The following is a 115,343-nucleotide window of genomic DNA, read 5'->3' on the forward strand; positions in this document are numbered from 1 at the left end:
CGTCGCCCAACTCATCAGCTGCGTCCTGCGCCGTCACGGCTACGACACCACCTGCGTCGAAAACGGCCCCGATGCCCTCAAAACCTGGCACGACGCCGGCGGCTTCGACCTCGTCTTTTCCGACATGGTCATGCCCAAGGGCATGAGCGGCACCGAGCTCGCCGCCGAGCTCCTCGAACAACGGCCTGAGCTGCCCATCGTGCTGGCCACCGGCTACTCCGAGGCCCTCGTGCAGGAAGCAGCGCCCAAGGAACTCCTCGAGCGCTGCACCCTCATGCTCAAGCCCTACGACATCGGCAAACTCCTCCGCCGCATGCGCCAACTCCTCGACACCTCGAGCGAGTAATTTTTACGCACAATCCGCGCTGGTCGCATCCTCCTTCCCGGGCTTAGCTACCTTGCTTCGCCCATGGCTCGCTCCCCGCACATCGACGGCACCGCGCAACGCGCCGCCCAAATCCTCTCCCGCGCCAAACCCGGCCAACGCATCGACACGCTCCTGCGCGAAACCTTCGCGCACCAGCGCCGCCTCGCCCCGGCCGAAAAAACCGCCATCGCCGGAGCCCTCTTCGCCACCGCCCGCTGGCACCGTTGGCTCGATCCCAAAGCCGCCCTGCCCGTGCGCGTCGCCGCCGCCATGCACCTGCAGGCCCGCTTCGAAGCCGACCCAACCAGCGTCAAACCCGAGGCCCTCGCCGCCCTCGCCCTGCCCGACTGGGTGCGCGACGAGGTCGACCTCTCCCCCGCCGATCTCATCGCCCTGCAAACCCCGCCGCCCCTCTGGATCCGCACCCGCGCCGCCTACACCAAACGCATCAAACGTTTCCTCACCGCCGTCACCCCGGCGCCCGCGCCCGCCAACCGCACCGGCCTGCTCTACTCCGGCGACAAAGACCTCTTTCGCACCGAACCCTTCCACCAAGGCCACCTCGAGATTCAGGACCTCGGTTCCCAACTCGTCGGCCACGCCTGCGTCCCCCAACCCGGCGAAACCTGGTGGGACACCTGCGCCGGCGAAGGCGGCAAAACCCTGCACCTCGCCGAACTCCTCGAGGGCAAGGGCCTCATCTGGGCCACCGACCGCCACACCGGCCGGCTGCAAAAACTCAAACAACGCGCCTCCCGCGCCAAGGTGTTCAACTACCGCAGCACCACCTGGGACGGCGGCGCCAAGCTGCCGACCAAAACCCTGTTCGACGGCATCCTCATCGACGCTCCCTGCAGCGGCATCGGCACCTGGCGCCGCAACCCGCACGCCCGTTGGACCACCACGCTCACGGACGTGCAGGAACTCGCCGTCGTGCAACGCCAACTCCTCGAACACGCCCTGCCCGCCCTCAAACCCGGCGGCCGTCTCATCTACGCCGTCTGCACCCTCGCCAAGAGCGAAACCACCGCCATCGCCGACGCCTTCACCGCCGCCCACCCCGAGCTCCAGCCCCTCGCCCTCCTCAACCGCGGCCCCCAAGTCACCCTCAGCCTGTCCGAATGGAACGCCAACGGCATGTTCCTCGCCGGGTGGACCCGCCCAACCGCGAGCTAGGTTTCGAAGAGAACAAAGATAACCCAACCCTCCGTGTCTTCTGTGCCTCCTCTGTGATCTCTGTGTCGAAATTGCTCTGCCACTCGGCTCCTTTCCATTCTCAGTCTGCCTCCACCGGTTTCAGTGCGTAGACGGTAGGCGAAGCCATTCGTGTCCATCCGTGGTTAAAAAAATCTCTTTCAAACAAGTCCGGGAGGACTTCAACGACCTGCGCGCCGTCGTCCACTACACCCGCGCCGCGCACAAGCTCGGGCTCTGGGCATCGGAACTCGCTGTATTCGAAAAATACCTACCGCCCGCTCCCGACGCTCCCATCCTCGAAGCCGGCTGCGGCGCGGGCCGCGTCTCCATGGCGCTCTACGAAAGCGGTCGCCGCAACCTGACTGCCTTCGATTTTGCCGAAGAACTCTGCGCCATGGCCCAGTCGCTCTTCCTCGAGCGTGAGACCGGCGATGCCATCACCCTCTTCCACGCCGACGCCCGCAAGGTCGCCACCCACCCGCAGGTCGCCGACCAAAAATTCGCCGCCGTGCTCTTCATGTTCAACGGCCTCATGCAAATCCCCCGTCGCCGCAATCGCCGCGCCGCCATGCGTTCCCTGCGCGCCCTCGCCGCCCCCGGCGCGCCCTTCATCTTCACCACCCACGATCGCGACCATTCGCCCCACGAGCGCAAAGCCTGGTGGTATGAAGCCAAGCAATGGGCCGCCGGCAAACAGGACCCCTGCCTCGTCGAATACGGCGACCGCTACTTCGAAGACGACCTCGGCCGCACCTTCATGCACCTGCCCGACCGCGAAGAAATCCTCGCCGATCTCAAAGCCACCGGCTGGACGCACACCTGGGACGCCATGCGCCGCGAAATCGCCAAAGAGTCCCGCGCCGTCCGCGACTTCTCCGACGAAAACCGCTTCTGGGTCGCCCACGCCTGACCTCGTTTTCGCGCAGGAGGAAACAGAGGAAAACAGAGCCACTCCATCGCATCCCCTCCCTCCGAAGTTCGGCCACAAAAAGGCACGAAAAGTTACAAAAACCATCCACTACCTTTTCGTGAATTTTTGTGCCTCTTTGTGGCTATATAACCCACCTACCCCTCGGCTCCGCTTGCCCGCCTCAGGCGGGTTTCCCTCCGTTTCCTCCTGTAAAACCCCTCGTTGCCTCTCGGCTCCGACCGCCCTTTTGTCACTCGCATCATGAAGCGCCTCCTGTCCGTCGCCCTCTTCGCCTGTGCCGCCGTCATCGCCTCGCCGCAGCAATACCCGCAGATGGGACCCGACATCTACAACACCACCGCCGACGCCAAGCCGACCATCGCCCAGGCCCTCGAGCTCGCCCGTAAACAGAACAAACACGTCCTCCTCGATTTCGGCGCCAACTGGTGCGTCTGGTGCCACCGCCTCCACGAACTTTTCACCACCGACCCGCAGGTCCGCGCCGCCCTCCAACGCGATTACATCACCGTCATGGTCGATGTGAACAAACGCAACGGCCCCGCCCGCAACGCCGACCTCGACGAGTATTACGGCAACCCCACCCAACACGGCCTGCCCGTCCTCGTCGTGCTCGACGCCTCCGGTCGCCGCCTGCACACGCAGGAAACCGGCGCCCTCGAAGAAGGCCGCGCCCACTCGCCCGAGAAGGTCCTCGCCTTCCTCGCCAAGTGGGCCCCCGAGCGCTGAGCACCGCCCGCGTCTCGCAACCGTAGCGGCGGTCGTCAGCCGCCGTTCCCGCTGCTTCCACCGTATCCGGTGTCCCACGACGAGCCTTCCTATCGCCGCATCCTCGCGGTGGCGTGGCCGATCATTCTCGCCAACGCCGCCCCGCCCCTGCTCGGGCTCACCGACACCGCCGTCATTGGCCACACCCGCGGCGCCACCGGCCTCGGCGCCATCGCCATCGGGGCCCTCGTCCTCAACTTTGCCTACTGGGCCTTCGGCTTCCTCCGCATGGGCACCACGGGGTTTGTCGCCCAAGCCGACGGCGCCGGCGATACCCTCGCCCTGCGCACCGCCGTCCTCCGCGCCCTCCTGCTCGGCACGACGCTCGGCCTGCTCCTCATCGTCGCCCAAGCGCCGCTGCGCGCCCTCGCCCTGCACCTGCTCGACGCCGGCCCCACCGTCACGACCCAAGCCGCCGACTACCTCGCCATCCGCTTCTGGAGCGCCCCGGCCACCCTCGCCACCTACGTGCTCTTCGGCACGCTCATCGGACTCGGCCGCACCCGCGTCCTACTCCTGCTGCAACTCTGGCTCAATGGCGTAAACCTCAGCCTCGATGTGCTCTTCGCCGCGGTGCTCGATTGGGGTGTCACCGGCATCGCCTGGGGCACCTTCGTCGCCGAATGGACCACCGCCCTGCTCGCCCTCGCCGTCGTCTGGCGCCTCCTCCGCCGGACGCGCGCCTCTCCCGCCGAACCCTGGTGGGACGCCCCCGCCCTGCGCCGACTCTCCGCCTGGCGCGAAACGCTCACCGCCAACGTCGACATCATGGTGCGCACGCTCGGCCTGCTCGGCGGCTTTGCGTGGTTTGTCCGCCAGTCCGCCCAATGGGGCGCTGTCCCCCTCGCCGCCAACCACGTGCTCCTCGGCTTCATTTCCTTCGCCGCCTTCTTCCTCGATGGCTTCGCCTTCGCCACCGAATCCTTCGTCGGCCAGGCCAAGGGCGCCCGCGACCTCGCCCGCTTTGACCGCAGCGTGCGCCGCACCTCCCTGCTCGCCGCCGTCACCGCGCTCGGCCTCGGCGGCGGCTTCGCGCTCGCGGGCCCCACCTGTATCGCCTGGGTGACCGACGATCCTGCCGTCCGCGCCACCGCCGCCCTCTACCTACCGCACGCTGCCCTCTACATCGTGCTCGGCGTGGGCGCCTTCCAACTCGACGGCATCTTCATCGGCACGACCGCCACCGTGACCATGCGCAACGCCATGGTCGGCTCCGTCGTCGCCTTCCTGCTCGCCGCCGCCCTGCTAGCGCCGACGTGGGGCAACCACGGCCTCTGGCTCGCCTTCAACGTCTTCGTGCTCGCCCGCGCCCTCACTCTCGCCGCCGGCCTGCCGAAACTCCGTCGCTCCCTCACAGGCTGACGTCACCGCACCGTATCCACCCGCCGAAACAGCCAGACGCCGAGCACCAGAAACAACCCCGCCGGCAACCACATCAACAGATCCGGGCGCAGCGCTGGTCGTCCCTCCAGCCACGAGACGACGACTGTCAGAAAATAATATCCCATCACCAAGAGCAGCGCGATGCCCAGATTGGCCGACGTTTCCTTGCGCGAGACCTTGATCCCCAACGGCACCGCGATCAGCGCAAAGGCCAACACCGCGATCGCCGTGGAGCCTTTTTCGTTCAACGCCAGCGAGACCTTCATCAGACCCTCGTCATCGCCGATCTCGCTCAGCCGCGCCCGCTCCGCCTGCAATTGCGTGTAGGTGAACCACGCATACTTGGTGCGCGCCTTCCGCCGACTGAAGATGTCGTCGACCTGAAACACGAACGGCACTTCACCCACCGTCGTATTCCCCAACACCTTGGAATAATCCTCCGGATCGCGCAGCCCGCGCCCTTCTCCCGCCACGTCGCGCAACACCACATTCAGCGCCCCGGCTTCTTCGTCGAAGGTCACTTCACCCGCCGCCGCGCGGCCAAATTCCCGCACGCGTTTGTCATCGTCCAAACGCCAGAACCAGATGTCGCGCAACTGCGTGCCCTCCTTCTCGTCCACATAAAACACCACGTTGGGGAAATCGCGCACGAAGGTCTTCGGCACGATGAAGCTCATGGGATTGGCCTGCACCGCATCCGCCAGGATCTGTTTATAGGCCGAGCGTGCTCGCGGCATGAATTCGAAGTTCACCACGCCCGCCACCAAGGCCCCCAGCACGCCAAGCAATATCACCGGCCGCATGATCAACCCCATGCTCATGCCCGCCGCGCGCATAGCCGTGATTTCCTGCTGCGCCGACATCCGTCCCAATACGAGCAACACGCCTGTCAGCATGCCCATCGGTAGCGCGTAAGCCGCCACGTAAGGCACCAAGAGCCCCATCAGCAGTCCGAAAGTCGCCACGTCGATCTGCCCCGCCAGCAGGTAGCTCATCATGTCCTTGAGCACATTGCCCAGGATCAACACCGCCGCGAACAGCCCCACCGCCGCCAAACAGGTGCCGCCCACACTCCAAAACAAATGCCGTTGCAGTAAATTCATCCTCGGTCGCGGCGCAGTAGAAACCACCCCGCCCCCAAAACACACGCCCAGAATGCCCCGAGCGCCCGCTTCCCCGCCAGGTGGACGCGGACGTCCCCGGCCGCGTAACGTTGCCCCTCGGCCCCCGCCCCTCGGCATCACCTCCCTTCCTCCGCGCCCCACCACCCAATGTTCGTATTACGAACATTGCCCTTCCTCGCCCCAGTCTTGCCAGCCGCCCTCCCGCGCCATCCCCTGTCCTCGTCCATGAAGTTCACGCCCGCCAAACCGCCCCTCACCGGAGAGACCCTCGAGTCGCTCACCGCTCGCCTGCGTGAACACGGTGAACCCGCCTACCGCGCCAAGCAGATCCTCGAGTGGCTCTACAAAAAACGCGCCCGCTCCTGGGACGACATGACCAACCTCTCCAAGTCGCTCCGCGCTTGGCTGGCCGACACCTTCGAGCTGCTCCCCCTTTCCCTCGTCCACGGCAAACAGTCCCTCGACGTCACCGACAAACTCCTCCTCGAGCTCACCGACCGCTCCCTCATCGAGACGGTCATCATCCGCGCCCCCCAGGAGGGCGTCGGCCTCGAGCATTCCCGCAAGACCATCTGCATCTCCACCCAGGTCGGCTGCGCCATGGGCTGCAAATTCTGCGCCTCCGGCCTCGCCGGCCTCAAACGCGACCTCAACGCCGGCGAGATCGTCGCCCAACTCCTCCACGTCTGCTACCGCGAGGACGCCCGCACGCCCCGCGCCCGCCAGGAACTCGTCTCCTTCGACAACATCGTCGTCATGGGCATGGGTGAACCCCTCGCCAACTACGAGGCCATCACCACCGCCCTCAAGATCACCAACGCCGACTGGGGACTCGGTTTCGGCGCCCGCCGCATCACCCTCTCCACCAGCGGCCTCGTGCCCAATATCCTCAAACTCGCCGACGAGCCCCTCGGCATCCGTCTCGCCATTTCCCTCCACGGCGCGACCGACGAGGTCCGCACCCAGATCATGCCCGTCAACAAGGCCTACCCGCTCGCCAAACTCATCCCGGCGATCAAGGCCTTCAGCGAAAAACACGGCCGCATGGTCACCCTCGAATTCATCCTCATCGAGGACGTGAACGACAGCCTCGATCAGGCCGAGAAACTGCGCGACATCGCCGCCGACGTGCACGCCCACGTGAACCTCATTCCCTACAACACCGTGGAAGGCCTCCCCTGGAAACGCCCGTCCATCGCCCGCCAGGAAGCCTTCGCCAACATCCTCCGCTCCGCCCGTGTATCCGTCACGCTGCGACGCGAGAAGGGCCACGACATCGAAGCCGCCTGTGGCCAACTCCGCCTCAAAACCGAGAAAGAACGCGAAGCCGCCAACGCATGAAATACCACCTCCGCTGCCTGCTCCTACTCGTCGTCGCCTGCGCCGCCCAAGGCACCCTCCACGCCGCCGACGAGCCAAAGACCGAATCCACTCCCGCCATGACCGATTTTAAGAAACTCACCGACGCCGAATGGCGCGCCCGCCTCACTCCCACCCAATACCACGTCCTGCGCGAAGCCGGCACCGACCGTCCCTACGGCGCGGCCTACGAGGAATTTAAACACGAGGGAGCCGGCACCTACGTGTGCACCGGTTGCGGCGCCACGCTCTTCACCTCCGAAACCAAATTCGACGCCCGCTGCGGCTGGCCGGCCTTCTTCGACGTCGCCGACACCAACACCGTCACCCTGCACCGCGACCGCTCCATGGGCATGGAGCGCGTCGAAGTCGTCTGCACCCGCTGCGAAGGCCACCTCGGCCACCTCTTCGAAGGTGAAGGCTTCAACACCCCCACCGACCAGCGCTACTGCATCAACGCCACCTCCCTCCGCTTCATCCCCGACGACCCCGACCCGATCGACGACTGAATTTTTTAGCCACAAAAAGGCACAAAAAATCACCAAAACCAGCTCCCCAAAACCTGTGGGTCGGGCTTCATGCCCGACAGTCCCTACTTCATTTTTTGTGCATTTTCGTGCCTCTTCGTGGCTAAAAAAACACCTACCTCACCGCGCCAGTAGCTGCATTGGAGCGCAGCGATCCCGCGGTCGCGGGATGGCCCTCACCTCCTCCGCCCCCCGGCAGCTGCAGACGTCCACCAAGTCCTTCCTTCCTTACTTACTTTCGTTGCCGCCCAAAGAACCTAGCACTTCGACGCCGATGGTCGTCGGGCGTAAAGCCCGACCCACAATTACGTGACTCTGCATGATGTGGGTCGGGCTTTACGCCCGACATCCGTTCTCCTGTAAAAAACCATGCCCGCGACGGACCCGACCGCCACCAGCGCCACCACGTCCAACCGCTCTTGGCGCGGCTGGTGGATTTTCCTGGCGATCGGACTCGTCGGCTACCTCGTCCTCACCTTCGGCGTTTTCGCCCTGCACGAGTGGGCGCAGTTCGATGAGCGCCTCGCCTACGCCATCATGATCACACTTGTCATGATCGGTAACTTCATCGCCAACCGACGCATCGTTTTCCCCGCCGGTCGCACCGGCGCTCCTGCCCGCCAGGCCGTCAAATTCCTCATCGCCGCGCTCACCTTCCGCGTCATCGAGTTCATCCTCTACAGCCTCTGCATCGGCCCGCTCGGCATCAACTACCTCGTCGCCATCGCCGTCACCTCGGCCGTCGCGTATTGGGCGAAATACTACGTCTTCTCCTTCTGGGTTTTTCGCTGACCGCGCCGACCCAGCCCCCTGCCCAACATTACATTTTCGTAAGGTAGCGGGTCCGCCCTTGAAGTCAGCGGACTTCGGGTTTTTTACCGAAACTCCGTCCCCTTCACTGCCCATGATTGAAGTCAAAGGTCTCTCCAAAACCTATGGCAACAAACCCGCCGTCCGCGACGTCAGTTTCAAGGTCGAGCGTGGTGACATCCTCGGTTTCCTCGGTCCCAATGGTGCCGGCAAATCGACCACCATGAAAATGATCACGGGCTTTCTGCAGCCCACCGCCGGCACCGCCATCGTCGGCGGCCACGACGTCACCCGCGACCCCGTCGCCGTGAAACGCCAAGTCGGTTACCTGCCCGAGAGCGCGCCCTCCTACGGCGAGATGACCGTGCATGAGTTCCTGCTCTTCATCGCCGAAGCCCGCGGCTTCCGCGGCGCGAACCGCCTGCCGCCCGTTGACCGCGCCATCCGCCTCACCCATCTCGAGTCGGTCCGCCACCAAACCATCGAGACCCTCTCCAAAGGCTACAAACAGCGCGTCGGTTTTGCCCAGGCCCTCCTCCACGATCCCGCCGTGCTCATCCTCGACGAGCCCACCGACGGCCTCGATCCCAATCAGAAGAACGAAGTCCGCGCCCTCATCAAAGAGCTCGCCACCGAGAAAGCCGTCGTGCTCTCCACCCATATTCTCGAGGAAGTCGGGGCCATCTGTAATCGCATCATCCTCATTTCCGAAGGCCGCGTCGTCGTCGACGAAACCCCGGCCGAATTCCAGGCCCGCCAACCCGGCGCCCGCCTCGACACCATCTTCGCGTCCCTCACCACCTCCGACGTCTGATTTTGTCCTAGCGAGGAGTTAGTAGCGAGTAGCGAGCATCCGACCCGACGAACGCCGCCTTCGCACTGCCTTCTACTCACTACTCGCTACTCACCACCCGCTACTTTTCCGCCGCCATGCAACAGGTCCTGCCCGTCTTCAAACGTGAGTTCCTCGGCTACTTCCGCTCTCCCGTAGCCTACGTCTTCCTCATCGTTTTCCTCATCGCCGCCGTCGGCCTGGCCTTCTTTGTCGGCCAGATTTTTGAGGCCGGCGAAGCCAGCTTGGAACGCTTCTTCATGTTCCATCCGTGGCTCTTCCTCTTCCTCGTGCCCGCCGCCGGCATGCGCCTGTGGTCCGAAGAGAAACGCACCGGCACGGTCGAGCTGCTCTTCACCCTGCCCATCACCACGCTCGAAGCCGTGCTCGGCAAATACCTCGCCGCCTGGGCCTTCCTCTGCACCGCCATCGCCCTCTCCTTTCCGATGGCCCTCACCGTCGCCTACCTTGGCGATCCCGATTGGGGCGTCATCCTCGTAAGCTACCTCGGTTCCATGCTCATGGCCGGCGCCTACCTCGGCGTTTGTTCGCTCACCTCCGCCCTCACCAAAAACCAGGTCATCTCCTTTGTGCTCAGTGTGACCGTCTGCTTCGTCCTGCTGCTGCTCGGCTGGAGCGTGTTCAGCGAAGTCCTCGAAGGCCTCTTCCCCGTCGCCGTCGCCGACGCCATCGCAAACTTCTCCTTCATCACCCACTTCGATCCTTTCACCAAGGGCATCGTCGATCCGTCGGACGTGATCTTCTTCCTCTCCCTTTCGGCCTTCGCGTTGTTCCTCAACGTGCTCGCCCTCGAACGCTGATTCCCCATCGCCGCCCCTCCGCTCGCCATGAAACCCAGCGCCAAACTCACCGCCGCCGCCCTGCTCTTCGTCGGTCTGGTCCTCATCAACTACCTCGCGTCGCAGCTGCCCTTCCGCGCCGACGCCACCGCCGAAAACATCTACACCCTGTCGCCCGGCACCAAGTCCCTGCTCAGCAAAATCGAGGAACCCGTCGTTCTCGACTTCTACTACTCCCGCAACGCCGAGGGCGTGCGCATCGATTACAAAAACTACGCCGCCCGCGTGGAGGAAATGTTGCGCCAATACGAACGCGCCGCCCGCGGCAAACTTGTGCTCAACCTCATCAACCCCGAGCCCGACACACCCGAAGAGGAAGCCGCCACCCGCGCCGGCATCCAACCGCAGGTATTCCCCGGTGCCATGAGCCAGATCTACTTCGGCCTCTCCGCCACCCAGGCCGACCTGCAGGAAGCCCTCCCCGCCTTCAACCCGCGTCGCGAACAGTTCCTCGAATACGATCTCTCCCAACTCATCTACAGCGTGCAGGTCTTCGAGAAACGCCGCCTCGGCCTCATCACCTCGCTCCCCCTGCAGGCCCCGCCCTTCAACCCCATGATGCAGCAGATGGGCCAGCGCCCACCGCCCGATCAGTTCGTCATCGGCGAGTGGCAACGCACCTTCGAGATCGTGCCCATCGAGGCCACTGCCACCGAGCTGCCCGCCAACCTCGACGTGCTTGTCATCGCCCACCCGCAGGGACTGTCACCGGAACTTGAATACGCCATCGATCAGGCTCTGCTCGGCGGCACCCCGGTGCTGCTCGCCCTCGACCCGTCATCCGAACACTTCAAGCGCCAGACCAACCCGCAACAGATGATGATGGGCGGCGGCGCCCCCAACCTCTCCTCCGACCTGCCCGACCTGCTCAACGCCTATGGCATCACCTACGTGAGCGGCAGCATCACCGGCGACCTCGAATACGGGGCTCAGGTGCAAACCGGCGCCGGCCAAATCGCCACCTTCCCCCACTGGCTGCAGTTGCCCGTCGAGGCCTTTAACACCGAGGTTTTGCCCACCGCGCAGCTCAACACCATGGTGCTCATCGAAACCGGCCACCTCGCCCTCGCCACCGGCAGCGACCTCGAGTTCACCCCGCTCATCCAGACCTCCACTCAAGCCGGCGACATCCCGCCCGCGGTCCTCCAGTTTGGCATGTCCAACAACATCGCCGGCGAGCTCTCCCTCTCCGGGCAACAGACCCTCGCCGCCATGGTCACCGGCACCTTCCCCACCGCCTTCCCCGACGGCCCGCCTGAATCCGAAAATGTAGGCAGCGAGCTTGCTCGCGCTCCGACCGTCGAGAGCGGCCAAGGAACGTTGGTCATCATCGCCGACACCGACTGGCTCATGGACGACTATTCCGTGCGCCGCGTGAACCTCTTCGGCATGCAAGCTGCCGAGCCCATCAACGACAACCTCGCCTTTGCCTCCAACGTCGTCGAATACCTCGCCGGCTCGCAGGACCTCATTTCCATCCGCACGAAGGGCAGCTCCCAACATCCCTTCACCGTCGTGCGTGAAATGGAAGCCGCCGCCCAGCAGCGTTACCAGGAACAGCTCGCCGCCCTCGAGTCCCGCCTCAGCGAAGTGCAGGCGCAGCTCTCCCAACTCCAGTCCCAGGTCGGCGACAACGGCATGCTCGTCGCCTCGCCCGAAGTCGCCGCCAGCATCGCCGAATACCAAACCCAGGAAGCCGAGATGCGTCGCGAGCGCCGCGACATCCGCCGCGCCCTCCGCGAAGACATCGACGCCCTCAAACAGCGCCTCGTCTTCACCAACCTGCTCGCCGCTCCGCTCCTCCTCGCCGGCTTCGGCCTCTGGCTCAACCGCACCCGCCGCCGCCGCCACTAAGCCGCCGCCCGCCCTGCCTTCATCTTCTTTTCAGCCTCAGCCATGAATCTGAAAACCCTCTCCCTCGCCGTCATCGTGCTCGCGCTCCTCGCCGGCGCCGCCGCCTTCTTCAATCGCCCGACGCCCCCGCCCGACGCCGATCCTCGCGTCGACCAAGCGCTGCTCGACGCCTCCACGGCCAACGGCACCACCGAACTTTCCCTCACTCAAAACAGCAACACCGTCACCCTCCGCCACGACGCCTCCACCGACACTTGGCGCGTGAGCTCCTACCACGACCTGCCCGCCAATGTGACCAAGTTGCGCACCTTCGTGCAAAGCCTGACCGACGCCAAAATCCAGCGCGTCGTCACCCGCAACCCCGAGCGCGCCGCCCGCCTCGAACTCGACACGGCGTCCATCGAGCTCACCACCACCGACGGCTCCACCTGGTCCGTCGACCTCGGCAAAAACGCCGAACGCGGCGGTCGCTACCTGCGCTTCGATGACGCCCCCGACGCGCCCGCCTACCTCGCCGACTTCTCCGGCTACCTCGACACCACCGCCAAAAACTGGGCCGACACCAAGCTCACGAGCCTCGACCGCGACGACATCGCCACCATGACGATCACCTTCGCCGACGAAGCCCCCATCACCCTCACCCGCGAATCCGCCACTGCCGACTGGACTGCCGCCGATCTCCCTGGCGACCAACAGGTCAAAGTCGGCGCCATCTCCAGCCTACTCTCCGCCGCGACCAACCTCCGCTTCACCGCCGTCACCGCCCCCGACGTTCCCGACGCCATCGAAGCCGGCGCCAACAGTCGCACCCTCACTTTCACCACCTTCGACGGCGAGACGCTCACTCTCAACCTCGGTCGCCGTCCGGAAAAGACCGTCGTCAAAGCCCCTGAGCCCACCAACCCCGCCGACCTCGTGACCGAAGCCACCACGGCAACCGCCCCCGAGTCCGCCGACGAAGTCCTCGAAAACCTTACCGAAACCCTCCCCGCCGGCCCCACCTACGCCACCGTCACCGGCCCAGCGACCCTCGCCCCTCTCGCCAGCTATCAGAGCACCCTCGCCTTCCAAATCGGCGACTACACCTACACCAGCCTCCCCGCCACCCACGAAGCGCTCCTGGAATCTAACCCAGAGTAACAGGAGAATCAGGCCCCCGGCCCCGCCCCACCCCAGCGCATCCCTCTCCACCAGCGTGCCTTACGATACAGTGTCACGTAATACGTGACACTCGGACAGAGTCCCGGAAGTGGGCTAAACGGCGGGTCGGCCGGGGTTGATCGCTTGAATATTCAAAATCTCCGCTTGAGTTCGCATCATCATATGCCGATATGACGATTCATCATGACTCAAGACCGAGCCATCTCCTCGCTTTTCTCCGCCGACCGTCCCCTGCGTTCCCTCGAATTTTTCCCGCCGAAGAGTGAGGACGGCGTGACGGCCCTGCGCGAGACCGCCCAGGCCCTCAGCGGCATCGAGTGGGATTTTGTGTCGGTCACCTACGGCGCCGGCGGCACCACCCGCGACCGCACCGCCCAGGTTTCCTCCATGCTGAAGGATGAGCTCGGCTTCACCGTCATGCCCCACCTGACCTGCGTCGGCCACAGTCGCACCGAACTTGAGGCCCACGCCGACCGCCTCCACGCCGACGGTTTTCGCAATATCATGACCCTGCGGGGCGACCCCCCTAAGGGAGAGACCACCTTCACCCCGGCGGCCGATGGTCTGCGCTACGCCAACGAACTCGTCTCCCTGCTCAAGTCGCGCCACGCCGACTTCTGTCTCGGCGTCGGTGGTTATCCGGAGAAGCACCCCGAAGCGACCTCCCTCGAAGTCGACCTCGACAACCTCAAACGCAAGGTCGACGCCGGGGCGGATTTCATCACCACCCAGCTCTTTTTCGACAACGCCATCTACTTCGACTTCGTGGAAAAATGCCGGGCCCGCGGCATCACCGTGCCGATCGTGCCGGGCATCATGCCAGTGCTCTCGCTCAAACAGATCCAGCGCATCGTTGAACTCTCCGGCACGCGCCTGCCCGACGCGCTGCGCCGCCGCCTCGACGTCGCCGCCCCTGATCCGGCGGTGGTGGAAGTCATCGGCATCGACTGGGCCCTGGACCAGATCCGCGACCTCGTCGCCCGCGGCGCCCCCGGCTACCACCTCTACATCCTCAACCGCGCCCGCCCCGCCCTCGCCCTAGCCGCCGGCCTGGCCGCGTAACCCGCGCCCCTCGTCGGTGCTCTGTGGGTCGGACTTCACGTCCGATAACCGTTGCCTCTCGGCCCCAGCAGCCCCCCCTCCGACCAAACGCGGGCGACACGCCCGCGGCTACAACCCTATCCAAGTGTAGCAGCTGCCGCCTGTCCCACGACTGCGGTGATCTCGGCCGCTCCCCGTTGCCCCTCCGCCGCCCACCCGTAGCGGCGGCTTCAGCCGCCGACTCCTTCAGCTCGCCCGCGCCTCGGCAAAAACAATGCCGGCTAAAGCCCGGCACTACGCCCGGCCCTCCGCACCCTCTCCCTCTGCCTCTCCGCCCCCAGCCCCAAACCGCCCGCTGCCCACGCCGACCACTGACTTTGCGCAGCGACCGCCCACGGAGCCGACCGCGCCGACCGCGCTCCGGCCGCGCATGATCGGTGGCGCATGAACAAACCGACTTCACTCATCCTGCCTCTGCTTCTCGCCGGCGGAGCGCTCCTTGCTCAGGACGAATCGGCCCGCCCCAGCCCATTCACCTTCGAATTCGATGTCATCCACACCGCCAACCTGGCCATGGACCTCCCCAGCGGGGCCACCGAGGATATGCGCAACACGCAATACGCCTTCGAGCTGGAATACGATCTCGTGCTCGACGAACACGGCCGCCGCGTTCTCGGCTTCGGCTTGGAGGTCAGCCGGGACGAGTTCGGCGGCAACTCCCTCACCGGTTTGGTGCCCGAACAGTTCTCCAGCATCGGCCTCGAAGTCTCCTACCTCCACGTGTTCAACGAACGCTGGTTGTCACTCACCGCCCTCACCGTGAGCAACGCCACCGCCGGCACCGACGAGTGGGACGATGATGGTCTCGGCGTGCAAGGTCTCGCCCTCGCGCGCTACACCTTCAGCGAGTCCCTCAACGCCACCTTCGGTATCTACGTTGATTCGCTCGGCGTCGGCAGCGACAAGGTCAATCCCGTGCTCGGCGTGCAATGGACCCCCTCCGAGCGCTGGCGCATCGACATGGGCGTGCCTTCCACGGGCGTGACTTACATTCCGAACGAACAATTCGAATTCGGCCTGGTGGGCAACTTTCGCTCCGACGTCTTCGCCCTAGATCAACCCTATCGACAACCCCGCAATTGGACCGACGGCGCCAAGGTTGAACTCCTCGATATCCGCCTCGGGGCCCAACTCAAATGGCACCTCACTCCCGTCGCCCGCCTGGAGCTCGAGGCCGGCAGTGTGCTCTATCGCGAAATGGAATTTCACTACGACGATCTGCACGTGGATTTTGAATCCGACGGCTCCGGCGTCTACGGCCGCATCAAAATGTCCTTCGACTTCTAAGACCCGTGTCCTCCTCCGCGCCTCCCCGCACCGGCCGCTATTGGGTGTCGCGCGGGTTCCTCACCCTCAGCGCTCTCGGCGTCGCCGGCTACGCCCTCGCTATCTACGCGCGCATCGCGTGGACCGGCGATCCCAGCGGCCACGACGTTGACCTCTCCTCGATCGTCACCGCCCCGCGAGTCGTGGCCCTGCACGCCCTCACCGGCGCAGTCGCCCTGCTCAGCGGCCTGCTGCAAATCCTGCTCGGCATCCGCTTTACCCTCAGTTCCTGGCACCGTCGCGTGGGCCAGGTTTATGTCGGTGCGGTGCTCGTCTCGGGTCTGAGCGGACTCGCCATCGCCCCGCTGGCCGAGGGGGGCGGGATGGGCAAATCCGGCTTCGCGCTGCTCGATCTCTGCTGGCTTGGCATCACCGCTCACGGTTGGATCGCCGCCCGTCGTAGCCGTTTCGGTGAGCATCACCGCGCGATGGCCCGGAGCTTCGCCCTGACCTGCGCCGCGATCACCCTGCGTCTGCAACTCGGGCTCGTTTTTGCCCTCGGCCTGCCGTTCGCTTCCTCCTACGGATGGATCGCCTGGTTGTGCTGGGTGCCCAACCTGCTTGTCGTCGAATATTGGATACGTCGCCGCTCAACTCCCTCCTGACCCTTCGTCCCGTCACCTCCGCCTCCCATCCGGCGCGGCGGCGCTGGATCGGTCCCCCGGCCTACTGGGGCATGCAGGCGGCCGGCTGGGGCGGATACTTCCTGCTCAGCATTTCATCATTGCTCGTCGAGCGCGGCGAAGGTGCCGCCCTCGATGTGCAGGACTCGCTCGCCATGGTGGTCTTTGGCGTGCTCACCACCCACCTGTTGCGGGTGTGGCTGATCGCCATTCGCCGGCGCCGCCATTCCGGTTTCGGTTTTGCCTGGCGCCTCCTGCTCTGCGCCGTCGCCGGCGGTTGGGCGCTCGGGGGGGCCATGTCCTGGGTGAGCATCAACTTGCTGCCGCGCGAGGGCTTGGCGCTGGAGCTGATCGAAAGCGCCGGGCCGATGACGGACTATCTGGAAATGGTCACGCGCTCGATCTTCTTCGTCGGTGTCTGGCTCGCCCTCTACTTCGGCACTCACGTGTATTTCGAATACCAAGAAGGGCTGCGGGAACGCCTGCGGCTCCAGTCGATCGCGCGCGAAGCTGAACTCGCCGCGCTCAAAGCGCAGCTGAATCCCCATTTTCTCTTCAACTCGCTCAACACCATCCGCGCGCTCATTCCGCGCGACTTGGATCGACCGCGCGATGCCGTGACGTCGCTGTCCGAGCTGCTTCGCACTGCCCTGCAACAAGGCACGGTGGAACACGTGTCGCTGGCCATGGAACTGGGCATGGTGGAGCACTACCTGAGCCTCGAACACCTGCGGCATGAAAAACGCCTGACGGTGGAACGTGACTTTTCTCCGGACGCCCTTCGCTGCGAGGTCCCGCCCTTTGCCCTGCAAACGCTGGTGGAAAATGCCATCAACCACGGCATCGCCCAACGCCGCGCCGGCGGCACCGTCGCTCTCTCCGCTCACCTGCGCGATGACCGACTGGAGATTCGCGTCACCAATCCCGGTTGTCTCGGCGCGGGCAGCACCTCCACCGGCGTGGGTCTCACCAACGTGCGCGCCCGACTTGAGCTACTTTGGGGCAGCGCGGCCTCCCTCGAGGTGGTCCAAGCCGCCCCCGACCAAGTGGTCGCGACCTTGCTCATGCCTGCCCGCATCGCCTCTCTCAACGCCAGCGCATGAAGATCGTAATCATCGACGACGAACGCCTCGCTCGCGAGGAACTCCGGAGCCTGGTCGAGGACCTGCCGGACGCTCGCGTGGTGGGCGAGGCCGGTGATGCGGCCGACGGCGTGCAAGTCGTCCAGGCGCTCCAACCCGATCTGATCTTCCTCGATATCTCGATGCCCGAGCAGTCCGGTTTCGATTTCCTGCAAATGCTGCCCGCGCCCCACCCGCGCATCATTTTTGTGACCGCCTACGATGCGTTTGCGCTGCGCGCCTTCGAGGTCAACGCCGTCGACTACCTCATGAAACCCGTCGTGCCGGAGCGCCTCGCCGAGGCCTATGAGCGGGCCCGTCAGGTCAACCGCGCCCCCGATTCTGCTCCGCCCCCCGACACGCCCTCTCCCCTCACCGCCGCCGACCGCCTCCCATTGCGCGAAGACGACCAGGTGCTGCTCCGCGAAGACGACAAATGCTACTTCGTGCCGCTCCGGCGTATTCGCCTGTTGGAGGGCGAGGACAACCACACCCGGGTCTGGTTCGACGATCAGAATCTCATGCTTTACCGCACCCTCGTTTCGATGGAAGAACGCCTGCCCACGAGCATGTTCCTGCGGGCCAACCGCGCCCAGCTCGTCAACCGCCACGTCATCGCCAAAGTGGAGCCGTGGTTCAGCGGCACGATCAAAGCCACCCTACAGGACGGCACCGAGATCGAGTTCTCCCGCCGCCAATCCAAACTCTTCCGCGAACGTATGGGTCTTTGATCGAGCCTAAGTCAGCTCGCCCAGCCCCCAAACCGAGTGGGTCGAATTTCACGTCCGACCGCGTTGCCTCCCCGCCGCCCACCCGTAGCGGCGGCTTCAGCCGCCGTCTCCTCCAGCGCACCCGCGCCCCGGCGAACACAATGCCGGCTAAAGCCCGGCACTACGCCCGTCCCTCCGTGCCCTCTGTGCCTCCTCCGTGACCTCTGTGTCCCCAAGCCCTGCCTCTCCGCCCCGCTGCCTCTCGGCCACTCAACCGCCCGCCATCACCGGCCGAAACCCCGCCTCGCGCAGGATTTCCGCCACCGGCTCGCGCTTGTCGCCCTGGATCTCGATGACCCCGGCCTTCACCGTGCCGCCGCAACCGCAGACCTTCTGCATGCGCTTGGCCAACTGCTGCTTTTCCTGCTCACCGATGCCCACAAAACCCGATACCGCCGTGACGGTTTTGCCGCCCTTGCCGCCCGTAAGCCGGCGGATTTCCACGCGCCCACGATTCGTATTGGGCTGACCCCGCTTGGACGTCTTCTCCGGCTGCGCCCCCTCATCTTTGCCCGCGCTCGGCCCCGGCCCGCTCGGCAGATTACTCAATCCACCCAGCCCGCCGAGCGCGCCAAACGGGTTCTGCCCGAGATCTGCCCCACCGTCCGTCGAAATTTTGTTACCCTTTGCCATCGATCATCTTTCAGCGTTTCGAGCGCATCGTTCCGACGCGTTCAGTGTTTGCCTCCGCAGATGCCGGCCGGGATGTCTCCCTCGCCTTCGAGGAACATCAGCGCCTTGGCGTAGCTGCGGTTTTGCAGGAAGTGCACCAGCCGCGGCGGCAGCTGCCCGCGGCCCGCTTCGAGGAAGCCATCCAGACGCGCCATTTCGGTCGCGATCACGGCGCCATCGCCGCTCTGAATGGCGCTCATCAGACTTTCAAGAGAGATCTTTAGCTCACTTTGCATAAGGTCGAATAGGGTTATTAATGACGGTCTTCCTTCGAGTAAGTTCTCCTCAAACTTGCACGCAACCCCGCGCTTCAGTCCGGGATCCCCTTGAGAAAACCGCGGTGATGCTTTGCCCTGCCGACCAAATCGCTACATTAAAACGACTTCTAGTTGGACCACCGCGACGCCCGTTTTGAGACGCTTCGCGGTTTCTTTTCCTCTCCTCTCTCATGAACCCATCTTCCCTTTCCACCGGCGCAAACGCTGAGTTGTTCGAGCAACTCTACGAGCAATGGGTGGAAAACCCCGACTCGGTCGACGCCACCTGGCGCGCCTTCTTCCAAGGTTTCTCGCTGGGCCACTCCGGCGGTCCGCTCACCACCGCCGCGGCGTCCTCCGCCGGGGTCAACGTGGTCGACAGCCGCAAGCAGGTCATGGCGATCCGCATGATCAATGCGCACCGTTCCCACGGTCACCTGCAGGCGCATCTCGATCCGCTCAACCCGCCCCCGCCGGCGCACCCGAAGCTCGAACTCTCCGCCTTTGAGTTCACCGAGGCCGACCTCGACGAGTCCTATACGCTGACCCGCTACAAGGGCGGCGGTCAGATGAAGCTGCGCGACATCGTGTCGTCGCTGCACCAGACCTTCAGCGGCACCATCGGTGTCGAATACATGCACGTGGGCGACATGGAGGCCCGCGATTGGCTCCAGGCCAAGATGGAGGCCTGCAACAACCAGCCTTCCTTCGACACCTTCCGCAAAACCCAGATCCTGCGCCGCGTCCACAAGGCCGAGATCTTCGAGCAATTCCTCCACCGCAAATTTGTCGGCCAAAAGCGCTTCGCCCTCGAAGGCGGCGAGACCCTCATCGCCGCGCTCGACTCCCTCCTCGAAAAGTGCCCCGAGCTGGGCGTGCAGGAAGTCGTCATGGGCATGGCTCACCGCGGCCGTCTCAACGTTCTCGCCAACATCCTGCGCAAGCCCTTCGACGTGCTCTTCGACCAGTTCTCGGAGAACTACATCCCCGACACCGTCGCGGGCGACGGCGACGTGAAATACCACCTCGGTTACGAGGCCGTCCTCCCCACCAAGACCGGGGGCGACGTCGAGGTCCGCCTCGCCGCCAACCCGTCCCACCTCGAGATCGTCAACCCAATCGTCGAGGGCAAGGCCCGCGCCCGTCAGCGCATCCGCCAAGACCTCGAACGCCGCCGCGTTTGCCCGTTGCTCATCCACGGTGACGCCGCCTTCGCCGGCCAGGGCGTCGTGGCCGAGACCCTCCAATTCTCCCAGCTCCCGGGCTACCGCACCGGCGGCACGGTGCACTTCGTCATCAACAACCAGATCGGCTTCACCACCAATCCGGCCGACGCCCGCTCCACCCGCTACTGCACCGACGTCGCCAAGCTCATCGAAGCCCCCGTCTTCCACGTCAACGGCGACGACCCCGAGGCCGTCTGTTACGTGACGCAGCTCGCCCTCGAATTCCGCGTGAAGTTCCAACGCGACGTCGTCGTCGACATGGTCTGCTACCGTCGTCACGGCCACAACGAGTCCGACGAGCCGCTCTTCACCCAGCCATTGATGTATAAGACCATCCGGTCGCACCCGTGGGTCTCCGAGATCTACACCAAGAAGCTCGTCGCCGAGGGCACCATCACGCAGGAAAAGGCCGACGCCATCATCAAGGAATACTCCGACGCCATGGAGGCCGCCTTTGAGAAGGCCAAGGAAAACGACGCCGCCCGCGCCGCCCGCAAGGAGGAGCAGGACCAATTCCGCGGCTCCACCGCCATTTTCCAGCCGGGCTACAGCCACGCCATCGTGCCGACCGGGGTCAGCCCCGACTCGCTCAAACGCGTGTCCGATGCCCTCACCTCCACGCCGGAAGATTTCCACATCAACCGCAAGATTCAGCGCCTCCTCGACAACCGCGCCAAAGCCTTCAGCGAAGGCGGCCCGATCGAGTGGTCCTACGCCGAATCCCTCGCCTGGGGCACCCTCCTCGCCGAAGGCACCCCCGTGCGCCTATCCGGTCAGGACTGCCGCCGCGGCACCTTCAGCCAACGCCACGCCTACCTCTACGATGCCGAAACCCGCGAGCGCTACGCGCCGCTCGATCACGTCTGCGAAGGCCAGGCCAAACTCTGCGTTTACAACTCCTTGCTGTCCGAAGCCGCCGTGCTCGGTTTCGACTACGGCTACTCGCTCGATTACCCGGACATGCTCTGCCAATGGGAAGCGCAGTTCGGTGACTTCGTGAACGGCGCGCAGGTTGTCATCGACCAGTTCATCGCCTCCTCCGAGTCCAAGTGGCAACGCGTCTCCGGGATCGTCCTCCTCCTGCCTCACGGCTACGAAGGTCAGGGCCCCGAGCACTCCTCCGCCCGCCTCGAACGTTTCCTCCAGCTCTGCGCCGAGGACAACATTCAGGTCTGCAACATCACCACCCCGGCCAACTTCTTCCACGTGCTGCGTCGCCAGATGCACCGTGACTTCCGCAAGCCGCTCGTGGTCATGTCGCCCAAGTCCCTCCTGCGTCACCCCGCCGCCGTTTCCCAGGTCGAGGATTTCCTCGAAGGCACCGCCTTCACCGAAATCATGTTCGACCCCACCCCGGCCGAGGACACCAAGCGCCTCATCCTCTGCTCCGGCAAGGTCTACTACGACCTCGACGCCTACCGGAAGGAGAAGGAGATCACCGACACCACCATCGTGCGTCTGGAGCAGTTGTATCCACTCCACGAGGACGTCCTGCGCGAACTCGCCGAGACCCATCCGAACGCCAAACTCATCTGGTGCCAGGAAGAACCCGCCAACATGGGTCCGTGGTCGTTCATCGCTCCGCAGCTCGAAAAACTCTTCGGTCGCCAGGCCACTTATGCCGGTCGCGACGCCGCCGCCTCCCCCGCCGTCGGCACCATCGCGCAGCACAAAGCGGAACTCGCGCAATTTCTGTCGGAAGCTTTTAGTCTTTAAAACCCTCTCTCTTCACCATGAGCAGCGAAGTCAAAATCCCGTCCCTCGGCGAATCCATCAGTTCCGGCGTGCTTGCCAAGTGGCACGTTGCCGACGGCGACACCGTCAAATCCGGCCAAGCCCTCTTTGAGCTCGAGACCGACAAAATCACCCAGGAAGGCGTCGCCGAAGCCGACGGCGTCATCTCGCTCAAAGTCGCCGAAGGTGACGAAGTGAAGATCGGCGAAGTGATCGCCGTCATCGCCGAGGGCGCCGCCGCACCCGCCAAGGACGACTCGGAGGACGACGCTGTAGCCGGGAGCGGTGACCCCGGCCCGGACTCCGCCGCCAAATCCACTGCCGTCTCCCCGGCGGTGCGCCGCGTGGCCGAGGAAACCGGCATCGATCCGGCAGGCGTCGAAGGCACCGGCAAAGACGGCCGCGTGACCAAGGGCGACATGCTCTCGGCTGCCAAGGCCGCCGAAAGTGCCAAGAGCCAGAAACCCGCGTCCGCCCCCGCTCCGGCCGCTCCAAAAGCCGAAGTCAAAACTCAAAAATCCTCGTCCGGGGAAGCGAAGCAGACCCGGAAGAAGATGACTCCGCTGCGCGCCAAGATTGCGGACCGCCTCGTGCAGGCCCAGCACCAGGCCGCCATGCTCACGACCTTCAACGAAGTCGACATGAGCGGCGTGATGGCGCTGCGCAAAAAGTATCAGGACGCCTTCGTGAAGAAGAACGGCTTCAAGCTCGGCTTCATGTCGTTCTTCACCAAGGCCGTCGTTCACGCCCTCAAAGAAGTGCCCGGCGTCAACGCGATCATCGACGGCAACGAGATCGTCCAGAACCATTACTACGACATCGGCGTGGCCGTCTCCACCGACAAGGGCCTCATGGTCCCCGTCGTGCGCGACTGCGACCAGCTTTCCCTCGCCGGCATCGAGTCGTCCATCGCGGAGGTCGCCAAGCGCGCCCGTGACAGCAAGATCACCCTCGCCGATCTCGAAGGCGGTGTCTTCACCATCACCAACGGCGGCATCTTCGGTTCCATGTTGTCCACGCCGATCCTCAACGCGCCGCAGAGTGCGATCCTCGGCCTGCACGCCATCAACGATCGCCCCATCGCGGTCGACGGCCAGGTGGTCATCCGCCCGATGATGTATCTGGCGCTCAGCTACGACCACCGCCTCGTCGACGGCAAGGAAGCCGTCACCTTCCTCGTGAAGGTGAAGCAAGCCATCGAAGACCCCGCCCGCCTGCTGCTGGATCTCTGATCCAGCAGCCGTAGCGAGTAGACAGTAGCGAGTAGCGAGCACCTCCCGCTCGCTACCTTTCCTACTCACTACTCGCTGCCCACTACTCGCTACTTTCCCGCAAGCCATGTCCGAATCTTCTCCCTCCTCTTTCGACGTGCTCGTCATCGGCGCTGGTCCCGGTGGCTACGTCTGCGCCTTCCGCGCCGCTCAGCTCGGCCTCAAGGTCGCCCTCATTGAAAAGCGTTCCACCCTCGGTGGCACCTGCCTCAACGTCGGCTGCATTCCCAGCAAGGCGCTGCTCGCTTCCTCCGAGCACTTCGCCTTCAACCAACACCACGCCGCCGAACACGGCATCAAGCTCGACAACCTGTCCATCGACGTGGGCGCCATGCTCAAGAAGAAGGAAGACATCGTCGGCAAGATGACCGGCGGTCTCGCCGGCCTCGCCAAAGCCCGCAAGGTCACCGTCCTCAACGGCACCGCTTCCTTCATCGACGCCAAGACTGTCGCTGTAGCCGGGGTCGATGACCCCGGTTCGTCCACCACGGTCACCGCGCGTCACATCGTCATCGCCACCGGCTCCGCGCCGGTCGAGCTGCCCTTCCTCAAATTCGACGGCGAGACCATCGTCTCCTCCGATCACGCCATCTCCTTCACCGCCGTGCCCGAGAAACTCGTGGTCGTCGGCGGCGGCGCCATCGGCCTCGAACTCGGCTCCGTCTGGGCTCGCCTCGGCGCCGATGTCACCGTCGTGGAATTCCTGCCGCAGATCGCCGGCGCCGCCGACAAAGACGTCGTGCGCAACTTCACCCGCATCCTCAAGGCCCAGGGCCTGAAGATCGAGGTGAACGCCAGGGTCACTGGTTTCAAAGACGGTGTGCTGACCGCCGAGCGCGACGGCAAGACCCTCGAATTCCCCGCCGACAAGGTGCTCGTTTCAGTCGGTCGCCGCCCCTACGCCGATGGCCTCGGCCTCGACAAAGCTGGCGTCGAACTCACCGACAAGAAGCGCATCAAGGTCGACGCCAAGCTCAAGACCACCGCCGAGGGCATCTACGCCATCGGTGACGTCGTCGACGGTCCCATGCTCGCCCACAAGGCCGAAGAAGACGGTGCCGCCGTCGCCGAATGGATCGCCGGCAAAGCCGGTCACATCAATTGGGACCTCATGCCGGCCATCATCTACACCGATCCCGAGATCGCCACCGTGGGTATGGGCGAAGACGCCGCCAAGGCCGCGGGCAAGAAGGTGAATGTCGGCAAGTTCAACTTTGCCGCCAACGCCCGCGCCCACGCCAACGACGGTGCGGACGGTTTTGTGAAGATCATCGCCGACGCCGAGACCGACAAAATCCTCGGCGCCCAGATCCTCGGCAAAAACGCCGGTGAACTCATCAGCGAAGTGGTCACGCACATGGAATACGGCGGCAGCGCCGAGGACCTCGCCCGCACCATCCACGCCCACCCCACCATGAGTGAGGCCGTAAAGGAAGCCGCCCTGGCCGTCAGCAAAAGCGCCATCCACGCACTGTAAGCGCTAGAGTCGCCTATCCACGCCGGGAGCCCGTCGATGCCGAATCTCTTCATCATCGCGGGCCCCAACGGCGCCGGCAAAACGACCTACGTGAAGCGCTTTCTCCCTCAGGAGATGCGTTGTCACGAGTTCGTGAACGCCGACCTCATCGCGGCCGGTCTTTCTCCATTCGCACCGGACGCGGCGTCGTTCGCCGCCGGTCGCATCATGCTCGACCGCGTTCGCTATCTGATCTCTCGCCGAGAAGATTTCTCGTTCGAAACCACCTTGTCCGGCCGAGCTCACGCCGCCCTACTACGTGAAGCGCTAGCGGCCGGATATTCCATCCGTTTGGATTTTCTGTGGATCCCCGATCTCAGCATCACGCGTGATCGCGTCGCGCAGCGGGTGCGCAAAGGGGGGCACCACATCCCCGAAGAGGTTCAACAACGGCGATTTCTGCTCGGCATCCGCAACCTCGCTCTGCTTTACCGACCGCTCTTGGACGAGTGGCGTCTCTACGACAACACCGTGGGAAAACCGCACCTCATCGCCCGCGAACGTGACCGCCACCTTGAAATCGTCGATGCCGGTCGCCTTGCCATCATCGAACAATCTGCCAGCGTGAGCTTTATGTCCGGTCCCACCCACAACACCGCGGTTGAAGACCCCGCCGCCGTAAGGTTCGACGAAGAAACTCGCCGCTCGATGCGAGCCATGCGCAAGGCCTTCGCGGACGTTGTGCTGGAGAACAAGCAATGGGGCCTGCCCGTCATCCAATGGCGGGACGGCATCGGTAAAGTGGAGATACCCGCCGAACAGCTCGAACCCTTGGCTCGCCGCATCCTCGAAGTGGACGGCGATCCCCTGCCGGAAGCCGAAGAGCAGGCCCTGCTCGCGCACGTCAAAATCTAACCTCGAACGCCCACCGGACTTCCCAGTTGGGAGCAAGGCGCCGCGGAACCACCTGGTGCCCCCGGGCACGTCGTTTTCACTCTTCACCCTTCACTCCTCACCATTCTTTGAAACTCCTCCTCTGGGACATCGACGGCACCCTGCTCGCCTCCGGCGGCGCGGGGATGCGCGCACTCGAAAAAGCCGTATCCACGGAATTCCTACACGGCGAACCCGCTGACCTGACGCAGATTGATTGGGCCGGCCGCACCGACCGTTGGATCGCCGAGGCCATCTTTGCCCAATATGGCATCGAGCACACCCCGGAGCACGTTACACGTCTGCTCGACACCTACATCGGCAACCTGCCCGACTACCTCGAACGCCTCTCGACCGTGCTCCCCGGCATTCCGGAGATCCTGACCGCCGTCGACCAACGCGACGACATCCACCAGGGCCTGCTCACCGGCAATCTCGAGCGCGGCGCAGAAACCAAGCTCGGCCACTTCGACCTCTGGCGACACTTCGCCTTCGGCGCATTCGCCGACGACAGTCCGCGTCGCAACGACCTCGGCCCACACGCCCTGCGGCGCGCGACGACCCACACCGGCATCACCTTCGATCCGGCCAACGTCTGGATCATCGGCGACACCCCGCACGACATTGCCTGCGGCAAAGTCATCGGCGCCCGCACCCTCGCGGTTGCGACCGGTCATCACTCGCGCGAAGAACTCGCCGCCCACCAACCCGACGCCCTGCTCAACGACTTCGCCGATCCCGCCACCTTCTGGACGCTTTTGAGTTAAAGTGCGCTGTCACGACCACGGCCTCGTTCAAACCGGCTGCGCATGTGATCAATCCACTCGGCCGGGCCATGCAATTGCTCCAACGCTGCGAGGTGATCCAGGAACGATTCATCCTTCACGACTAGCGCTGTCGTTAGGATCTCTTCACCCAAATGAATCTCGGATTCATCAACCGGAAGCAGTTCATCTGATTCGAGTTTTTTGAGCCTCTGCGCCTCGCGTTCCGCGTGGGCGCTAAGGCAGCGATGCAGATAAGCTAGTGCATCTTCCCGCGAGACCCCGGCCGCCCATGCCACCGGAGAAAAATCCAGCCTCACCGTCAGACGGTCTGGCAAAAGCGTTCCTTGGTGAGCGAGAACGTGTATTCGAGAAAGCAAGACCTCGGTGAGGCGCCAGTCATCGCTGTCCGCCAGCAGTCCATATTGGTCGGCGGACACTCGCTCAAACCTCACCGTTCGATCCTTCCATTCCGGCCAAGGGACAAAGCCGATCCATCGCCGAAAAAACGACTGCCACCGCGAGCCCCAAGCGGGCACCTCCACGCACTCCATTTTCAGGCCGGAAAATACCCGCTCAATCACGCCCAGCACTTCCGAGTCATCGGGCCGATCCATCAGGAACGGCGACAAGTCCGTCTCCATGGCCGAAACTTCAACGAACCGTGCTTCGGCGTTCAGCGCTTGCTGGCTGTCTGGATGGAAGAGTTCGAAGCCTCCACTCCATCGTTTCGTGAGAAAGAAGATCCCAGCACTGTCACCAGGCCACAATTGCAGTCTGGGATCGGCGTGAACCATCAACGACGATTCCCCCTCCCCCTTGAGCCACCGCTCCACCCGCACCACCCCCTCCTTTCCCGACATCTCACAGGTGCCAACCACTATGACGTCCGCAAGTTCACGGAGTTCTCCCAGGGTCATGCGCCCCCAGTCGGTCGCCCGAGCTGGGATCAGCCCGCAAGCGAACATGACCAGCCAACTGACCCGTTGTCTCCATCGCTGCATCTCAATCGTGCCAGCGTTTCTCGCCGGCTTCGATGGCTAGATCCAAGTAGTCCTCGTCGCGCGGGATCGCGCAGCCGTAGGCCGGTGAGTAGGCGCACCACGGGCTGTAGGCGCGGTTGAAATCGATCGTGTAGACGTGGTCCGGGTCGGGGTTAAATTCGAAGTCGAGGTAGCGCCCCACTTCGTAGGTCGAGTCGCCGGTCGTGCGATCGGTGAACCAGATGCTGTAATAAAAGCCCGGACCATGGGCCATGCGGTAAACCCGCACGGTGTGGGTCTCGCCCTCGCGCTCAAAGCTCAGGAATCCGTAGAGGTGTCCCTTCCGCTCGCGCCCCTTGGTGTCAGAAATCGTCACCGGCTCCAGTTCCGGATAAACCGTCAGCGTGCTTTCGAACACCCACGCCGGATCCGGCGCGAAGTAGTGCAGCGGCGCAAAGTCCACCGGGTGCTTTTCCAAGTTGAAGGGCGACGACGCGTCATCACGCATCCACACATCCTTCTCCGCCCGAGCCGCCAGCACCGCCTCCGCCGTCCACGGCGCGTCCTCCTCGCCCCGTAAACCAACAACCATACACAGTAGCATAACAAGGGAGGCGACATGGCGTGCAGGGCGGCAATGCATCGCTCGATTCAACCTCATTCGAGGAGGTGGTCAATCGGGCTTCGCCAAGCCTTGATATCGATCAGAAAACGTATCGCACCGCCCGGCCAAGGCCCGATACTGCGCAGGATGATTCGGAAAGGCCGACTCCCCGGATTGATCATCCGCACAATTTTGCGGCTCTTCGCCATCGGCTCACTCAGCACCGTCGGTCACACCGCCCCGAACGGACAGAGCCCTGAGCACATGGCGATGCTCTCCTACGCCTCCTTGGATCACATTCAGTGGGGTGAACCGAACCGCGGCATGACCTTGGGCATCGAGGATATCGAAACCTCGGTAACGTTTCCGCTCTCCCCCGTAATCACTATCCATCTGGCAAATCAAACTGACGAAACCATCTCCAATCTCATGAGGCAACGCGCCTCGTTCATCGTGGAGATCGATGGTGTCATGTATGGGGAATCGTCGATGGGTGGCGCGATCGGTCAGTTGCGGCCAAGAGAGACATGGGGGCCGTATTATCTCTCCACTCAGTATTTCAAGCGCATAGCCCCCGCCAAGCGAGGGGTCCATGACCCCGACGCGCCTGCACTGACCCTCACTTCCGGCCACCACATTCTGCGCGTTCATTTTGGCCACATGAACTCGGTGGTGAGTCCACCGATCGCTATCGAGATTACTATGGTCCCCTATCCGGAAGCCGAGGCCGCAATCGAATTCTCTCAAGCGCTGCGCAGTTCCAATCAGGATCGTCGTCGTGACGCCGCGCTGCGAACCGGCGAACTCCGCGTCCGTGGCGCTATCCCTGCCCTCATTGATACGTTGGCGGATCGCGATCCCACCACCCGCCGTTATGCGGCGACCTCTCTCGGCCAGATCGGCGACCGAGCCGCGTCGGAAACCGCCCTGCGTCAGAGCCTGAACGATCCATCGATGGAGGTTGTTTTCGCCGCCGCCGAAGCGCTGGTTTCCTGTGGAGTCCCGCTCGATACCGCCTGGATCGAACCCGTTATCCGCTCCGAGGAGTCGATATTTCAGAACGCTATCTGGCTCATTCGCCGCCACGCCGGAGAGGCTGCCGTGCCCGCGCTGATCCGCTGTCTGGATCCCAACGACCCGAAGGTATCAAGCTACTATAACTATACCTTGGTCTGGCAAATCGGTGCCTGCGGCGGCCCCAGCTATCGGTTCAACCACGACTTCGACGGGAAGGGCACGCCGGAGCAAGTAGAGGAAAACCGTCAGACCCTCAGCCGGCTGATAGCGCTTCTATCCGAGTCCTGATCCCGCTCTCGCTCGGCAAGAGGTTCCAGGCGAAGGGCCCCGTTTTTTCGTGTCTTTCGTGTTTTTCGTGGTTTCTCCTTTTTGCCCCATGTCCCAGACCTTCTCCATCGCCATTGGATCCGACCACGCCGGTTTTGCCTACAAGGGCAAGATCATCGAAATGCTCCTCGCCGAGGGCCACACCGTGAAAGACATGGGCACCTACTCGCCCGAGTCCTGCGACTACCCCGACTGGATCCGCCCCGTCGCCGAAGCCGTCGCCCGCGGTGAGTTTCAACGCGGCATCGTGCTCGGCGGTTCTGGCAACGGCGAAGCCATCGTCGCCAACCGCGTTAAAGGCGTGCGCTGCGGCCTCTGCTGGAACGAACAGGTCGCCACCTGGAACCGCTCCCACAACGACGGCAACGTGCTCTCCCTCGGCGAACGCACCGTCACCGTCGAAGAGGCCCTGCACATCGTCAAAGTCTGGCTCGCCACCGAGTTCGAAGGCGGCCGCCACATCAAGCGCATCGAAAAGATCGACGCCTGAGCGCCGCTTCTTCGTCCACCCCTCTCCTTCGCGCCGGTCTGCCGCCGGCGCTTTTTTTGGCCCCGCTCCGTCGCCACGCGACCGTCGTGGCCCCCTTGCGCCACCGCCAACGCACGTTAGTCTGTAGTATGAAAACGACGACCGCCCGGCTCGCCGGCCACCACTACCTGCACCTGCCGGGGTCCGATCCCGGCGCGCCGCCGCTCCTCCTCCTCCACGGCACCGGCGGCACCGAACGCGACCTCGTCTCCCTCGCCCAGCGCCTCTCCCCCGGGTCAACCCTGCTCAGCCCCCGCGGCAACGTCTCCGAAAACGGCGCCAACCGTTTCTTCCGTCGCTTCGCCGAGGGCGTCTTCGACTACGACGACGTGCGCGCCCGAACCGACGCGCTCGCCGAGTTCATCAGCGCAGCCTGCACCCAACTCGACATCGCGCAGAACCGCCTGCTGGCCTTCGGCTTTTCCAACGGCGCCAACATCGGTGCGACGCTTCTCCAGCGACAGCCCACCGCCCTCGCCGGTGGCATCCTGCTCCGCCCAATGGTGGTGCTCGATGAACCCGCCGCGCCCGATTCACTCACCGGCAAATCCGTCCTGCTCGCCAACGGCACCTTCGATCCGATCATCCCCGCAGATCACCCCGAACGTCTGGCCAAACTACTCGCCGCCGGCGGCGCCACCGTGCAACGCCACACCAGCGCCGCCAGCCACAACCTGACCCCGGCCGACCTCGAGGCCGCCACCGCTTTCCTCGAGTCACTCTAAGATCTCGTCCGGTCTTCCCCCAAACCCGGCGCCCCACAAACGGGCCCGAAAAAACGACGTCAAAAAAGCCTCCAATCGGATCCCCGACTCGTCCCGGGACTGTCCATCAATTAACCACTCCTTTGGCCGCGCCTTGGCTTCGCGTTTCTTCGCGTCCTTCGCGGTTGAAAACCTACATCGCAGTCTCGCGGCTCGCTCCGCCTTCACCGCTCTCCCCATGAAAGTCACCTACTACGGCCACTCCGCCTTCCTCGTTGAAACCGCGCATCATCGCATCCTGATCGACCCCTTCCTCTCGGGTAACCCGTCCGCGCCGATCTCCGTCGATGAAGCCAAATGCGACTACATCCTGCTGACCCACGCCCACAGCGACCACAGCGCCGATGCCGAAGCCATCGCCACCGCCAACAACGCCACCATCGTCGCCAACTTTGAGATCGCCGAATACTACGCCGCCAAGGGCCTCACCACCCACGGCATGAACCCCGGCGGCGGCTTCAATTTCCCCTTCGGCCGCGTCACCCTCACGATCGCCTTCCACACCTCCAGCTTCGACAGTGAATCCCCCGCCATCTACGGCGGCGTGCCCTGCGGCATCGTCATCGAAGCCGACGGTCAACGCCTCTACCACGCCGGCGACACCGCGCTCTTCAGCGACATGCAGCTCATCGGTCGCCGCGGCCTCGACCTCGCCCTCGTCCCCATCGGTGACAACTTCACGATGGGACCGACCGACGCGCTCGACGCCCTCGATTACCTGAAGCCAAAGCTCGCCGTGCCGATCCACTACAACACCTGGCCGCCCATCGCTCAGGACGCCGATGCCTGGGCCCGCGCCGCCGGCGACCGCGGCCGCCCGGTCAAGGTCATGCAACCCGGCGACACGCTGGAACTCTGACCCGCCCCAAACGCAGTCGGGCGTAAAGCCCGACCCACAACCAGCAACGCAACCTCATTGTGGGTCGGGCTTTACGCCCGACATCGAGAGTATCCTCAGGTAGGGTCGGACCGCCGGGCCGACCGCTGCCTTGCCCCTCGGCCGTAGCGGCGGGCCCGGCGGTCCCGCCCTACCTTGGACGCGGCTTACGCGCACGCCGCGTCGATCGCTTTGAGCTCGTCGTCGCTGAACTCGGGCGCGCTCGCGCAGGCCACGTTTTCCTTGATCTGTTCCACGCTGCTGGCACCGATCAACACGGTCGTGATCGCCGGCTGACGCAGCACCCAGGTGAGCGCCATCTGCGCAAGCGTCTGGCCGCGCGCCTCGGCGATTTCGGCCAGCTTCAGGATGCGTCCCTGATTCTGCTCGATGTCTGTCGGATTGAGAAACACCGAGCTGCCCGCCGCGCGTGAACCCTCCGGAATCGACTTCAGGTAACGCGAGGTGAGCTGCCCTTGCGCGAGCGGCGAAAACGGAATGCAACCCACGCCGAGTTCTTCCAGCGCGGGCAAGAGCTCCGGCTCCACCCAACGGTCGAGCAGGTTGTAGCGCGGTTGATGGATCAGCAGCGGCACGCCGAGGTCATCGAGGATCTCGTGCGCGCGGCGCGTCATGTCGGCGTCGTAATTCGAGATGCCCGCGTAGAGCGCTTTGCCGCTGTGCACCGCGGTCGCGAGCGCGCCCATGGTTTCCTCGAGCGGCGTATCGGGATCGGGCCGGTGCGAATAGAAAATGTCCACATACTCCAGGCCCATGCGCTCGAGACTCTGGTCGAGGCTGGACAGCAGGTATTTGCGTGAACCCCACTCGCCGTAGGGGCCATCCCACATGTGATAACCGGCCTTGGTCGAAATGATCAGCTCGTCGCGATATTTGCCCAGATCGAGATCCAGGATTTTGCCGAAGTTCTCCTCCGCCGAGCCGGGAGGCGGACCATAATTGTTGGCCAGATCGAAGTGGGTAATGCCCAGATCAAAGGCCGCGCGGCAGAGCTCCCGGCCCTTTTCAAACACGTCCACCCCGCCGAAATTATGCCACAGCCCGAGCGACAGTCGGGACAACTTGAGGCCGCTGCGGCCACAGCGGGCGTAGGGCACTTGGGAGTAACGGTCGGAGGCGGCGACGTAGGGATTTGACATGGTGGCGCTACGCTGCGCGCGACGCTCAACCTTGTCCAATCGCCAATTGTCGGACTGATCGTGAACCGTTGAACGCGCGGTCGCGCACGCGTAGATCCGTCAGGGGTCAGGGTTTTCGATACCACTCGCCGCTCGCGTCCTGCAGCCAGACACCGGAGGCACTGCCGGCCGCGATCTGGCGGGCTCGCGCCTGCGCCACTTTATCGGCCGAGGCTCCCGCCCGTTTGGCGATCGCTTCATAAACGCTTTTGCGGTCCGCGTTCTCGCCGGCGACGAGTTGCGAGACCTGCCGATCGTTGCCGGTGCGCACGGCGAGCAGCCCATCGTGGGTCTCGCCGATCACCCCTTGGGCTTTCAATTCGTCGATACGCGGCAAGCGCTCCTTCATGCGGTCGCGGAGGGCGTCCATGTCTTGCGCCACTGCGCCGGCGGCGAAGAGGACGAAGGCCAAAAACCAAGTCAGAGGACGGGAAAGCGGTGCATTCATGACAGTAAAAGAAATGGGCAAAAACATGAGCTCAGCTCGCGGGGTCGGCGGTGATGGTCGACGACTGACGGTCGAGATCGCCGAAGAAGTCATCCAGCGCGCGATCCACCTTCACGTTCACGTCCACCACGGCGTGCACCTGGATGGGATCCATTTTGACGTGAACACAACCTGCCAGAAACAGGCAGGGCACGGCGGCGAGGAGGGACAGACGGCGCATAAGCAAAGAGATACTCGTTCCGACTGCCGGCGCAACCGGGAGGTTCCCGTTGGTCCGTGACAAAAACGTGGGGCGGTTCTAGCCGAAATGACGAAGTCGGGCGTAAAGCCCGACCCACATTCTCAGGTTTCAGCGCTATGCTGTGGGTCGGGCTTCACGCCCGACTTCGTTGCCTCTCCGTCCCTCACCCCTCACCGACTCCCTGCCGAGATACTCGCACGGTCATCCAAACCCAGCTCGATCAACTCCTGCAGCGGGCCGCTCACGTTCACCGTGAAATCCACCTTGTCCACCACCGCGGAATTCTCCGGTCGACCCACCAGGCGCACCCGCGCCGAGGTGCTGCCGTCAACCCCATCGGGATAGAGCTGAACCTCCAAGCGTTCCACTTGGATGAAACGCCGGCCTTGCTCGATTTCCTCCAACTCCGCTTTCGCCGGATTCTCCGCCGCGGTCCATTCCGCCAGCGGACCCAACCAGCTCGGCAACACCGCAATCTTCGCCGGCATGCGCCCGGAGAGCAGGCCCGGCGACGACGCCAGTTTCACCTGCGCCACTTCGGTGCTGAGCACCTGCAGGGCGCCCCGTCCAAACGCCAGGCCTTGCGCCAAACTCCAATTGATCGCGAAGCGTCCGCTCATGCGTCCGTTGGCCGCGCGCACAGCTTCCGGAAAATAGGGCGCCAGTTCGTCGATCGCCACCGCCTGCACCACCACCTCCGTGCTGAGCCGCGGCGCCGCCGGATCGATCGTAAACGGATCCAACGCCACTTCGCCCTGCCACAAGGCTATCCGCGCGTCGCTCACCCGCCATGCGCCGCCCTGCCCCTGCTCCTGCTCCGCGCGCAGGCTGCCCGGCCCGACCGGCGTATCCATAATTTCAGCACGCGCCCAGGCCAGCGTCACCGCCGCGTCGCGCAAGGCCGAGTCGGCCAGCTGCAACGTCGCCGCCACCTGCACCTCCTCCAAGCGCACGTTTTGCGCCGACCACGCCGCGGTCGGGCTTTGCCACGAAACGCTCAACCTGCCGTCCGCCCCGCCCTCGGCCTCAGCGCTGTAGGTGCCCTCTCCGGCCACCACCACGTCGCCCGCCAGATCCAACTCGCTCAACTCCGCCGGCAGCAAGGGCAAGAGCCACGTGCGCACCGCCGCCACCGCCAAGCGCTGCTCCGGGAGTCGCCAACGGTAGGCGCCGGCGTCGCCCGCCTCCTGCCACACCTCGACCCGCACTTCGCCCGCCGGAGTGTCGGCGGTAAACTGCAGCCGCAACGTTTCGCCCAGCGTCGTTTCGAGCGCGACGTTCCACGGGATTGCCGGCAACCGTTCGTCTGCGCGCAGCTCCCCCGCCCAGGCGCCGCTGATTCGCAGCGCGGGTGGGTGGGCTGCGGTCGTGTTCTCCGCCTGCGCGCCGATGCCCGTCCCTCCGACGAACAGCAGCAAAAAACAAAACAGGCGCGACATGCGGTTATTGACCGCGTGCGCGCCTGTCGGTTGCGAGGGAAAAGCCCGCGGCGATTACTTCGTCGGCACCGCCGGCAGGTTCCAGATGTCCTCGGCGTATTCGCGGATAGTGCGATCGCTGGAGAACTTGCCTACGCGAGCGGTGTTGAGGATCGCCATCTTGGCCCAGCGCTGCGGGTCCTTGTAGGCGAGGTCAACCTGAGCCTGCGCGTCGCTGTAGGCGCGGAAGTCGGCGAGGGCCATGAAGGGGTCACCGCCGTTGAGCAAGCTGTGGTAGAGCGGGCCAAAGGCGTGGTGCTCACCCGGCACGAAGTAGTCGGAATCGATCCACTCGAGCACGGCGCGCAGCTCTTCGTCGGCGTGATACACGTCCCACGGGTTGTAACCGGAAGCGCGCAGCGCCTCCACTTCGTCGACGGTCATGCCGAAGATGAAGATGTTGTCGTCGCCGACCTCCTCTTTGATTTCGACGTTGGCGCCGTCGAGCGTGCCGATGGTGAGCGCGCCGTTGAGGGCGAGCTTCATGTTGCCCGTGCCGGAAGCTTCCTTGCCGGCGGTGGAGATCTGCTCGGAGAGGTCGGCTGCCGGGATGATGCGTTCGGCGAGCGAGACGCGGTAGTTGGGCAGGAAGACGACCTTGAGCTTACCCTTCACCCGCTCGTCGTTGTTGATGCGGTTGCCGATGACATTGATCGCGCGGATGATGTTCTTCGCGAGGTCGTAACCCGGCGCAGCCTTGGCGGCGAAGAGGAACACGCGCGGCGCGACGTCGAGATCGGGGTTCTGCAGCAGGCGGCGGTAGAGCGCGACGATGTGCAGCAGGTTGAGGTGCTGGCGCTTGTATTCGTGCAGGCGCTTGATCTGCACGTCGAAGAGCGCGTCGGGCGAGACCTCGACGTCGCAGAGCTCTTTGATGAGCTTGGCGAGGTCGACCTTGTTGGCGCGCTTGATGTCCATGAACTTCTTTTGGAAGGCGGCATCGTCGGCGTATTTGCCGAGGTCCTGCAGCAGGTCGAGGTTACGCGGCCAATCCTCGTGTCCGAGGGTCTCGGTTATGAGAGCGGAGAGGCGCGGGTTGCAGTCGACCAACCAGCGGCGCGGCGTGATGCCGTTGGTCTTGTTGCGGAATTTGCCTGGGTAGAGGGAGTTGAAATACGGGAAGAGGTCCTTCTTCAGCAGCTCGGTATGGAGCGCGGCCACGCCGTTGACGGCGTGGGAACCGACGACCGCGAGGTTCGCCATGCGCAGCTGCTTGCCGCCGTTTTCTTCGACCAGCGAACACAGCTGCAGCATGCCGTTGTCGCCCGGCCATTTGGCGGCGACTTCCTCGAGGTGGCGACGGTTGACCTCGTAGATGAGTTGGAGGTGGCGCGGCAACACGCGCGAGAAGAGCGGCACGCTCCACTTCTCCAAGGCCTCGGGCAGGAGGGTGTGGTTGGTGTAGGCGAAGGTCTTGGTGACGATGCTCCAGGCGTCATCCCACGGCATGCTCTCTTCGTCGACGAGGATGCGCAGCAACTCCGCCACGGCGATGGCCGGATGGGTGTCGTTGAGCTGCACGGCGACTTTGTCGGCGAAGTTGTGCCAGCCGTTGCCTTCGATGCGCTCGTGGCGGCGGATGATGTCCTTCAGCGAGCAGGCGACGAAGAAGTATTGCTGCACGAGACGCAGCTCCTTGCCGTTCTCCGTCTTGTCGTTCGGGTAAAGCACCTTCGAGACGGTCTCGCTGGTGGCCTTGGCGCGCACCGCCTCGACGTAACCGCCGTCGTTGAAGGCGTTGAGGTCGAGCGGCTCGGTGGCGCGGGAGGTCCAGAGGCGCAGGATGTTCACCGTCTCGGTGCCGTAGCCCGGGATCGGAATGTCGTGCGGCACGCCCACGAGCGTGTGGGAGCATTTCCAGATCGGGCGGTAGTTGCCCTGATCGTCGAAGACGTTCTCCACGTGGCCATAGATCTGCACCTCCTGCTGGTATTCCGGGTGCATGAACTCCCACGGGGTGCCATAGATCATCCAGCTGTCCGGATGCTCGATCTGGTTGCCGTTTTCGTCGAAGGCCTGCCGGAAGAGACCAAACTCGTAATTGATGCCGTAGCCGATGGCCGGCAGGTCGAGGGTGGCCAGCGAATCGAGGAAACAGGCGGCGAGACGGCCCAGACCGCCATTCCCGAGACCCATGTCATCCTCGGCGCGACGCACCTGCTCCCAATCGACGCCGAGCTCGTCCAGAGCCTGGCGCGTGGCGGCGTAAACCCCGGCGTTGTGCAGCGTGCTGATGAGCAGGCGGCCCATCAAATATTCGAGGGAGAGGTAGTAGAGGCGACGGGCGTTGGCGTCGTTGTGGATCTCCTGCGTCTTGATCATGCGATCCAGCACGCGATCCCGCACCGCCATCGACGTGGCCAACTGCCAGTCGCGCGCCGTAGCCGTGCCCTCGTCGCGGGCTTGCGTGTAATTGAGGTGTCGCAGGACAGCCGCCTTCATCTCGGCCACCTCCGCAGCGGAGGGAGCGGCCTTCGTCTCAGTGACGACGGCTTTCTTGGCGGTCTTCTTGGTCGTGGTCTTCTGGGCAGACTTGCGAGTAGGCATGGGAAAAGTCGTAGGTTGGTGAAGCTCGGACAGAGCGAAAAGGGTGCCAACGGGCTCCCCGTCGGTCACTCCCAATCTTAGAACGGAACCCCAAAACGCCCGGACAAATCCGAGATAACCTATAACGTTACCTATCCGTCACTTCTGGAAGCGTCGCGCCAGCTCCCCGTGCGACATTTCCACGAAGGTAGGCCGCCCCGCCGGGCTGGTGAGTGGCGTGCGGCAGGCAAAAAGCTGACTCACCAGCGACATCCAATGCACTTCGCCGGTCTGCTCCGGCAGGCGCACCGCCTTGGCCGCCGCCAGCCGCGCCAGTTCGTCGTGCGCCAAATCGGGGTTGTCCTCCGGGAAACGCCCATCCCGCAACGCCCCGAGCAGGTCGCGCAGGAAGGACTCGGCATCGTTGGGCTCCATCCAGTCCGGCACCGCCTCGATGCGGAAAAAATTGCGCCCAAACTCCGCGATCTCGAAGCCGTGCGATTGGAGAAAACCGAGGCGATCGAGCAACAACGCCGCCGCGATCGGATCGAGCTCCACCGGCACCGCCAGCAACAGCCGCTGACTCGCCACTTTGCCCGCGCGAAACTCCGCCTGCAGACGCTCAAACCACACCCGCTCATGCGCCGACCGCCGATGCAGCATCACGATGCCCGCGCCCGTTTCGAACAGACCATACACGCCGTGCGCCATACCCACAAAACGCCAGCCTCGTCCGCCCGCCGCATGCGAGGCCTCGGCCGCCGGCCGCACGCCCTCCACGGGCGGCCCCTTGCCCGGCACCTGACGCAACGGTCCGAGCGAAGGCGTTGCCCCGCCGCTCCCTGCTGGTGCCGCCGCCGGTCGACTGCTCTGCACCGGCGCCGGACTGGGTGCCCGCGCCGCGATGCCGGAGTGTTGCGACGCCGTCGACGACGACGCGCTAGGCGGCGAGATCGGTCGCAGCTCCGCTGGCGGCAAGGGCTCGAGACCGTCGTCGCGACCAGGCGCCCCCGCGTCCCCGCGCAGCGCACGCAGCCGCTCCAGCACCGAGCGAATCACAAAGCTGCGCACCGCCGGCTCGCTGCGAAAACGCACTTCGCGCTTCGCCGGATGCACATTCACGTCCACTTCGTTCGGCGGCAGGTTAAAAAACACAAACGCCGGCGGATACCGCCCTTTCGGCAACGACTCGTGGTAACTCTCGATCAGCGCGTAGTTGAGCGTGCGATTGTCCACCGGCCGCCCGTTCACAAACACGATCATCTCATGCCGCGTCGACCGCCCCACCCCGGGTTTGCCGATCAACCCATCCAAACTCATCGACCCTTCCGCCGCCGTGATGGGCACGAGTTGCTCCGCCAATTGCCGCCCAAAAATCTCCGCCACGCGATCGACCAGCGCCGGGCACTCCGGCGAGCGGAAAATCACCCGTCCGTCCTCGATCAGGGTAAACGCCACGCCCGGACTCGCCAGCGCGTAGAGTCGCACTCCGGCCACGATGTGCGCCGCTTCGGTTTGGTCGCGTTTGAGGAACTTGCGCCGCGCCGGCACCGAGTTGAACAGATGCGCCACTTCGATGCGCGTGCCCACCGGCCGACCGCACTCGCGCACGTGCACGAGGCGCCCGCCATTCACCAACACCTCCGTGCCCAACTCCTCGCCCTCGGCCCGCGTCTGCAGGGTGAACTTCGACACCGAGGCGATCGACGGCACCGCCTCGCCCCGAAAACCGAAACTGCCCAGCACATCCAGATCGACCGCCTCGCTGATCTTGCTCGTCGCATGCCTCTCCAGCGACAGCAACGCGTTGTCCCGATTCATGCCGTGGCCGTTGTCCTCCACCCGCATGAGCGAGCGCCCGCCATGGCGAAACTCCACCTCGATGCGCGTTGCCCCCGCATCGAGCGCGTTCTCCACCAGCTCCTTCACCACCGCAGCCGGACGCTCAATCACCTCGCCCGCGGCGATCTGATTGGCAACTCGGTCTGGCAGGATGCGGATGTCGGGCATACGGCGGTAAAATCCCGATCCTCCGCACCGGCTCAACCCTCACGCAACGTTTAACCTCGCCGCCCTGCGGTCGTCAGCTCGACTCCGTCGGCAACTCGAGGTGGCGGCGCTCGATCGTGCGCACCGGCTCGCGGAAGAGCTGGAACCACCGAGTCTGGGACTCCCCTTCCACCCAGAAAATCCGGTCTTTCCACTCCGCCGGCAGGTCGAGTTCCACCACCGGCACCTCCACCTGCTCACTCATCGTAGGTTGGGGGATGTAGCTCGGAAACAGGTAGAGCGCGTCGTTGATCACCCGCGGCTCCACCATGGCCAAAAACACCGGCTCGTTCGGCGCCGACAGCCGCAACCGCACGATCTCCTCATTGGCCGAAATTACCGCCACCTTGGCGCCGTAAGCGCTCTCGTTCACGTCCACAAACTCGGTGGACTTGCGCAGCATCACGCAGCCGGTCGTCCCCCACACCGCCACCATTGCCCAACACAGGGCCAACAGGCGCAGGGGGGTAACCTTCACGCGTTTCATGGCGGACCTTACGTCACCGGCCGGGCCGGTCGGGTTCCATCCCATCCCCACCCTTTGGTGGCGGATCCAAACTCAACAACCCCACCAAATAGGTCGCCGCTCGAAACGGCCGCAGGATGGCATGCCCGATCGCTAGGGACGCCGGGGCATCCTCCTCTTCCTCCGGCAAACGCGCCAGCAGCGACGACAGCACTGCCACCGCCACCATCAGCAGCGCAAAAAAGCCCAAAAATACCCGCATATCGATGGCGGCCGCCCCCGTGACCGGATCTTCGCTCTTCAGCACCAGCCCCCACAAGATGGGCGACAATCCGCCCAGACACGCCGTCACCGCGCCATACACGCTCACCATCACCGTGCGTTCCTTCTCGTCCACCACCTGCGCCAGGTATTTCAGGTTCGCAATCGTCCAACAGGCTGCTGCCAGCCCCAACACAAAGTAGGCGACGTAGATTCCGCCCAACACCTCCCACCAGCCCAGGATGTAGGACGACCACGCCAACCCCACCGCCAAGTAGAGCAACATCGACACCAGGAAAAACGGTCGCGCCCCGCGCGCATCAATCCGCCGCCGGATCAACGCCGCCGCCACGATCACGCCACTGTAACGCAACACTTCGAAGCCCATGATCTGCCCCGCCGACAGATGCGGCCCGACTTTGAGGAAGTAAGCCAGAAACGGCGGAATCGGCGTCGTGAACACCGCATACCCCACCGCCAACCACAGGAAGCGCCGAAAATCCGAGCGCTTAAACATATGCCGCGGGGTGTCCCGCCACAGTTTGCCCAAACCGATCGGCTCCGGATTCGGCGCATCCGGCAACCGCCGCAGCGCCATAAAACTCAGCCCCGATCCCGTCAGCGCCAGTCCGTATTGGATCAGCAACGCCGTGTAGATCGGCAGCTGCGCAAACAGGGTCGCGCACAGCATCAGGGTCCCGACCCCCGCCACCCCCGACAAAAACTGGTCGCTGCCAAAATAACGCCCCCGCGCCTTCGGCGGCAGGATGGCATACAACCACGGCATGATCGACGCCGCCCCAATCGTGCGGAAGAAGCAGAACCAAAACACACTGCCAACCAGCGCCGGCGCCATCCAGGACTGCACGCCCCAGCGCGGCGCCACCACCGCCAGCCACATCGGCACCACCAGAAACACACTGCGCGAGGCCCAGCCGCCCAGCATGACCTTTTTGTAGCCAAACCGCGGCAACAGCGTCGTCGCCAGGATCTGGATCGGCGTCAGCAGAAACACAAAGGAGTAAGCCAACCCAACCTGAAACGCCGACGCTCCCAGCTCCTCGCAGAACAACACCATCGGCGTGCCGATGCCGATCTGCCACGCCATCGCGTTGAAAAATCCGAACCACAGCCCGGGCCGAAACGGCACCAGCTCCGGATCGCTTTTTTCAGTAGGTAGCAGCCGCGGGAGCATGACCCGACGGATATAGCTCAACCCAAACGCTTTTTCCAGCGCGCCAACTGCCGACGCACTTGTTTCGGCCCCGGCATACCGGTGCCAGTGCGGCGCGCGGCCGCCCGCTCGAGGTCAAAGACGCTCGCCCAATCGTCGCCCAACGCCGGATGAATCTGTTGCACGTCGGCGGTCGCCAGCTCGTTGAGCGGCACGCCGCTCGTCTCGGCCAGCTTCACCACCGCGCCCACCACGTGGTGCGCCTCGCGGAAGGGCACGCCATGCTCGACCAGGTAGTCGGCCAGATCGGTCGCCAGCAGCGCCGGATCGGCCACGGCCTTGGCGCAACGGTCACGGCGAATCTCCGCGCCGGTGAGCGTGCCCGCCACCACGGCGAGGCAGGTCATGGTCTGGTCAAAGCTGTCGAACACCGGCGGTTTGTCCTCCTGCAGGTCGCGGTTGTAGGTGAGCGGCAGCCCCTTCACCATCGTCAGCAGGGTCGTGAGGTTGCCATGCAAGCGTGCCGCCTTGCCGCGCAACAACTCGCAGGAATCCGGATTCTTCTTCTGCGGCATCAGCGAGGAGCCGGTGCAGAACGTATCCGGTAAGTTGATATAGCCAAACTCGCTGCTCGACCACAGGATGAGATCCTCCGCCAGCCGCGAGAAGTGCGCGCCGACCAGCGCACAGGCCGTGGCAAATTCGATGAACACGTCGCGATCCGCCACCGTGTCCATGGAGTTTTGCGTCACCCGCGGACGGCCCCGCGCGTCCACAAAGCCAAGCGTCTTGGCCGTAAACTCTCGATCGATCGGCAGCGTCGTGCCCGCCAACGCACCCGCGCCCAGCGGACACCAATTGGCGTGATCCGCCACCGCCGCAAACCGCGCGCGGTCGCGCTCAAACATTTCCAAATAAGCCGCCAGGTGATGCGCCACCTGCACTGGCTGCGCCCGCTGCAAATGCGTGTAACCCGGGATCATGACCTCGCCGTCCTGCTCAGCCAGCGCCAGCAAGGCCTTTTGCGCTTCGGCCAAGCGGCCGTCGACTTCAACGCAGGCCCACTTGAAGAACAGGCGCATGTCGGTCGCCACCTGATCATTGCGGCTGCGCGCCGTGTGTAACTTGGCCGCAGCCGGCACGCGCTTCGTCAGCGCCTGCTCGATGTTCATGTGCACATCCTCGAGCGCCGGGTTCCACTTGAACTTCCCGGCCGCCACCTCCTCGGCGATCACATCGAGACCGGCGTGAATCGCGTCACGCTCCGCCGCTGTGATCAGGCCCACGTGCGCCAGCATGGCCGAGTGGGCCTTGCTGCCCGCGATGTCAAAGGGCGCCAGTCGCGCATCGAACGAAACCGATTCGCTGAACGACAGCATCAACTCCGCGGGGCCAGCGGAGAAACGTCCGCCCCAGGTGGCTTGTTGTTTTTTGCGGGCCATGGTCGCGCGAGCACACGTGGCCACCCGCGCCCGCGCAACGCAGAAAGATAGGTCGCCACAAATGAGCGGATTCGATTGCGGCACCGCTACTCCCGCCCCACCTCTGTAGCATGCTGCGTTGTTTTCTTGCCCTGGCCTCCCTCTGGACCGGCATCACCCTCCTCGCTCAGGACGCCCCCACCCCTGCGCCTGCTCCGGTTGAGGCACCTCCGTCCACCGAGCCCCTGCCCGGGTTCTATCAGGAAGCCACCGTCGAGACCGCCCGCACCTCCATCTACATTGGCGCGGTCACCCTCAAGATGCCGCCCTTCGAACGCGACGGCGCGGCCTACGCCTCCACCTACTCGGCCAAGGTGTTTCCGTTCTTCTTCTACAACGAAGCCGGTTCACTCTCCATCAACCTCACCGATGAAGAGCTCCGCCAACTCGCCGCCGGCGAACGCGTCTACTTTAAGGGCGAAGCCTTCAACGAGGAGGGCGAACCCCGCCGCGTCGAAGGCCATGCCGATCCCACCGACGAACGCTCCGGTCAGATCAAGGTGCGCGTCTGGGTCTCGAAGAACATCGAGCTCATCTTCAACACCACCTACCGCTTCACCGGCGAAGAGACCGCGAGCGACGCCGACTCCGCCTGAGTCACCCGCCTTGCCGCGGCCGCAGATCGACCCACGCCACCACCAGCAACGCCGCGCCCAACAGCGCGAGCAACGGCGACACCACTTTGGCGAGAAAAACCATGCCGCCGGCCACCGCCAGCAGGATCAAACCCGCGGTGAGTTCGTAGTGCCCACGGTCCTTGCGCCGCTGGGTCAGGAGCTGCAGCGACATCGCCGCCGGAGCGAGCAGGCCCTCAGGCAACGGCCCGCCCTTTTCCACCGCCAGCCGCACCGCCTCCCGGACCGTCTGCTGCTTCTGTTTCATTTCCTGCCAGCCCATCCACATGCCGAACAATACGATCGGCAGGATGAAGGCGAACACCGCTAACACAACGGCATCACTGCGCCCCACTTGGGCGAGTAACACCGGGTATCCTGATGCTACGATTGAGTTCATGGTGTTTACTTTCTCGATACGGAGGGCAGCCTCGCCCCTCACAAAATTCGTCCCACGCCGGGCAGTCGCCGCAGTCCCGCGGCCAGGATCCAGCTCACCGCAATCGCGCTCACGGTTACCACCAGCGCCTTCAGCAGCCCCGGCCAGACCACCTCCAACAGGCAATACTGCAGCCACGTGACCACCGCATAGTGGATCACATACATGCCAAAGGCGTTCCGACTCAGACTCGTCCACCACCGGTTCGCCCCGCTGCGCTTCTTCGCAAAATAGGACAGCAGACAATAACTGGTCGTCGCGCAGCTCACCGTCATCAGCACCGCCGCCGCGTTGTTCCAAAACACCGAGGGTTCACCCTTTTCGAGCCGCAGCAGCGAGAAGATCAGCGCCGTCACAAACAACCCGAAGGCCAGCCACAACCCACCTTGCCACCAGCCCCATTGCCGCGCGAGCCGTCCATCCGCCGCCGCGAGGTCGCGGCCCAATCCACCGCGCTGCCCCAGCGCGATGCCGAAGACAAAGTAGGCCAAATAAAAACCCATCCGGGAGCTCTGCACAAAAAACGGTCCCCAGCTCAGCCAATGCGCCGGATCATAGACCCAGGTCAGCGGCAGATAACTCGCCACCCCGAGCCCGAGCAGCACACCAAACCCACGCAGGGGTCGCTCCCGACACCACACACCCAGCGCGCCGAGTCGCTCCAGCGCCCTCGGCGCAAAACGCTGCACCAGCGCCGCGAGCACACCAAAGACGAGCAACACCCACAGGAACCACACGGGCCCGGCCGGCCATCTACCCAAAGCCAGCCACGCCGCCCAAAAGCTCTCGGCCTCCGTCGCCGCCGCCCGCTGCAGATACGCCGGGTAATACGCCAGCGGCGCCAATACCGCCGCGCCGACCACAAACGGCAGTCCCAGCCGCAACAGCCGATCCCGCACAAAACGCCCCGCGCCTTTGCGCGCCAGGCTCGGTCCCACAAACAGACCCGAGAGCAGGAACATCAGCGCCATAAAAAACGAGTCGTTCCACAGCACCAACAGATCGAGTCCTTTGCCGCGCGCGGCATCGATGATCGGAAATCCGCCCCACACCAACCAGACATCAAACGCCCCCGGCTCCGGTGCATACGGAAAGTAAGCCAGCACCGCATGGTGCGTGATCACCAGCAGCGTGATGAAGGAGCGCAAGTTATCGAGGGCCGCACTGCGCGAAGACGGGGTCGTATTCATGATCTACCTACAGTTGAAGATTACGGGAGGCCGAGAGAGCGCGCCCCCTCAGTTCAGCTTCATGCGCCGCCGCACCGCCCGCGCATACACCGCCGTCGGCACCAGGGTGAGCAGGATCATCACCACGCAGAAAATGAGGCCGTCGCGCTGCGCGTCGGGATTGGCCAAAACCTGACCCACCAACTCGTCGTTGGCATGCGGGCCGATCGCAAACTTGCCGCCCGCAACCCAGTGCGAGATCGCCACCATTGCGCTCTGCGCCGTGCTCCAGGCCGACGCCGAAACCGACGCGATGGCATGGTAACCCATCGTCACCGACCCCAATGCAAGGCCACCGAAGGCAATCGCGCCGAGGCCGATGGCGCCGACACTCACCGCGCCGAAACTCACCAGCCCGAAGCTCACCGCCCCGCCACTGAACAGCCCGACTGCCCAACCGCCCCAGGCAAACAGAATACCGATCGCCCGATCGCCGCCCGCGATCCAACCGAACACCGGCGGCTGGCCGGACTCCGCCGCCGCGAAACGGATGTGCACCAGCGGCACGCCGAGGAAGGTGCGTTCACTTTTATACTCCGCCGCCTTCGCCCCTATCCGATCGCGCGGATCCTTGAACGCCGCCGGCTCGCGCGCGCGCTCGGCCGTGCGCAGCTCCGCGATCTCCCGCATCGACCGCACGATCAACACCGACCAGCCGATGGCAAAGCCCACGATCATCACGTGGTGCAACGGCACGGCCCAACCGTGGTGCTCCGGGCGAGGGCCCATCCAAAACACCCAGGCAACGAGGCCGGCGATGAAGACAAAAAAGCTGCCGAAGAGGCTCACCGTCATGCGCACCACCGCGCGGCGCTCCCGCTTGGTGCGGGCCTGGTCGAGGTTCATGCGCAGCGTCATCACCGTGCTCACCACCCCACTGACCGAGGCCAGGATGGCCGCCAACAAGGTTGTTTTGGCCACGCCGCCCGCGCCTTTCGCAGCGGCCCACGCCACGCCGCCCGTCCCTGCGGCTTTGGCCGTGGTGGGTGCCATCGCCGGCAACGCTGCGATGACCGCCGCCGTAAAGACCTTGCCCGGCGTGCTGCGAGAGAGCGCACCTTCGACAAAGGCCAGCGCCTGCTCCTTGAGCATCTTGCGCCCGCGCGAGAGCCGTTGCTTCACCGTGTCTTCGGTGAGATCGAGCTCCACCGCCACGTGCTCCACCGAGCGATGCTCGCGGTAATACAAGACCAGCGGCTCGCGGTAATTTTCCGGCAACTGCTCCAGCGCGTGCCACAGGATGGCCTGCTCCTCCGCCGCGATCGCCGCATCGCCCACCGGTTCGTCGCCGCTGCTGATGTCGTGGGCTTCATCGAGCTCAGCCGCGCCGCTCACCGGCTCAAGCCCACCGCGACGCCGCGCGTGGCTGATCTTGAACCGCAAGATTCCGCACAACCACGGCCGAAGTTTTTCGGGCTCCCGCAGTTCCCCGAGCTTCATCCACGCCGTTAGAAAGGTCTCCTGCGCCACATCCTCACTCTCCGCGATGTTGCCCGTGCCGGAGTAAGCCAGCGAGCAGAGCAGGCGTTGGTAGCGTTCCACGATCTGCTCAAACGCCGAACGGTTTCCGGCCAGGCAGGCGGCAACCAGGTCAGCATCACTCGTGGTTTCAATCAGGGCCATGACGTCGGGAGTTTTCATCGTATTTGAGAAAGCAGTGCCCGCAAAGCCCGATCCGGTGACAAAGTTTCCGAAAAAACTTTCGCCGCCCTTTGTCCGACCGACTGAAATCGGCGTCACCATGACCCGCTTACGCCTGCTCGTCTTCGCCGCCGCCACTCTCCTGGCCACCCCGCTCTTTGCTCAGGATCTCGGCCCGGCCGATCCCGCCAGCCTCGGTTTCTCGGCCGAGCGCCTTGCCCGCCTCGATGCGGTCTTTGAGGACTACGTCGCCGACGGCCAACTGCCCGGCGCCGTCGTGCTGGTCGCCCGCCACGGCAAGATCGCCCACCTCGCCGCCTACGGAAAGTCCGACGTCGAAGCGGCCCGCCCCATGGAGACCGACGCCATCTTCCGCATCGCCTCCCAGACCAAGGCCATCGTGAGCACCGGCATCATGCTGCTCCAAGAAGAGGGCAAACTGCTCGTCGACGACGACCTCTCCAAATACCTGCCCGAGTTCGCCGAAACCACCGTGGCCGAAAAACGCGAGTCCGACGGCCGCGTCGTCATCGTGCCCGCCAAACGTCGCATCACCCTGCGCGACCTACTCACCCACACCTCCGGTTACGGTTACGGTTGGGGCCTCGCCAGCGACCAATGGGAGGCCGCCGGCATCACTGGTTGGTATTTCGCCGATCGCAATGAACCTATCCGCGAAACCGTGCGCCGCATGGCCGCCCTCCCCGCCGACGCCCACCCGGGCGAGAAATTTGTCTACGGCTACAATACCGACATCCTCGGCGCCGTGATCGAGGTCGCCTCCGGCCTGCCGCTCGATGTGTTCCTCACCCAACGCATCCTCGAGCCGCTGGGCATGCACGACACCCACTTCTACCTGCCCGCCGCCAAACGCGACCGCCTAGCCGCCGTGTATTCGAAACGTGGTGACGGCGCCCTCGAGCGCGCTCCCGCCGCCGGCACCATGGAAAGCCAAGGCCACTACGTGACCGGCCCGCGCCAGAGCTTTTCCGGCGGCGCCGGCCTGCTCTCCACCGCCCGCGACTACGCCACCTTCCTGCAGATGCTCGCCAACGGTGGCACCTTCAAGGGCGAGCGAATCCTCTCCCGCAAGAGCGTCGAGCTCATGCACGTGAATCACCTCCGCCCGGGCGTGGGTTTCCCCTGGGGCGAGGGTCTCGGTTTTGGTCTCGGCTTCCGCATCGTCGAGGACCTCGGCGGCAGCGGTCTGCCCGCCAGCCTCGGCAACTACGGCTGGGGCGGCGCCTACCACTCCACCTACTGGATCGATCCGGTGGAGGACCTCGTGCTCGTGTATTTCACCCAAGTGATTCCGGCCGATAATCTCGACGATCACCAAAAGCTGCAGGCCCTCGTCTACTCGGCCTTGGTCGACTGAGTCGTCGATCGATCGCGTGTTTCGGGCGCCCGGCTTTGACTTAGCGCCAATATCAGAAACCGGTTTGGGCTCCTTTCCCAAACATGGCTTCTGATCCACTCGCGTTCTATCGCACGCTCTCCCGCGGCTTCTTTCCGCGGTCCTATTCGCTCAAGTTTCTCGGCATCGCGTTTCTCGGCATTCACCTGCCGCTGATCGCCTTCGTCGTCTACCTCGCCGCCAGCCATGGGTGGGAAGATGCCCTGCCAGCCATCATCGTGGTATTGCTCGCCACCTTGGTCGGCACCGCGCTGACCATGTGGAGCCAGCACCGTCTGCTCGCCCCGATCCGTCGCGCCCACTCTGACCTCGTCACCTATCGCGAAACGCGCCAACTCCCCACCTCCCCCGGCGAGTTTCCCGACGAGGCCGGACAACTCATGCGCGAGACCCGCGAGAGCATCGAGTCCCTCGACCGTTTGCTGAAGCTGAAGGACCAACTCGCCGCCGGCATCGCGCACGACTTCCGCAGCCCCCTCACCAGCATCGTCGCCGCGTCCGACTATCTGCTGGAGGATAACCCGCCTGGCACCGACACCGGCGACATCGTGACCGTGATGCGCCGCTCCGCCCTCGCTCAGGCGGAACACGTCAACCGCTTGCTCGCCGCCGCGCTCGCCGACACGCGCGGCGTCAGCTTCTCCAGCGAGAGTGTCCCTCTCGAGGCCGTCTGGTCCGAGGTCACCGCCACCCAACACCTGCCCGCTTCGCAAAAGGGCATAAAACTTACCTTCACGCCCACCTCTGCCGCCGTGCTCGGTAGCGCTGCCCGCATCGTGCAGATCATCAACAACCTGGTTAGCAACGCCATCAAAGCCTGCCCCGCCGGTTCGGAGGTCACGCTGACCGCGACCCGCGAAGACGACCGCGTCGTGATCCGCGTGAGCGACAACGGCCCCGGCGTGGAGCCGGGCAAACTCTCCGACGCCCTGCGCCGCCCGGCCGATCAGCCACCCGCCGCGGGCGAACTCAAACTCGGTCTCGGCCTGCGAATGGTGTCCAGCCTCCTCCACCTGCACGGCAGCCGTCTGGACATGGAACGCCCCGCCAGTGGCGGCATGCGCTTCTCCTTCAAGCTACGCCCGGCCAACTGACCGCGGCCTCACTCTGCTCACCGCGTGCGCATGATGCGGTAGGCCCACGCTGGCGAGAGCCGGTGGAGCCACCGCAGAGCCGCCGACTGCCCGATGTAGTTTTCGGCTTTATCGGCCGCGATCCCCGCGAGGATCGCCGTCGCCGCATCACGGGCACTCAGTTTGCCCTGACCGCGCCCGGCCGTCATCGCAGTGTCGACCAGCGGAAGGTAAGCTTGCTGGACCCGCACTGGTCGAGCGGCGAGCTGATAGCTGATTGAACGCCCAAAGCTGCGCAGCGCGGCCTTGGTTGCACAATACACCGCCGAGCTCGCCTTCGGTGCCAACGCCAAGCCCGAGTTGACCAACACCACGGCCCCCGGCGCATCCCTACGACCGCGCAACTCTGGCCCGAGCCGCGCGACCAATTGGCAGATTGAGGTAAAGTTGGTGTTCACCTCGGCCATGATGCTGCCGTGATCAAACTCCGGAGCCGTGATCCACGGCTCGTGCTGCACCGCCGCATTGCAGAGCAGGAGATCAAAACCGTCGCCATCCGCCGCCAACCGATCCGCCGTGACGCTCACCGCCGTCGGATCGCTCAAATCACAGGTCACAGGACACACGGTCGGATACCGTTGGGCCAACTCGGTCAACTTCGCCGGGTCACGCCCGATTACCACCAGTTCGTTGGTCGCCGCCAGTAGGTCCACGAGTTCCCGGCCGATTCCGGCGGTGCCTCCGGTGAGAATAATACGTTTTGCAGTAAGGTTCATGCCGCCAAGCCTACGCTCTTGCCGCCGCGCTCGCCTTAACCTCGGTTAAAAACGAATCGGAAATCGTTCGCCTCTCCCTCCCATCATGACCCTTCAAGCGCTCATCGCCGAGCACGGCACCGCTCGATCGCTCAAACGCGGAGAGATGCTCTTCCGCCAAGGTGACGCCTCGCCCCCGTGCTGTCATCTTCACCGCGGCCTGCTCAAAGCCACCTACCTGTCCGCCGTCGGCAAGGAGGCGATCAAATCCTTCTTCCTCGCTCCGACCCTGGTCGGCAGTCTGCGCGCCGCCTTTGAGGATGCTCCGGCGCCCTACAGCGTCGAAGCCCTCGAAGCCTGTGACTTGGTGGAGCTCCCGCTGTCGAAACTCCGTCAGCAGGCTCAAACCGACATCGAACTGGCCAACGATCTGATCGGTCTGCTCGTCCAACTCGCCATCAAAAAGGAACGCCGCGAACACGACTTTCTGATGCTTTCGGCGGTCGAAAACTACCGCCATCTCCAGCGCGAAATCCCCGACCTGCTCGGACGTGTCACGCAGAATGACATCGCTCGTTACCTCGGCATCACCCCTGTCGCGCTAAGCCGAATTCGCGGCCGCCTGGCGCGCGGCTAGCGCCGAACTGTATTCACCTCCCCCCTACATCGGACCTGTCTCATTTTTGGGATTGGAGTGTCGCGCCGTCGAACCGGCCCGCCGGATAAATGCCAGCCTCAAAAACCCCAGTGATTTTTATTTTCCTTTCATTCTGGCACTTACGAATCTCTCCACCGGTTGGCACGCGGCATGTTTAATAAAGGGCATGACCATGAAAAACATCTCCTCCCTTCCCTCCGCTCTGCTCGCCACCCTCGCCGGCCTCGCTGTCGCGATCGTTCCCGCCCTGACCGTGGCGCTCGTCTTCAGCAGCGTCGCCGCTGCCGCCAGCACCTTCATCGCCAGCATGCTTGTCCTGACCCTGTGCCAAGACTACGCGCCGCGTCCGCAACCGCTGACCGTCGCGACCACCGCCCGCTCCCTCGCCAAGTATCCGCTCGCCGCCTGAGCAGTTATTCTTCTTCGCCTCGTTGTTGCCGCGCCGTCCGCCGCAAGCCCTGCGGCGGTTGCCCAAAGACCCGAATGAATGCGCGCCGCATGCGCTCCGGATCCGTGAAACCCACTGCCATCGCAATTTCCTCCAGGGACTCCGACAGGTTTTCCTCCACCCGCACCCGCGCCGCCTCCACCCGGAGCTGCTCCACCGCCTTGGCTGGCGTGCGTCCCGTCTCTTCCGCAAAGACCCGCGCAAACTGTCGCGGACTCAAATGCGCCCGCTCCGCCAAGGCCTCCACCGATAGATCAGCGGTGAGATTCTCCCGCGCATACGTCATCACCATGCCGATACGGTCTGACTTGGCGTCCAATTCCAGCAGTGCCGAATACTGCGACTGCCCGCCCGGCCGCCGGTGAAACACCACCAGGTCCTGCGCGACCTTCCGGGCCACCTCCTCGCCAAAATCATCCCCGATCAACGCGAGGGATAAATCGATCCCCGCCGTGATGCCGGCCGAGCTCCAAAAGCGACCATCGCGCACATAGATCCGATCGGTCTCCACCCGCAGCGTCGGATGCTTGCGCAACAACTCCGGCGCGAAGCGCCAGTGCGTCGTCACGCGCCGTCCATCGAGCAGCCCCGTCTCCGCCAACAGGTAGGCACCCGTGCAAATGCTCGCCACCCGCCGCGCCTTCTCAGCCGCGCCACGCAGACTGTTGCGCGTGCGTCGACAGCCACACGGCGCCGACATCTCGTCACCGCCCACCACCAGCAGGGTATCAAATTTTTTGCGACCGATCTTCTCCGAGTTCAGCTCCACTCCGCTCGACGACGGCATCAATCCACCGTCCAGCGACACCACCCGCGGGTGATACACCGCCGCCCCATGAAAACGCTGCGCGATCTCAAACGCCGCCAGCGGGCCCGAAAGGTCGAGGAGCTGAAAGCCGGGGAAAACAAAAAGTCCGATTTCCATGACTGTTTTTGCGGTTTTTAGGTCATTTAAGCCATCCCCAATTTTCGCTAATATCTACATCGCTCCGACGACCTCAGAAAAAGTTTCGCTTCGCCTGTCACCTTCTCCCGTCCGCCGGGCACTCCTCTGCCTCAACTCACTTGTTTCCATGAAATCCTTGATGTTTCGCTTCACCCGCACGGTCGCCCTTTGTGCCAGTGCGTTATTCATCTCCGGTGCCGCCGCCCAGTCGGTGCCGTCCGCCCTGCAGGGCATCTGGCGCTCCGATGGCTACGGCTGGATCCTCCAGGCCAACGGCAACCAAATCACCCGTTACCACGAGTCCTCCGCTGGCCTCGTGGTCGGTCCGTCCGACGCATCCGAGCTGCGCGCCGAGTTCAGCTCCGCCTCCGTCGTCGACGCCGATCACATCATCGCCGGCAACCCCACCGAAGGCAGCGCCTACCACTTCACCCGCCTCAGCGCCCTGCCCGGCGCCGTGACCCAGCCGGGTAATGCCAGCCCGACCCAGACCCTCGACTACGCCATCGCGTATTTGCAGGACCACTACGCCGTCACCGCCGCCCATGGCATCGACTGGACGGCTCGTTTCGCCACCGCCCGCAGCCAGGTCAGCAACGGTTCTTCCAGCACCGCCCTGCGCAATGCCCTGCTGCAGATGATCGACGGCACCACCGACGCCCACCTGCGCCTGCTGTGGCCGTCCGGCAACAGCGTGGCCTACGGTCCCGACTTTAATTCTCGCGTGACGGTGCCGCTCATCGAAGCCGCCCACCTCGGCACCGGCGCGACCCGCCAGACCCGCTACGACAGCTGGCGGCAACAACGCATTCTCGACCACATTTATCACTTGCTCGATCTCGGCGCCAGCGGCGCCGCCGGTGGCGCCGTCATGTGGCACCGCGAGGGCACGATGGGTTACCTCTTCATCGCCGACATGATCGGCTTCACCGACACGGAGTCCGTCTCCGCCGACGTCACCGAAATCAACTCCATCCTCGACCTCGCCCTCACCGAGCTGAACGGCGTGGAGGAGATGATCGTCGATGTCTCCCTCAACGGCGGCGGACGCGATGCCGTGTCGCGCGCCATCGCCGCCCGCTTCACCGCCGCGCCGGTCACCGCCTACACCAAACACCCGGGAGACGGCAGCACCGACGCCCTGCAGACCATCACCATCGCGCCGACCGCTCGCCCGAGTTTCCTCGGTCCGGTTCACCTGATCACCAGCGACCTCACCCTCAGCGCCGCCGAGGTGTTCACCCTCGCCATGCGCGCCCTGCCTAATGTCTGCCACTTCGGCATGACCACCCACGGCTCGATGTCCGATATGCTCATCAAGCCTCTGCCGAATGGTTGGTTCATCGCCGCCTCCAACGAAATCTACACCGACGCCGACGGCGAAGTCTGGGAAGGCCGCGGCATCACGCCCGAGGTCGAACTGCCGATCTTCACCGCCGCTACAATCAACCAAGCCCACTTCGATCGCATCGCTTCCTTCGCCGATCAATTGGTGCACCCGGAGCCGACGCCCGAGCCCCAACCGGAACCCGAGCCCGAGCCCCAGCCCGAACCGGAACCTGAGCCGGAGCCCCAGCCGGAACCGTCGCTCGAACCGCAGGTGGAAGGCCTCTTCAACCTCTCCACCCGCGCCTACGTCGGCAACGGCAACGAGACGCTCATCAGCGGTCTCATGATCGAAGGCACCGGCACCCGCGACCTCGCCATCATTGCCCGCGGCCCCAGCCTCGCCGACTACGGCCTCACCACCGCCGTCGCCGATGTCCGCCTGCGCGTGCTCAACGCCGCCTTGGAAGAAATCGCCGCCGTCGACGCCCTCACCGACATCTCCGCCGAAGACCGCGCCGAACTCGCCGCCTACGGCATTCTGCCCGGCAACCCCAACGAGGCCGCGCTCATCCTGCGCAACGTGCCCGCCGGCGCCTACCACATCCACCTCAGCGCCCAGGACACGACTCCCGGCGTGGGCATTTTGGAGATCTTCGACATCTCCGCCGATGCCGACGACGACACCGTGCTCTTCAACCTCTCCTCCCGCGCCGCCGTCGGCACCGGTGAGTCGGTCGCCGTCACCGGTTTCATCATCACCGGCGAAGAAGAGGTGGGTGTGCTCATCCGCGCCCAAGGGCCGTCGCTGCGTCAGCACGGCATCACCAACGCGCTGGAGGATCCCATGCTCAGCCTGCTCGAAATGGGCGGCACGGAAGTCCTCGCCGAGAACCACAACTACACCGAACTCGATCCCGAACTGCGCGCCGCCCTCGAGGCCGACGGCGTGGGTGTGGGTGACGACACCGAGAGCGTGCTCATCCTCTTCCTGCCGCCGGGCGCCTACACCGCCTTGCTCGACGCCGAACCCGGCACCGACCACGGCGTCGCCCTTATCGAGTTCTTCCGCATCGAAGAATAAACGCGCGCACGCTTGCCCGGTAGCCGCGTTGGAGCGCTGCGACAACGTGGTCGCGAGATGGTCGCCCTTGGGCCACGCTTTCACCTGCGGCTCAAGCGCAGCTACTCATCGGCACCGGGAACCTCGCATCTGCGTGGATCCTTGGAATCCCTGACGAAAAACCACCCTAAGAAGTGGAATCAAACACCATACGATCGCCCGCCATCGGCGGGGTTGAGGTTTACTCCCCGACCGGCCGCGCTCAGCGTGGCCGGTCATGAGCCTCCGCCCCGTCTTGTTTCGGTTTGTTGCCCTAGTCTGCACGTTGATCGGTGTGGCAACCGCCACTGCCACTGCCGCCGACGCCCCCCTGCCGTTGAAGGTGATGACCTTCAACTTGCGCTACGCCAGCGACCAGAATCCGCACGCCTGGCCCGACCGCCGTCCCGCCGTGGCGGCCATCATCCGGCAGCACGCGCCCGACGTGCTCGGCACGCAGGAAGGGTTGCACCGTCAGGTGACCGATATCGACACCGACCTGCCCGGCTACGGGTGGCTCGGCCAAGGCCGCGCCGGCGGCAACGACGACGAGTTCTGCGCCATCTTTTACCGTCTCGACCGCGTGCAGCCCATCAAAAGCGGCCACTTCTGGTTGTCCGATACGCCGGAGGTCGTCGGCTCCATGACCTGGGGCAACCGCTACCGCCGCATGGTCACCTGGGCCCGCTTCCGCGAGCTGCGCACCGAACGGGAGTTTGTGGTGCTCAACACCCACTTCGATCACGAGGTGGAAGCCGCGCGCCAAAAGTCCGCCGCCCTCATCGTGGAGCGCCTGCCCGAGCTCGCCGGCGATTTACCGGTCGTCGTGGTGGGCGATTTCAACTGCACCGCTGGCGACAGCCCGGCTTTCTCCACCCTCACCGACGGCACGGGCTTGATCGACACCTGGACCGCCGCCTCCTGGATCGAACCGGACACCGGTGTAAACACCTTCCACGGTTACGAAGCGCCTGTCTTCAACAACGAGCGCATCGATTGGATCCTCGCCCGCCAGCCCGTGCAGGTCGGCCGTAGTGACATTGTCATGACACGCCACGAAGGCGAGATCCCCAGCGACCACTTCCCAGTCGTCGTGGAGCTGACGTTTCCGGAGTAACCGCATACCGCTGTAGGGCCGCTCCTCTCCTTGGGGCGGCCGCAGTTGGATGGGCGGAGAGGCAGACGCGGCGTGCCGCAAGCGGCAGCCCTACAAGTTTCCGGTGCCGAGCCTCACCAAAGTAGTGCCGGCTTCAGCCGGCATTTCCCCGTCACGCAAAACGGCGGCTGAAGCCGCCGCTACGGGGCCCGACAATTCAGTCGCTGTAGGGCCGCTCCTTGTCTGCGGCCGCGTTTGACCGAAATCTGATAGCGCCGTTGCCTCAGTTAGACAGCAGCGCTTCCAGCAACGCGAAGCTGCGTTGCGGGTGGATCAGGCGGGTGCGGCCGTCTTCGCTGCGGTCGGCGGCGAGGGTGATGAGACTCACGAGCTGATCCGTGGTGAGCGACGGCTCCACCGCCAGCAGCTTGCCAGCGAGGTTGGCGACGTTGGGCGCCGCCATGGACGTGCCGGAGAACTCCATCACTTCACCGCCCGGCGTGCCGCTGGGCACCCGGAAACCGTTGGCGTGCACGTCGACGTTGGCGCCGAAGGTGGAGAAAGAGGTCTCTTCACCCGCTTGGTCCACCGCCCCCACCGTGAGGATGTTGGGCAGATCGATGCCGGACGGAAACACGTCGGAAAACTCCGCGTCGTTGTCGCTGTTGCCGGCCGCGACCACGAAGAGGATTTCCGGCGTGGCTTTGATCGATTCGGTGAGCGCGTTGAGCGAGATCAGGAAAATCTCCCGCGACTTGATGCGACGTTCCTCGGGCGTGCCGCCGGCACCGTTGGCTTCAAACGCACTCTCAATGCCTTGCGGGCTGCCGCCCCAGCTCATGTTCACCACGCGCACGCCCTGCGCTTTGAAGTAGGCAATGGTGGCCTGCATGGCGGCGGCGTCTTTCTCCGCCTGCTCGAGGGTCGGCACATCGGGAATCATGCGGTAGTCAAAGGTGATGCGGCCGTTCAAGATCCGCGCCGCCGGGTTGCCCGCGGCGGCGATGCCGGCGACATGCGTGCCGTGCGAGTAGTTGCCGAACAGCCCGAGGTTTTCGATGAAGGGCTGCACTTCGCTCGGGTCGATTTTGCTGAGCTCCTGTTTGAGCTGGGTGGACTCGGGGCTGTCGACGTTGGCCTGCAGATCGAGCAGGCCCTTGGTCAGATCGCGGTTGGCGGGATAGGATTCCTGCTGCTCAGGCGTGAGCGGGAAAAGCAGGTTCGGGTCGACGTCGCCGTGCAGGTCGAAGGCGATGCCGTGCACATCATCGACGTAGCCGTTGCCGTCGTCGTCCTCGCCGTTGACCGTTTCGTTCGGGTTGGCCCAGAGCTGGTCCGGGTAGACGATCGGATCCACGCCGCTGTCCCAAATACCGATGATGACCGGCGTGAGGTTGGCGTTGTCTTCCAACACCACGTTGCGCGCGGCCCAGATGTCGGGCTTCTCCACGTGATGCGCGTCGAGATACTGCGAGAGCACGGCGGCGCGCACCTCGCGCAATGGCACGTATTCGGCGATGGAAACGTTGGCAGAGATGAGGCTTTGCGCGACGTCACCGCTGATGGTGCCGGTCTTGTCGACGCCGGGCTGCACGCCGCTCTCGATCTGGCCGAGAATGAGGGCCTTGGTCACGATCTCGGCGCTGGCCTTGGCGCTCTTCAGGTTGTCGCCCACCACTTCGTAGGGCAGCTCGCTGATTTTCTCGGCGTAGATTTTAGCAAAGGCAGCGGCATAGTTTTCTGGCGAGGCGTAATCGATTTGCTGCGCCTCGACCACACTCTCCAGCAGGAGACCGGTGGTGAGTTTGGCGGCGGGTTTGGCCTCGAGGTCGCGGATCTGTTGCAGCTTGGTCAGCGCCGCATCGGAGTCGCCGGCTTTGAAGTCCATCGCCATGAGCGTGGAGAGGATGCCCTGCAGCGTGGTGCGATCCTGAATGTCGTAGTCGTTGATCAACGCTTCCAAGTCGCGGCGCAGCGGCTCGGCCAAGCGCGCGTAGGCGGCATCGTCGGTGAGGATGTCCACGACCGGACCCTCGACCGGGTATTCGTGGCGGGGCAGTTGGTCCTGGGACGTGATCGCCGGCCGGTCGGCGGCAATCAGGGCGGCGGTCGCCCCCCATCCGGTGATCACGGTGAAGAGCGCGTAGCGAAGCAGTTTCAGCATGGGCGCACGCTGAGACGTCGCGCAGCGCGCCGCAATGCAACAAACTCGCACCTCAGTTGGGCAGCGCGAAGGGCGAGTTGGTGAGCATCGCCTTATGCTTGCGCTCGCGTAACGCCGCATAGCGCTGCTGCAGCTCATCCACCTTGGCCGCCGGATCCGTCAGCGCGGGCAAACGTTGCAAGGTGTGTTGGCGCAACTGCTCCCAATAGCGTTCGAGGTAGCGCTGCTTGGCTGTGGCGCAATCGGCTTCGACGTTCGGTGCCTGGGCGAGGAGATTCGCTTTGCCGGTTTGGCAAAACTCACGCGCCGCAGCTTCGCTCGCGCGCAACTCCGCGCTCGCCGCCGCCACGCCTTTTTCGGCCATGCGATCGACCCACGGCAGATCGGGCAGACGCGGCAGCGCGGGCAGAGGCAGGTCGCGACCGAGCACCTGCTTGGCCACCGTCGAGACCTCCGCCGCGGTCTTCGCGCACTCTTCGGCCAGCACACTCAAACCGGTGACAACCTGCTTGAGCGGCAGAAAGATATCCCCGCCAAATGGTGAGGCCGACGTCGTGCCGGCCACCAAGCCCTTGGCTTCGCGGGCGAAGCCTTGCATCGATTCCGCCAAACGTTGCACCGCATAACGCCAGCGCCCCACCAGCACCGGCAGGTTCTGACTGGCACGATAGTCGGGACTGGCGACGTTGAGATAGCGGTCCAACTCCTCCCGCACGCAGTCACTAAACAGCGCCCTGGTGTGCTCCAAACGTTGCAACTGCTCCCGCACCGCCTGCTCTCCCGTGCGCGCCTGCTCCATCGAGCTCTCAAACGCCTGCCGCGTTTGCTTCGAACTGAGAAAGGCAAACGGCGGCCGGGTCGCCTCCACGTCCTTGGTCTGCCGCTGCACCTCCGCCAAACGTTGAGTGAGGCTCTGCTGACATTGGATGGCCTGCGCCTCATCCTGCAATCGAGCGAGGAGCTCCGGCGGAAAGGTAGGTTGTTGCGACATCGTTATAGGGTATTATGCCCAAACCATACAGGCCCATTCGCGCCTGTCCACGCCAAGCTTATAAGTAATCCTTCACCGCCGTCGGGGCGGGAATCCACTAGCAGCCCCCCAGCACCCCTACGGCGCATGCCGCTCCAAATACTCCGCCGCGAGCTGCGCCATCGCCCGCACCCCGGTTTCGAGCGCCGCATCATCCACTAGAAAACGGGGCGAATGATTGGGGGCCGCCGTCGCCGGGTCCTGCCCTTCCGCCGTCACGCCGAGGAAGAAAAACACGCCCGGCACCGCTTGTTGGAAAAACGAAAAATCCTCCGACCCCGTCGAACGCACGTCGCGTTTCACGCGCTCGGCTCCACCCGCCACACGTGCGATCACATCGGTCATCTCCTCCGCCAAGCCGGTGTCGTTGATCGTCGCCGCGTAACCGGTGTCCGCGCCGATGTAGACCTCCGCCGTCGCGCCCGCCGCCTCGGCAATGCGTTCCGCCGTGCGCGTCACCCGCGCGTGGTATTCCGCCCGCACCGCCGGATCATAGGTGCGGATCGTGCCGGTCATCTCCACTTCGTCCGGAATGATATTGTTGCGATCGCCGCCATGGATCGTGCCGATCGAAACTACCGACGGCGTGTGCAGGATGTTCACCTGGCGACTCGCGATCGTTTGCAGGCCGAGCGTGATCTGCGCCGCCACCGTGATGGGATCCACACCCGCCCACGGCGCCGCCGCGTGCGTCTGGCGCCCCCGCACCGTGATGCGCAGGAAATCGCTGCTCGCCATCACCGCGCCGGGCCGGAAACCGATCACCCCGCTCGGCATCGATGACCACACGTGCAGGCCGAAGATCGCGTCAACTTTGGGATCCTCGAGCACGCCTTCCTGAATCATCTGCTTCGCGCCCCATGCCGGCGCCGGCCAGGCGCCTTCCTCGGCCGGTTGAAAAATGAACTTCACGCTGCCCGCCAAGTCCGCGCGCACCGCCGTCAACACCTCCGCCGCGCCCATCAGGATCGCCACATGCGCATCGTGGCCGCAGGCATGCATCACGCCCACCGTCTTGTCGCCATAGTCCGCCGTGACGGTCGAGGCGTAGGGCAGGCCCGTGTCCTCCGTCACCGGCAACGCGTCCATGTCGGCGCGCAGCGCCACCACCGGTCCCGGTTTGCCGCCGCGCAATACCGCCACCACGCCGTGACCCGCCACGCCCGTCTGCACCTCGAGGCCGAGTTCGCGCAGATGTGTCGCCACGTAAGCCGCAGTCTGCTCCTCCTGATTGGACAACTCCGGATGCGCGTGCAGGTGGTGCCGCCACGCGATCACCGCCGGGGCGACTTCTGTCGCCAAACTATCAATACGCTCGATCGGCGCCGCGCCGCTCACATTCGCCAGCACCACTAGCCCGCTACAAATCCGCATCCAGTTACGCATGGCTCCTGCATGACGGTTGCCGCTGATTTTGCAAAGCTCGGCAACGATCAACGGAGCCGACCTTTGACTCCCCCGTTCGCATCCCAAGACTGCCCTCACCGCCCGCCCCATGAAACCTGCCTCCGCCTTTAAGATCGTTTTCATCGTCGCCTTGGTCGCTGCCGCCGGAGGCGGGTTCTTCTACCAATACGAACGCGCCCCCGAGTCGTCGCCGGTCTCCCGCGGCGCCCACCTCGCGACCACCGCCGGTTGCTTTGCCTGTCACGGACTCGGCGCGGAAGACCCCCGCACCAACTACCGCCTCGGCAGCAACGACGCCTGGCGTTCGCGCGGCATCGATCCGATCTGGGAGGAGGGCCTGCTCGAAGCCGACGAAGTTATTGAGTGGATCACCCACGGCGTGCCCGAGCGCCGCCGCGAGCGCCACCAACAGCTGCTCCTGCGAATGCCCGCCTACGGTGACGACGGTCACCTGAGTCCGCGCGAGATCAACGACATCGCCGCGTGGTCGCTGGCCGAGGCCGTGCGCCGCTCGCACCGGCCCGCCCGCTTTGAACCCTTGCCCGATGTCGCCGCCGTCGCCGCGTTGTCGGACGACGACCTGATCCGTCGCGGCGACGCCCTCGCCCGCGACAGTGGCTGCTATCAATGCCACGGCGAACTTGGCCAGGGCGCCGTGTCCAACCTCGCTTCCTTCAAGGGCTACATTCCGGGCTTCCAGGGTGACGACTTCCTCGCCCTCACCGCCGACGGCGATCGCGAGGAGGTGCGTTATTGGATCGAGCACGGCCGCGGCCGCGCGCTCGAGTCCGGCCCGCTCGGTGGTCTCGCCTCCCGCTATCTCGATCAGCAAGCGATCCCGATGCCCGCCTACGCCGACATTTTCGACGACGTCGAAACGGAGATACTGGTCTCCTATTTGCTTTTGCTGAACCGGATGGGTCCCTTGGACGCGCAGGGCGTTGAAGCCCTCGCCATCACGCTCATCTCCGACTCCGAATAACGCTCGCCGATGTCTCTGTCCCTTACCCGCTCCTTCTCCGTTGTCTGCGCCGCACTCTTCAGCGCGACCGTCACTCAAGCCGACGAACTCGACGCGCTCTTCCCCATCCCAGCCGAGGTCCGCACGATCCTCGACCAACGTTGCGTGATGTGCCACGGCGAGGAGATCGACGGTGAACGCGAGATCCGCGAGGACCTGATCTTCTCCACCGACGCCGAGATCCGCGAGACGCTCATCGATCCCTATTTCATGTATGAGCTCATCCGCGACGATGAGATGCCGCAGGAGGCCAAGCTCTCCTTCCGCCTCCGCCGCGACGCCAAGATGCAGGAGCGCCTCGACCAACTGGTCGCCGATTACGAAGCCAAAAACGAGAAGGCGGTGCTCATCAAGTGGCTCACCACCGCCCTCAAAATCGAGGAATAATTCCCGCCCGCGCCCACCGCGCCACACTTGCCTGCCCCCGCCGCGCGGCGTAGGGTGTCGGCATGAGCCAGATCGTTAATCACCCCCTCGGACTTTCGACGTTTGGCCGCCTGCGCAACGTCGTCACCGCCTGTGTCACCCTCGGCCTCTTTGCCGTCGCTGCGCCCCTCGTCCACGCCGCCCCCGGCGACGTGACGGGCACCTACGCCGACAAAGGCGTCGTGGTGCAATCGACCGACGGCGAAGCGGCCTTCGAAGCCATCTCTTTTCACGCGCTGCTGAGTCAGCAATTCAGCCCGGCACTCTCCGCCGCCGACTTCCCCACCAGCGCCCGGTTTGAACTCAACGACGAAACCGACCGCCTCGTGTTGGAGATTTTTAACGACGACGGCAAAAGCCTGTGGCGCGCGCTCTGGGGCGCCTCCCGCGGCTTCTCTCACGAAGACGGCAAGGCGGTGCTCCGCATCCAACGCCGCGGCTCCAAAGACCAACGCTACAGCTACGTGCTCGAGCCGGCCGACGACGACGGCAACCTGCTCGTGACGGTTTACCTCGTCAAAGCGACCACCTTCGGCCCCGGCGCCGACCTGGTCGGCTCCTACATGTTCGTGCCGCTCAACTGAGCTTCAGCTCAAAGGCTGCGGCACCATCGTCAGCGTCCACGCGCCCGCGGGCAACTCGACCACGGGGCTGACGTCATCGGCGCGGCGCATCACCTTCACGTCGTCACTGCCTTCACCCGACACGACGGGCGTTCCGGCAAAAGGCAGATGAAACTCGGCCACCGTCCCAGCCGGGACGACGAGTCGCGCCGACCACTCCGCTGCACTCGTGCCCACCACCGCGAGTTCAATGGCGCCGTGCGGCGTGGGCAGCTTGACCTGCGCGTGCGTCAGACCCGCTGTCTGTGGGCGCACCACAAAACGCGCAAAACCCGGCTCCACCGGGTCGATGCCCATGACCTTGCGCGGAATCAGATTCGCTGGCGCCGCACCCCACGCGTGGTTCCAATCGAGGTTGGGCTTAAACGCCGGATCCCACGCTTCGAGTGTGATGGTGGAACCGACCTTCTCCGACATGTTGAGCCACGACCGTTGCCCTCGTGAGGTGAGCAGATCAAAACCCGCCTGCGCTGCACCACCGTCGTAGAGCGCCTCCAGCAAAAACTGCGCGCCATAAACGCTGGGCACCATGCCACGCGCCGCGACATACGCCGTCGCGCGCTCCACCCGCTCCGGCGGCACCACGCCCAAGGCCAACGCAAAAAAGGTCGCGTGCGACGCCGCGTGTTCGCTCAGCGTTCCGGTCTCCGAATCGAGTCCATCCCGATAGGCCCCGAGCCTCTCGTCCCAGAGCCGTGCGTTGATCGCGTCCCGCGTCTGCGCCGCCATCGCCGCAAAGGAAGCCGCGTCTTCCGCCCGCCCCAGATGCTCCGCGATTTCGGCCAACAGAAACACCGCCCGGTAGTGGAACGCCGACACCACGGTCTTCACATCGGGCGCCATGTCGTAGCCGTCCCGCTCGCCCCCCGGCCAATCGATGATGTCCCGCTCGGGATGACCATCGAAGCCGCGGAAGAGTCCATCGGCTGTGCGACGCTCGATCATCGCCCGCTCCACCAGCACGTCGTAATGCGTGCGCAGTCCGGTGTCGTCACCCGACCACAGAAAATCATTCCACACCAACATCACCATCTGCAGCCGCCACTCCGTCGGCCAGGTAGGCTGCGCGATGAGGTAGTCGTTGGTGTGCCGCGCCGTCTCGTATTCGGCGTCGACCGCGTAGTGAGAAAGTTGATTCAACAATGCGTCGGCTTCGTAGGGTTTCCGCTCTCGGTCGCCATCGACGTAGAGGCCCATGAAGGTGGTCGCTTTGATGCTGTATTTGCACAGCTGCCACACCGCATCGAGCTCCGGACTCGAGGAGCTGAAGCTCGCGGCCGCGTCGTTGAACGCCGTGCGCCAGCCGCGCCGCCTCACCGTGGTCGTCGCGTCCCACCACTCCGGCGCACCTTCGATCTCCGCATAACGAAACGGCATCATCTCCCCTGCCCCGGCCGGCAGTTCCAGCCAGCCATCCTTCATCCAACCGGGCGGCGCCCACGTCAGCGCCGGCCACACCTCGCCCCCGGGCACCAACGCCACCTCGTGTTGCTGGTATCGCACCGTGCCACCCGGCTCCGGCTCGACCGCCTTGGCTTCCGCGCGGCGGGCCTCCCCCATCTGCACCGTGACCGTCGCGTCGCTCGGCGCGTCGGCCGGCGTATCCAGGACGAGGTTACCAAAAGCCGCCTGCCCAAAATCGACCCACCAATGGCCCGGCCCCAGCCAAGTCACCTCCACCGGTTGATCTTCGAAGGCCTCCACCACTCCGGGAGACGGAATCTGAGCCGTGACGTGAAGCCCCGCCGTAAACAGCAGGCCGATAATTCCCAAGGTCTGAATTTTCATAAGCGCGCGCTCCGCGATCAGCACATAAAACTGACCAACCGCGCACCATGATCGCGCCCCGCCAGCCCGGGCAACGCAAACTCAACAACGACGCATAAATGACCGTTTCTCCGGCCCTTAGTCCGTGTCCGCCCACAGCCAGCGAATCGCGTCCGGCAGCAGGTGGCCGCCGTGTTTGTCGCTGTGCTCACCGTCGGTCCACACGTGCTTCTCCTGCCAACGCACGCCGGCAACATGCGCGGTCGGCGCGTTGCGATAAGGGTCCCACGGCGTGTCGCCGTTCTCCACCCGCTCGGCCTGCTGATTGGCAAAGTTAATCGCCGCCACCATCTGCTGGTTGGCGAGGAACCAGTTACCCCACGGGTTATCGAGATCGTTGGAGCCGTCCTGGAAGAAGATCTTGATCGGCTTCGGCGGCAGACGGCGGATCATCGCCGGATAATCCTGCCCGCCCGGCGACCACGCCCCAGTCGGATCATCCTCCGGCGGACGCGAGCCGATCGACACGTAGCTGCCGATGAAGCTGATGACTTTGCGAAACACATCGGGGTTGTTCCACGCCACCGTGAACGCGCAGATCGCGCCGCTGCTGGTGCCGCCGATGGCGCGCTGCTCGGGGTCGTCGGTCAGGTTGTAGTCCTGCCCCACCAGCGGCAGCATTTCCTCGATGATGAACCGACCGTAGTCGGCGGTGAGCACGTCATACTCCTGCCAGCGGTGGTTGGGGTTACCCCAGCCCAGATCCTGAGGAAACTCCGCCCGCGTGTCGCCGGGCGTGATGAAGATACCGATGGTCGGCGGGATGGCGCCTTCGTGTATCAGGTTAGTCAACACGTTCTGGACCCGCAGCGACCCTTCCGGGTGGGTGGCGCGGTGCCCGTCCTGAAACACCAGCACGCTGGCCGGCGTCGCCGGGTCGTATTGCGCCGGCACAAAGACCCAATACTGCCGCACCGTGCCGGTGATGATCCCACTGCGAAACTCAAACGGGCCCTTCAACTCCCCCTGCGGCACGCCGTCCTGCACCAGTGAGTCCGGCGTGAGTTCAAAGTCGCCCGTCATCACCGCGGCGGGATCATGGGCAACAGACACGAGCGGCGCGGCTAACGCGGCCAGCGCCACCCACAGAAGGGAGCGGAATTTTATCATGGGGGTATGGGGTAGCTGAAGGAGAACGGTCGACTCAGACGTTGCCGAGGAGGGCCGTCGAGTCGCCGAAGCGCGGCAGGTCCTTTACGCCCACCTGGTTGGCCAGCGTGAGGAAGAGGTTGCTCATCGGCTGCGAGTCGACTTCCACAAAACGTCCCGGATTGAGCAGGCCACCGCCGCCACCGGCCAGCAACACCGGCAGGTCGTGGTGGGTGTGACGGTTACCGTCGGCGTTGCCGGAGCCGTAAATGATGCGCGAGTTATGCAGCAGGGAGTTGCCGTCGATGTCCTCGGTTTCGTCCATCTTCTGCAGGAACTGGGCAAACTGCGTCACATACCAGTGGTCGATCGTCGCCACTTTTTCGATACGATCGGAGCGATTCTGGTGGTGGGACAATTCGTGATGCCCCTCGCTGATGCCGATCTCGCTGAAGGAGCGGTTGTCGCCGTCGTGACCGAGCACGAAGGTGCACACGCGGGTGGAGTCGGTTTTGAAGGCGAGCAGCATCATGTCATACATGACCTGCACATACTCCGCATGCTTTTCGGGAATGCCTTCGGGCGTCTTGATGGCCGGATCCACATTGGGTCCAAACCGTTCGGCGCGTTCGATGCGGGTCTCCACGTCGCGCACGCCGCTGAGGTATTGGTCGAGCTTTTCGCGATCCGAGGCGTCCAGTTTGCGCTGCAGGCTGCGCGCATCATCCATCACGAAATCGAGCACGGAACGGCGGTTCTCCATGCGGCGTTTGGCATTGGCCTGACGCTCGCCATGCGCGCCCGAACCGAAGAGCCGTTCGAAAATGAGGCGCGGATTGTTCTCCGGCGTCATCGGCTGGGTCGGTGATTTCCACGAGATGTTGTATTGGTAGGCGCAGGAGTAGCCGGAGTCGCAGCCCGACGACTGGCGGTTGGCGTCGCAGGTCATTTCCAGCGACGGCAGGCGCGTGAGATGGCCGACGTGATTGGCAATCACCTGATCGATCGAGATGCCCGCCTGCACATCGGTCGCACTCTTCTTCAGCCGCACGCCGGTAAGAAACACACCGTTGCCGCGAGCATGATCACCGGCACCGTCGTCGCCCGCGGTGGCGTTCTCGTGATCCAAGCCTTTGAAGATCTGCACCCGGTCGCGCACGTTGGCGAGGGGCGCGAGGGTTTCGCTCAGGGCGAAGTTGCTCATGCCACCGGTGGGCCACCAGCGGTCGGGGATGGCGCCATTGGGGAAGGTCACAAAGGCGGTGCGCAAGGGCGCGCCGGTCGGCGTGGTGGCGGTTTCCAACGCGGCGGTCGCGGCGAGCAACTTGCTCGGCGTGAGGGAGGCAAAAGCCGGCAACGCCAAAGAAGCTCCCATGCCCCGGAGGAAGTTGCGGCGGCTGAGCGCCCGAAGGTGCTGGCGGAGTTCGGTGTCGGCGGAGTGGTTCATGATCAGCGGCTCAGAGGGTTGATGGCCTGTCGTGACGATTCGGATACAGTCGTCGTCTCGGCGGGCGCAGGTGTTTCTTCGACCAGGTGGGTCGGGGTGGCGGGCAAACGCGCTTTCTGGAACGCGGGAGAGGTGATGATTTCACGCAGCAGCACCGAGGGACGCGGCCCTTCGGTTTCGAGGGTGTGCACGATGTCACCCAAGGTCTGCACGTCGTAATACTCCATGCTGCGACCGAGCGCATAGGTGAGCATCTTCTCGGTGAAGGTGTGGAGGAACTGCTCGCGGTAATTCGTCACCAGGATCTGTTTCAGCTCCTGCACGCCGGTAAAGGTTTCGCCGGTGATGAGTTTGCCCTGCGGGTCGATGGGCTGGTTCATCTCCTCGTCGCGCCAGCGGCCCATGGCGTTGAAGTTCTCCAAGGCCAGTCCCAGCGGATCCATGCGTTTGTGGCAGGAGGCGCACATCGGACTCGAGGCGTGCAGTTCGAGGGTCTCGCGGAGCGACATCTTCGCCAGCTCCTCCTCACTCGCGACTTCTTCCAGTCCGGGAATGTTCGGCGGCGGCGGGGGCGGCGGCGTCCCGAGGATGTTCTCCAAAATGAAGACCCCACGCTTCACCGGCGAGGTGCGCCCGGGATTGGAGGTGACGGCCAACACCGTGCCTTGCGTGAGCACGCCCCCGCGCGGATGGCCCGCGGGCAAGGTCACGCGGCGGAGCTCGTCGCCTTTGATTTCCACGTGATCGATGCCGTAGTGCTCGGCGAGGTCTTCGTTGAGGAAGGTGTAGTCGCTGTCGATCAGCTCGAGCAGGCTACGGTCTTCGCGCAGGATGTAGTCGAAGTAGCGCTCCGACTCCGCGCGCATGGCCCGGCGCACCTTGCCGCCCAAGGACGGACGCGGCATGCGGGCGAACTCGCGAAACACCTGCCCGGCTTCGCGCAATTCGGCGTTTTGCTCGGGCGTGCGTTGCGCCTCCGGCACGCGCCGCAGCTCCTGGAAGGTTTTGCGCGCCGACTCGACCGCCGGATTTGGATGCTCCCGCAAAAAGACCGCGAAGTCGCTGATCGCCACATCCACCACGTCGCGTCCCTGCAACCATTGGCCGGTAAAGTTATCCACCAATTGATCCGAGCGTGGATCCGCCAGCATGCGCTCGACCTGCGCGCTTAAATTGGCCCGCAACTCGCCGCGTTCCGCGAGGCCGAGCAGGGTCTCGTCCGGCATCGTCGACCACAGGAAATAGGACAGGCGCGAAGCGAGGGAGTATTCGTCGACATCCGGGTAACGTTGCCCCGGTTGCAGAGGTTCCAGCGCCTCTTCGCGGAAAAGGAATCGCGGCGACGCCAATACCGCCACCATGGCCTGCGCCACCCCCGACTCAAAGGTCTGGCCGTCCTGCTCCGCCACGCCGAGTGCGACCTGCGTGAGGCGATCGACCGTCGCGTCACTGGCCGGCCGACGGAAAGCCCGCCGCGCGAAATCACTCAGCAGCTCCCGCGCGTAATCGGCGCGGGCGTCAGCGCCCTCCGGCACCGGGCGCGGGAAAAAGCGCGCATAGTTGGCCGGCGGCACGTAGTGCGCCGGATCATCGGGGCCACGCACGGTGACGTTATCGAGCCGGATGCGCAGGTCGCGGATCTGTTCCACCGCGGGCGCGATGGGCCGCATCTCCACCACGACGTCATGTTCACCCGCGTCCAGTTCGCGCTTGAACGCATAGGAGAAACGCCGCCCGTAACCTTCGCGCACCATCTCGCGCTCCAGCAGCGTCTCGCCGTTGAGCTTCAGGATGACGTGGCACTTGTTGTGGTCGAACTGGGTATCGACGTATTTCTCCAGCGCCCGGTAGTTGATCTCCACCTCGTAGCTTCCAGCGTGTTCGGCCGTGAAGGTCGTCGCGATCGTCGCCGGCGTGTAATAACTCAAGTCCATCTCGCCGGCCCGCCGTTTGGCGACCGCGACTTGTTCCGACGCCACTGCCGGCTCGGCGCTGTCGAGTTGGGCTGGCACCGGCACCTCGGGCGCACCTTCCGGTGGTGTCGAATGACCGACCGGCGCCACCATTTCCACGGCGGGCGGGATCGGATCGGCCAGCGCGACAAACTGGTTCCCGCGCAACACCACCGCCGGCACCACGCCGGATTCCCGCGGCACCGCTTCGTCGACGATGCTTTGCGCCGCATCGAGATACTTCTCGAGCAACATCGGCGAAATCGTGAGCACGTCGGCCATGTTGTCGAAACCGTGCCCGGTATCGTCGGCCGGAAACTCCAGCGAGGTATCGTAATCGACGCCCACGAGATCGCGCACGGTGTTGCGATACTCCACGCGATTGAGCCGACGCACCGTCACGCGCCCCGGATCGGGATGCGCCGGATCGAGTTGGAAAGCCTTGGTTTTGATCCACTGCACCAGAGCCGCCTTCTCTTCGTCGCTGGGCTGAAACTCATCGGGCGGCGGCATCAGTCCCGCCTTCACATTCTTCAACACGCGCAACCACAGCGCGTGGTCCTTCACGTCCTCCTCGCTGCGAAACGCGTCGAGCACCACCCCGCCCTTGTCGCTGCCGAAGCCGTGGCAGTCGTAGCAATATTCATCGAGGGTGAACTCAATCTCCGCCCGAAAACTCGCCAGCACCGGCTCATCCGCCACCTGCGCCGAGGCCGCGCCCGCCCCTGTCAGCGCTCCGCAAATCCCCACCAAGAAACGTCCCCAGGCAGGTAAACGGACATAGTTCTGGGCACGCAAAGAGGCAGATAGCATAAGGTTGGGTAACAGCGAACAGGGAGCGAAAGCAGGCGCGCGATAGCGTTTGGGAGTGGGAACCACCGCGGACTTGCCATGAACAGAACTCAGCCCCCGGCCGTTCTCAACTCAGACCGGCAAGGGTTGCGTGACTGTTAAACGTGCAAACCGCCACGCCCCACGCCAAAGCTCTATGCGGTCGACGATCGCGCTCGACCGATCGACCGCCATGCCCTCCTCACGCCCCTCGCCTCTGCTCTACCCGCCCGTGTGGTTCCTGCTGCAGCTCGGACTCACGGTGCTGCTCATCCGCACGACCGAATCCGCGTGGTGGTCGACCCCGGCTTGGCTACGCGCCTTCGGTCTCGGGATCGGGTTCGCCGGGGTAATTTGGGCCGCCACCGCCATCCTCACCGTGGCGCGACACCGCACCGCTGTCCTGCCCTACCGCGATGCCAACGCCCTGATCACCACCTGCGTGTTTCGCTGGTCCCGCAACCCCATCTACCTCGGCGAAGCTTTCATCCTCGCCGGGGTTGCGCTGCGCAGCGGCGAGCTGCTGCCGTGGGTGGCAGTGCCGCTGTTCATGATCGGCCTCACGCGCGGACCGATTCGCTGGGAGGAGTCGACCCTGCGGCAACGTTTTGGCCCGCAGTTTGAGGCCTACGCCGCACGCACCCGGCGCTGGCTCTGAACCACTCCGGCCACAGCGTGTTACAACTTGGTAGGGACGTTCGGAAAAACTGGTCCCGCTCATGCTCTTACCTATTCTGGTCTGTTTCCCTCATGCCCCGCCGCCGCACCACCAAAAAAACCGCCCCTGCCAGCCCGCCCATCGACCGCGCGGGGGTGAGCATGCCGGCGTGCGACCATGACCCGGTGAGTGCCCCGGCCCGACCGATCAAAGCCGCCTATTTTAACCGCGAACTTTCCTGGCTGGCCTTCAACCGCCGCGTGCTCGAGCAGGCCCGCAACCCGAGCTGCCCGCTCCTCGAACGCGTCAAGTTCCTCGCCATCGTCTGCTCCAACCTCGACGAGTTTTTTGAGATCCGCGTCGCCGGCCTCATCCAACAGGTCGAGAGCGGCGTCGAAAAATCCGGCCTCGACGGCCTCGGTCCGCGCGAACAGCTCCGCCGCATCCACTCCGTCGTCGCCTCCCTCGTCGACGACCAATACCGCCTCTGGCACGACGAGCTGGTGCCCGCCCTCGCCGCCGAGGGCGTGCACTTCAAATCGGCCGACGAACTCACCTCCGCCGAACTCGCCTGGGTGCGTCACTACTTCGATGAACAGGTCTTCCCCGTGCTCACCCCACTCGGACTCGACCAAGCCCACCCCTTTCCCCAAGTCGGCAACAAGACGCTCAACGTCGTCGTCTCGCTCGACGATCCCGATACCCCGGAAAACGAGCGCCACGCCGCCATCCTGCCCGTCCCGCGCATCCTGCCGCGCCTTGTGCGCATCGATCCCGACGGCACCCACCAGCAGACCTACATTTTCCTCAGCGAGATCATCAAACTCTGCGCCGACGCCTTCTTCCCCGGCTACCGCCTCAACGGCGCCCACGCCTTCCGCGTCACCCGCAACAGCGACCTCTACATCGACGAGGAAGAAGCTGAAAACCTGCTCCAGACCATCGAAGCCGAGCTGCGCAACCTCAAGCGCGGCGCCGCCGTGCGCCTGGAGATCGAGGAAGGGGTCGACGACGAGATCTTCGAAACGCTCTGCAACCACCTCGAGCTCTCGCACGAGTATGTCTTCCGCCTCGGCGGCCCGCTCAACCTGCTGCGGCTGATGAGTCTGGTTGAACTGGATCGGCCCGATCTGAAGTATCCCAACTTCACCCCCGTATCCACCTCTCCCCTACACGCGGGCGAATCCCCCTTTGCCACCCTCGCCCAACAGGACGTGCTGCTGCACCACCCCTACGACAGCTTTGAGCCGGTGGTGGATTTTGTCACCCTCGCCGCCCGCGACCCGCAGGTGTTTGCGATGAAGCAGACGCTCTACCGCACCAGCGGCGACTCCCCCATCGTGCGCGCCCTGATCGAAGCGTCCAAAAACGGCAAACAGGTCACCGCCTTGGTCGAACTCAAGGCCCGCTTCGACGAAGCCAACAACATCCAATGGGCCCGCCAGCTCGAGGACGCCGGCGTGCACGTGGTTTACGGTCTCGTCGGCCATAAGACCCACTGCAAGTGCTCCCTCGTCGTGCGCCGCGAGGGTAAGGTCCTGCGTCGCTACGCCCACCTCGGCACCGGCAACTACAACCCCAAGACGGCCAAGCTCTACACCGACCTGAGCCTCTTCACCTCCCGCCCCGACATCACCGAGGACGTCGCCACGACCTTCAACACCCTCACCGGCTTCTCGCGCAAACCGACCTTCCAACGCCTGCTGGTGGCCCCCTTCAACCTGCACAGCCGCCTCCTCGATCTGATCGACCGCGAGACCGCCAACGCCGCCGCCGGCAAGCCCGCCCGCATCATCGCCAAGATGAACTCCCTCATCGACAAGGCCGTGATCGACCGCCTCTACGCCGCCTCCCGCGCCGGCGTGCAGATCGACCTCATCATCCGCGGCATCTGCGGCCTCGTGCCCGGCATGCGCGGCCTGAGCGAAAACATCCGCGTGCGCAGCATCGTCGGCCGTTTCCTCGAACACGTGCGCGCGTTTTATTTTCACAACGCCGACGGTGAACCCGACATCTACGCCGGCAGCGCCGACTGGATGCCGCGCAATTTCTTCCGCCGTATCGAAGTCATTTTCCCCATCGACGATCCGCAACTGCGCGCCTGGTTCCTCGACGAGCTGTTCCCGCTCGAACTACAGGACAACGTCGATGCCCGCGAGCTGCGCGCCAACGGCTCCTACCGACCCGTGCCCCGGCGCGCCGGCGAACCCACCTTCTCCGTGCAGACCTACTTCATGGCTGCCGCCGGCCAACGCGTCCGCTACCAAAACGAACGCGACTCCCTCGCGCTGTAGGCCGCGCCCACCTCGGCGCCTTCAATCCGAAATCGTAATTCGTAATTCGAAGTGGCGGAGAGGGAGGGATTGGCTGGACCTTCGGTCCACCGCTACGCGGCGCTTCCGCTTTGCTCCAGCGGCCCATCTCCGGTGCAGCTGCACTGCACCTCCGTCGAACCCGGGTTCTCATCCCTCACTTGCGTCCGCCCTTCCCGCAGCCTCACCCACAATCCAAAATCGAGATTCCAAAATCGAAAATCGACAATGGCGGAGAGGGAGGGATTCGAACCCTCGTTACCTTGCGGTAAACCGCATTTCGAGTGCGGCGCGATCGACCACTCTGCCACCTCTCCTAATTGTCACGGTGAAGCGTGGGAGGGCAGACCGTAGGAGCCCGGCACAAAAACGGAAGCCGAAAGTTAACCAACCGCAGAACGTGAAATCCTCCCTGGCCTCTGCCTCGCCCCGCGCCGCTTCCCCTCCGTGTCCACCTCAGGTGTTGGCGTCCTCGTCCGGTGCCAGTTCGCGCTGATTCGCCGGCAGGTGATGGTGCAGGAAAACGTAGTAGTTCATCAGCCACCAACTCCGCGACGAACGGTAGAGCAGGATCGGCACGACCACCGCTCCCACGCCCGCCACCACACTCGCGGTGACACCTGAAAATACGCCCGCCAGATAGAGCAGCAATACCGGCACAAGGAAGAGCACGATGGTGATGCCGTAGTTGAGCGACATCGATCCGAGGAAAAACCCCTCGTCACGCTCGATCGTCAGACCGCACTGCGGACAGGATTTATTGAGCTCAAAAAAACGCCCCTCCTGGAAGAGCGTGCGACCGCCGCAATTGGGGCAGCGGTTGGTCAGGCCGCGCGCGATGATCTGTCCTCGGGTAACTTGCATGGGGTGGAAAAGTCAGAGGCTAGGAGACGGCGACCTATTCGCCAAAACGAAAACGCCCCCCGCGAAAAGCGGGAGGCGTCTTCGAAAAACGAACCAAACAGCGGCGACTTAGGCGCCGAGCTGGTAACGGGTGAAGCGGCGGATCTGGATGTTCTCGCCGGTCTTCTGGATGGTGGCGGTGACGAGATCGCGGATGGTCTGGTCCGGGTTCTTCACGAACGGCTGGTCGAGCAGCACGCTCTGCGCGTAGAACTTTTCGAGCTTGCCCTCGACGATCTTCTGCACGGCCATCGGCGGCTTGCCCTCAGCCTGGGAAGCAGCGATCTCGCGCTCCTTCTCGACGAGCTCGGCCGGCACCTCTTCGCGGGTCACCGCGGTGGGAGCGACGGCGGCGATGTGCAGGCAGATGTCCTTCACGAAGGCCTTGAAGTCGTCGTTGCGGGCCACGAAGTCGGTCTCGCAGTTGACCTCGATGAGGACGCCAACTTTGCCACCGAGGTGGATGTAGCTCTCGATGATGCCATCCTTGGCCTCACGGTCGCCCTTCTTGACGGCATTGGCCTCACCCTGCTTGCGCAGGATGGTGGTGGCCTCCTCGACGTCGCCGTTGGCATCGACGAGGGCCTTTTTGCATTTCATGAGACCCGCGCCAGTCGCCTTGCGCAGATCGTTCACCATTTTGGCGGTAATCTCGGTGCTCATTGTAGGAAAGGTTCGATGTATTCGAAATTTGGAGACGAATCCCGGGGCTTATTCGGCCTTCGGGGCCTCTTCGGTGGCGGCCTCGGCGGGCGCGTCATCCTTGGGGGCGGCGATCTTCTTGCCGGAAGCCGGCTCGGGGATCACGACCTCGGTGGTCTCGACCGGCGCGGCGGCCTCGGGGGCAACCTCGGTCTCGGCCTCGACGCCAGCAGCGGCGGCGACCGCGGCGGTGGCGGCCTTGAGGTCGGCCTGGCCACGGGCGATGCGGCGGGCGTCACGCTGACCGAGACCGTTCTGCACGGCTTCGAGCAGGGTCTCGACGATCACGCGGATCGACTTCACGGCGTCGTCGTTGCCCGGGATCGGGTAGGTGACGTTGGAGGGATCGGAATTGGTGTCGACCAGCGCAATGGTCGGGATGCCGCAACGCTCGCCCTCGGCGACCGCGATGTCCTCGTGGGACACGTCGATGATCACCATGGCCTGCGGGAGGTCGACCATGTCGACGATGCCGGCGAAGTTCTTCTGCATGCGGACCATCTCGCGCTTGATCGCGGCCTGCTCCTTACCGCCGAGCTTGGAGAGTTCGCCGGAGGTGTCCATGGCCTGATACTTCTTATACTTGGCGATGGAGCGCTTGACGGTCGCGAAGTTGGTCAGGGTGCCGCCGAGCCAGCGGTCGACGCAGTAGGGCATTCCCACGGAGGTCGCGGCCTCGCGGACGATTTCCTGAGCCTGGCGCTTGGTGCCGACGAAGAGCACGTTGCCGCCGTCGGCGACGAGATTGGTGAGGGCCTCGCTGGCCGCTTCAAGGCGAGCGAAGGTTTTGCCCAGATCGATGATGGTGATGCCCTGACGGTGATCGAACACGAAGGGCTTGGAACGCGGGTTCCAACGTTTGGTCTGGTGGCCGAAGTGGACACCGGCGTCGAGGAGGTCTCGGACGGTAATGCTGAGGTTGCTCATGTGAGTTTTGATCTATGTATCTGCGACACACAGGTCGGTCTATGGACCGCCTTGCGATCGAGTAATGGTTAGTGTGATGGGTTAAACGAACGGGTCTTTCCGGGGAAAGAGTGGTCGAACACAGAGACCCGGCAGGCCCTAGGCAAGAGCAGATTCAGGAATTTTAAAAAACCCTGTTGACACGTAACAAACCCGCCACATTCCTCTGCCTCCCTTCGTTGAGGAGAGCCCTCCGGTTCGCCTCCACTGTTCTCTCAAATTTTCCCAATTTGACTCCGCCGACCGTCCTCGCGACGTTCCGCGTCCCACTTTTGTTGCAGGGTGGAGCAGTCTGGTAGCTCGTCAGGCTCATAACCTGAAGGTCCTGGGTTCAAATCCCAGCCCTGCACCCAATTTAAACCCGATCTGGGCCACGCCGATCGGGTTTTTTTGTGCCCCATTACCAGCGTGTAGCCATGGCCGTGTCGGCCATTCCCACGTGTCCACGATCTGCCACCCCGTGTCCTGCCGGGTCCGTCCGTAGGCCTCAAAAAATTATCCACCGCCCCATCAACGGCTTGCCCATTCGCTCACAAATCCCGCTTGGCGGCTCCATCAAGTAGTGTTCATTTGAACACATGCCTGATAATCTGACGCCCAAGCAACAAGCCGTGCTCGATTACGTGCGGGCCCACCGCGACCGGCACGGCGTCTTCCCCACCCTGCGCGAGATTCAGGCTCACTTCGGCTTCGCCAGCCCCTTCGCCGCCACCCGCCACCTGCAGGCGCTCGAAAAGAAGGGCGCTCTCAGCCGCTCCCCCGGCAAAGCCCGCGCCTTTCGCCTACCCGCCTCACAAACTGTGGGAGCGGGTTTATCCCGCGACGCCCTGCCCCTCGGCCTCCTCTCAGTCCCCGTCTTCGGCGTCATTCCCGCCGGCTTGCCTGCGGCCAACGCCCAACATCCCGACGCCGACGAAACCGTCGCCATCGACCCAACCACCCTCGGCCTGCGCCCCGACTCCCGCCGCCCTCTCTTCGCCCTGCGCGTGCGCGGCGACTCCATGATCGGGGCCAACATCGTGGAGGACGACCTCGTCTTCCTCACCCCCGGCGAGCCCCGCTCTGGTCAGATCGTCGCCGCCCTCATCGACGGTGAATCCACCCTCAAGCGCTTCCTGCACCACGACGGCCGCCCCGTCCTGCGCGCCGAAAACCCACGCTACCCCGACCTTCTGCCCGCCGAGGAACTCCTCATCCAAGGCCTGATGGTCGGCCTGCTAAGAAGGGTGAATGGAAAAGAGTGAAGGGTGAATTCCCTCCCCCGCCTCCCCGCCGCCCCCGCCCCCTTTCACCATTCCCTCTTCACCACTCACCCTTCCTCCGTGTCTTCCGCGCCTTCCAACTTGGCTGCGCTTCGGCATCTGCTCGCCGAACGCTTCCCGTCCGCCCATCGGACGGTCGACCCGGCGCGCCTGCCCACCGGACTGAAGGCCCTCGATGAACCCACCGGCGGTGGCCTGCCCCTCGCCGCCCTCACCGAACTCGTCGCCCCCGCTCCCAGCGGCGGCTCCCACCTCCTGCTCGGCCAACTGCTCGCCGCCACCCGCGCCCGCCGCCAACGCGCCGCCCTCGTCGATCCCACCACCAGCTTCGACCCCGAATCCCATCCGCCCGCCACGCTCCAACACCTCGTCTGGGCGCGCGGCGGCAGCGTGACCGACGCGCTCACCGTCACCGATCTCTTCGCCCGCGACGCCAACCTCGGCCTCGTCGTGCTCGACCTGCGCTCCGCCGCCCTGCGCGACCTCCGCCGCGTGCCCGCGCCCCTCTGGTATCGCCTGCAACGCGCCGTCGAGGACACCCAGCTCGCACTCCTCGTCATCACCCCGCGTGCCCTCGTGCCCAGCGCCGCCCTCCGCCTCGAACTCAACACCCCCCATCCCCTTGCCGACCTCGCCCGCAACCGTCCCGACCTCCTCCCGCAACTCCTCCCCCACCTCGCCCGCCAACGCCAGGCTCACGCGCTGAGCGCGTGAGCCATGTAAGATGTAGGATGTATAATGTGAGATGTATCCTTTTTCTCTATACACTGCCCACCGCCCCTGCCGCGCGTAGGCGGTAGCCGACTTGTGCGCCGAAGCCTTGGCGAAGGAGTAAGCCATCCGTGTCCATCCGTGGTTAAAAAAAAGCCCTGCCTCTCGGCATCCTCCTTCGCGGTGCTGCATCTTGCCGATTTTCCGCTGCAGGCCTTGCTCCGCACCGCGCCCGACCTCGCCACGCGACCCGTCGCTCTGCTCGACGGTGAACGCAAACGCGCCCTCGTCCTCGCCTGCACCCCGGCCGCCGCCGCCCACGCCGTCGAGCCCGGCCTCACTGCGCCCGCCGCCCTCTCCCGCTGCGCCGATCTGCTCCTGCGCCAACGCCAGCCCGCCGCCGAAGCCGAGGCCACCGCCGCCCTGCTCGCCGCCGCCGCCACCCTCGCCCCCCTCTACGAAGACACCGCCCCCGGCATCGCCACCGCCGACCTCACCGCCCTGCCCGGCCCGCAGCGCCTCCCCCGTATCCAATCGGCCCTTACACAACTCACGACCCTCGGCCTGACCGCCACCGCCGCCCTAGCCCCCACCCCCCTCCTCGCCCGCTACGGCGCCCAAAATCTTTCTCCTTCTTCTTTATCTTTCTCTTTCTCCCCGCCCACCGAGGCCTCACTCGAAAATCCAGAATCAAAAATCCAAAATATCCAAAACCCGCAGGGTTTCCTCGCTCCGCTCCCCCTCGCCATCGCCGAACCTTCCGCCGAACACGCCGCCATCCTCGCGCTCTGGGGCGTGCGCACCCTCGGCGACCTCACCGCCCTGCCCAAAGCCGACGTCGCCCAGCGCCTCGGCCCCGACGGACTCGCCCTCTGGGAACGCGCCGCCGGCCAGACCACCCGCCCCCTCCAACCCGTCACCCCACCCGCCACCTTCTCCGCCACCCTCGAACTCGAGTTCGCCATCGAAACCCTGGAACCGCTGCTCTTCCTCCTGCGCCGCTTCACCGATCGCCTCGCCCTCGAGCTCTCCACCGCCGCCCTCTCCGCCGCCGCCCTCACCCTCACGCTCACGCTCGATAACGACACCACACACACGCGCACGATCCGCTTACCCGAACCCACCGCCTCGGCCAACCTGCTCCACCGCACCCTGCACAGTCACCTCGAGACGGTGTCAACCGACTCGCCCGTCATCGCCGCCCGCCTCGACCTCGAGCCCACCCGCTCCCTGCACCGGCAACACGGCCTCTTCGATTCCGGCCTGCGCGATCCCCACGGCTTCGCCGAAACCCTCGCCCGCGCCGCCGCCATCCTCGGCGAAGACCATGTCGGCACCCCACAACTCACCGACACCCACCGCCCCGACGCCAGCACCCTCGCACCGCCCGCCGTCGCCATCGATCCGCTCGGTGAACCCGCCCCCCTGCCGCCGCTCGGCCTGCCCCTGCGCCGCTTTCGTCCGCCGCTCCCCGCCCGCGTCGAACTCGCCCCGACCACCCGCATCCCCACCCACCTCGTCACTTCCACCGTGCACGGCCCCATCCTCGCCCACCAAGGCCCCTGGCGCGCCAGCGGCGACTGGTGGCAACCCGACCAAGCCTGGACCCGCCAGGAATGGGACATCGCCCTCGGCCCGCCCGCCCCCGGCCTCTACCGCCTCACCCAAACCCCGTCCGGTTGGTATCTGGACGGTGAATACGACTAACCAAGTCATAAGTAAGAAGTCCGAAGGCAGAAGTATCAGGCCTCACTTCTTACTTCCTACTTCTTACATCATACTTGGCTTCGCCCGCTTACATCGAACTCCACGCGAGCAGCGCCTTCAGCTTTCTGCGCGGCGCTTCGCAACCCGCCGACCTCGCTGCCGAGGCCGCCCGCCTCGGCCTGCCCGCCATGGCCGTCTGCGACCGCGACGGCGTTTACGGCGCGCCCCGCTTCTACGCCGCCGCCCGCGAGCACGGCCTGCGTCCCCTCGTCGGTGCCGAGCTAACCCTGCTCGACGGCACCGCCCTGCCCCTCCTCGTCACCAACCGCACCGGCTACCAAAACCTCTGCCAACTCATCAGCCTCACCAAGCAAACGCCACGCCCGGATCCCGTATTGAACCGCGAGCGCAAACGTCCCTGCCACGCCACCTGGGACGAACTCGCCGCCCACGCCGAGGGCCTCATCGCCCTCACCGGCGACGCCGACGGCCCCCTGCTCTCCGCCTACCAACACGGCGGCCCCACCGCCGCCGCCGAGGCCCTCGCGCCCCTCCAACGCATCTTCGGTCCCGACCGCCTCTACGTTGAAACCCAACGCCACCGCGTGCGCGGCGAGGAACGCACCGTCTCCTTCCTGCGCGACCTCGCCGCCAGCACCGACCTGCCCTTGCTCGCGACCGGCGGTATCACCCACGCCACCCGCGACCGGCGCACCGTGACCGATGTATTCACTTGCCTGCGACATCACACCACCCTCGATGCCGCCGGCCGCCTGCTCGCACCCAACGCCGAACGCCACCTGCACGCCCCGCGCGTCATGGCCCAGCGTTTCGCCGACCTGCCCGAGGCCCTCACCAACACCCTGCGCCTCGCCGACCGCCTCGAGTTCACCCTCTCCGACCTCGGCTACCGCTTCCCCGATTTCCCCACCCCGCCGTGGCACAACATGGCCTCGCTCCTCCGCGAGCAGGTCTACGCCGGCATCGTCGAGTTTGTGCCCGCCCTCACCGCCGCCTACCGCCGCCAAATCGACGCCGAACTCGCCCTCATCTCCAAACTCGGGTTCGAGGGCTACTTCCTCATCGTCGCCGACATCTGCCGCTGGGCCCGCTCCCGCGGCATCCTCATCCAGGGCCGCGGTTCCGCCGCCAATAGCGTGGTCTGCTTCGCCCTGCGCATCACCGCCATCGACCCGGTCAAAAACCGCCTGCTCTTCGAACGCTTCCTCAGCGAGGGCCGCATCGGTGCCGACGGTCGCCCCTCCTGGCCCGATATCGATCTCGACCTGCCCAGCAGCGACCTGCGCGAATCGGTCATCCAAGAGGTCTACGCCCGCTATGCCCCCGACGGCGCCGCCATGACCGCCAACGTCATCACCTACCGCGGCCGCGGCACCACCCGCGAACTCGGCAAGGTGCTCTCCCTGCCCGACGACGTGCTCGACCGTTTCTCCAGCCTCTTCCACGGCGGCGACTTTCCCCACACCCTTTCCCTCGAAGACCAGCTCCAGCAGTCCGGCCTGCCCGCCACCCATCCCCGCGCCGCCACCCTCGTGCGGGTTTACGAGCAGATGCGCGGTCTGCCCCGCCACCTCGGCCAACACTCCGGCGGCATGGTCATTTGCGGCGGCCGCCTCAACCAGGTCGTCCCGCTCGAGCCCGCCTCCATGCCCGGCCGCGTCGTCGTGCAATGGGACAAGGACGACTGCGAGGACCTCGGGATCGTCAAAGTCGACCTGCTCGGCCTCGGCATGATGGCCACCCTGCAGGACTGCTTCGAGCTCTGTAACCAAAATGGGGATACGCTCTCGCTCCAATCCATCCCGCCCGACGATCCCGAGACTTTTCGCATGATGCAGGAGGCCGACACCGTCGGCGTGTTTCAGGTCGAAAGCCGCGCCCAGATGTCGACCCTGCGTCGTTTCAAACCGGCCTGCTTCTACGACGTCGCCATGCAGGTCGCCATCGTGCGCCCCGGCCCCATTGTCGGCAAACTCGTCCACCCCATCATCCGCCGCCGCCATCACGGCGAACCGATCGTATGCCTCGACCCCGAGGTGCACGACCTGCTCCTCCCCATCCTCGAGCGCACTTACGGCGTCGTGCTCTTTCAGGAACAGATGCTCGCCTGCGCCATGGCCCTCGCTTCCTACGACGGCACCCAGGCCGAGGAACTGCGCCGCGCCATGGGCTTCTCGCGCGGCACCGAACGCCTCGAACGCGCCCTCACCCACCTTCGCGCCGCCCTGCGCGTGCACGGTTGGTCCGACCGCATCGCCGACCTCCTCATCGAGTCCGCCTCCAACTTCGCTCTCTACGGTTTCCCCGAGTCGCACTCCATGAGTTTCGCTCTGCTGGCCTACGCCAGCACCTGGCTCAAAGCCCACCGCCCGGCCGAGTTTGTCTGCGCCCTGCTTAACAACCAACCCATGGGCTTCTACGGCCCCGCCACCCTCGTGCAGGACTCCCGCCGCCACGGCGTCACCTTCCTCCCCGTCTGCGTGCAAAAATCCGACTGGGCCTGCACGATCGAATACCCGGATCCTGCTGAGGGCCCTGCCCGCCGAAGCTCCGCCCCGCGGAGCGAAGCGCGGGTCCGCCTCGGCCTCTGCTACGTCAAGGGCCTCGCCGCCAAACCCACCCGCGCCATGCTCGCGGCCCGCGCCGAGCGCCCCTTCACCGACATCGAGGACTGGCTCGCCCGCACCACCTTCAGCGCCGCCGACCGCCGCGCCCTCGCCGCCCTCGGTGCCCTCAATACCTTCGCCGGCGACCGCCGTGCCGCCCTCTGGCAGGTCGAAGCCGCCTGGTCCCCCCACGAGCCCCTCTTCCAACGCACGTATCAACAAACTGAATTCGCCGCCCTCCAAGTGGCCGAGGCTTCCAGCCTCGGCGCGGCCCCTCCGTCACCGCCCCAATCCAAAATCGAGACTCCAAAATCAAAAATCCTCGCCCCGATGTCCCGCGCCGAGCGCGTGGCCGCCGACTTCACCGGCATGGGCCTCACCGCCGGGGTGCACCCGATGGCGCACATCCGCGCCCGCCTGCCCGACGTCTGGCGCGCCGGTGATCTGCCCTGCGCCAAGGACCGCCAAACGGTCACCGTCGCCGGCAGCGTCATCTGCCGCCAACGCCCCGGCACCGCCAAAGGCTTTGTGTTCATCTCCCTCGAAGACGAGACCGGCGTCGCCAACTGCATCGTCACGCCCGACCGCTTCGAACGTTACCGCCTCACCATCAACCTCGAGCCCGCCCTGCGCATCACCGGCAAACTCCAGGTCCAGCACGGCATCATCCACATCAAGGCCGAGCAGATCGAAGCCCTCCGCCTCGCCGACCTCCCCGCCCAAGCCTCCCACGATTTCCATTAATGTGCACTTTTTCTGCAAACTTGCACATTGTGCATTTTTTCTGCACTTTTACTTTTATTGCAGATATTCCGCACGATGAAGAATACGACCCAATTCATTTTCATGGCCGATGTGATTGGCAGCGAAGCCCATCCTTCACGCGCGCTGGGAACCCACCTCAAGGCCACCACGACCACCGCGAACCGGAAATTCGCAGAAGCACTGCGTTCGCCCCTCACCGTCACTTTGGGAGATGAGTTTCAGGGGCTCTGCACGAACCTTCGAGCGGGCATCGATCTCATTCTCTGGTTCGAACACCAGTTGCGCCAAAAGCCCCTCGAGGTGGCCAAAACGGCGCACCCCTATGCCCTGCGCTACGTTCTGCACGCCGGGCAAGTCGACACTCCCATCAACCCAGAACGCGCCCACGGCATGCTCGGACCAGGCCTGACCCACGCCCGTCGCACCCTCGAGGCCCATCGCCGCGGGGCTCCGCGCATTCAGGTCGATTTGCCGGACGCTCAACTTGCCTCGCGCCTCCAGAACCTCTTCGGCGTGCTGACAGCGCTGACCGACGATTTTAAGCCGGCCGACTTCACCTTCATCGAAGCCCTCTTCGCCACCACCGACAGCGAAAAACTGAGTCGCCAGTTCGACCGTCATCGGACCAGCATCGAACGTCGTCGCGTCACCCTCAAAATCGACGCCTGCCTGACCCTGGAACGCCTCCTCCGCGACCATGCCGATTGAGCTCAAACTGATCCTCTTTGCCACCGCCGTATTCGTTATTGGCGAAGTGGTCGCTCGCCCCATCTTCGCCCGCATTCGACGCGCCTACGGCCCCCAACTCGCCCGCCCGCCGGGCGACGGACGAGTCGCGCACCGCAAGGGTTTGCTTGAACGCCTCGTGCTCTACATCGGGCTCCTCCTCGGCTACGCGGTCATCCTCGCCGCCTTCGGCGCCTTCAAACTTGGCACGCGCCTGCAAAAGGACAGTGGCGACGAAATCACCAACGACTACTTCCTGATCGGCAACCTGACCTCGCTGCTGATCGTGCTGGCCGACATCATCGTGCTTCGGCTCATCCTCGGCCAACGCCCGTTCTAAGCTTCGGGCAACTCCGCCACGCCCATCCGCTCGCGCGTGAAGGTCGCCAGATCCTCCGGCCACGGCGCGCGGAACACCCAGTCCACTCCCGCCGGCCGCAGATCGATCTCGGCGCAGTGCAGCGCCTGCCGCCGCAGCAGCAGCGTCGCCGCCAGCTCCTCGCTCCAGCCGTCGTCGATGAAGCGCAAAAACAGCCGCGGATCCGGCCCGTAAATCTTGTCGCCCACCACCGGGTAACCCAGCCACTGCGCATGCGCTCGGATCTGGTGTTTGCGTCCCGTCTGCGGTCGCACCTCCACCAGCGAAAACCCGTTGCGCACCACCCGCGGCAGGTAGTGCGTCACCGCCGCCTTGCCCTCCGGCGTCACCCAATCCTTCACGTGCACCGGACTCTCGTAGTCGCGCCCCAGCGGCTGATCCACCGTCACCGGCTCCGCCAACTCCCCCGTCAGCACCGTCAGGTAACGTTTCCCGACTTTCCGCGTCATCATCGCCGTCTGCAACCGACTCGCCATGGCCGCGTTCTTGGCCATCACCACCACCCCGCTCGTCTCCCGATCGAGGCGAAACACCAGATGCATCGTGTCGAGCCCGGTGTATTCGCGCGCCGCGCCCACCAGACTCGAAGTCGGGCCGAACTTCGACGGGTGACACACCACCTCGCCCGACTTGCTCACCACCAACAGGTCGTCGTCCTCGTGCAAAATCCACGAGCGCAACTCATCCATGTCGATGAGCGTCACCCGATCCTCCCGAAACGGCCGCGGCGGCCACGGCCCATACACCTGGGCCGGACTCAAGGACTGCTGCGCGGAATCTGTCGACGACGTATCGCTCACCGCCGCACCCAACACCGCCAAGTAAATCCGAGCGAGACCGAACAACGGATTGAAACAAAAACCATCCCCTCCTAGAAATTAGGGAATACAGGTATGCAAACCACAGTGTCCATAAACCCCATCATTTCAAAATGGTATAGCGTGAGAAGCGTGTGGGAAGATTTAGACAGGTCCCACATCGCACGATGCCATGAAATTTTAGACTACGCATTCTACCTACTAGACGCTGACTCCCCAAATAGAGATGAGCGAGGCAGTATAGTCATACACCTCAATAAAATCGTCGAACTAAGGACCAAAGAACTAAATGAGACATACAAACTAAAACACTTCTACCCAGGAACAAGAAACCAGCTCGAACGCCTTGAGTGCCTCGGCATAGTTCGCCCCCACCTAATGAACAAACTCTCCAGAGTTCGTAACATTTTTATACACAACGATTCCGAACCACCCACAAACAAGGAACTTCGAGACTTGGGTGAATTCTGCTGGTATTTCCTTCAATCCACCAATCCATACCTCTCAGGGAGAACTTCAGAGATTGAACTGAATGAAATCGGATCCCTCGCAGAAACCGACATGTCAATTTCAGTAAAAACCGAATTCGACTCCCCTGAACCCGAAATAGAATTAACAGCACGAGGAACCAGTGAAATAATCCGATTCGGGCCAATCGATGGCTGGTGGCAATTTCCTAATTTTAAACCAATCGGCCCACTGGGCCATGAGTTTCATTTTGTCGAAATAGACAATGTCCCAAAAGACGAAATAAAAGAAATCCTACTTCAAAAATTCTTCACGGTTTTATAAATTCATGATCAAAAATCCCATCCTGCCCGGCTTTAATCCCGACCCGTCCATCGTCCGCGTCGGCGACGATTATTACATCGCCACCTCCACCTTCGAGTGGTTCCCCGGCGTGCAGATCCACCACTCCCGCGACCTCGTGAATTGGGAGCTCGTCGCCCGCCCGCTCGACCGCCCCTCCCAGCTCGACATGATCGGCAACCCCGATTCGGGCGGTATCTGGGCACCCTGCCTGTCCTACAGCGACGGCCTCTTCTGGCTCATCTACACCGACGTGAAGCAGTGGACCCACACCCGCTACAAGGTCACCCACAACTACGTCGTCACCGCCCCCAGCATCACCGGTCCGTGGAGCGAACCCACCTACCTCGACTCCGCCGGTTTCGACGCCTCGCTCTTCCACGACGACGACGGCCGCAAGTGGTATCTCTCCATGATCTGGGATCACCGCACCGGCAAAAATCAGTTCACCGGCACGCTCCTCCAAGAATTCGATCCGCAGACCCGCACCCTCATCGGTCCGCGCAAAAACATCTTCAAAGGCACCGACCACGAATTCACCGAAGGTCCGCATCTGTATAAGAAAGACGGATACTACTACCTCCTCGTGGCCGAGGGCGGCACTTGGTATACGCACGCCGCCACCATCGCCCGCTCCCGCACGATCGACGGCCCCTACGAGGTCGACCCGCTCAAACACTTCCTCACCTCCAAGGACGACGAATCCGCCACCCTGCAAAAAGCCGGCCACGCCTCCCTCGTCCAGACCAAGTCCGGCGCTTGGTATGTGGTGCACCTCACTGGTCGCCCGCTGCGTGACAAACGCTGCACCCTCGGCCGCGAGACCGCCATCCAGCGCTGCTCCTGGGAACCCGAGGGTTGGCCGCGCCTCAGTCACGGCGGTTGCGTGCCGACCGTCGACGTCGAGGACGACGGCCTGCCGCTCACCAGCCCGACCCCGCCCTCCCGCTCCCACCGCGAGGAGTTTGATACCGCCGACCTCTCCATTCACTTCCAAGCCCTGCGCCGCCCCATCACCAAGGATTGGTTGGAGCTCACCGCCCGTCCCGGTTGGGTGCGCCTCCACGGCGAAGAGCCCACCACCTCCAACTTCCGCCAAGCCCTCATCGCCCGCCGCCAACAGGCCTTCGATGTCGAGGTGACGACCCGCGTGGATTTTGACCCGGTCGACTTCAAACACATGGCCGGCCTCATCGCCTACTACGACACGACCAACCACTACTACCTGCGCATCACACGCGACGAGGAACTCGGTCGCTGCCTCGGCATCATCCGCACCGATGCCGGCGACACCGGGGAATTGCCCGACGTCGAGACGGCCCTGCCCGACGCCGGTCCCGTGCACCTGCGCGTGACCATCCACCGCGAGGCCCTCCAGTTCAGCTACTCCCTCGACGGCAGCACTTGGATCGCCATCGGCCCCGAACTCGACGCCACCATCCTCTCCGACGACTACCACTCACTCGGCTTCACCGGCGCCTTCATCGGCCTCAGCGCCCAGGACCTCAACGGCCACGGCCACCCCGCCGATTTCGACTACTTCGACTACCAGGAATTGTCGGAGTAAAAGCTCCCGCCGCGGCGGTCCGGTTCATTCCACCGGACTGCCGCGCAACTCACCCCCGGGCGCGGGCATTTCGTCCCAGCGCACTCGAACCTTCACTGGCCCTCGCCCCTCTTGGCGCCGGTAATACCCCCTATTAACCCCGCTTGATCCCCACTCCTCCGACCATGTCGCGTCCGTTCATCCGTCTCGCCCTGGCCCTCGGCCTCGCCTGCGCCGTCACCGCTGCCGCCACCTCGGCTGCCATCGAAAATCCCGTGCTCTACTGGAACGACCAGGCCCTGCACGCCACCCGCCTCTCGCGCAACCCGCCACCCGTGGCCGCGCTCCACCTCGGCACCTTCCACGCCGCCATCTTTGATACGGTCAACGGCTTCGACCAGACTTGGGAATCCTGGCTCGTCGACGAAGCCGCACCCGCCGACGCCAACCGCGACGCCGCCATCGCCGCCGCCGCCTACCTCGTCCTGCAAAACATCTGGGGCAACGAGGTGAACCCGCGCGTCATGAAAAAGGCCTACGACGAAGCCCTCGCCGACTTGCCCGCCGACGCCTCCCGCGCCGCTGGCATCGTCTGGGGTCGCGCCGTCGCCCAACGTGTTCTCGACGAGCGCGCCAAGTCCGGCCTCGACCAACCCTACGCTGGCGAAATCTCCTCCACCGAAATCGGCAAATGGCGTGAGACCCCGCCCGCCTTCCGCCCGCCCGTCTCCCCCTCGGTCGCGCACGTGAAGCCCTTCGTGCTCACCTCCCCCGACCAGTTCCGCGCCCCGCCGCCGCTCCCGCTCGACTCCGCCGCATACGCCGACGAGCTCGCCTTCACCGCCAAGGTCGGCGCCCGCGACGACGCCGAACGCGACGAATACCAAACCCTCTCCACGCCTTTCTGGGCCGACGACCTCGGCACCGCCACGCCCGCCGGCCACTGGTGCGTGATCGCTCAGGACGTTGCCCGCCGCAAGGAGTTCAGCGTCGAGCAGACCGCGCACCTGTTTGCCCTGCTCACCCTCGCCACCGCCGATGCCGGCATCTCCTCCTGGGAGTCCAAGTTCTACTACCTGCACTGGCGCCCCGAGACCGCCATCCGCGAGGTCACGCCCGCGGTCAACGCCCACGCCTCCGCCGAGCCGGAGTTCATTCCCAACATGGCTTCCCCCGCGCACCCGACCTACACCTCCGCGCACTCCACCTTCACCGGCGCGTCTTCCCGCATCCTCGAACTCTACAACGGCAGCGACGACTTCGAGTTCACCTCCACCTCCGACGGTCTGCCCGGCGTCGTGCGATCCTACGAGAGTTTCTCCGAAGCCAGCATCGAGCTCAACATGAGCCGCGTCTGGGGCGGCATTCACACCATGCTCGACGTCGTCGAAGGCCGCCAAGCCGGCCTCAAGATCGCCGACTACGTCTTCGCTCACGCCCTGCGCCCGCGCGAGTAAGCGCGCAACCCGCCAACCCCCTACGTGGCTACGAGCGTGAGCGAGTGGCCTCACCACCTGCCGAGCAAACGACCGACGGCAGGCCCCCTTTCTCTTACCCCAAACCACCCGATCCCATGCCCGCCCAACGAACCTTGCACCTCTTCGCTGGCGCCGCCCTCACCGCCGCCGTTCTCGCTTCGACCGCGCCCCTCGCCGCTCAGTCCGACGCTGCCTCCGCCCCCGCCGTCACCTCCCACCCGCTCGCCGCTCGCACCGCCGCCGCCGAGGGCGCCCCGCCCTTCACCCGCCTCTCCGCCGAGGAAACGGGCCTCACCGTGCCCAACCTCTACAACGACCCGCGCATGTGGGGTGACCGCTTCCGCGAATACACCCTCGGCGCCCTCGAAACCGGACTCGCCATCGCCGACTTCGACCGCGACGGCATGCCCGACATCTACGCCGTTTCCAAAAACGGTCCCAACGCTCTCTACCAACAAACCGTCGCCGGCCGTTTCCACGACATCGCCCCCGCCTGCGGCGTCGACGTTGCCGATGACCCCGCCGGCCAGACCGGCGCCGCCGCCGTCGACCTCAACCAGGACGGCTGGCCCGACATCTACCTCTGCCGCCTCGACGCGCCCAACCTGCTCTTCATCAACAACGGCGACGGCACCTTCACCGAGATGGCCGCCGCCTACGGCCTCGCGATCCACGACGCCTCCGTGCACGCCTCCTTCGCCGACTACGATGGCGACGGCGACCTCGACGCCTACGTTGCCACCAACATCCTCGACTTCTCGCGCAGCCCCACCGGTCAACCCGACTACCTCATGCGCAACAACGGTCCCGGCCCCGACGGCCATCCGACCTTCGAGAACGTTGCCCTCGACGCCGGCATCTGGGGCAAGTCCCAGGGCCACACCGCCATCTGGTTCGACGCCAACCGCGACGGCTGGCCCGACATCTATGTCGCCAACGACTTCGAGACCCCCGACCGCTTCTACCTCAACAACGGCGACGGCACCTTCACCGACGTCGTCGACGAACGCCTGCCTCACGTGACCTACTTCTCGATGGGCTCCGACGCCGGCGACCTCAACAACGACGGCGAGATCGACTTCATCGTCGCCGACATGCGCGACCGCACCCGTGCCGGCTTCATGACCGGCATGGAGGAAATGGGCCGCGGTCTCTGGGAAATGGAACGCGTCGCCGAACTCATTCCCCAATACATGTGGAACGCCGTCTACCTCGGCACCGGCACCGACTACTACGAAGAGGCCGCGTTCCTCACCGGCATGGAGGCCACCGGCTGGACCTGGGCCACCCGCATCGTCGACCTCGACGGCGACGGCCGCTCCGACCTCTTCTACACCAACGGCATGCTGCGCAACTTCGTCGATGCCGACCTTGTCGACCGCCAAAACGTCGCCCCCAATCTCACCGCCCGCGCCCGCGTCTGGCGCGACGCCCCCGTCCGCGCCGAACCCAACCTCGCCTACCGCAACGACGGCGATCTCGGTTTCACCGACGTATCCGAACTTTGGGGACTCAACCACACCGGCGTCTCCTTCGGCTGCGCCATCGCCGACCTCGATAACGACGGCGACCTCGACATCGTTTACGCCAACCTCGAAGGCCCGCCCACCATCGTGCGCAACGACCAGACCGGCCACCACCGCGTCGCCCTGCGCCTCGAAGGCCACGCCCCCAACCGCAACGCCATCGGCGCCGAGATCAGCCTTACCACCGCCGGCGGCACCCAGATCCGCCAGGTCTTCGGCGAGCGTGGCGTCGTCTCCTCCGAACTCGGCACGATCATCTTCGGCTTGGGCGAGCATGACACCATCGAAGCGCTCAGCATCCGCTGGCCCGACGGGGCGACCTCCACCCTCACCGACGCCCCCGTCGACCGCCTGCTCGTCATCTCCCAACCGGCCCCCGCGCCCGACACCACGCGCCCGACCGCCACCCTGCACGCCGACCTCAGCGGCGCACTCTTCCGCGAAACTGCCGCCGAGCGTGGACTCGACTTCACCAGCGACGCCTACCCCTTGGAAGAACTCGCCCGCCAGCGCCTGCTGCCCCGCCGCCTCGGCCAGACCGCCCCCACGCTCGCCACCGCCGACGTCAACGGCGACGGCATCACCGACGTCTTCGTCTCCGGTGCCCGCGCCCAAGCCGGCCAACTCTTCCTCGGCCAAGCCGATGGCACCTTCACCGTTGCTGCCAGCCAACCGTGGACCGAGGCCGCCGCCGCCGATGACACCGGCGCCCTCTTCCTCGACGCCAACCTCGACGGCCACCTCGATCTCTACATCGCCGCCGGCGGCGTTGAACCCACGCAAGGTGACCCGCTCCTCCACGACCGCGTCTACTTCGGCGACGGCGCAGGGAGCTTCACCCTCGGCCAGACGCTCAAGGACGGCACCAGCACCGACGCCGTCGCCTTCGATGGCCAAAATCTGCTCTTCGTCGGCGGCCGCTCCGTCCCCGGCGAATGGCCCAAAGCCCCGCGCTCCTTCCTCTATGTCACCAGTCCTGACGGTTTGGTCACCGTTGATGCGCCTGAACTTGCCGACCTCGGTATGGTCACCGACGCAACCTTCGCCGACCTTAACGCCGACGGTGAACCGGACCTCGTTGTATCCATCGAATGGGGACCGGTGAAAGTGTTCACCAACCACTCCGGCCACTTCACCGACGCCACCGCCGCCCTCGGCCTCGCCGACCGCACCGGCTGGTGGAGCGCGGTCAGCGTGAGCGATTTCAACGGCGACGGTCGCCCCGACATCCTCGCCGGCAACGTCGGCCTCAACACCAAATACTCCGCCTCGGCCGAGCGCCCCGCCACGATCTTCGCCGGCGACCTCGATGGCCGCGGCAACTTCGAAATTCTCGAAGCTCAATACGACACCGACGGCCAACTCTACCCCGTGCGGGGTCGCAGCAAATTGTCCTACTCGTTCGCCGCGATGCGTCGTCAGTTCCGCACCTTTGAACGCTTCGCCGCGGCCTCGGTTTACAACATCTTCGATTCCGAGCTGCTCAACGCCGCGCTCAAACTTGAAGCCACCGAACTGCGCAGCGGCGTTTATCTGCAGCAGGCTGACGGCACCTACCGATTCGAAGCCCTACCCACCGCGGCCCAGCTCGCGCCCATCCACGGCTTCGTGCACGCCGACCTCGACGGGGACGGTCATGCCGACCTCTATGTGGCCGGCAACGACTTCAGTCCCGAGCCCTCGACCGGCCGCTTCGACGGCAGCATCGGCCGCCTCTTCCTCGGCGAGGGGCAAGGAAACCTCACCGAAATCAGCCCCGGCAACTCCGGCCTCGTCGTCCCCGGCGACACCCGCGCCCTCACCCTCCTCGACGGCGAAACTCCCCGCCTCCTCACCGCCACCGCCCAAGGCCCCCTCCGCCTCTTCGAACGCCGATAACCCCAGCCTAAGGGGTCAATCTTATATTCTTGATTTCCTGACTCTAAACAACTCCGCGCCGACCATTGCTCGCCTTCTGGACTTGCCCCTCCGGCGCTCCTGATTCCCCATCACCATTCAAGTTTAGCCCCTGCCCCACACCCGATCTGCCCCTGCTCCGCCATGATCTCGCATCGTTCGTTGCTGACCTCTGCCCTGCTCGCAATCTCGACCCTTTCTGCCACCGCCGCCGTGGATTGGCTCGACTCCCTCGACGCGGGCCAAGCCGCTGCCACCGAGCGCAATCTTCCGCTCTATCTCCACATCGGCGATCCGCTCAACGAGCTCACCGGCGCCATGGCGCGCCAGACCTTCGCCAATGACGAGGTCTCGGCCTTCCTCAACGAGCACTTCGTCTGCGTCCACCTCAACCGCGACGATGCCCCCGCCCTCGCCGGCTTCGGCCAACAATGGCTCGCCGCTGATCAGAAACTCCCCGGCTGGCCACTCAACCTCTGGTTCACCCCCGACCTCCAGCCCATCGAAGGCGCATCCTACCTGCCCCCCACCGAGGAGTGGGGTCGTGAGGGTTTCATGGTGGTGGCCGGTCGCATCGCCGAACGCTGGGGAGCCGACGCCGAGTCCGTGCAACAAGGCACCGCCGCCACCCAGCGCCTCATCGCCGACTACCTGCCCTTCGCCGCCGAGCCGCCTGCCGACCTCGACGCCGCCCTCGCCACCGCCGCCTCAGATTGGCTCGCCCGCTACAACGCCGAGCTCGGCACGTTCGGCGAAGCGCCTCACGGTATCGAACCGGAACTCATCCGCTTCCTCATCGCCCGCGGCGGCGACGCCCGCGCCACCGCCCTCGCCTCGCTCAAGGCACGCATTCTCAGCCCCCTGCGCGATCCCATTGACGGCGGTTTCTATCGCGCCACCGCTGACAGCGAAGCCCGCCTCCCGGTCTTCCAAAAACGTCTCACCGATCAGGCCCGCATCGCCCTCGCCTGCATGGATGCCGCCGCCGTGAGTGACGACCCCATCTACGCCGCGGCCGCCAAGAGCGCGCTCGACTACGCCATCAACCGCCTGAGCCCGGTTGGCGACGGCACCTTCGTCATTGGCGAAGATGCCACCGCGCCCGAATCCGTCGCCCACCAGACGTGGCTTTGGAACGATCTCGTCGCGCTGGTCGGCGAAGACATGGCCACCGCACTCGGTGCCCGCGCTGACGGCAACGTCAACGCCGACGAAGACCTCGAAGGCCACCATGCCGGCCGCAACGTGCTCGACGCCGATCCCATTACGATGCGTCCGCAGCACATGTTCGATCTGCGCGCCAAGGTGCTCTTCGCCCGCGCCGATTTCGCCGCCGTGGTCGTCGATCACACCGCCACCGCGGCCGCCCACGCGCTCATGTATCACGCCATGAAACGCTCCGAAGCGGAGCTCGGCGACCTCGACCACGGCGCCTACGCCCTCGGCACCAAAGCCGCCCTGCTGCGCGACTTTTCCGCCGGCACCGAGTTCTTCTCGCGCACCTCCCGCAGCGAAGTCCCGGCCACGCCCGAAGACTACGTGCTCACCGCCCTCGCCTTCGAAGATCCCGCGCTCGCGGCCGCCGTGGACGAGAAGTTCTACGACGACGAACTCGGCCTCTACTACGTCACGTCCGACGAGGTGCTCGGCCTGCGTCCGCTGTGGTGGACGCCGGGTGCCGGCGACCTCCCGGCCCCGACGGTGTGGCGCGTGATGCTTGGCAACGCGCCCGCGCTCATGGTCGACGAGCTCACTCTACCCTTCGAAAACCCCGACGTGCCGCCCGCCGGCGCCGTTCTGCTCGCGTTGCAACAAACCCTGAACTGACGCGCCACGAATCGGGCGGCGGGCGATTACAAACAAGCCGCCGGTCCCGCTCGCATTGTCGATGCAACCACGTCACCACACGCGACGTCTACTTGCTCGATGCGAACCCCGTCAGCGCTCCGCTGTCACCCCGGCCCTCTCCGTCTGCTCTTTGCAGGCTTGCTGCTGACTGCGCTCATCGGGCGACCGCTGGACTTAAGCGCCGAAAGTCCCACTCCGCAGGTGGGCAGCCAATGGGATGAAACCAGCGAGTCTTACATCGAGCGCCACGAGATCACCCTCACCGCTCCGGCCGCCGCGATCCGTGCCTACCGCGAAGCGTTTACGCAACGCGAATGGTTTATCGGCGCCGAGTCGCGCAGCGCGTTTATGGGGCTGTTGTTCGGCCTCGAACTGCGTCCGGCCATCCGCGACCAGATCCTCGACCCGAGCCACTGGGAAGCCCTGCCGGATGGCGGCTTTCGGGTGCAACCGCCGCTCGAGCTCCAACGCGCCTTCACCTCGGCCGAGCGGCGTGAACTCTACCAACTGCTGGCGACCTGGACCCCCAACAAAGTCGAACGCTGGCCACTCGTCGCCAACCACGAGACCGACTTCACTCGCTGGCAAGCAGCCGGCGTTCCGTCCGCGCTGATCGCTCGCTTTCGCGAACTCAGTTATCCGTTCGCCGGCGGCTGGGCCTGCAGCGATTACGCGGTCATCGCGGCCGAGTTCCCGAATCCCGCCATCCTGCAACGCTGGTTGCGCGAAGTCTCCAGCGTGCGGACCATCGTGCCCCACCTGCGCCTCTCGACGACACGCTCGGTCTCCCGCGCACTCGCCTACTGGACAGCCGATGGCAACAACCCCTTCGCGCGCCCACTGCTCGAAGCGCTGCTCGAATCGGAGACCGAAAACGACATCGATCTCGCCAGCATCCTGCCCGCCGCCGCGCGCGCTCTCTCCTTCGAGCTCTCCCCCGATGACGTGCGCCATGACTTCACCCGCCAAAGCCTCATCGTCTCCACCAGTCTGGCGGTGCCGCCGCAGCACCTCGACCAACTCGACCGTTTCTTCAATTGGTTTGAGCGCAATTTTCGCACCGTCAGCGATCCGCCGCGCTTCGGGGATATCTGGAGCTTCGAATCCGCCCCCGACACCGCCCCCGGCATTCCCTACGCCTGCGCCCACGTCGTGCGCGATCTCGTCTTTGCCCGCGATCCGGCGGGCCTCGGCGTCTGGCGCTTCATGACGCTGGCCGAACTCACGCGGCGCAACCCTCACTTCACCGACGGCCACTTTGTCCATCTGCGCTATTCACCGCCCGTGCCCAAATCATGAATACAATGCTTTGGCGAGGAGCCATCGGTTTGATGGCATGGTTGGCCGGTTGCTTCGCCGCCACCGCCCAACCCTCCGCCCCCGAACTGCGCCACGGGCCCTGGGGCACGCTCCGGGTGAGTTCGTTCTGGCTGCGCACGCCCGAAACCGTGATCGCCAGTGCGCCGTTGCCCGACGCCAGCGAGTGGATCTTCGCCGGTCTCAGTCCGGCCGATGCCACCGCTCTGCTCACCTCGGTCGGGCTGTCGCTGACCGAGCTCCCTCACACCGTTATCACGCCCGACGACGACGCCCCGACGCTCGCCGTGCAGGTCCCCGCTGACCTGCGCCGCCACCTCACCGCCCGCACCCGCGAGGTGATCTACCCGATCCTTGCGCGTTCCGCGTTCAATCCCGCCCACGTCACGCCGTTCCAGGTTCCGAGCGACGCTCAGCTCGAGCGCAGCCAGCTCGCCCCTGCGCTCCTCTCCGCCCTGCGCGAACTCAGCTTCACGGTGCGCGGCCAACGCCTGTTGGTCGACGCCGACCTGCTCCTGCCCCTCGCCACCGATGCCGACCAACGCCGTCTGCTCCTGCGACTGCTCCATCGCTACGAAGCGTTACGCGTGGAACTGCTGCGGGAAACCCTCGACCAAGCCGACGCCGCCAACACCTACTGGAATCCCCACGGCGAAGATCCCCTCACGCCCTGGCTCGAACGCTTTGCGACCTCCCCGCAGCTTGAGTCCACCGATATCGGCAACCTGCTGCCGCCGCTGCCCCGCCGTCTCCTGCACAGTTTCCCCGACGCCGCCAACAGCCCGGCCGATGCGAACTGTTTTTGGACCTCGCTCAACTTCTTCCGGCGCGATCCCAACGACCGGCTGCTCCCCTACCAATTTGAGGACGACCAGAGCGAAGCCACCGCCCGCGCCGAACTCGCCCAAAACTACACGCCGGCCACCCCGCCCTACGCCTTTGGCGACGTGTGGGCCCTCTTCGTGCGCGACACCCCGGATGCCCGCCCCCGCCTCATCCATCTCGCCGTGCACCTCGCGGACGACCTGGTCCTGACCAAAAACGGCGCCGGCAAAATCACCCCCTTCATGATCACCCGGCTTTCCGCGGTGACCGGTTACTACGGCTGGGCGCAGGACCTGACCGTGCGGGTCTACCGGCCCCGCCCCGGTAGCCCGGCCATGCCCGCACCGGCGCTTTGAACGCAGCCGCGACGATTTCAACGTTTCCGAAGTCCGCCTGACCCGCTTTGCTCGGACACCCCTTCCGACGCATGGACGAAACCAACCTGATTCCCGATCGCATCGCCAACACCCTGCGGCGCTTCCCGCCGTTCTCCATGTTGCCGACCGCGGCCATCGACGAACTTGCCGCGCGCGCCCGCGTCCACGTTTACGTCACCAACGAACAGGTCTGGGGTCCCGGCGATCCTCCCGGCGATGAACTCTTCGTCCTCGTGCGCGGCCGCGTCGAATACCTCATCACCACCGATGGCCAGGCCGAACGCGTCGCCGTGCGCGACGAGGGTGACCTCCTCGGGCTCACGCCGCTTCTCCGCGCTCAGCCCACCCGCACGACCGCGCTGGTCGTCGAGGACACCATCCTCTACGGCCTGCCCTGGCAACGCATCCAACGCCTGCTCGCCGAGCACGACGACGCCCGCCACTACGTCAACCGCCACCTCTTCTGGACCACCCGCCTCGGCGGCAACTTCGAGTCCATGCCCGCCCCCGAGGACGGCTCCGTCTCCGGCCGCGCCAAAAACATCCTCCAAGCCCATCTCGCCGGCGGCAAAGTCATCCAACCCCGCGCCCTCGAGCGCCTGCTCACCTGCGCGCCCGAGACCACCATTCACGACGCCGCGAAACTCATGTCCTCGCGCCGCGTTCCGTCCGTGCTCGTTGTCGATCCCGATCGCCATCCGCTCGGCATCGTCACCCAGAGCGCAATCGTGAAACACGTTGTCGCCCAGGACCTGCCCCGTTCCGCGCCCGTCGGCAAAATCATGGCCAGCCCGGTCATCACCGTTTCGGCGCTATCCTCGGCCACCGCCGCCATCTTGCTCATGCTGCGCGAGCGCATCGGCCAGGTTTGCGTCACCGAAGACGGCACGCCCGACTCGCCCGCCCTCGACGTTTTCACCAACAAGGACCTGCTCGCGCAAGCCGGCCACCACCCCGCCGGCCTCCTGCGCGAGTTCCGCCACGCCCGCACCGTCGCGCGCCTGCGCGAGCTCTGCGACGAGGTGGAGGAGATCACCGCCTCCTACCTCGACGCCAACGTCTCCGCCATCTTCCTCGGTCAGATCTGCGCCGAACTCTACGACGAGCTCGTGCAACGCCTGCTCGAAATGAGCATCGCCGAGCTTTCCGCCGAGGGCGTGAAACTGCCCCGCATCGGCTGGGCTTGGCTCTCCGTCGGTTCGGACGGTCGCCGCGAACAGACCCTGCGCACCGACATGGACAACGCGCTCGTCTTCGCCGATGCCGACACGCCCGAGCAGGACGAGGTGCACCGCAAACTCTTCCTCAAACTCACCGATCGCGTCGTCGCCAAGATGGTCGATTGCGGGTTCGCCCGCTGCCAAGGCGGCGTGATGGCGTCCAACCCCCGTTGGTGCCGCACCTCACGCGAGTGGCTGGCCGAAATCGAGAACCTCGCCTCCACCACCGACCCCGACGAACTCTTTCGCGGCATCGTGCTCTACGACCTGCGCTACGTCGCCGGCGATCCCGCCCTGCCGCGCCCGCTGCGCCAGACCATCATCGACTCGGTGCGCAACAACGCCTGGCTGCAACGTCGCCTCGCCGAACTCGTCATCGAGACCCCGCCGCCGCTCAACTTCTGGGGCAACTTCGTCGTCGAGCGCAAAGGCGACCGCGTCGGCGAGTTCGACCTCAAGGGCCGCGCCCTCGCGCCGCTGCGCGACGCCGCCCGTCTGCTCGCGCTCAAACACAACCAGACCCGCCGCTACTCCACCGGCGGCCGCTGGGAAGACCTGCGCCGCAACGTGCCCGCATTGAGCGAAACCGCCAAGGTCGCCCGCGAAGCCTACGACGTGTTGCTCACGCTGCGCCTCACCACCGCCCTCGATCGCCATGACTCGGGCCGCTTCGTCAACCCGGCCAAGCTCACGAAACTCGAGAAAGCCCGCCTCGCTCACGCCTTCGATGTCGTGCGCATGGTGCAAACCCACGTCCGCCTCGCCTTCCGCCTCGAAGGAAAATGAAGCGTAATCAAGTAGGATGTAAGAAGTGTGAAGTCATAAGTTCCATCACGCCGGATACTCCTCACTTCAAACTTCTGACTTCGAACTTCTGACTTCTCTCATGTTCCGCTGGCTCCGTCGCACTGCCTGGCCTGAATTTGTCGTCGACTACGTCGAGGGCACGTCGCGCCGCGTCGACCGCAAACTCCCGTGGCCGGAGTTGGAGTTCATCGTGCTAGATGCCGAAACCACCGGCTTCGATTACGACACCGACCGCCTGCTGAGCATCGGTCTCGTGCCCGTGCGGCGCGGCCGCATCCTGGTCGAAGAGCGCCGCGCCTGGCTCGTGCAACAACTCGACGCGCCCAACAACGAAGCCGTCAAAATTCATGGCATCGCCCCCGACGCCTCCGCCCACGGTCAGCCCGAGGAAAAGGTCCTGCGCGAACTGCTCGATCTGCTGCGCGGGCGCATTCTGGTGGGCCATCACATCGGCTTCGATTCGTCGATGATCAGCGCGGCACTGCAACGCCACTTCGGCACCCGCCTGCGTAATCCCATGTTGGATACAGCCATGATCGCGCGTCGCCGGCTCGATGCCTTCCACAAAACCGGCTATGCCAATCAGCGTCCCCCCGGACTCGACGAACTCTGCACCCACGCCGGCCTGCCGGTGATCGGGCGACACACCGCCAGCGGCGACGCCTTCACCACCGCGCAGCTTTTCCTGTGGCTGTGCGGCCGCATGCGCGTGCGCCTCGGTCGGGAGTTGGTCGCCGGCGACCTGTTCCGCGGTTGACCCTCCGGCACGCCCCCTTTGCCCTCGCGCATGGGGATGAGTCTGGCCACCTATATAAAACGTCGCAACGGCGTGCCGCTCGGCCATCCTGCCTCCCTCCGGAACATGTTGCGACGTTCGCTCGGCGCGGAGTCGTTTGCGACCTTCTGGGTCTATTGGAATCCGATCTGGAGCTACTACCTCGGTCGCGGTGTCTTTCGTCCGCTCCACCGCGTCCTGCCCGAGTCGCTGGCGTTAGCGCTCACGTTTTTGGTGAGCGGCGCCCTGCATGACCTCGCCGTCTCGTTGCTGAAGTGGCGCGTGGTCTTTTTCTTCGGCCCGTGGTTTCTGCTCATGGGCCTGTTGGTCGTGATCAGCAAAGTCGCAGGCCTCAGCTACGGCTCGGTTCCGTTCGCCGGACGCGTCGCGCTCAACCTCACCTTCATCGTCGCGACCTTCGCGCTCACGGAAGCGGTGTTGTGAAATCGACGCCGTGAGATCCGTCCAACGAGAGCGCGAGCAAGCTCGCGGTCTACAATGTGCGATCGGTGACGAAATGTAGGCTGCGAGCTTGCTCGCGCTCCGTTGCCCCTCCGCCCGGCAATTCCCTTGCGACCTACACCGACCCGTTCTTAGGTCTCGCCCCGTTTCCGCAAAGACTGGCCGTCTTCCACTCCTCCTCCCTCCAACTCGACTCACCTTCCCTCTCTTTCGAGTTTATGGCCACGCTCCTCCCTCTCGCCTTCGGTCTTGGCGGTCCTGAAATCCTGTTCCTCGGTGGCACGCTCTTTATCGCGCTGCCGTTCTTCGTCTTCTGGCTGTGGATGCTGATCGACTGCCTCACGCAGGAAACCGACCCGACCCAAAAACTAATCTGGGTGCTGGTGATCATCTTCGCGAGTTTCGTCGGCGCGCCGCTCTATCTCTTCATCCGCAAGATCCCGCGTGGCCGCGCGGCACCGGCGAATCGGTAGAGCGACCAATTCGGCGATGTCGGGCGTTGCCCCACCGCTCACTCCGCGCCGCGCAACTTGGCCCGGCCGTCGCTAAACTCCGCTTCGTAACCAGCGCCCGTTTGCACGTCGGACGCCTGCATCACCGGCTTTCCGTCGGCGTCGCGCATGATAACAAATCCGCGATGCAGGACCGACTGCGGACTCGCCGCCTGCAGCCGTTTCCACATCGCCAACAAGCGCTGCGATTCGCGCTCCACCCGACGTTGCGGCGTCGCCGTGGCGAAGGCGCGGGTCACACTTTGCAGCGCGTGCCGTTTCTCGCGATGAGCCGAGGTCAACGCTGCCGACAAGCGATTGGCCAAGTCGTCCCGACGTAGCCACCCCTGCTCGATCTGCGCACGTGGCGTCAGCAACCGCAGACGCGATTTCAGATTCTTTACGCGGTCGCGCGCATCCTCTACCACGTTGCGCAGACCGTCACGCAGGCCATCGCCGGCGATGGCCAGGCGGTCGACCTGTTGACCGTAGGCCGTCGACAACAATTCCGCCGCGCCGCTCGGCGTTTCCGCCCGCACATCGGCGGCGAAGTCGCTGAGCGTAAAATCGATCTCGTGCCCCACCGCCGAAATCACCGGCACCGGACAGGCCGCCACCGCGCGCACAACGACCTCCTCGTTAAAGGCCCACAGGTCTTCGAGGCTGCCGCCGCCCCGGCCCACCACCAGCACGTCAAAACACGCCAATCGCCCCGCCGTAGCGATCATCGCCGCAACTTCCTCGGCGGCGCCCACACCCTGCACCTTGGCCGGCAGCACGACGAGTCGGCCCTTCCAGCCGCGCCGCACCATGATGCGCATGAAATCCTGCACCGCCGCGCCCGTCGGCGAGGTTACAAAACCCACCCGCAACGGCAGCTCGGGCAGCGCGCGTTTGCGCTCGCGGGCAAAGAGGCCCTCGGCATCGAGTCGCCGTTTGAGCGCCTCAAATTCACGTTGCAGCCGGCCCACGCCATCCTCGACCACCGTGCGCACGATGAGCTGGTAACTGCCCCGCGCCTCGTAGACGCCCACGCGACCATTGAGGATGACCTGCATCCCGTCGCGCAACTGCACCGTCTGGCGCATGGCGTCGCCGCGGAACATGACACAGGTCAACTGCGCGCCCGCGTCCTTGAGCGAAAAATACACGTGTCCGCTCGCCTGCCGCCGCAGGTTCGACACCTCACCGCGCACCCAACCCACGTTCAGGTTGCGCTCGAGCAACACCTTCACGCGCCGCGTGAAGGCGCTCACGCTCTCCGCGTCGGCCCCGGGTTGTTCCCGCCCGAGGTCGAGGGGTTCCATGCCCTCGTCGCGCCAGCTCATCCGGTGCTTTCCGTGGCCGGATCCGGCTGCGTCACCGCCGCTGCGGCCTTTTTCTTGCCCAGATGACGCCGCAGCAGGTGCGTGCCCACACTCAGCGCCGCGATGCCACCGATGCCGAGCATGACCATGCGGCCTTTACCCGCCAGCAGCGCCTCGCCGAACATCACAAAGGCCGTGCCGTAAAGGCCGGACACGATCACCGAGACAATCATGTAAACGCGGAGCGGCACCTGCGCCAAACCAAGAATCGCGCTCTGCAGAAAGAAGGGCGGGCCCGGCGTCACGCGCAGCAGAATGGCCACATCCCAATACTCGTCGGCCGGCACCTGCGGCCAGCGGTAGCCGAAACGCAGGACCAGTTTTTCCAACCACGGCCGCGCGATCCAGCGCGCCAGCACGTAGGTGATGAGCACATTCACTGCCAGCGCCAGCCACGTGAAGACCAGCACCAACGGCATGCCCAGCGTCGGACCAAAGATCGACCCGGCCGAGAGGGTGAAGGGCGACAACGGCATGCCCACCGCCGGCAGCACCGCCATCCCGCCAAAAAAGACCAACGGACCCGCCTCCCGCATCATCGCCAGCGTCTGATCGATGAGCCCGCGCACATCGAGGCCCTTCAGCACGGCCACGCCACCGATCCCTGCGAGGACCACCAGCACGGCCAGCTTGATGAGCAAGCCCTTCTTGGACTTGGGCGCAGGCGCTTGAGATTCCATAAGCGCGCACTGTGTCGGGCCCGGCGCGACACCGTCAAGCACCGCGCTTGCCCTGCCCGGTGGGTCGTGTTGACGTCTCGCACGCTCCATGGACGCCGACTCCCCCATCATCGCGATTGTCATGCCCGTCTTCAACGAAGAGGACGTGCTGCCGGAGACCTTCCGCCGCCTCGCTGCGCTCTTCGACGCCGAGGCTGGCATCCGCTGGCGCGCCGTGTTGGTCGACGACGGCAGCCGCGACGCCAGTGCCGCGCAACTACAGGCGCAGGCGACGGCCGATCCGCGTTTTGAGACCGTGTTTCTCACCCGCAACTTCGGCTTCCAGGCGGCGCTGGCCGCGGGTCTCGTCCACGCGGCCGACGCCGATGCCGTCGTGACCATGGACGCCGATCTGCAGGACCCCCCGGAGCTCATCCCCGAGCTGGTCGCGGCCTGGCGTGACGGCGCCGGCGTGGTGCTGGCGGTGCGGCGTTCGCGCCAGGAAACGGGCCTGCGGCGACTCGGCATGGACCTCTTTCACGCCACCTTCTCACGCCTCACCGATCAGCCGTTGGAGCGCAACAACACCGGCACCTTCGGCCTGATGGACCGCAGCGCGGTCGCCGCCTTCAACCAATTGATCGAGCGCAACCGCTTCTTCCCCGGCCTGCGTGCCTGGGTGGGTTTTGATGTGCGGGAAGTGCTCTACGACCGCCAGGAACGCGCCGCCGGCGAGCCCAAACAATCCTTCTCGCGGCTCGTGCGCTACGCCCTCGACGGCGTATTCAGTTTTTCGCGACTACCGCTGCGGCTCGTCACCTACCTCGGTCTCTTGGTCGCCGGTGTCGGTTTTGCGCTGGGCGCGTTTTACGCCGTCCGCCGCATCCTCGGTATCGAAATTGCGGAGACCGGCTTCACCACCCTGGTCACGCTCCTCCTCTTCCTCGGCGGCGTGCAGCTCATCGGCATCGGCGTGCTGGGCGAATACCTCGGTCGCATCTACGACGAAGTGAAGCGCCGCCCGCTCTATCTCGTGCGCCCGAACGACCGCGCGCGCCGATGAAGTCCGTGCCCTCGAGCCAACGCCGCGCGTGGGCCTGGGGAGCCGCCGTGCTGATCCTGCTGCCCGCCTTTTACTGGCTGTGGACCGGTCAGGTCTGGGAGGACTTCCTGATCACCTTCCGCCACAGCGAGAACCTCGTCGCTGGCCATGGGCTGAGCTACCACGAAGGCTTTCGCCTGCACGGTTTCACGTCGCCCCTGAACGTCCTGGTGCCGGCGCTGATGCTGGCTCTCAGCGGGGCCGACGGCTACCAACTGCCCCTGCTGCTGACCAACTTCGTCACCTTGGCGGCTCTGGCGCTGGGGGGACTGGCGGTCATGCGCACACTCGGCCACGCGACCACGGATCGCACCCGTTGGACCGTATGGCTGTGGCCTTTACTGCTGGTCACCAGCGTGAGGCTCGCCGCCTACACCGTGAACGGTCAGGAAGCCGGTTATTGGGTCGCTTTTCTCGGGCTCGGTTTTGTCGCAACGGTGGGAGGTTTAAAGAGCCATTGGCGGCTCGCCGGGCTCGCATGGGGTGGCCTGCTGTGGACGCGCCCCGACGCGCCCATTCATATCGCAGCGCTGGCGATCGCCGCCTGGCTCTTCCCCCGCGACACGCGTCGCGCCGAGTGGTCCGGCGGCTGGCGGGCGGCGCTGCTGGGCGCGGCCATTTATCTGCCGTGGCTGACTTGGGCGTGGATCTATTACGGCAATCCGCTGCCTCACTCCGCGCTGGCCAAGGAAGGGGCTTACGCGGGTATCGAACTTGCCGGCATCGGCGGCGAAAACTGGTTGCGCCTGCTCCGCTACTGGTTGGGCACGCCGTTCATGCCCATCTACGCCGAAGGTGGCGGCTGGCCACCGGTGCTGACCTCGCTGTGCGGATTGCTGGGCTTGGGCGCACTGACCGCGATCCTGCTGCCGGATCGTCTGGCCCGGCTGGCGGCGGTCGCTTTTTCGATTTCGGTCGCCTACCTCGCGGTGATGTCGGTGCGGGCGACGGTGTTCCCTTGGTATGCGGTGCCGCCGATCTTTTTTGGCACGATAGCGTGGAGCCGATGGTGGGCCGTGCTGGCCGAACGGGGCCAAATCGCACGCGGGGGAGCGGTGGCGCTTGCGACGCTCACGCTGGCCACCACCAGCTTCGGTTTCATTCGCTCGCTGGAGGTCAACCGCTTGCAGCAGGAGCTTATCGAGAACCAAGTGCGCCGGCCGCTGGGTCTCTGGCTCGACGCCCACATGGCGCCGGACGACCGGGTGTATTTGGAGCCGATCGGATACATCGGCTACCATTGCCACGGCCGCGTGCTCGATTACCCGGGCTTGGTGAGTCCGGCTGTCGTGGCGGCCCGGCGTGAACACGACGCGGATTTCATTTCGCTCATCACCTATCTGCAGCCCGAGTGGCTGGTGCTGCGCCCGCGAGACCTGCCCTACGCGATGCGTGACGTGGACCTGTTGGAGCACTACGCGCCGGCCGTGGAGTTCGACGTGCGGCCCGAACTCGAGGCCCGCGGCGTCGACCCCTCGCTGAGTTTTCTGTGGTTTGACGCGCACTACCTCGTTTTCCGTCGTTTGCCTTCATCCTGATCGCCCCCATGGACTCGACCAGCTCTTCCAAGATTCGTCCCGCGTCGGCCTCTTCGAGGCACGGATGGGAACGTTTCGTCTGGGTGGGTGCGACGCTCGCTGCCGCGGTGTGGCTTTGGCACTGCTGGGCCTTTTTCAGCACCAGCAGTTGGAACGACATCCGCTTGGCGCCGGCGGTCGCGCTCCACTACGGCCAAGCAATTTACCCCGGCCCCTCTGGTCCGCCGAACACGTGGATGTATGGTCCGCTGCCCATCTGGCTGCTGTGGCCCGCCGGCTGGTCCGGTTCCCCTGCCGCCGCGCTGGGAGTCGCCGCCACGATCAACGGACTCATCACCCTCGGTGCGATCATCGCGGTTTGTCGATTTACACCGCTCCCGTCCGGTTGGGACGCATCCCCTCGGCTGCGATGGACGGCCGCGCTGCTGGCCATCGCCATCTGGCCGAGAGCGGCTTGGCAGTTTATCCAGGCAGACAATCTGGCCGTCGCCTGCGGTCTGCTGGCCAATCTGTTGCTCATGCGGAGGCGTAGCGCAGCGGGTGACTGGCTGGCCGCGCTCTTCGCTACGGCGGCCCTGTTCTGCAAACAGACCTCGATCGCCGTGCCTCTCGCTCAACTGATCTGGTTATGGTCGAGCCGCGGTGCCCGTGCGAGCGTAGCCCATGCCGCGCGACTCGCGGCAGCCTTGCTCGGGTGGTGCCTGCTCACCGTCACGCTCGAAGACCCGGGGGCCCTGCGGCTGTCGCTCTTCCAACTGCCAAGCGCGCTGCCCTGGGTGCAGGATCTCGCCGCGCGCCTCCGCGATGTGGCCCCGGCGATGGGCGTGCACCTGCTGCTGCCGGCCGTAGCTTATATCTGGATACGCCGACAGCGGCGATCCGCACTCACGGTCCTGCACCTCCCGTGGCTGTCCTGGGCGATTGCGGTGCCTCCCGGGCTCGCGGCCTTGCTGACCTACGGCGGAAACCTCAACAGCCTGCAGGGTCTCGGGCTGTGGCTCCCGGCCGGACTCACCGCAACCCTGGCGGTCGCCCAGCGCACACGTTTGCGGCGCAACGCCCTGTGGATCGGCGTCGGCCTGGCCGTGGGACTCGTCGGCCTCCGCCTGGCGCTGGTTCCCGTCTGGGTGTGGGGACTCAACCACCCGCGCTACGCCCAGGCACAGACCATCGTGGAGACGTGGCCCGAGCAGGTTTGGTTCCCCTGGCACCCCTTGGTCACGCTCTATGCGGAAGGTAAACGCTACGCGGATGAGGATGGCTTGGCGGTCCGGGCACTGGCGGGCCGCCCTATCCGTCGCGATGTGCTGCGCGAACATCTGCCGCCCCGTTTTCACGCCATCGCATTGCCGGCCGGGACACCGCATTGGAGCATCGCCTACGAACTCAGACCGGAAGTCTACACCCGTCACCAGCACGGAGAGTGGGGCATCGATGTCTGGCCTGCGTCCCCTCCTCCCGACACGCCATGAGCTTCGGATTCAGTTTGTTCGCTGCCGTATTTTCTTCGGTTGGATTGGTGCTGGGCATCGGGCTTGGGAGCGTTCGGCTGCTCGGCTCGGCCTCGGCGCAACGCGCGGTCGTCACTCCCTTTGCCGGAGTTCTCGGACTGCACGGCTTGGCCACCGTGTTCCATCTCGCCGGAGTCCCGGCGGGCGTCTGGCCTTGGCTCGTGACTCCTTTGGCGGCATGGGGTTGGTGGCAGGGCCGCGAGGAGATCGCGGCATGGCGCAAACAAACCGAAACGCGCGAGACTTTCCTGCTGTGGGCCGGAGTCGTAACGGTCGGGCTCCTGTGGTTAAGCATGATTCGCAACTACTCGGGCGGCGATTGGATTGGCGACTGGGCGGGTCATTTCCACCGGGCGCAGTATTTCCTTCATCCCGAACAGGACTGGAGTTGGATGCTGGCCAGAGATCCGCTCGCCGGACGCCCCCCGCTGCAAAACCTTGTCACCGCACTCCTCCTTTCCGTGGCGGGCGAAAGCATGGCCCGCTACCAAGTCATCTCCCTGTTGCTCGGGTCTCTGGTGGTGCTGCCCATGAGCTGGTGGCTCACGCGTCTGGCCGGTGACGGCGCCCCGAAAGCCCGGCGGTGGCTTGGCGCCTTTCTGGTCTGCAACCCGATGGTAATGCAGAACCTCACCTATCCGTGGACGAAATTGCTCACCGCCGCATGGGTCGTGATGGCCGTGGCGCTCGCTTGGCAGGCGATCAAAACACAGCGCGATCCAGTGCACTCCAGCTTGCTCGCGGCCGGAGCAATGGCGGCGGCCCTCATCACGCACTATTCCGCGGCCATCTTCGTCGTCGTGCTCGGCCCCGTTTTTGTCGTCCAACTGTGGCACCGCCATACCACCACTGTCTTCCGGCGTGCGACGGGGGGCGCGCTCGTCGTTGGCGTAGTGGTTTGCGCCACATGGTTTGGCTGGATCCTGCCGCGCACCGGCATCAGTGGGCTCTCCGCCAGCACCACCACCGCCCAGTATCTGGCAGCCTCACAGGATTGGACCCAACCGTGGCGCATTTTCGGCGAGAATCTACTCCGCACCCTGGTGCCCCACTCCCTGTTAACGCCACCGCCAGACGCGAGTGTTGCGACTGACTTTTGGGCGTGGCTCCGAGATCAATTTTTCCAGCTCTATCAAACCAACCTGACTTTTGCTCCAGGGTTGGCTGGACTGCTGCTCACTTGGTCCGCATTTCGGCACCTCTCCGCCAAGGGGGCCCGCGTTCTTCTGCTCGGAGCGCTGGTCGGGCTCGGCGTTTGGGTGCATCCCGCCCTATCCCGGTGGGGTCTGGCTCACATTTGCCTGCAACCGCTGGTGCTGCTGGGCTTGGTCGTGCTCGCGCGCCACGCTGCCACGATCAGCTCGTGGTGGCCCAAAGCGGTGCTTGGATTATTGGTGGTCGACGCGCTTTTGGGAATCGGACTGCAGATGACCGTGGAATCCATCCGCGTGACTCCCGCCATGGTGGTGCTGCAGGAGGGGCGGCCGCTCTCCAACCTCTTCGGCCAGGCGATCCTGGCCAACTCCGGCGCGAAATTCGCCTTTGCCTACCAGTTCCTCGGTGACTTGTGCCCTTGGCCCGTTTGGCTCAACGGCCTTGGCGCTGTCGCCCTTACCGCGACCCTGTGGTGGCGCGCCGGCCGAGTCGCCTCCTCCTGCCCATGAGCCCACGTCCGCCCCGCCTCACTCAGTTACTCGGCTGGCTCGTGCTCCTGCCGCTGGCCGCACTCATCGCCTGGGCTGGCCGCAACCTCATGTTCTCCGTCTTCATGGTGTATGATGATGAAGGATACGTGCTCCTAAGCCTGCGTAACGCCTTCACCGCCGGAGCGCTCTACGACGAAGTTTACACCCAATACGGACCGTTTTTTTACCTCTGGCACAAAGCCCTATCGACCCTGGGGGGCTGGGAATGGACGCATACCGCCGGCCGCTGGCTGACGTTGGGCTATTGGCTCGGCACTGTGGGGCTGTGCTGGGACATCACGCGCAGACTGGTGCCTGCGCTGGTCGCTCAACTCTTCGCTCTCGCCGGCACCTTTGCCTACCTCTGGATCATGACCAACGAGCCTACGCATCCCGGAGGGATGATCGGCTTCTTGGTCGCTCTGGCCGCCTGGATCGGACTGCGGTGGGATCCGGCGCGCCACCCCGGGTCCGCGGCGGCAATCGCCGCCGTCGGAGCCGCGCTGGGTTTATCCAAGATCAATACCGGACTCTTCCTGCTCGCGGCCCTGTGGGGCTGGTTGGCACTCGCCAGTCGGGCGTCTCGCCTCGGTCGCATCGTCGCGCTCGTCACCGGCCCCCTGTTTGCGCTGGCGCCGCTGGTCGTCATGCACGGGCTGTGGCCCGCGCCGTGGGTGGTCACCTTCGCGCTGGTGGTCGCGGTCGCCCTCACCACCGTTGTATTCGTGGGTTGGCGACACCTGCCCGTGGTGCCGACAATCGCCCGCAGTTGGGCGGCGGCATCTGTCGGTGGCGTGCTCACTGCGACGGTCATCATCGGACTCACCCTGGCGCTCGGCAGCAGCCTCCGAGGGATACTGGAAGGCGTCTTGCTGGGTCCGTTGCGACATCCCGATGCTTATTGGTTCGCCTTCAATTGGCGTCCCGGGACGCGTTGGGCAGCGCTGCTGGCGGTCGGTCTCATGCTGCTCGCCTGGCGTCGACCAGAGTCCGCCCTGCTCCGGGTGCTGCTGCACGCCGTCCGGGCGGCGTTAATGCTCGCTGTGATGGCAGCCGTATTTGGGTGGGTGCCCCTGCTGCTACCATCGGCAGGCTTCACCTACGGGCTCCCTCTTGCGGCCTGTTTGGCGTATCCACTCGGTAACGACAAGTCTGCGCCCGGACGGCTGTGGCTCGCCCTGCTGGTCGGGTGGCAGAGTCTGCACGCGTATCCCGTCGCCGTCAGTCAACTCAACTGGGGAACCTTCCTTTGGGTGCCGTTGTTGGCCGCGGGCGTCGAAGACTCATTGCGCGACCTCCCGCTCGGATCAACGCGGGACTGGACGCGACGCGCCGTGGGCGCGATTGGTTTGGTGGTAAGCCTCACTCTGGCCGGCACCATGGCGCTACAGGGCCATGTCCACCGCCAGCAGGGCGAGGCGTTGGGCTTGCCGGGCGCCGAAGATCTGGTGATGCCGACCGCCACGGCGGTGCCGATCCAAATCATGACCCTCAACGCCCGCCACAACACTGATCCCCTCTTCACCTTTGCGGGTGCCTACAGTTTTAATCTCTGGAGTGGAGTGCGCACGCCGACACGGGCGAATGTCACGCACTGGTTTTCGCTGCTTCACGACAATCAAAAACAAGCCATCATCGACGAATTGGAAGCGTCTCCCCGCGCCGGTGTCATCGTCCAGCTCGACCTCCTGCGATATCTGCAGGACCAAGGGCGCCGGGTGGAAGGTCCTCTGGTTGATTACCTGCGCAGCCACTTTTCGACCGCACTCGAAATAGACGGTTACGCCCTCTGGCTGAAAAACGGCCGCGAGGTGCCCCTCCTCGGCGTTGCCCGCTGGGCCACGTCCTCTCGTCGCCTTGATTTTAACCTGCCGGAGCCGCTGCCTGTGTTGAGCGCCTTTGAGTTGTGGATCTACACGGGAGCCGAACGGGCTCTGGTGAGCCGGTTTTCGCCTGACGAGGTGTCGCTCGAGCCCGCTACTTCGGGCTCCGACGAGCCACTTTTCAGCTATCACCTGATTCTCCCCGACCGGGCGCCGATCGTGGACGGGCTGCTGATTCTGCGCGACCGCGACGGTCAGCCTGCGCACATCCTGCGCACCTACTAACGGCGCCGCGCCACCAGAATGGCGCTCACGCCAAACGGTGCCCACAGGCCCCGCACCGCGGGGGTCACAAAGGCCCAGCGAGCAAAACGGTTGATCCATGCCGGTGGCACCCGGTCTTCACTCCGGACCGACTTCCCCAATCCGATTTTCCGCAAAAGCGAACGTCCGCGTCGCAGCAGCAGCACCGCCGGGAAGGCCAAGGTATTGGTGTAGTTGGTGTGTTCGATCACCCAGTCTTCAGCCGGAAACAAGGCTCGCAACTGAGCCAATCGATAGCGGCGAAAGTGGTGTAGCACCTCATCCCATTCGCTCCACAACAACATGAACGCCGGCACGGTCACTACCACCGCTCCACCCGACCGCACCACCCGTGCAAATTCGCGCACCACCGCACGGTCGTCCGGCACATGCTCCAGCACATCGAGCGCGGTGACCATGTCGACCGATCCGGCTCCCAAGGGAATGCTGTCGCCCGACAAACCGATCACCTGCTCCGCCGAAAAACGCTGCCGCAATCGCTCGATCGACTCCTCATGGTCATCCAAAACCACCACCTGGCAGTGGTCTTGCATTTCATCGGCAAACGCTCCGGTGCCGGCCCCACAATCTAGCAGCAAGGCGTCTGGTTGTAGCACTCCCGTGCGACGCAGCCATGAGCGCACGATGGTGCGCTTCCCAGCGTAATACCAGTGCTCCGCTTCGACGGCGGCAAGATTGTCGTATTCAGCGGACTCCATGCTGGCGCTTCACTCTTGTCCGCAGGCTCCGGGGGGCTAAAAGGCCTGTCGATGAAATTATGGCCGCGGGCAACGTTCTCAGCCCTAACCCGGCGGGGAGGGTTAATGGTCGAGGCCAGTGCCTTGATCATCCTTGCTGGCGTATTGGCCTGGGCCGGACAACGGCTGCTGTTCTCCACCTTCATGATTTATGACGACGAGGGCTACGTGTTGCTCTCGCTGCACAACTACCACCTAGACGGTCAACTCTACGACCAAGTCTTTTCCCAATACGGCCCTGGTTTTTTCGCGGTGATGGATGGGCTCTCTCGTCTCGGCCACTTTGACTGGACCAGCGCAACCGCCCGCTGGGTCACCTGGGGAATGTGGCTGGGCACGGCGGCCTTTCCGGCTCTCTTGGTGGGCCGCACCGCCCGCTCACTCACCACCGGAACCCTGACCTTTGTGGCGACGTTTGCCTTTATGTGGGTCATGATTCGGGAACCGAGTCATCCCGGCGGACTCATCGGGCTGTTGCTCGCTCTAGGTGCGTGGCTGGGCAGTCGCCGCGATCCGGCGACGCATTGGCCCACCGCCGCCGCGCTGGGCGGCATAGGGGTGATCCTGCTACTCACCAAAATCAACGTAGGTGTCTTCTTCCTGACCAGCGCCGGGGGATGGTTGCTGGCGCACGCGCTCAGCGGACGCGCACGCACCATTGCCGTGTTGGCTACCGGCCTGTGGATGGTGCTGATGCCCGTCTTGCTGATGCGAAGGCTTGCGCACGAGGCGTGGGTGCCGGTCTTCATGCTCCTGGCCGCGCTCACCGGAGTGGCGTTATGGATAACCGTGGTCCGGCAAGCGTCACCCTCAGCGCGCCCGCGCAACATCGCGGTGATGATCGCGGCGGCCTGCGCCGTGGCCTTGAGTGTGCTGGCGCTTACCCTCGCGCGCGGCACAAGCCTCGCCTGGCTCTGGCGCGGCGTGATCCTGGATCCGTTGGAACAGACCAGCGTCTATACGTTCGCGTTCGATTGGCTGCCCGGCTCGATCGCGTTCGCCGCCGTGACCTGCCTCTTCGCCGTCACCCAGGATCGTTTGCCCGCCAAGATCCGATCACGCGTGCTGGTTTCAGTGAGACTGCTCGGAGCCATTCTGTTGGGGTTAAGCTTTTTGGGTGGTGTTGGACTAAGTGCTTCGGCCTTGGCCATGTCGTTTGGACCGGGCTTGGCGGTTTTCTGCGCTTTGTCGCTTCCAGGCATCAAGCCGGAAGACCGGAGCGACCGTGTGCGCCGCTGGTTGGCGTGGTTGCTTGCGGCTCAGTTTCTGCACGGATTTCCCGTGGCTGGCAGTCAGGTTAACTGGGCCACGTTCCTCCTGGTGCCGCTCGTGGTGCTCGCAAACCTCGATTCGGCCCGCCTGCTCCGCACCAATCAAGCAACCACGCGACACCGACTCCGTTGGGCAGCGGTGGCAGGCTCGTTGCTCTGCAGTGGCATCATCTCCCACAAGCTGGTGGCTACGGCTCGCTTCCAGCAGGCCTCCGGGGAGCGCCTGAACTTCCCCGGCACCGGAGCGATGGTCGTGACCGACGAAGTGGCCTTCGCGCAGCAATCGATTGTGGCCACCGTCGGCGCACAGGCGGACATGCTTTTCAGCCTACCCGGCACCTACAGCCTGAATTTATGGAGCGGTGTGCCCACCCCGACCCGGGCCAACGCCACGCAGTGGTTCAACTCGCTTTCCCCAGAGCGGCAGGAGCAGATCATTGCGCGCTTGGCCGGAGCCAACCGTCCGGCGGTGGTGGTGCAGCTCAACGTGCTGCAGCTGTTGGTGGACAACGGATTCAGTTCCGCCGGCCCGCTCGCCGACTACCTGCGCAACCATTTTCACCCCGTGTATTCAGTCGACGGTTACGCTTTGTGGGCGCGATCAGACCAATCCTTTACGCCGCTCAACCTGGCCCGACACGACGGCGAATTCCTAAACATAAGCTTGGCCGAGCTGGCCGCGCCGGTGGCCCGTCTGGACTGGTGGCTCCTGCATCCCGCCGGCTCCATTCCGGTGGACTCAGTCACCCCGGCAACCGGGCGGCTCGAGATGGCACCGCTGAATCCAGACAGATCTTCCAACAAAGCGCAGGGGCCTTGGCAAACAGGCTGGCGCCAGCCGCCGCCACCGGGTCCGGTGCAGCTCCGTTTGCGCGCCACGCCCCCGGATGCCCCCGTCGGTGCCCGTTGGCTGCTGTGCTTGGTCGATGATCAAAACCGGCGACTCGCCGCGGTGCGCTATTTGCCCTAGGACCCTTCCCTTGCCGACAACCGACTCAGTCTGCCCAGCTCCCGTGCCACCCCGTGCCGCCGCTCTCAGTCGCCGGGCGGGTTGGGGTCTCGCAGCGCTGTTGTTGTTGCATGCAGTGCTCGCGCTGTGGGGCATCCGGAGCACCGGCGTGACCAACGATGAGACCGCACATTTGACCGCCGGCTACGCGTATTGGAAATTTGGGGACTACCGGCTTCAGCCCGAGAACGGCAACCTGCCACAACGTTGGGCGGGCCTGGCCCTGTTACCCGCGCAACCTCGTTTGGATCCCCACGCCGCCTCGGAGCTTTGGCAACGCTCGGAAGTCTGGTTGATCGGCAACCAGTTCTTTTTCGCCGACGGCAACCCCATCGACCAATTGCTGTGGCGCGCCCGCACTTGGATGTTGTTTTGGCCGTTGGCCCTGGGCGGACTGGTATTTTGGTGGTCTCGCCGCCTTTGGGGAGAAAACGCCGCGCTGTTTTCGACCGCGTTGTATGTGGTAAGCCCTACTGTGTTGGCCAATGGCCCACTCGTGACCTCAGACACCACCGCGGCTTTCTGGTTATTGTTGTCCTCTTTGCTGTGGTGGCGCGCGCTGGGGCAGGCCACGCCGGGCCGAGTAGCCGCCAGCGTATTGGCCACGAGCCTCGCTTTTGTCGCGAAGTTCTCGTGCGTCCTCCTGGTGCCCATCTTCGCCGCCATGGCGTTACTCCACGGGGTGCAACACCGGCGGGACTGGCGGCGCGCGGTCGGTCTCGGGGCGTTGCACGCCCTGGGCATTTGGGTCGTCATCTGGCTCGCCTTCGGACTGCGCTTTTCGCCGGCGGGCGACGGCATGCCTCCGCTGGAGAAATATTTTCTTCCTTGGTCCCAACTACTCGAAAACGACGGGGGCTTGGCTCCGCTGATTCAGGCGGTGCGGGAATGGAGACTCCTTCCCGAGGCCTACATCGAAGGGTTTGCCCACGTGCGCTACCAAGGAAGCGCCCGCGACGCCTTCCTCTTCGGTGACTATCGCAGCACGGGCTGGTGGTGGTTCTTTCCCGCGACCTTTTTTCTAAAAAGCACCATCGTAGAATTGCTGGTGGGCGGGGCGGTCGCAGCGACCGCTTTGACCGCGCTCGCTCGCGGAAAAATTCGCCACCTGCCGCGTGCCGCCCCGATCGCGCCGCTGGTGGTTTTTGCCGGCGTATACCTCGGCTTTTCGATCTTGAGTCCTCTGAATATCGGTCACCGCCACATCCTTCCGCTGTATCCGATTTTGTTCATTCTGGCCGGCGGTCTGATCGCCCGCCTCGGAGACTGGGGAAAGCGCCTGGCCATCGCCCTGCCACTGTTTTCGTTACTCGGGACGCTAAGCGTCGCGCCGCACTACCTTACGTTTTTCAACCGACTCAACGGCGGTCCGGACCGCGCGTGGACCAAGCTGGTGGACTCCTCCCTCGACTGGGGCCAAGGGCTGCCAACTCTCGCCAGTTGGGTTGAGCGGAATCGTCAAAGCGACGAGCCGGTTTATGTTTCGTATTTCGGCAGCGACAACGTCGCCTATCGCATGCCGGAAGCCATTCGCCTCGCGCCCATCTACGAGCACTACCAACTGCGCCCCTGGGCTCCGCTGGAGCCGGGACTATACTGCATCGGTGCCACTATGCTGCAGGATGTTTACAGCCCGTTTCGGGGCGAATGGACGGCGGAGAAAGAGGCGGCCTACCGGCAGCTGCGCACGACGATCCTGCCGGAGATGGCCGCAGGAACCCGGTCCGCGAATATCGTGGATTTTGGCTACTTCGGCTCGGAGCCCCTCTGGCGCTTGGACCGTCTGCGCTTCAACCGCCTCACTGCCTATTTGAAAATGAAACCGCCCCTCGCGGTCGTCGCTCACAGTGTGCTCGTCTTTCGGCTCGACGCGGAAGAAGTGAGGGTGGTCACTACCGGCTCTCCCGCCGAGTTGGCCGATTTGATGGACCAGGCTCGCACCGCCGACAGGGCGTTTTAGTCGCAGACCTGCAGTTCTTCCGATGATGCAATCTCGTCCCATTTCTCCGCGCCTCCTCGCAGCGTGCGTAACGACCCTGCTGGCCTTGCACGCCTTGCTGGCCACGTGGGGACTGCGGCAGGTCGGGGTGACCCACGATGAGACGGCTCACCTCACCGCCGGCTACGCGTATTGGAAATTTAATGACTACCGGCTGCAGCCGGAGAACGGCAACCTGCCCCAGCGCTGGGCCGCGCTGCCCCTGCTCGCCTCGGCACCGCACCTTGACCCCGCAGCGTCGCCAGAGCTCTGGAAACGCACCTCGGTGTGGGAGATCTCCGACGATTTTTTCTTCGCCAGCGGCAACGACCACGAGTCGATGCTGTGGCGCGGCCGCCTGGCGATGCTGTGTTGGCCGCTGTCGCTCGGTGTGCTGGTGTTTGTATGGTCCCGTCACTATTGGGGAAACCGGGCGGCGCTGTTTTCACTGGGAATGTGGGCGGTGTGCCCGACGATTTTGGCCAACGGTCCTCTGGTCACCTCGGGCACGACCGCTGCATTCTGGTTGCTCGCCGCAACCGGTGCGTTCTGGCAGGCCTTGCGCCGAGGCGGGCGTTGGATCCCGCTAAGTTTGTTGGCCACCGGCTTCGCGTTTGTGGCCAAGTTTTCCTGCGTGCTGCTGGTGCCTATATTTGCGGTGCTCGGGTTATGGGACGCGCTGCAGGCGCCGAGCGGCAGGCGAGACTGGCGACGTCTCGGTCGCTGGTCGCTGCTCATGGTGGCGCACGCCTCGGCCGCGGCAGCAGTGATCTGGATGAGTTTCGGCCTGCGTTATCCCGCCGCAGCCCCAGGGATGCCCCCCCACGAACAGTTTATTCTTACGTGGGAGGAGATGCTCTCTTGGAAAGGCCCGGTGACCGCCGTGATCCAATTTGCCCGCGATTGGCAACTCCTGCCAGAGGCTTACATTGAAGGCTTCACTCACGTGCGTTATCAAGGCTCGGCCCGCGGAGCATTCCTCGCCGGAGAGCTGAGCACGACGGGTTGGTGGTGGT

General features: G+C 64.8%; 96 protein-coding genes and 2 tRNA genes (2 of these 98 only partly in view). 64 read left to right on the top strand and 34 right to left on the bottom strand.

The genetic code is table 11. The features are described 5' to 3' along the window. From K1X11_RS08555 to K1X11_RS08575, 5 genes are all read left to right on the top strand, one after another. A protein-coding gene (locus K1X11_RS08555) for a response regulator (protein WP_221029854.1) crosses the window boundary here: on the top strand, positions 1–346 show its end. It extends 1,754 nt beyond the left edge of the window; 346 of the gene's 2,100 nt are visible here — the last part of the coding sequence; its start codon lies off the left edge, out of view; the stop codon is at positions 344–346. Between the two features lie 63 nt (positions 347–409). Next, on the top strand, positions 410–1,543 hold the full coding sequence (locus tag K1X11_RS08560; protein ID WP_221029853.1) for an RsmB/NOP family class I SAM-dependent RNA methyltransferase: 1,134 nt from the start codon (positions 410–412) through the stop codon (positions 1,541–1,543). A 160-nt stretch (positions 1,544–1,703) separates the two neighbouring features. Further along, entirely contained in the window at positions 1,704–2,474 is a 771-nt protein-coding gene (locus K1X11_RS08565; protein WP_221029852.1) for a class I SAM-dependent methyltransferase, read from the top strand. A 261-nt stretch (positions 2,475–2,735) separates the two neighbouring features. Further along, positions 2,736–3,221: a thioredoxin family protein gene (locus K1X11_RS08570; RefSeq protein ID WP_221029851.1), complete on the top strand. Its 486-nt coding sequence runs from the start codon at positions 2,736–2,738 to the stop codon at positions 3,219–3,221. Positions 3,222–3,290: 69 nt separating this feature from the next. After that, positions 3,291–4,622 carry an MATE family efflux transporter gene (locus K1X11_RS08575; RefSeq protein ID WP_221029850.1) on the top strand — a complete coding sequence of 444 codons (1,332 nt, stop codon included), beginning with the start codon at positions 3,291–3,293 and terminating at the stop codon, positions 4,620–4,622. A 2-nt stretch (positions 4,623–4,624) separates the two neighbouring features. On the opposite strand, the gene K1X11_RS08580 is transcribed toward K1X11_RS08575, so the two are convergent. After that, on the bottom strand, positions 4,625–5,746 hold the full coding sequence (locus K1X11_RS08580) for an LptF/LptG family permease (RefSeq protein WP_221029849.1): 1,122 nt from the start codon (positions 5,744–5,746) through the stop codon (positions 4,625–4,627). 246 nt (positions 5,747–5,992) lie between these two features. Between K1X11_RS08580 and rlmN the strand changes: the two genes are divergently transcribed. From rlmN to K1X11_RS08640, 12 genes are all read left to right on the top strand, one after another. Further along, positions 5,993–7,108 carry a dual-specificity RNA methyltransferase RlmN gene (gene rlmN, locus K1X11_RS08585; protein WP_221029848.1) on the top strand — a complete coding sequence of 372 codons (1,116 nt, stop codon included), beginning with the start codon at positions 5,993–5,995 and terminating at the stop codon, positions 7,106–7,108. 98 nt (positions 7,109–7,206) lie between these two features. Continuing rightward, complete coding sequence (msrB, locus tag K1X11_RS08590) at positions 7,207–7,635, top strand: peptide-methionine (R)-S-oxide reductase MsrB (RefSeq protein ID WP_343212921.1); 429 nt, start codon at positions 7,207–7,209, stop codon at positions 7,633–7,635. 387 nt (positions 7,636–8,022) lie between these two features. Further along, positions 8,023–8,445 carry a GtrA family protein gene (locus K1X11_RS08595; RefSeq protein ID WP_221029846.1) on the top strand — a complete coding sequence of 141 codons (423 nt, stop codon included), beginning with the start codon at positions 8,023–8,025 and terminating at the stop codon, positions 8,443–8,445. Positions 8,446–8,557: 112 nt separating this feature from the next. Further along, on the top strand, positions 8,558–9,277 hold the full coding sequence (locus K1X11_RS08600; RefSeq protein WP_221029845.1) for an ABC transporter ATP-binding protein: 720 nt from the start codon (positions 8,558–8,560) through the stop codon (positions 9,275–9,277). Between the two features lie 116 nt (positions 9,278–9,393). Further along, complete coding sequence (locus K1X11_RS08605; protein WP_221029844.1) at positions 9,394–10,116, top strand: ABC transporter permease; 723 nt, start codon at positions 9,394–9,396, stop codon at positions 10,114–10,116. Positions 10,117–10,143: 27 nt separating this feature from the next. Next, a complete protein-coding gene (locus tag K1X11_RS08610; protein WP_221029843.1) occupies positions 10,144–12,009 on the top strand; it encodes a GldG family protein in 1,866 nt (621 codons plus the stop codon). A gap of 42 nt (positions 12,010–12,051) precedes the next feature. After that, positions 12,052–13,149 (top strand): DUF4340 domain-containing protein, encoded by a 1,098-nt coding sequence (locus tag K1X11_RS08615; RefSeq protein WP_221029842.1) that lies wholly within the window; start codon positions 12,052–12,054, stop codon positions 13,147–13,149. 204 nt (positions 13,150–13,353) lie between these two features. After that, on the top strand, positions 13,354–14,232 hold the full coding sequence (gene metF, locus K1X11_RS08620) for a methylenetetrahydrofolate reductase [NAD(P)H] (RefSeq protein ID WP_221029841.1): 879 nt from the start codon (positions 13,354–13,356) through the stop codon (positions 14,230–14,232). A 423-nt stretch (positions 14,233–14,655) separates the two neighbouring features. Beyond that, positions 14,656–15,558: a DUF6268 family outer membrane beta-barrel protein gene (locus K1X11_RS08625; protein ID WP_221029840.1), complete on the top strand. Its 903-nt coding sequence runs from the start codon at positions 14,656–14,658 to the stop codon at positions 15,556–15,558. A gap of 5 nt (positions 15,559–15,563) precedes the next feature. Further along, positions 15,564–16,202, top strand: a complete 639-nt coding sequence (locus tag K1X11_RS08630; RefSeq protein ID WP_221029839.1) for a DUF2306 domain-containing protein — start codon at positions 15,564–15,566, stop codon at positions 16,200–16,202. Continuing rightward, positions 16,172–17,323: a sensor histidine kinase gene (locus K1X11_RS08635; protein ID WP_221029838.1), complete on the top strand. Its 1,152-nt coding sequence runs from the start codon at positions 16,172–16,174 to the stop codon at positions 17,321–17,323. The genes K1X11_RS08630 and K1X11_RS08635 overlap by 31 nt, the downstream gene beginning before the upstream one ends. Next, a complete protein-coding gene (locus K1X11_RS08640; RefSeq protein ID WP_221029837.1) occupies positions 17,320–18,072 on the top strand; it encodes a LytR/AlgR family response regulator transcription factor in 753 nt (250 codons plus the stop codon). Before K1X11_RS08635 ends, K1X11_RS08640 begins: the two co-directional genes overlap by 4 nt. A gap of 249 nt (positions 18,073–18,321) precedes the next feature. Here K1X11_RS08640 and K1X11_RS08645 read toward each other — a convergent pair whose 3' ends face one another. Then, on the bottom strand, positions 18,322–18,744 hold the full coding sequence (locus K1X11_RS08645) for a translation initiation factor (RefSeq protein ID WP_221029836.1): 423 nt from the start codon (positions 18,742–18,744) through the stop codon (positions 18,322–18,324). 41 nt (positions 18,745–18,785) lie between these two features. Then, positions 18,786–18,983, bottom strand: a complete 198-nt coding sequence (locus K1X11_RS08650) for a hypothetical protein (protein ID WP_225919311.1) — start codon at positions 18,981–18,983, stop codon at positions 18,786–18,788. A gap of 248 nt (positions 18,984–19,231) precedes the next feature. On the opposite strand from K1X11_RS08650, the gene K1X11_RS08655 reads away from it, so the two are divergent. From K1X11_RS08655 to K1X11_RS08675, 5 genes are all read left to right on the top strand, one after another. Continuing rightward, complete coding sequence (locus K1X11_RS08655) at positions 19,232–21,982, top strand: 2-oxoglutarate dehydrogenase E1 component (protein WP_221029834.1); 2,751 nt, start codon at positions 19,232–19,234, stop codon at positions 21,980–21,982. Positions 21,983–21,999: 17 nt separating this feature from the next. Continuing rightward, on the top strand, positions 22,000–23,232 hold the full coding sequence (gene odhB / locus K1X11_RS08660) for a 2-oxoglutarate dehydrogenase complex dihydrolipoyllysine-residue succinyltransferase (protein ID WP_221029833.1): 1,233 nt from the start codon (positions 22,000–22,002) through the stop codon (positions 23,230–23,232). 106 nt (positions 23,233–23,338) lie between these two features. Further along, on the top strand, positions 23,339–24,748 hold the full coding sequence (gene lpdA, locus K1X11_RS08665; RefSeq protein ID WP_221029832.1) for a dihydrolipoyl dehydrogenase: 1,410 nt from the start codon (positions 23,339–23,341) through the stop codon (positions 24,746–24,748). Positions 24,749–24,784: 36 nt separating this feature from the next. Continuing rightward, positions 24,785–25,642, top strand: a complete 858-nt coding sequence (locus K1X11_RS08670; RefSeq protein WP_221029831.1) for an ATPase — start codon at positions 24,785–24,787, stop codon at positions 25,640–25,642. 107 nt (positions 25,643–25,749) lie between these two features. Next, the gene (locus tag K1X11_RS08675; protein WP_221029830.1) at positions 25,750–26,427 is read left to right on the top strand and encodes an HAD family hydrolase; all 678 of its coding nucleotides are present in this window, start codon (positions 25,750–25,752) and stop codon (positions 26,425–26,427) included. On the opposite strand, the gene K1X11_RS08680 is transcribed toward K1X11_RS08675, so the two are convergent. Both K1X11_RS08680 and K1X11_RS08685 read right to left on the bottom strand, forming a co-directional pair. Further along, positions 26,424–27,344: a hypothetical protein gene (locus K1X11_RS08680; protein ID WP_221029829.1), complete on the bottom strand. Its 921-nt coding sequence runs from the start codon at positions 27,342–27,344 to the stop codon at positions 26,424–26,426. The genes K1X11_RS08675 and K1X11_RS08680 overlap by 4 nt on opposite strands. An 85-nt stretch (positions 27,345–27,429) precedes the next feature. After that, on the bottom strand, positions 27,430–27,999 hold the full coding sequence (locus tag K1X11_RS08685; protein ID WP_221029828.1) for a DUF1684 domain-containing protein: 570 nt from the start codon (positions 27,997–27,999) through the stop codon (positions 27,430–27,432). A gap of 186 nt (positions 28,000–28,185) precedes the next feature. Here K1X11_RS08685 and K1X11_RS08690 point away from each other — a divergent pair, with 186 nt between their 5' ends. The 4 genes from K1X11_RS08690 (at position 28,186) to K1X11_RS08705 (ending at position 31,507) form a co-directional block, all read left to right on the top strand. Beyond that, entirely contained in the window at positions 28,186–29,316 is a 1,131-nt protein-coding gene (locus K1X11_RS08690; RefSeq protein ID WP_221029827.1) for a HEAT repeat domain-containing protein, read from the top strand. Positions 29,317–29,404: 88 nt separating this feature from the next. Next, positions 29,405–29,845, top strand: coding sequence for a ribose 5-phosphate isomerase B (gene rpiB / locus K1X11_RS08695; RefSeq protein WP_221029826.1), 441 nt, complete (start codon positions 29,405–29,407; stop codon positions 29,843–29,845). Positions 29,846–29,973: 128 nt separating this feature from the next. Beyond that, a complete protein-coding gene (locus K1X11_RS08700) occupies positions 29,974–30,609 on the top strand; it encodes an alpha/beta hydrolase (RefSeq protein WP_221029825.1) in 636 nt (211 codons plus the stop codon). A gap of 217 nt (positions 30,610–30,826) precedes the next feature. Then, the gene (locus tag K1X11_RS08705; RefSeq protein ID WP_221029824.1) at positions 30,827–31,507 is read left to right on the top strand and encodes a metal-dependent hydrolase; all 681 of its coding nucleotides are present in this window, start codon (positions 30,827–30,829) and stop codon (positions 31,505–31,507) included. Between the two features lie 185 nt (positions 31,508–31,692). Here the strand turns inward: K1X11_RS08705 and K1X11_RS08710 are convergent, their stop codons facing one another. From K1X11_RS08710 to argH, 9 genes are all read right to left on the bottom strand, one after another. Further along, positions 31,693–32,685, bottom strand: a complete 993-nt coding sequence (locus tag K1X11_RS08710) for an aldo/keto reductase (protein ID WP_221029823.1) — start codon at positions 32,683–32,685, stop codon at positions 31,693–31,695. A gap of 106 nt (positions 32,686–32,791) precedes the next feature. Continuing rightward, complete coding sequence (locus K1X11_RS08715) at positions 32,792–33,172, bottom strand: YdbL family probable chaperone protein (RefSeq protein ID WP_221029822.1); 381 nt, start codon at positions 33,170–33,172, stop codon at positions 32,792–32,794. A 31-nt stretch (positions 33,173–33,203) separates the two neighbouring features. Beyond that, on the bottom strand, positions 33,204–33,392 hold the full coding sequence (locus K1X11_RS08720; protein WP_221029821.1) for a hypothetical protein: 189 nt from the start codon (positions 33,390–33,392) through the stop codon (positions 33,204–33,206). 191 nt (positions 33,393–33,583) lie between these two features. Further along, the gene (locus tag K1X11_RS08725; protein WP_221029820.1) at positions 33,584–34,852 is read right to left on the bottom strand and encodes a hypothetical protein; all 1,269 of its coding nucleotides are present in this window, start codon (positions 34,850–34,852) and stop codon (positions 33,584–33,586) included. A gap of 54 nt (positions 34,853–34,906) precedes the next feature. Then, positions 34,907–37,438 (bottom strand): glycogen/starch/alpha-glucan phosphorylase, encoded by a 2,532-nt coding sequence (locus K1X11_RS08730; RefSeq protein WP_221029819.1) that lies wholly within the window; start codon positions 37,436–37,438, stop codon positions 34,907–34,909. A gap of 138 nt (positions 37,439–37,576) precedes the next feature. Next, entirely contained in the window at positions 37,577–39,427 is a 1,851-nt protein-coding gene (mutL, locus tag K1X11_RS08735) for a DNA mismatch repair endonuclease MutL (RefSeq protein WP_221029818.1), read from the bottom strand. Positions 39,428–39,500: 73 nt separating this feature from the next. After that, positions 39,501–39,953, bottom strand: coding sequence for a hypothetical protein (locus K1X11_RS08740; RefSeq protein ID WP_221029817.1), 453 nt, complete (start codon positions 39,951–39,953; stop codon positions 39,501–39,503). Between the two features lie 13 nt (positions 39,954–39,966). Beyond that, entirely contained in the window at positions 39,967–41,388 is a 1,422-nt protein-coding gene (locus K1X11_RS08745) for an MFS transporter (RefSeq protein WP_221029816.1), read from the bottom strand. A 17-nt stretch (positions 41,389–41,405) separates the two neighbouring features. Beyond that, the gene (argH, locus tag K1X11_RS08750; RefSeq protein WP_221029815.1) at positions 41,406–42,809 is read right to left on the bottom strand and encodes an argininosuccinate lyase; all 1,404 of its coding nucleotides are present in this window, start codon (positions 42,807–42,809) and stop codon (positions 41,406–41,408) included. Positions 42,810–42,919: 110 nt separating this feature from the next. Between argH and K1X11_RS08755 the strand changes: the two genes are divergently transcribed. Then, on the top strand, positions 42,920–43,444 hold the full coding sequence (locus tag K1X11_RS08755) for a hypothetical protein (RefSeq protein ID WP_221029814.1): 525 nt from the start codon (positions 42,920–42,922) through the stop codon (positions 43,442–43,444). 1 nt (position 43,445) lies between these two features. On the opposite strand, the gene K1X11_RS08760 is transcribed toward K1X11_RS08755, so the two are convergent. The 3 genes from K1X11_RS08760 to K1X11_RS08770 are packed head-to-tail and all read right to left on the bottom strand — an operon-like array spanning position 43,446 to position 46,771. After that, positions 43,446–43,862, bottom strand: a complete 417-nt coding sequence (locus K1X11_RS08760; RefSeq protein WP_221029813.1) for a hypothetical protein — start codon at positions 43,860–43,862, stop codon at positions 43,446–43,448. A gap of 38 nt (positions 43,863–43,900) precedes the next feature. Further along, positions 43,901–45,091, bottom strand: a complete 1,191-nt coding sequence (locus tag K1X11_RS08765; protein ID WP_221029812.1) for an acyltransferase — start codon at positions 45,089–45,091, stop codon at positions 43,901–43,903. A 48-nt stretch (positions 45,092–45,139) separates the two neighbouring features. Continuing rightward, complete coding sequence (locus K1X11_RS08770; protein WP_221029811.1) at positions 45,140–46,771, bottom strand: sigma-70 family RNA polymerase sigma factor; 1,632 nt, start codon at positions 46,769–46,771, stop codon at positions 45,140–45,142. 100 nt (positions 46,772–46,871) lie between these two features. Between K1X11_RS08770 and K1X11_RS08775 the strand changes: the two genes are divergently transcribed. Beyond that, positions 46,872–48,149 (top strand): serine hydrolase domain-containing protein, encoded by a 1,278-nt coding sequence (locus K1X11_RS08775; RefSeq protein ID WP_221029810.1) that lies wholly within the window; start codon positions 46,872–46,874, stop codon positions 48,147–48,149. An 83-nt stretch (positions 48,150–48,232) separates the two neighbouring features. Next, on the top strand, positions 48,233–49,282 hold the full coding sequence (locus tag K1X11_RS08780; protein ID WP_221029809.1) for a sensor histidine kinase: 1,050 nt from the start codon (positions 48,233–48,235) through the stop codon (positions 49,280–49,282). A 17-nt stretch (positions 49,283–49,299) separates the two neighbouring features. Here the strand turns inward: K1X11_RS08780 and K1X11_RS08785 are convergent, their stop codons facing one another. After that, complete coding sequence (locus K1X11_RS08785; RefSeq protein ID WP_221029808.1) at positions 49,300–50,037, bottom strand: SDR family NAD(P)-dependent oxidoreductase; 738 nt, start codon at positions 50,035–50,037, stop codon at positions 49,300–49,302. 85 nt (positions 50,038–50,122) lie between these two features. On the opposite strand from K1X11_RS08785, the gene K1X11_RS08790 reads away from it, so the two are divergent. Next, positions 50,123–50,653, top strand: a complete 531-nt coding sequence (locus tag K1X11_RS08790) for a Crp/Fnr family transcriptional regulator (protein WP_221029807.1) — start codon at positions 50,123–50,125, stop codon at positions 50,651–50,653. 193 nt (positions 50,654–50,846) lie between these two features. Next, on the top strand, positions 50,847–51,083 hold the full coding sequence (locus K1X11_RS08795; RefSeq protein WP_221029806.1) for a hypothetical protein: 237 nt from the start codon (positions 50,847–50,849) through the stop codon (positions 51,081–51,083). A 4-nt stretch (positions 51,084–51,087) separates the two neighbouring features. Here K1X11_RS08795 and K1X11_RS08800 read toward each other — a convergent pair whose 3' ends face one another. Further along, positions 51,088–52,047: a GlxA family transcriptional regulator gene (locus K1X11_RS08800; RefSeq protein ID WP_221029805.1), complete on the bottom strand. Its 960-nt coding sequence runs from the start codon at positions 52,045–52,047 to the stop codon at positions 51,088–51,090. A gap of 148 nt (positions 52,048–52,195) precedes the next feature. On the opposite strand from K1X11_RS08800, the gene K1X11_RS08805 reads away from it, so the two are divergent. Both K1X11_RS08805 and K1X11_RS08810 read left to right on the top strand, forming a co-directional pair. Beyond that, complete coding sequence (locus tag K1X11_RS08805) at positions 52,196–54,478, top strand: S41 family peptidase (protein ID WP_221029804.1); 2,283 nt, start codon at positions 52,196–52,198, stop codon at positions 54,476–54,478. A gap of 256 nt (positions 54,479–54,734) precedes the next feature. Next, positions 54,735–55,613 carry an endonuclease/exonuclease/phosphatase family protein gene (locus tag K1X11_RS08810; RefSeq protein WP_221029803.1) on the top strand — a complete coding sequence of 293 codons (879 nt, stop codon included), beginning with the start codon at positions 54,735–54,737 and terminating at the stop codon, positions 55,611–55,613. A gap of 262 nt (positions 55,614–55,875) precedes the next feature. On the opposite strand, the gene K1X11_RS08815 is transcribed toward K1X11_RS08810, so the two are convergent. From K1X11_RS08815 to K1X11_RS08825, 3 genes are all read right to left on the bottom strand, one after another. Further along, positions 55,876–57,756, bottom strand: a complete 1,881-nt coding sequence (locus K1X11_RS08815) for a S8 family serine peptidase (protein ID WP_221029802.1) — start codon at positions 57,754–57,756, stop codon at positions 55,876–55,878. Between the two features lie 52 nt (positions 57,757–57,808). Further along, positions 57,809–58,747, bottom strand: coding sequence for a hypothetical protein (locus K1X11_RS08820; protein WP_221029801.1), 939 nt, complete (start codon positions 58,745–58,747; stop codon positions 57,809–57,811). A gap of 117 nt (positions 58,748–58,864) precedes the next feature. Continuing rightward, positions 58,865–60,172: an amidohydrolase gene (locus K1X11_RS08825; protein WP_221029800.1), complete on the bottom strand. Its 1,308-nt coding sequence runs from the start codon at positions 60,170–60,172 to the stop codon at positions 58,865–58,867. 109 nt (positions 60,173–60,281) lie between these two features. On the opposite strand from K1X11_RS08825, the gene K1X11_RS08830 reads away from it, so the two are divergent. From K1X11_RS08830 to K1X11_RS08840, 3 genes are all read left to right on the top strand, one after another. Next, complete coding sequence (locus K1X11_RS08830; protein ID WP_221029799.1) at positions 60,282–61,175, top strand: cytochrome c; 894 nt, start codon at positions 60,282–60,284, stop codon at positions 61,173–61,175. Between the two features lie 9 nt (positions 61,176–61,184). Further along, positions 61,185–61,601, top strand: coding sequence for a hypothetical protein (locus K1X11_RS08835; RefSeq protein WP_221029798.1), 417 nt, complete (start codon positions 61,185–61,187; stop codon positions 61,599–61,601). Between the two features lie 62 nt (positions 61,602–61,663). After that, complete coding sequence (locus K1X11_RS08840; protein WP_221029797.1) at positions 61,664–62,224, top strand: hypothetical protein; 561 nt, start codon at positions 61,664–61,666, stop codon at positions 62,222–62,224. A gap of 3 nt (positions 62,225–62,227) precedes the next feature. Here the strand turns inward: K1X11_RS08840 and K1X11_RS08845 are convergent, their stop codons facing one another. From K1X11_RS08845 to K1X11_RS08860, 4 genes are all read right to left on the bottom strand, one after another. After that, the gene (locus tag K1X11_RS08845; protein WP_221029796.1) at positions 62,228–64,051 is read right to left on the bottom strand and encodes an alpha-L-rhamnosidase-related protein; all 1,824 of its coding nucleotides are present in this window, start codon (positions 64,049–64,051) and stop codon (positions 62,228–62,230) included. 117 nt (positions 64,052–64,168) lie between these two features. Continuing rightward, positions 64,169–65,200 (bottom strand): alpha/beta hydrolase, encoded by a 1,032-nt coding sequence (locus tag K1X11_RS08850; RefSeq protein ID WP_221029795.1) that lies wholly within the window; start codon positions 65,198–65,200, stop codon positions 64,169–64,171. Positions 65,201–65,234: 34 nt separating this feature from the next. After that, a complete protein-coding gene (locus K1X11_RS08855; RefSeq protein ID WP_221029794.1) occupies positions 65,235–66,626 on the bottom strand; it encodes a DUF1552 domain-containing protein in 1,392 nt (463 codons plus the stop codon). A 2-nt stretch (positions 66,627–66,628) separates the two neighbouring features. Further along, on the bottom strand, positions 66,629–69,391 hold the full coding sequence (locus K1X11_RS08860; RefSeq protein ID WP_221029793.1) for a DUF1592 domain-containing protein: 2,763 nt from the start codon (positions 69,389–69,391) through the stop codon (positions 66,629–66,631). A gap of 211 nt (positions 69,392–69,602) precedes the next feature. On the opposite strand from K1X11_RS08860, the gene K1X11_RS08865 reads away from it, so the two are divergent. Together K1X11_RS08865 and ppk1 are read left to right on the top strand one after the other, a co-directional pair. Continuing rightward, positions 69,603–70,067: a methyltransferase family protein gene (locus K1X11_RS08865; RefSeq protein WP_221029792.1), complete on the top strand. Its 465-nt coding sequence runs from the start codon at positions 69,603–69,605 to the stop codon at positions 70,065–70,067. Positions 70,068–70,159: 92 nt separating this feature from the next. After that, the gene (gene ppk1 / locus K1X11_RS08870; RefSeq protein WP_221029791.1) at positions 70,160–72,361 is read left to right on the top strand and encodes a polyphosphate kinase 1; all 2,202 of its coding nucleotides are present in this window, start codon (positions 70,160–70,162) and stop codon (positions 72,359–72,361) included. Positions 72,362–72,608: 247 nt separating this feature from the next. Here the strand turns inward: ppk1 and K1X11_RS08875 are convergent. The 4 genes from K1X11_RS08875 to rpsB all read right to left on the bottom strand — a co-directional run bounded on the left by K1X11_RS08875 (position 72,609) and on the right by rpsB (position 74,911). Further along, positions 72,609–72,696 (bottom strand) — tRNA-Ser (locus K1X11_RS08875). Between the two features lie 139 nt (positions 72,697–72,835). Further along, a complete protein-coding gene (locus tag K1X11_RS08880; RefSeq protein WP_221029790.1) occupies positions 72,836–73,243 on the bottom strand; it encodes a DUF983 domain-containing protein in 408 nt (135 codons plus the stop codon). Between the two features lie 108 nt (positions 73,244–73,351). Next, positions 73,352–73,945 carry a translation elongation factor Ts gene (gene tsf, locus K1X11_RS08885; protein ID WP_221029789.1) on the bottom strand — a complete coding sequence of 198 codons (594 nt, stop codon included), beginning with the start codon at positions 73,943–73,945 and terminating at the stop codon, positions 73,352–73,354. Between the two features lie 48 nt (positions 73,946–73,993). After that, complete coding sequence (gene rpsB, locus K1X11_RS08890; protein ID WP_221029788.1) at positions 73,994–74,911, bottom strand: 30S ribosomal protein S2; 918 nt, start codon at positions 74,909–74,911, stop codon at positions 73,994–73,996. 315 nt (positions 74,912–75,226) lie between these two features. On the opposite strand from rpsB, the gene K1X11_RS08895 reads away from it, so the two are divergent. The 7 genes from K1X11_RS08895 to K1X11_RS08925 all read left to right on the top strand — a co-directional run bounded on the left by K1X11_RS08895 (position 75,227) and on the right by K1X11_RS08925 (position 83,088). Further along, positions 75,227–75,303, top strand: a tRNA-Met gene (locus tag K1X11_RS08895). A 225-nt stretch (positions 75,304–75,528) separates the two neighbouring features. Further along, a complete protein-coding gene (lexA, locus tag K1X11_RS08900) occupies positions 75,529–76,194 on the top strand; it encodes a transcriptional repressor LexA (protein ID WP_221029787.1) in 666 nt (221 codons plus the stop codon). Positions 76,195–76,272: 78 nt separating this feature from the next. Next, positions 76,273–76,926: a RecA family protein gene (locus tag K1X11_RS08905; protein WP_221029786.1), complete on the top strand. Its 654-nt coding sequence runs from the start codon at positions 76,273–76,275 to the stop codon at positions 76,924–76,926. Between the two features lie 138 nt (positions 76,927–77,064). Next, positions 77,065–78,630 carry a Y-family DNA polymerase gene (locus K1X11_RS08910; protein WP_221029785.1) on the top strand — a complete coding sequence of 522 codons (1,566 nt, stop codon included), beginning with the start codon at positions 77,065–77,067 and terminating at the stop codon, positions 78,628–78,630. 74 nt (positions 78,631–78,704) lie between these two features. Continuing rightward, positions 78,705–82,001: a DNA polymerase III subunit alpha gene (locus K1X11_RS08915; protein WP_221029784.1), complete on the top strand. Its 3,297-nt coding sequence runs from the start codon at positions 78,705–78,707 to the stop codon at positions 81,999–82,001. A 75-nt stretch (positions 82,002–82,076) separates the two neighbouring features. Continuing rightward, the gene (locus K1X11_RS08920; protein WP_221029783.1) at positions 82,077–82,730 is read left to right on the top strand and encodes a SatD family protein; all 654 of its coding nucleotides are present in this window, start codon (positions 82,077–82,079) and stop codon (positions 82,728–82,730) included. Further along, the gene (locus K1X11_RS08925; protein WP_221029782.1) at positions 82,720–83,088 is read left to right on the top strand and encodes a hypothetical protein; all 369 of its coding nucleotides are present in this window, start codon (positions 82,720–82,722) and stop codon (positions 83,086–83,088) included. The genes K1X11_RS08920 and K1X11_RS08925 overlap by 11 nt, the downstream gene beginning before the upstream one ends. Here the strand turns inward: K1X11_RS08925 and K1X11_RS08930 are convergent. Further along, a complete protein-coding gene (locus tag K1X11_RS08930) occupies positions 83,085–83,972 on the bottom strand; it encodes an RluA family pseudouridine synthase (RefSeq protein ID WP_225919310.1) in 888 nt (295 codons plus the stop codon). The two genes, K1X11_RS08925 and K1X11_RS08930, sit on opposite strands and share 4 nt — an antisense overlap. A gap of 60 nt (positions 83,973–84,032) precedes the next feature. Here K1X11_RS08930 and K1X11_RS08935 point away from each other — a divergent pair, with 60 nt between their 5' ends. The 11 genes from K1X11_RS08935 (at position 84,033) to K1X11_RS08985 (ending at position 99,305) form a co-directional block, all read left to right on the top strand. After that, a complete protein-coding gene (locus K1X11_RS08935; protein WP_221029781.1) occupies positions 84,033–84,737 on the top strand; it encodes a hypothetical protein in 705 nt (234 codons plus the stop codon). Positions 84,738–84,741: 4 nt separating this feature from the next. After that, entirely contained in the window at positions 84,742–86,322 is a 1,581-nt protein-coding gene (locus K1X11_RS08940) for a glycoside hydrolase family 43 protein (RefSeq protein ID WP_221029780.1), read from the top strand. 164 nt (positions 86,323–86,486) lie between these two features. Beyond that, positions 86,487–87,758: a vanadium-dependent haloperoxidase gene (locus K1X11_RS08945; protein WP_221029779.1), complete on the top strand. Its 1,272-nt coding sequence runs from the start codon at positions 86,487–86,489 to the stop codon at positions 87,756–87,758. A gap of 116 nt (positions 87,759–87,874) precedes the next feature. Continuing rightward, the gene (locus K1X11_RS08950) at positions 87,875–91,183 is read left to right on the top strand and encodes a VCBS repeat-containing protein (RefSeq protein ID WP_221029778.1); all 3,309 of its coding nucleotides are present in this window, start codon (positions 87,875–87,877) and stop codon (positions 91,181–91,183) included. Between the two features lie 162 nt (positions 91,184–91,345). Further along, positions 91,346–93,028: a DUF255 domain-containing protein gene (locus K1X11_RS08955; protein ID WP_221029777.1), complete on the top strand. Its 1,683-nt coding sequence runs from the start codon at positions 91,346–91,348 to the stop codon at positions 93,026–93,028. Between the two features lie 159 nt (positions 93,029–93,187). After that, positions 93,188–94,348: a hypothetical protein gene (locus tag K1X11_RS08960; RefSeq protein WP_221029776.1), complete on the top strand. Its 1,161-nt coding sequence runs from the start codon at positions 93,188–93,190 to the stop codon at positions 94,346–94,348. Beyond that, positions 94,345–95,547 carry a hypothetical protein gene (locus tag K1X11_RS08965; RefSeq protein ID WP_221029775.1) on the top strand — a complete coding sequence of 401 codons (1,203 nt, stop codon included), beginning with the start codon at positions 94,345–94,347 and terminating at the stop codon, positions 95,545–95,547. Before K1X11_RS08960 ends, K1X11_RS08965 begins: the two co-directional genes overlap by 4 nt. A gap of 71 nt (positions 95,548–95,618) precedes the next feature. Further along, on the top strand, positions 95,619–97,574 hold the full coding sequence (locus K1X11_RS08970) for a DUF294 nucleotidyltransferase-like domain-containing protein (protein WP_221029774.1): 1,956 nt from the start codon (positions 95,619–95,621) through the stop codon (positions 97,572–97,574). A 100-nt stretch (positions 97,575–97,674) separates the two neighbouring features. Next, positions 97,675–98,352 (top strand): 3'-5' exonuclease, encoded by a 678-nt coding sequence (locus K1X11_RS08975; protein WP_221029773.1) that lies wholly within the window; start codon positions 97,675–97,677, stop codon positions 98,350–98,352. A gap of 105 nt (positions 98,353–98,457) precedes the next feature. Then, the gene (locus K1X11_RS08980) at positions 98,458–98,814 is read left to right on the top strand and encodes an MBOAT family O-acyltransferase (protein ID WP_221029772.1); all 357 of its coding nucleotides are present in this window, start codon (positions 98,458–98,460) and stop codon (positions 98,812–98,814) included. A gap of 236 nt (positions 98,815–99,050) precedes the next feature. Then, positions 99,051–99,305, top strand: coding sequence for a PLD nuclease N-terminal domain-containing protein (locus tag K1X11_RS08985; RefSeq protein ID WP_221029771.1), 255 nt, complete (start codon positions 99,051–99,053; stop codon positions 99,303–99,305). A gap of 38 nt (positions 99,306–99,343) precedes the next feature. Here the strand turns inward: K1X11_RS08985 and xseA are convergent, their stop codons facing one another. Next, positions 99,344–100,651: an exodeoxyribonuclease VII large subunit gene (gene xseA, locus K1X11_RS08990; protein ID WP_221029770.1), complete on the bottom strand. Its 1,308-nt coding sequence runs from the start codon at positions 100,649–100,651 to the stop codon at positions 99,344–99,346. After that, on the bottom strand, positions 100,648–101,370 hold the full coding sequence (locus K1X11_RS08995; protein WP_221029769.1) for a TVP38/TMEM64 family protein: 723 nt from the start codon (positions 101,368–101,370) through the stop codon (positions 100,648–100,650). The genes xseA and K1X11_RS08995 overlap by 4 nt, the downstream gene beginning before the upstream one ends. A gap of 88 nt (positions 101,371–101,458) precedes the next feature. On the opposite strand from K1X11_RS08995, the gene K1X11_RS09000 reads away from it, so the two are divergent. Genes K1X11_RS09000 through K1X11_RS09020 form a run of 5 tightly spaced genes read left to right on the top strand, consistent with a single transcriptional unit; the run spans position 101,459 to position 109,293 of the window. After that, positions 101,459–102,412, top strand: a complete 954-nt coding sequence (locus K1X11_RS09000; protein WP_221029768.1) for a glycosyltransferase family 2 protein — start codon at positions 101,459–101,461, stop codon at positions 102,410–102,412. Further along, positions 102,409–103,989, top strand: a complete 1,581-nt coding sequence (locus tag K1X11_RS09005) for a hypothetical protein (protein ID WP_221029767.1) — start codon at positions 102,409–102,411, stop codon at positions 103,987–103,989. The genes K1X11_RS09000 and K1X11_RS09005 overlap by 4 nt, the downstream gene beginning before the upstream one ends. An 8-nt stretch (positions 103,990–103,997) precedes the next feature. After that, entirely contained in the window at positions 103,998–105,461 is a 1,464-nt protein-coding gene (locus K1X11_RS09010) for a hypothetical protein (RefSeq protein ID WP_221029766.1), read from the top strand. Continuing rightward, positions 105,458–107,164, top strand: a complete 1,707-nt coding sequence (locus K1X11_RS09015) for a hypothetical protein (RefSeq protein WP_221029765.1) — start codon at positions 105,458–105,460, stop codon at positions 107,162–107,164. Before K1X11_RS09010 ends, K1X11_RS09015 begins: the two co-directional genes overlap by 4 nt. Continuing rightward, positions 107,161–109,293 carry a hypothetical protein gene (locus K1X11_RS09020; protein ID WP_221029764.1) on the top strand — a complete coding sequence of 711 codons (2,133 nt, stop codon included), beginning with the start codon at positions 107,161–107,163 and terminating at the stop codon, positions 109,291–109,293. Before K1X11_RS09015 ends, K1X11_RS09020 begins: the two co-directional genes overlap by 4 nt. Here K1X11_RS09020 and K1X11_RS09025 read toward each other — a convergent pair. After that, complete coding sequence (locus tag K1X11_RS09025) at positions 109,290–110,030, bottom strand: class I SAM-dependent methyltransferase (RefSeq protein WP_221029763.1); 741 nt, start codon at positions 110,028–110,030, stop codon at positions 109,290–109,292. The two genes, K1X11_RS09020 and K1X11_RS09025, sit on opposite strands and share 4 nt — an antisense overlap. A gap of 123 nt (positions 110,031–110,153) precedes the next feature. Here K1X11_RS09025 and K1X11_RS09030 point away from each other — a divergent pair, with 123 nt between their 5' ends. The 3 genes in view from K1X11_RS09030 to K1X11_RS09040 are tightly spaced (at most 43 nt apart) and all read left to right on the top strand, a layout consistent with a single transcriptional unit that may run on beyond the window. Continuing rightward, positions 110,154–112,310, top strand: a complete 2,157-nt coding sequence (locus K1X11_RS09030; protein ID WP_221029762.1) for a hypothetical protein — start codon at positions 110,154–110,156, stop codon at positions 112,308–112,310. 43 nt (positions 112,311–112,353) lie between these two features. Next, positions 112,354–114,309 (top strand): ArnT family glycosyltransferase, encoded by a 1,956-nt coding sequence (locus K1X11_RS09035; protein WP_221029761.1) that lies wholly within the window; start codon positions 112,354–112,356, stop codon positions 114,307–114,309. Positions 114,310–114,331: 22 nt separating this feature from the next. Beyond that, on the top strand, positions 114,332–115,343 hold the 5' portion of the coding sequence (locus K1X11_RS09040; protein ID WP_221029760.1) for an ArnT family glycosyltransferase. The gene runs 965 nt beyond the window's last position; only the first 1,012 of its 1,977 coding nucleotides appear in the window; the start codon lies at positions 114,332–114,334; the stop codon falls past the right edge of the window.

It is taken from the genome of Actomonas aquatica, assembly GCF_019679435.2.
In the GTDB taxonomy this organism is placed as follows: Bacteria; Verrucomicrobiota; Verrucomicrobiia; order Opitutales; family Opitutaceae; genus Actomonas; species Actomonas aquatica.

Coding starts and splice junctions, on each gene's coding strand:
- K1X11_RS08920 (WP_221029783.1), top strand. CDS start 82,077: ATGAAGAATACGACCCAATTCATTTTCATGGCCGATGTGATTGGCAGC.
- K1X11_RS08775 (WP_221029810.1), top strand. CDS start 46,872: ATGACCCGCTTACGCCTGCTCGTCTTCGCCGCCGCCACTCTCCTGGCC.
- xseA (WP_221029770.1), bottom strand. CDS start 100,651: ATGAGCTGGCGCGACGAGGGCATGGAACCCCTCGACCTCGGGCGGGAA.
- K1X11_RS08770 (WP_221029811.1), bottom strand. CDS start 46,771: ATGAAAACTCCCGACGTCATGGCCCTGATTGAAACCACGAGTGATGCT.
- lpdA (WP_221029832.1), top strand. CDS start 23,339: ATGTCCGAATCTTCTCCCTCCTCTTTCGACGTGCTCGTCATCGGCGCT.
- K1X11_RS08715 (WP_221029822.1), bottom strand. CDS start 33,172: ATGAATGCACCGCTTTCCCGTCCTCTGACTTGGTTTTTGGCCTTCGTC.
- K1X11_RS08975 (WP_221029773.1), top strand. CDS start 97,675: ATGTTCCGCTGGCTCCGTCGCACTGCCTGGCCTGAATTTGTCGTCGAC.
- K1X11_RS08710 (WP_221029823.1), bottom strand. CDS start 32,685: ATGTCAAATCCCTACGTCGCCGCCTCCGACCGTTACTCCCAAGTGCCC.
- K1X11_RS08580 (WP_221029849.1), bottom strand. CDS start 5,746: ATGAATTTACTGCAACGGCATTTGTTTTGGAGTGTGGGCGGCACCTGT.
- K1X11_RS08645 (WP_221029836.1), bottom strand. CDS start 18,744: ATGGCAAAGGGTAACAAAATTTCGACGGACGGTGGGGCAGATCTCGGG.
- K1X11_RS08840 (WP_221029797.1), top strand. CDS start 61,664: ATGAGCCAGATCGTTAATCACCCCCTCGGACTTTCGACGTTTGGCCGC.
- K1X11_RS08970 (WP_221029774.1), top strand. CDS start 95,619: ATGGACGAAACCAACCTGATTCCCGATCGCATCGCCAACACCCTGCGG.
- K1X11_RS08865 (WP_221029792.1), top strand. CDS start 69,603: ATGCCCTCCTCACGCCCCTCGCCTCTGCTCTACCCGCCCGTGTGGTTC.
- K1X11_RS08785 (WP_221029808.1), bottom strand. CDS start 50,037: ATGAACCTTACTGCAAAACGTATTATTCTCACCGGAGGCACCGCCGGA.
- K1X11_RS08925 (WP_221029782.1), top strand. CDS start 82,720: ATGCCGATTGAGCTCAAACTGATCCTCTTTGCCACCGCCGTATTCGTT.
- rpsB (WP_221029788.1), bottom strand. CDS start 74,911: ATGAGCAACCTCAGCATTACCGTCCGAGACCTCCTCGACGCCGGTGTC.
- K1X11_RS08995 (WP_221029769.1), bottom strand. CDS start 101,370: ATGGAATCTCAAGCGCCTGCGCCCAAGTCCAAGAAGGGCTTGCTCATC.
- K1X11_RS09010 (WP_221029766.1), top strand. CDS start 103,998: ATGGACTCGACCAGCTCTTCCAAGATTCGTCCCGCGTCGGCCTCTTCG.
- K1X11_RS08765 (WP_221029812.1), bottom strand. CDS start 45,091: ATGAATACGACCCCGTCTTCGCGCAGTGCGGCCCTCGATAACTTGCGC.
- mutL (WP_221029818.1), bottom strand. CDS start 39,427: ATGCCCGACATCCGCATCCTGCCAGACCGAGTTGCCAATCAGATCGCC.
- K1X11_RS08700 (WP_221029825.1), top strand. CDS start 29,974: ATGAAAACGACGACCGCCCGGCTCGCCGGCCACCACTACCTGCACCTG.
- K1X11_RS08705 (WP_221029824.1), top strand. CDS start 30,827: ATGAAAGTCACCTACTACGGCCACTCCGCCTTCCTCGTTGAAACCGCG.
- K1X11_RS08610 (WP_221029843.1), top strand. CDS start 10,144: ATGAAACCCAGCGCCAAACTCACCGCCGCCGCCCTGCTCTTCGTCGGT.
- K1X11_RS09005 (WP_221029767.1), top strand. CDS start 102,409: ATGAAGTCCGTGCCCTCGAGCCAACGCCGCGCGTGGGCCTGGGGAGCC.
- K1X11_RS08835 (WP_221029798.1), top strand. CDS start 61,185: ATGTCTCTGTCCCTTACCCGCTCCTTCTCCGTTGTCTGCGCCGCACTC.
- K1X11_RS08755 (WP_221029814.1), top strand. CDS start 42,920: ATGCTGCGTTGTTTTCTTGCCCTGGCCTCCCTCTGGACCGGCATCACC.
- K1X11_RS08985 (WP_221029771.1), top strand. CDS start 99,051: ATGGCCACGCTCCTCCCTCTCGCCTTCGGTCTTGGCGGTCCTGAAATC.
- K1X11_RS08810 (WP_221029803.1), top strand. CDS start 54,735: ATGAGCCTCCGCCCCGTCTTGTTTCGGTTTGTTGCCCTAGTCTGCACG.
- K1X11_RS08855 (WP_221029794.1), bottom strand. CDS start 66,626: ATGAACCACTCCGCCGACACCGAACTCCGCCAGCACCTTCGGGCGCTC.
- K1X11_RS08795 (WP_221029806.1), top strand. CDS start 50,847: ATGAAAAACATCTCCTCCCTTCCCTCCGCTCTGCTCGCCACCCTCGCC.
- K1X11_RS08965 (WP_221029775.1), top strand. CDS start 94,345: ATGAATACAATGCTTTGGCGAGGAGCCATCGGTTTGATGGCATGGTTG.
- K1X11_RS08850 (WP_221029795.1), bottom strand. CDS start 65,200: ATGATAAAATTCCGCTCCCTTCTGTGGGTGGCGCTGGCCGCGTTAGCC.
- K1X11_RS08655 (WP_221029834.1), top strand. CDS start 19,232: ATGAACCCATCTTCCCTTTCCACCGGCGCAAACGCTGAGTTGTTCGAG.
- K1X11_RS08725 (WP_221029820.1), bottom strand. CDS start 34,852: ATGTCGCGCCTGTTTTGTTTTTTGCTGCTGTTCGTCGGAGGGACGGGC.
- K1X11_RS08720 (WP_221029821.1), bottom strand. CDS start 33,392: ATGCGCCGTCTGTCCCTCCTCGCCGCCGTGCCCTGCCTGTTTCTGGCA.
- K1X11_RS08940 (WP_221029780.1), top strand. CDS start 84,742: ATGATCAAAAATCCCATCCTGCCCGGCTTTAATCCCGACCCGTCCATC.
- K1X11_RS08790 (WP_221029807.1), top strand. CDS start 50,123: ATGACCCTTCAAGCGCTCATCGCCGAGCACGGCACCGCTCGATCGCTC.
- K1X11_RS08640 (WP_221029837.1), top strand. CDS start 17,320: ATGAAGATCGTAATCATCGACGACGAACGCCTCGCTCGCGAGGAACTC.
- K1X11_RS08650 (WP_225919311.1), bottom strand. CDS start 18,983: ATGAGCGCCATTCAGAGCGGCGATGGCGCCGTGATCGCGACCGAAATG.
- K1X11_RS08595 (WP_221029846.1), top strand. CDS start 8,023: ATGCCCGCGACGGACCCGACCGCCACCAGCGCCACCACGTCCAACCGC.
- K1X11_RS08825 (WP_221029800.1), bottom strand. CDS start 60,172: ATGCGTAACTGGATGCGGATTTGTAGCGGGCTAGTGGTGCTGGCGAAT.
- K1X11_RS08680 (WP_221029829.1), bottom strand. CDS start 27,344: ATGACCCTGGGAGAACTCCGTGAACTTGCGGACGTCATAGTGGTTGGC.
- ppk1 (WP_221029791.1), top strand. CDS start 70,160: ATGCCCCGCCGCCGCACCACCAAAAAAACCGCCCCTGCCAGCCCGCCC.
- msrB (WP_343212921.1), top strand. CDS start 7,207: ATGACCGATTTTAAGAAACTCACCGACGCCGAATGGCGCGCCCGCCTC.
- K1X11_RS08955 (WP_221029777.1), top strand. CDS start 91,346: ATGATCTCGCATCGTTCGTTGCTGACCTCTGCCCTGCTCGCAATCTCG.
- K1X11_RS08745 (WP_221029816.1), bottom strand. CDS start 41,388: ATGCTCCCGCGGCTGCTACCTACTGAAAAAAGCGATCCGGAGCTGGTG.
- K1X11_RS08730 (WP_221029819.1), bottom strand. CDS start 37,438: ATGCCTACTCGCAAGTCTGCCCAGAAGACCACGACCAAGAAGACCGCC.
- rlmN (WP_221029848.1), top strand. CDS start 5,993: ATGAAGTTCACGCCCGCCAAACCGCCCCTCACCGGAGAGACCCTCGAG.
- K1X11_RS08740 (WP_221029817.1), bottom strand. CDS start 39,953: ATGAAACGCGTGAAGGTTACCCCCCTGCGCCTGTTGGCCCTGTGTTGG.
- K1X11_RS08845 (WP_221029796.1), bottom strand. CDS start 64,051: ATGAAAATTCAGACCTTGGGAATTATCGGCCTGCTGTTTACGGCGGGG.
- K1X11_RS08760 (WP_221029813.1), bottom strand. CDS start 43,862: ATGAACTCAATCGTAGCATCAGGATACCCGGTGTTACTCGCCCAAGTG.
- K1X11_RS08800 (WP_221029805.1), bottom strand. CDS start 52,047: ATGGAAATCGGACTTTTTGTTTTCCCCGGCTTTCAGCTCCTCGACCTT.
- odhB (WP_221029833.1), top strand. CDS start 22,000: ATGAGCAGCGAAGTCAAAATCCCGTCCCTCGGCGAATCCATCAGTTCC.
- K1X11_RS09025 (WP_221029763.1), bottom strand. CDS start 110,030: ATGGAGTCCGCTGAATACGACAATCTTGCCGCCGTCGAAGCGGAGCAC.
- metF (WP_221029841.1), top strand. CDS start 13,354: ATGACTCAAGACCGAGCCATCTCCTCGCTTTTCTCCGCCGACCGTCCC.
- K1X11_RS08880 (WP_221029790.1), bottom strand. CDS start 73,243: ATGCAAGTTACCCGAGGACAGATCATCGCGCGCGGCCTGACCAACCGC.
- K1X11_RS08860 (WP_221029793.1), bottom strand. CDS start 69,391: ATGCTATCTGCCTCTTTGCGTGCCCAGAACTATGTCCGTTTACCTGCC.
- K1X11_RS08625 (WP_221029840.1), top strand. CDS start 14,656: ATGAACAAACCGACTTCACTCATCCTGCCTCTGCTTCTCGCCGGCGGA.
- K1X11_RS08820 (WP_221029801.1), bottom strand. CDS start 58,747: ATGTCGCAACAACCTACCTTTCCGCCGGAGCTCCTCGCTCGATTGCAG.
- K1X11_RS08600 (WP_221029845.1), top strand. CDS start 8,558: ATGATTGAAGTCAAAGGTCTCTCCAAAACCTATGGCAACAAACCCGCC.
- K1X11_RS08560 (WP_221029853.1), top strand. CDS start 410: ATGGCTCGCTCCCCGCACATCGACGGCACCGCGCAACGCGCCGCCCAA.
- K1X11_RS08780 (WP_221029809.1), top strand. CDS start 48,233: ATGGCTTCTGATCCACTCGCGTTCTATCGCACGCTCTCCCGCGGCTTC.
- K1X11_RS08670 (WP_221029831.1), top strand. CDS start 24,785: ATGCCGAATCTCTTCATCATCGCGGGCCCCAACGGCGCCGGCAAAACG.
- K1X11_RS08805 (WP_221029804.1), top strand. CDS start 52,196: ATGAAATCCTTGATGTTTCGCTTCACCCGCACGGTCGCCCTTTGTGCC.
- rpiB (WP_221029826.1), top strand. CDS start 29,405: ATGTCCCAGACCTTCTCCATCGCCATTGGATCCGACCACGCCGGTTTT.
- K1X11_RS09015 (WP_221029765.1), top strand. CDS start 105,458: ATGAGCTTCGGATTCAGTTTGTTCGCTGCCGTATTTTCTTCGGTTGGA.
- lexA (WP_221029787.1), top strand. CDS start 75,529: ATGCCTGATAATCTGACGCCCAAGCAACAAGCCGTGCTCGATTACGTG.
- argH (WP_221029815.1), bottom strand. CDS start 42,809: ATGGCCCGCAAAAAACAACAAGCCACCTGGGGCGGACGTTTCTCCGCT.
- K1X11_RS08815 (WP_221029802.1), bottom strand. CDS start 57,756: ATGCTGAAACTGCTTCGCTACGCGCTCTTCACCGTGATCACCGGATGG.
- K1X11_RS08980 (WP_221029772.1), top strand. CDS start 98,458: ATGTTGCGACGTTCGCTCGGCGCGGAGTCGTTTGCGACCTTCTGGGTC.
- K1X11_RS08685 (WP_221029828.1), bottom strand. CDS start 27,999: ATGGTTGTTGGTTTACGGGGCGAGGAGGACGCGCCGTGGACGGCGGAG.
- K1X11_RS08945 (WP_221029779.1), top strand. CDS start 86,487: ATGTCGCGTCCGTTCATCCGTCTCGCCCTGGCCCTCGGCCTCGCCTGC.
- K1X11_RS09020 (WP_221029764.1), top strand. CDS start 107,161: ATGAGCCCACGTCCGCCCCGCCTCACTCAGTTACTCGGCTGGCTCGTG.
- K1X11_RS09000 (WP_221029768.1), top strand. CDS start 101,459: ATGGACGCCGACTCCCCCATCATCGCGATTGTCATGCCCGTCTTCAAC.
- K1X11_RS08570 (WP_221029851.1), top strand. CDS start 2,736: ATGAAGCGCCTCCTGTCCGTCGCCCTCTTCGCCTGTGCCGCCGTCATC.
- K1X11_RS08605 (WP_221029844.1), top strand. CDS start 9,394: ATGCAACAGGTCCTGCCCGTCTTCAAACGTGAGTTCCTCGGCTACTTC.
- K1X11_RS08615 (WP_221029842.1), top strand. CDS start 12,052: ATGAATCTGAAAACCCTCTCCCTCGCCGTCATCGTGCTCGCGCTCCTC.
- K1X11_RS08950 (WP_221029778.1), top strand. CDS start 87,875: ATGCCCGCCCAACGAACCTTGCACCTCTTCGCTGGCGCCGCCCTCACC.
- K1X11_RS08830 (WP_221029799.1), top strand. CDS start 60,282: ATGAAACCTGCCTCCGCCTTTAAGATCGTTTTCATCGTCGCCTTGGTC.
- tsf (WP_221029789.1), bottom strand. CDS start 73,945: ATGAGCACCGAGATTACCGCCAAAATGGTGAACGATCTGCGCAAGGCG.